Consider the following 115,343-nt stretch of genomic DNA (forward strand, 5'->3'; position numbering starts at 1 on the left):
TTATATTGCCGCAAATATGCTATCCCTTTGCTATCTTTTTAATTAGGCAAAATATGCAGGGAATACCAGATTCCTTAATAGAAGCAGCAAGAATAGATGGAGCTGGAGAATTCTTTATCTTTTTCAAAATTGCTTTGCCAACAATGAAGCCTGCTTTAGCGGCTGTTGGGATTTTCCTTTTTACCCATCAATGGAATAATTTTATGTGGCCATTAATAGTGATGACAACACAGGAAAATTATACTTTGCCAGTGGCTTTGTCCACTTTAGCTGGTCTTAATTCTATTGATTATGGACAATTGATGTTAGGGACAGCTATTTCGGTAATCCCAGTAATGGCCGTCTTTCTTATCCTGCAAAAGCACTTTATTTCCGGTATTTTAGGTGGTTCGATAAAAGAATAAAGAATATAGATAGGAGTGCAAATAATGACGAAAAAATGGACGGAGGAAAAATTAACACTAGGTGTTTGCTATTATCCAGAACACTGGTCAGAGGAGCTGTGGGAAGATGATTTTCAAAGAATGAAGGAGTTAGGATTTACCTATGTTCGCATGGGAGAATTTGCCTGGACGATATTGGAGCCAGAAGAAGGGGTATATTCTTTTGCTTTATTTGATCGAGCGATTGAAAAAGCCCATAAATTCGGCCTGAAGATAGTGCTCGGAACCCCAACAGCTACACCGCCAGCATGGCTGACCCATAAATATCCTGATGTATTAAATGTATCCCAAACAGGCATACCGTTCCAGCATGGCGCTCGAAGACATTATAACTATAATTCGGAAAACTATCGAAGACTAAGTTCCGCTATCGTGACAGAAATGGCAAAACATTATAGCCATAATCCAGGCGTTGTCGGCTGGCAGATTGATAATGAATTAAATTGTGAAATAGATGTTTTTTATTCGGACGCCGATCATCTAGCTTTTAGAAAATGGGCAATGGAAAAATATCAAACGTTAGATCAATTAAATGAGGCATGGGGAACTGTTTTTTGGAATCAGACATATACCAGCTGGGATCAAGTTTATTTAACTCGCACAACGGTTCCCAATTCTCCCAACCCTCATCATATGTTAGATGAAAAGCGGTTCATTTCTGATAGTGCTATTTCTTATGCAAAAATGCAAGCAGACATTATTCGGAAATATACAAGCAATCAGTGGGTTACCACAAATGGGATGTTTAAGCATCTCGATAATCATAAGCTGACAAATGAAGTGCTAGACTTCTATGCTTATGATTCTTATCCTAACTTCGGCAGAGTATTAGAAGATAAGAGCGATAAGCCTTTGCGAGACCGGAAATGGAGCTGGAACTTAAGTGTAGTCCGCAGCATTTCCCCTAATTTTGCTATTTTTGAACAGCAGTCCGGTCCCGGCGGATGGGTGACACGACTAGAACAGCCGTCGCCTAATCCAGGACAGCTTCGCCTATGGACCTATCAATCGATTGCACATGGTGCAGATTTAGTTATGTATTTCCGCTGGCGAACATCAACAAAAGGAACAGAAATTTACTGGCATGGCATTAATGACTATCATAATCTGCCTAACCGCCGTATAAAAGAAGTAGAGCAAGTAAGCAAGGAGATTCAACTAATCGGAGAGAAGATAGCAGGAGCGACTTACCAGGCAGAGATAGCAATCGTCACTAATTATGATAATGAGTGGGATGCGGAATTTGATAAGTGGTCAGGACCTTTTGCTTCCCTTAGCAAAGAGGCATGGTTTAAGGTGCTGCAGTACAATCATATACCTGTAGATGCCTATAATCTAAATAGTAACTCTAATCTAGATGAGTTGAAAAAATATAAAGTACTGGTGTATCCTCATGCAGCGATTGTATCAGAACAAACAGCGAATTTGCTGAAAAAGTATGTAGAGCAAGGTGGTAAATTGATACTAGGCTGTCGCACTGGATATAAGGATGAAACAGGTCAAGTCTATATGAAGGCATTCCCAGGTTATCTAGCAGACCTTACGGGAATAACGGTAGAGGATTTTACAAGGGAAGCACCGTTTGAAACTACTCCAATCGTAATCTACAAAGAAAAAACAGAGATTAAGACTAGAGGATTTTATGAGACTTTAAAAATCGAATCAAAAGATACGAAAGTAATAGGGAGGTTTTCTGACTGCTATTTTGAAGGAAAGCCCGGCCTGGTTAAGCACCAATATGGAGAGGGAGCTTGTTATTATTTTGGAGGCGTGTTTACTATCGAGCTTGTTGAAAATTTACTTGAAGAAATACAAATAAATAATAATAACAAATTTGATTTACCTGAAAGTGTAGAGTTGTCCATACGCAAGAAAGAAGGGAAGGAATTTGTTTTCTTATTAAATTATTCCCATGAGACGCAGGAACTGGAAGTCAAGGAGGGAATGACCAATATTTTAACAGGAGAGAAGGTACATCAGAAGATACAATTGAAGGGTTATGATGTACTTGTGTTAGAGTAGAATATCAGAGGGATAAAGAGGCTTAAGGAAGGACGTTGTAAATAAAGCAACGTCCTTTTAAATTTACTAATATCTGCAAAATAAAAATTATTATTTTCATATTGTATGATTGTCCTTTATACTAGGGAAGTATGTTAAAAATAGAGTAGCTAGATCCCTCAAAGAAATGATTCTTTTCAAATAAATTAGCTAGTGAATTTTTGTAAGGAGGAAATGTCGTTTGACCACTATTGAAAAAGAAACAATGATTGTTGATATTAAGAATGTTGATGAAAAAGGTGCTGGACAAGCAGTTGTTTGGCGCGAAAATGAATTAGGCAACAAAAAGAAGCTAAAACTAACAATCCCGCAAACTTTACCAGGTGAAAAGGTAAAGGTAACAGTTGATCAGCCGCATAGAAGACATCGAAAAGCGATGCCAGAAGAAATCATAGATGCACATGCGGAAAGAATTGGACCAGCTTGTCCACATTTTGAAAAATGCGGCGGATGTGTATGGCAGCATTGGGATTATAATGGGCAATTACAACAAAAAACCAATCATGTAAAACGGGTGATTGAAGAACAAGGATTTGATCCTAGCTTAGTAAAAGATACAATCGGCATGGATGAGCCTTGGAGATACCGCAATAAAATGGAATTTACCTTTGCTGCGGATGGTTCTCTTGGTCTACATGAGCAAGGGAATTTTAGAAAAATTATTTCCTTAGAAACTTGCCTGATCGCTGGAAAAGAAATGGTGGAAGCGGCACTTGAAATAGCCAATTGGGTAAAGGAACATGCATTAAAAGGTTATAATAAAGATACACATGAAGGACTTCTTCGTCATTTAATGGTGAGACAGTCTTTTGCTACAGGGGAAATGATGTTGGCGCTATTTGCGACAGAAGCTCCAGACGGTTCTTTGAAAGATGCAGTGGATACAATAGTTGCTCGTATTAACGAAAAGTTCCCACAAGTTAAAAGCTTTATGTGGTTAGAGAATACCGATTGGGCAGATCGTACGCAATCAGAAAAAAGTCATACATTAGCTGGGAGAGATTTCATTTACGATGAAATGGATGGATATCGATTCCGCGTCTGGTTTGATACTTTCTTCCAAACGAATCCGACGCAAGCACAAAAATTAGTCGATTTAGCTGTAGAAATGGCGGAACCAAAGAAATCAGAGAATATGATTGATCTATTCTGTGGTGTCGGTACATTTTCTCTTCCATTCGCGAGCAGGGTTGGCAAGCTTGTCGGGATTGAAATTGTCGAAAGTTCGATTGAATCAGCAAAACGAAATGCAGGAGATAATGGTATTGATAATACTACTTTCCTAGCACAAGATGCCCGAACTGGATTAGCACAAGTATTAGAAACATTTGGCAGCCCTGAGTTATTGCTGCTAGATCCTCCTCGCTCTGGTGCAGGTGGAAAGGTAATGAGACGTATCGGACGTTCTCAACCAGAAAGAATTGTATATGTATCATGTAATCCAGATACCTTTGCTACTGATATTAAGCAACTGGAGCCATTTGGATATACATTGAAAGTGGTTCAGCCAGTCGACTTATTCCCGCATACCGTTCACGTTGAATGCTGTGCATTATTAGTAAGAAATAATTAATATTTGATAAGCTGATTTCAGATTTTTTCTGCTATCAGCTTTTTTATTGTTATAGATAGAAAATGGAGTTGTATTAGTATTGTAGAATCTCCATTTTAAAAAAAATTATCCCCTATGTAGGGAAAATATGAGCAATTGGAGAAAGAGGAATTGTAAATATCTAGTTATTTCTCCCAAATATCCCGGCGAATCTTACAGTTCTTCCAACAATTATGCAATGAGTTTTGCTTGCAAACCTGTTAGCCTTGTATATGGGCCTGTTAAAACAGGAGGTATACAAAAAATGAAACAGTTATTATTTATTGCAATTATATTCACTTTTATTAGTGGTTCTTATATATATATACCATCTATTGCAAAAGCAGAAACAATTAGTAAGGAAGAAACAACAACTGTAGCAACAAGAAAATTTGCTGTTGATAAAAAGGAAAATGTAAAAGCTTCTGATGAATCAGCAGACATAACGAATAATGAAAAAAAATTACTGGCCCGTCTTGTTCATGCAGAAGCGAAGGGTGAGCCGTTTGCCGGTAAAGTAGCAGTAGCTGATGTAGTACTAAATCGTCTAGATGATAAGCAGTTTCCTGATACAGTAGAGTCTGTCATCTATGAGAAAAATGCTTTTCAGCCTGTTCAGAACGGTTCCATCGATAAAGCACCGGATAAAGAGTCCATGGAAGCAGTAGAAGAAGCATTAAATAATGGAAAAGAGAATAAAGAGCTTCTTTATTTCTATAATCCAGATACAGCAACAAGTGATTGGATTTTTACAAGACAAGTGATTAAGCATATAGGAAATCATGCATTTTCTATTTAAGAAGCATTAATTAGTTAATTATTTTGCCCTTATTTCATATATTAGTAGTAGTTGAGGAGATTTTCGAATAGAATTTCTCCATTTTTTTATTCTTTATTATTTATTGCTAATACGGGAAAAGGAAAATATTTGAAACTTTTTCAATGTACTGTTCGTATAGTTTTTATTGAGGAGGCGATGTGTTGAAGAAAAGTAATCATCGTATAATCATAATCGCATTATTTCCTTTTCTTCTTATATTATTAGCTGGATGTACCGAGAAAACAGTTAAAGATACAGATCCATACATACAACCAGTAGAAGCTGTTTTACAAAATGCCTTAAATGGACCCAAGGATGAATTAATAGAAATATGGAACAAGCAAAAGGAAAGCAAAGCAAATGGAGAAGAAAAGCAGGCTGCTCTAGGAGAATATGAAGAAGCAGTCTTTAAAGATTATTTTTCTAATCAAAAATCCTATAATGATTTCATTACAAGATATGGGACGATCTTAATGATGGAGTCGTATAAAAAGGATTATAGTCTTAAGGTTAAAAATATTGAATTCGAAAGAACTGATTCGAAAGGAAAGATTTATAACTTTTCTATATCATTAGCATATCATAAAAAGGGCATGGATGAGCCAAAAGTAAAACAAGTAACTGGGCAAGCGAATGTAAATGCTGATTATAAAATTGAAAGAATGTTTATCCGTGTAAATGATTTATGGGGATCAATTGATAAGAGAAAGTAAAATCTGCTATGTTAACGAAGAAGTGGATAAAGATAGCGTTTGAAAAAGAGATGTAATTATTCGGGTGCAGTTCAGAATGCCGAAGCTCCACGGAAAGTAACACCCGATTCAAAGTGATTAATAAATATACTTTACTTAAAACTTCTATTTCAAAAAACGGGAGTTTGTCTACAGTCTGAAGAGACAGGCAAAAATGCCTGTCTCTTATTTCATTGTAATTCCATATCGCATTTTTTCCGATAATTCTTTTCCTGTTGTTTTCAATAGCTGTAAATAGTCATTAAGGAGATCATCACTTACGGAAGAAACTAATGTTGAGATACTAAGCGCTGCTAGTATTTGTCCATGTTGATTTAAAATTGGTACCGCGATACAGCGGACACCTAGTTCATTTTCTTGATTATCCACAGCATACTCGTTATAACGCACTTTTTCTAATTCCATAAGGAAATCTTCTTTCTTGGTGATAGTCCGGTTTGTTGCTTGTGTAAACAGATAGTTATCTAGTAGTGAATGAATTATATCTGGAGGTTGATACGATAACAATAATTTTCCGATTGCTGTACAATGGAGGGGAATTCTTCTCCCAATCCGAGAGTACCGTATAACAGAATTAGCCCCTTCTTCCTTGTCAATGTATACACCTGCATTCCCATCAAGAATACCTAGATGGCATGTTTGGCCCGTCTTTAGTGCTAACTCAACGAGATATTTATTAGCTATTTGCCTGATGTTTAAAGTATTGATAACTAAATTCCCTCTTTCAACGAGCTTTAAGCCTAATCGATATTTTCCATTTTCTGAATTTTGATCAATATAGCGAGATTGCTGCAAAGTCTTTAATAAAGAATGTACTGTACTTTTATGAAGCCCCATTTGTTCGCTGATTTCCGTAATCTTTAATTCTACGGTGTGATCGTTAAATAAATCTAATATTTGAAGTGCACGTTCCACAGATTGAATGATTGGCATAATATCTTCTCCATTTTTGTTTTATAATATTTAACTATTTCCTAGGATAACAAATATTATAGTGTACTTTTACATTAATACAGCCATTTCAAAATAGCAATCTATATTTGCAAATTAGAAAATATTCAAAATTAACAAAATGTAAGTGTTTACTTTTAGAGGCTGTATGTTATAATCAATTCACACAGACTAAATAATAGCAATGAGTTTTATAATGTAAAACTAAAAGGAGAGATAAGAAGAAATGACCGAGCTGAATCGCTTTAGAGGTATTATTCCGCCAGTGTCAAGCATTCTTGATAAAGATGGTAATCTGAAAGAAGGCGAAATGGCGTTATTAATTGATAAACTAATTGAGGAAAAAGTAAATGGCTTATTCTTTTTAGGTACTGGTGGAGAATTTTCGCAAATGTTTGTAAAGGAGAGAAAGAGGATTGCTGAATTTGCTGTTAAGTATGTTGCAAAAAGAGTTCCTGTCTTAATTGGAATTGGCAGCACGAATACAAGGGAGGCAATTCTGCTTGGTCAGCATGCGGAACAAATAGGCGCAGATGGAATTGTTGCTATTAATCCCTATTATTGGAATTTAACCAAAGAGAATTTATATACTTACTTTAGTGACATAGCAAAGTCTGTTAAGCTGCCAGTTTTACTCTATAATTTTCCAACTCTTACAGGGCAGGATTTAACACCTGATTTCGTGATAGAGCTTGTTCTAAATCATCAAAATATAGTTGGTATTAAAGAAACGATTGATTCGATCGGACATATTCGTGAAATGAATGATAAGGTAAAAATGATTAACCCTGATTTTTCTGTTTTTTGTGGGTTTGATGACCATTTATTTAATACGCTACTGCTTGGAGGAGATGGCGCAATATCAGCTAGTGCAAATTTTGCACCACAACTATCAGTTGGTCTGTATAACTCCTTCTTAGCAGGAGATATAGAAAAAGCAGTTTCTTTGCAGAAACAATTAGCTATATTGCCACAACTATATAAAATAGATAGTCCGTTTGTAAATGTAGTGAAGGAAGCAACGAAATTATGTGGTTTGAATATTACAACAGAGGTGTTGCCTCCTGCTAAAGCCCTTAATGAAGAGAAGAAGCAGCAAGTTAAGGAAATTTTACAACAGGCAAATTTATTATAAGAGAAGAAGATATATTCCTTTTTTTGAAATGATTATTTGTTTACTAAACAAACAGATATTGGAGGGTGATAGGATGACATTACCATTTATATTTGAAAACGAGAATAAATCTCTTTATGAAGTAAAAACGAATGCAAAGGGGCCAACTGGAACGCTACCACTTACTGCACAAATGCTGGAGGATTCGCCGAGCGGGGATTTATTCGGACTTAGCCAAAATGTAGGGATGGGATGGAAACCGAAAGATTTATTAGGAACAGAAGTCCTGATTCTAGGTACAAAAGGTGGTATAAGAGATCATAATGGTGAACCAATCGCGCTAGGGTACCACACAGGACATTGGGAAGTTGATATCCTCATGGCAGAGGCAGCAGAAGAAATTCGAAACCATAAAGGTGTTCCCTTTGCGGGTTTTGTTAGTGATCCTTGTGACGGTCGTTCGCAAGGAACATTAGGAATGTTTGATTCTTTTCCTTATCGAAATGATGCTGCAATTGTTTATCGGCGTTTAATTCGTTCATTGCCTACTAGAGAAGCAGTAATAGGCGTTGCAACATGTGATAAAGGATTACCTGCCATGATGATTGCGCTTAGTTCTATGCATGATTTGCCAACTATTATTGTGCCTGGTGGTGTTACGCTGCCTCCAGCAATTGGGGAGGATGCAGGGAAAATCCAAACAATTGGCGCACGATTTGCCAATAAAGAGATTAGTTTGAAGGAAGCGGCAGAGCTTGGCTGCGTGGCATGTGCTACACCAGGAGGAGGCTGTCAATTCCTTGGTACTGCTGCAACATCGCAAGTAATTGCGGAAGCACTAGGCATAGCAGTCACTCATTCAGCACTTGCTCCTTCTGGACAAAAGATTTGGGCAGAAATGGCAAGGCAGTCAGCAAGAGCTGTTTTAGAAATGGAAAAGAATCAAATTAAAACAAAGGACATTATTACAGATAAAGCTATCGAGAATGCAATGGTTCTTCATGCGGCTTTTGGTGGTTCAACCAATCTTTTATTACATATTCCAGCTCTTGCACATGCTGCCAAATGTAAAATACCCACAGTAGATGATTGGGCAAGAATAAATCGCAAAACTCCACGTCTAGTAAGTGTTTTACCTAACGGACCAGATCATCATCCAACAGTTCGTGTTTTTCTTGCTGGTGGTGTACCAGAAGTAATGCTTCATTTACGAAAATTAGGGCTTTTACATGAAGATGTCCTAACTGTTACTGGTCATACTTTAGGAGAGAACTTAGATTGGTGGGAAAAATCCGAAAGAAGAACGCAATTAAGGAAACGTTTATTAGAAGCAGATGGTGTCAACCCTGAGCAAGTAATTATGGATCCTGCTACAGCAAAAGCAAGAGGGCTTACTTCCACGATCACCTTTCCAAAAGGGAATATTGCACCAGAAGGATCTGTTATTAAATCAACTTCAATTGATCGCACTGTAGTAGGAGAAGATGGAATCTATAGACATACAGGAACAGCGAAGGTATTTACATCGGAGAAAGCGGCTATTACTGCAATAAAAACTGGGGGAATAAAAGCAGGAGATGTAATGGTTGTAATGGGAGGAGGTCCATCTGGAACCGGAATGGAAGAAACCTATCAATTAACGTCTGCTTTGAAATATTTACCTTTTGGCAAATATGTATCCTTAATTACGGACGCACGTTTTTCAGGTGTCTCAACTGGAGCCTGCATCGGTCATATCGGTCCGGAAGCATTGAGCGATGGACCGATTGGAAGGCTGCGAAATGGAGATTTAATCGATATTATGGTTGATTGTGAAAACTTGATAGGAACAGTTGATTTTATTGGCACAGAAGATCAGCGATTGTCAAAAGAAGAGGCAACATCCGTTTTAAAAGCAAGAGAAGCGCATCCAGACCTTAAACCAGATCCTAATTTGCCAGATGATACAAGGCTTTGGGCGGCACTGCAAGCGGTTAGTGGCGGGACATGGAGAGGCAGTGTGTATGATGTTGACCGAATTATTGAAGTATTGGAAGCAGGGAAGAAGGCGTTAGCGAAAGAAGAAGGTTCTTTCATAAGATAGTGACACAGTATCTTAGTAGAAGATAGCTCTGATTGTCGTTGTAAGTTTGAATTAATTGTAAGCGTAAACAAAGTTATGGATGGAGGATTAAGATGTCGACCAATTTACAAAGGGAAGAGGTTACTCCGGCACAAAGTGCACCAGCTGGTGAAAAGATAAGTTTAATGGAAAGATTAGGGTATGGTTCGGGTGACTTAGCTAGTAATTTTATCTGGCAAGCAATGAGCATTTTTATTGTGTATTATTTTACAGATATCATTGGCATTGCAGCAGGGATTATAGGATCCATCATGTTGTTTTCCCGGATTTTTGATGGGATAACAGATATATTGATGGGTTACGTCATAGATAAGACGAAATCAAAGCATGGTAAGGCAAGACCTTGGCTATTATGGCTTGCGATTCCTTTTGCAATCTCAGCTGTATTACTGTTTACCGTTCCGGATGTAAGCACTGTTTGGCAAGTTGTTTATATTACAATTACCTATAATTTAGTTTGTTTGGTCTATACTGGCTTAAATGTACCATATGGAACCTTAAACTCCTTAATTACACAAAATCAATACCAAAGATCTATTTTAAATGTATTTCGTATGAGTTTTGCGTTAATAGGATCACTTATAGTCAGTAATTTGACCCTTCCACTTGCAAATATCTTTGGAGGAGGCCAATTTGGATGGATTATAACTTTCCTTATTTTTGGATCGATTGGTAGTAGTCTTTTCTACTTTTGTTTCAAATCAACCACTGAAAGAGTTAAGCCTGCTAGCAAGGAACAACAGCAAAATCCCGTAAAGCTAAAAGATAGTATAAGAACGCTTGGGAAAAATAAGTATTGGGCACTTGTGACGACATTTATCTTTATGACCTATATTTTTAATGCCTTAAATTCTGGAGCAGTCATTTATTTTGCTCAGTATATTTTAGATGACACCCTTCTAGTTGGACTTGTAACAACAGCTTATACAGTATTTATCCTTTTAGGAATGGTAATTGTAGCACCAATTACGAAAAGGTTTGGTAAAAGAAATGCCATTATTGTTGGGGAAGTAATTACGTTAATCGGTTATCTAATTATGTTAATTGACATCACTAATATAGCATTAATTGTAGCCGGTACGATAATTCGAGGAATCGGTAAGGCGCCGATCAATGGAAGTATGTTTGCGATGCTAGGTGACACGATCGAGTATGGGGAGTGGAAAACAGGTATTCGAAATGAAGGTATGGTATATAGCGGCGGAAGCATGGGTATCAAAATCGGTAGTGGATTAGGCACTGCTATTATAGGATGGGTATTATTCATTGGTGGATATGTTGGCGGCGGAGGCACGCAATCGAGTGCAGCATTGCTTTCTATTCAATCCTTGTTTATTTACATTCCAATGGCAATTACTGTTTTCTTAATTATCCTCATGCTATTCTATCGTTTAGATAAAATCTATCCTCGTATTATTAGTGATCTAAAAGCTAGAAGCGCAAACTAATTTCTAACAATTTATGTTATAGCAATAGTTGAAGCTAGTGGGAATGTACTAGTTTTGTAGATTCCTTTCCTAAATTACCTTAGAATTTACCAATGTTAAGAAAAGGGGTTATGAAATGAGTAAAATAATCAATCCAGTCTTGCCAGGCTATCATCCTGATCCTTCTATTTTACGAGTTGGAGATGACTATTATATAGCGGTCTCTACTTTTGAATGGTTTCCAGGCGTACAAATATATCATTCTAAAGACATGATTAATTGGAGATTGCTAACATATCCATTAACAAGAGAATCTCAATTAAATATGATTGGAAATGTCAATTCAGGAGGGGTTTGGGCGCCCTGTTTAAGTTATTCAGAAGGGATGTTTTTTTTAATCTATACAGATGTAAAAAGTAGAATGGGAGCTTTTAAGGATACACATAACTATTTAGTGACAGCTGAAAATATTGAAGGGCCTTGGTCTGAGCCGATTTATCTTAATAGTAGTGGATTTGATCCTTCCTTGTTTCATGATGAGGATGGGAGAAAATGGTTAGTCAATATGATTTGGGATTTTCGTAAAGGAACTAATTCTTTTGCAGGAATCGCCCTGCAGGAATATTCTGTAGAAGAAAAAAGGCTAGTGGGACCGGTACAAAATATTTTTAAGGGCTCAGAGATAGGGTTAACAGAGGCACCTCATATATATAAGCGGAATGGCTATTATTATTTAGTAACAGCAGAAGGAGGAACTTGGTATACCCATGCGGTTACAGTAGCAAGGTCAACTTCTTTATTTGGTCCATATGAAATAGATCCAACCAATCCAATCTTGACATCAGATGAGAGCAAAAAAGACCAGCTGCAAAAGGCGGGGCATGGAAGCTTGGTGGAAACTCAAAATGGTGAGTGGTATATGGCACATTTATGTGGAAGACCGGTTGTCGATAAAAAATGTATATTAGGGAGAGAAACTGCTATCCAAAAATGCTATTGGACAGAAGATGATTGGCTGCGTGTTGAAGGAGGACCAAATCCATCAACTATTGTAGAGGGACCGGATTTACAATTACATCCATTTGAACAAGAGAGCAACTTTGATGATTTCCAAGGTCATTCCTTAAAAAAATACTGGAACTCATTAAGAAGAATATTCACGGAGGATTGGATTTCACTAACAGAACGACCAGGTTATTTGACATTAAAGGGTGGAGAATCGATGAGCTCCCTCCATCATCAAAGCCTGTTAGCACGCAGACTAGAAAGTTTCACGGTGGAAGTAGAAACAGCAGTTGAATATACACCCGAAAACTTTCAACAAATGGCGGGATTAATTTTTTATTATGATACAGATGATTATGTGTACCTCCGAATTACAACACATGAAACGTTAGGAAAATGTATCGGAATCATTGAATCCAAGCATGGAGTTTATGATGAATTACTCGATCAAGATATACCTTTAAAATCTAAAGGGGAGGTTAAGGTAAAAGCACAAGTTGATCAGCAATGGCTACAATTTGCTTATGCAGAAGAAGATGAATGGAAGAATATTGGCAGTAAAATCGATATTAGTCATTTATCAGACGATGATGCAGATTATATACGCTTCACTGGGACCTTTGTTGGGATATGTACACAAGATTTAAGCGGGCAAAAGAAACCAAGTTATTTTTCATACTTTAAGTATGATGAGTTGTAAAAACAGAATATCACAAGATGGGGCTGAGACAAAACTAAAAAGGATATGCTTAAAGCTGAATAATCATTTGTTGAATTAGACGAATGATAAATAAAATCTATTTTTGTTTCTCGCCCCATTTTATAAGATTAGTGAAATGGAGTGGAAGACACTCGACTCCTGCGGGAAATAGAGGAAAGGCTGAGACCCCGCAGCGCAGTGAGGAGGCTCAGCTTCCTCCCCGCGGAAAGCGAGTGACTGGAGCGCAATGGAACGAACTTGTTTTTTAGCTATAAAAAGGATAAATCAGCGAAAAGAAAAACCCAAACTATTACGATGTTTTATTGTATTATAGTTTGGCTTTTTCTTTATGTAAAATTCTTTTGTCCCACCCTCATCTTGATGTGATAGGAAAAGGTATAATTAATTATTTTTCCCCATAGATAGTGATATTTATGAACTTAGTTCACAACTTTGCCATAACTTTGTGAACTAAATGTGAAATACATCACAATATACTTTTCGATAGTGGAAATAGTGTTATTATATAAGTGTAGTAAGAAACAAACAAGATCTTGTAGAAGTAAATGTGAATCAATGAACAAACTAATAATTAATCATTTTAAGGAGATGGAGAAAATGTTAGATTTATTAAGAAATAATAAAGTAGTCGCAGGAATATTGGCTTTCATCCGAATTTATCTTGGTTATCAATTTATCCATGCAGGATATGAAAAATTAACAAGTGGTGCCTTTGACGCAAGTGGATTTTTACAAGGGGCGATCGCAAGCAGCACAGGTGAACACCCAGCGGTACAAGGATGGTGGGCAACATTTCTAGAACATGTAGCACTGCCGAATGCAGATATATTCACTTTCTTAGTTCAATGGGGAGAATTATTAGTAGGAATTGCATTAATTCTCGGTTTATTCACAAGCTTTGCAACTTTAATGGGAATGGTCATGAACTTCGCATTCTTGTTTAGTGGAACAGTAAGCACAAACGGACAAATGATCTTACTAGCCATTTTCGTAATCGTGGCAGGGGCTAACGCTGGTAAATTTGGTCTTGACCGCTATGCAATGCCATATATCAAAAATCAAATAAATAATAGAAAAAATAAACATAAAAAAGAAGCAGCCGTTGCTTAAGAAGTTTAAAAAAGGGAAGCCAGTTACAATTAGTAGCTGGCTTCTTTTACATATGCAGTTCTTTTTTCTTCTTCTTGTTTAAAATAAGCTTTTGCTTCTTCGATAAAATAATGGACGATTGGAGAAACCCATCTGCTTTTATGGTAAAAAAGAAAGGAAGCGACTTGCCCATGTTTCTTATCTAAACGCCGTGCAGATAATCGTCCATCCTTTAATTCATTTTGAATGGTAATTTCCGGCACAAGCGCAAGTCCCAACCCACATTGTACACATTGCTTAATTGCCTCAATGCTCCAAAACTCATGAAAAGAAGTTGGTGTAATATTTTCTTCCGCTATAAATTTATCAAAAATGGTCCGATAGGGGCAGTTGCTTTCCGAATAAAGAATAGAATTAGGCTGCATATGACTAGGGGAAGAAATGATACTCATATTTTCGTCTAACATTTTAATGGTTTCTAAGGACGGATTCTTCTTGAATTCTAGATTAAGAAGTAAGGCGATATCTAAATCGCCAATCTCTACTAAATGCTGCAGTTCCTCACATGTCCCCATTCGAACAGATAAATGAACATCCGGAAATTTCTCTTTATATGCCTGAATGATAGTAGGAAGACGGTAAACAGTTAATGATTCTGAAGCCCCAATCGTTATTTTTCCTTTTTTCATACTTGAAGATTGATGTAGTTCTTTTGCTCCCTTATGCAGGCGCAGCATTTCATTTGCATAAGGAAGAAATGATTTGCCCAGCTCTGTTAACGCAATGGATTTGCCGAGACGATCAAAAAGTGGGCCTTCTAGTTCCATCTCTAATGCTTGTATATGGGAAGTAATCGAGGATTGTGCATAGCCAAGCTGAGTAGCCGCCTTAGCAAAACCACCAGCTTCCACAATGGCTTTAAACGTTTGTAAATGGCGTATTTCCATATAGTATCCTCCTGTTATCGGTATAATCGATATTATTTATCGTATATATCTATTTTACTGAATGATAAAAGGCAAATACAATAGGAAAGGAGAAATAATTAAAAAACATCAGGAATGGGGAAAAAAGAATGAATCAAAGAAAAATTGGTTCCTTGACTTTAAGTGGGTTAATTATTGGACCACTCCTAGGATCAGGAATTATTTTATTGCCAACTATTATTTATGAAAATATCGGAAACTATGCGATCTTTGCATGGTTCATTATGTCCATCATTGGCATATGTTTTGCTTATGTCTGCGGAGAGTTAATGATACAGTTTCCAGGGGAAGAAGGGCTTGGTAATGCCATGGAAAAGGCATTTGGAGCAAGAATAAAAAATCTTTCATCTGTTTTTCTTATGATTGCTGCTTTGATGGGACCAGTTGCAGTGATGATGACAGCAGCTGAATATATTCAAACTTGGCTATTTCCAGGCAAGATCAAAGTAGAATGGATTGCGTTTATTTTACTCATCATGAACGGGTTGATACTGTTATTTCGTCTTAATTTTCTTGGGAAATTGTCTTTTATCATCTCCACATTTGCCGTATTGATATTAGTCAGTGGAAGTGTATTTTCTTTAATAAACCATCCTTCTGATACTTGGGATTTTCCTGTATTTCATTTTTCTTCCTTTGGTTATAGTCTCTTATTGCTTTTTTGGACAATAGTCGGCTGGGAGATTGTTGGGAATTATTCTAGTGAGGTGAAAAATCCAAAAACAACCATTCGGAGAGCGATCTTTTTTAGTGCGGCTGTCATTTTGGTTGTTAATTTAGTCCTTTCTGCTGCTGTTCAGTGGACAACATATACAGGCACGTTTACTATTCGTTTAACGGGGATTATGTATCCATTGTTTGGACAGCTGTCTATTGGCTTATTGGCAATCGTCGCAACAGGACTTTGTATAACAACACATTTAATGGTTGTTGGTGGAGTAGCAAGACTAATAGCATCGTTATCAAAACCTATTTCCTCTCTCCATTTTCTAACTAAAAAGTTCTCTAATGGAGCACCATATAAAGCAATTGGTTTGCTTGTATTTATCCATCTTCTGTTTGCCTTTTTAGTCTTATTAAAATTAGTGACAGTAGAACAACTTGTTAGCCTTGCAAATGCCTTTTTCATTGCTAATGCTCTAATTGGTCTTTGTGCAGCAATTAAGTTATTGAAAAAACCATTGTTAAAAGGAATGGCTATAATGTTAAGTATCTTGTTTGCCATATTGCTTTTACGGTCATCCATTATTGCATTAGTCATTATCCTTGTTTTAACTGGATTATTTAGCGGATGGCACAAGAGAGAACTAACCGGCAAGAAAAGAGTGATGTACGATAAAAAAATGACCAAAATGTAGGCAAGATAAGATAAAATGGCTTATATAGTGAGTGACCGTATGCTATTCATTAAATTTAAGCCAAGGAGAAAAAGAAATTGATTGGAACATTATTTAACTGTTTTATGATTTTAGCAGGGTGCATGATAGGCAGTTTTTTGAAAAAGGGAATTAAAGAGGAGTATCAGGATATTTTAATGCAGGCAATGGGACTTGCTGCAACTGCACTGGGAATCCATTCCATTGTTCAATACATGCCAGACAGTAAATATCCTGTTCTGTTTATAGTCAGTCTAGCTATTGGTGGTTTGATTGGCGAAAGGTTAGATATTGAAAATGCTTTTAAACGAGTTGTAGGCAAATTCTCAAAGGGAAATTTGGCAGAGGGATTATCGACTGCGATTTTACTTTTTTGTGCAGGGACTTTATCCATTTTAGGACCAATTGAGAGTGCATTAAGGGGGAATCATACCTATCTATTTACAAATGCTATTTTAGATGGCGTAACATCGATTGTTCTAGCATCGACCTTTGGATTAGGAATTGCTGTTTCAGCTCTCGTTTTATTTGTGTGGCAAGGCTTTTTTTACGTAACAGCAGGCTTGCTGGCAAACTTTTTAACGCCAGATTTATTAGCAGAAATATCGATTATTGGTGGAATTCTTATCCTAAGTTCAGGACTTAGCATACTAGGAGTTAAAAATTTCAAGACATTAAATCTATTGCCGGCTCTGTTCATACCAGCAATTTGGTTTATAATTCTAAAGCTCTTTTAAACAAGGAACTTATGTCTAATCACTTTTGATTAAAAGTTTTTAATAAGGGTAATATACTTTTAAAACAGTTAAAGAGGTGATTACGATGGATAATACAATGAAACAAGAAGAACTTGAAACGTTAAGAGATCTGATTAAAGATGTCGATACAGCCATGTTGACAACTATTTCAGAAGAAGGGCTAGTCTCCCGTCCAATGAAAACGCAAGAAGTAGAGTTTGATGGTGATTTATGGTTTATAACAAAGAAAGACACCGATAAGTATGAAGAAATTTTACATGAAAATGAAGTGAATATCTCTTATGCAGGTAAATCCTATGTCTCGATAAGAGGTAGAGCGGAAATTGTAGAGGACATCGCCAAGAAAAAAGAATTATGGAGTAAGGCCTACGAAAAAATCATGAAAACGTCTTACGACGATCCGAATGTTGTTTTGATTAAAATAAAGGCAGAAGCAGCAGAATATTGGGATACTAGCTTTACAAAAAACATTGTCTATTTTTATAAAAGACTAGCAGGCAAAGAAGCGGAAAACACAGACATTAACGAAACAATTGAATTATAAGAATTCAAAAAAGCTCAGAGAACTTCTGAGCTTTTTTTATGTGGAGAAAATTAGGGGCCTGTTCTGATGAGAGGTAAATAGAAATCAAGAGTATCTCCAAAGAGTTAATTAGGAGAGAAAATTAAAAAAATATGAAGAGTGTAAAGCGAACTTGAAGTTTGTCAAAGGACTATTAGGTGTTTGTTAATGATTGGTAAATTTGGCTATTTCGTTAAATTTATATGGTTAAATAGGGATGTAATTCAATTGGGGAGGGGTTTGTTAGTGATTGCAGTAGAATTGAAGGACATTTCAAAATCATACGATAGACAAAAATCGGTAATTGATCAGATAAGTCTTTCCATAGAAGAAGGGGAATTTTTTGTGCTAGTTGGTCCATCAGGATCCGGGAAAAGTACATTATTACGAATGATTGCGGGTCTTGAAGAAATTTCTGGGGGCGTATTGAAGATGAATAATAAGATTGTCAATCACCTGCCTCCAAAGGAACGTAATTTATCTATGGTCTTTCAAAATTATGCCTTATACCCACACTTAACGGTTGAACAAAATATTCTCTTTGGTTTACGTGCCAAAAAAATAGACAAGTTAGAACAGCAAAAAAGACTACAGGAAACAGCTGAGATGATGGGATTAACGGATCTATTAAAACGTAAGCCGAAGGAATTATCTGGCGGTCAAAGGCAGCGGGTAGCTCTTGCTAGATCTGTTGTCAGTGAAGCGCCAATTTGTTTAATGGATGAGCCACTTTCAAATTTAGATGCAAAGCTCCGCGCCCACATGAGAATAGAAATCCGCCGTTTACAAAAGAAGCTCGGCTTAACGATGATTTATGTAACCCATGATCAAGTAGAAGCAATGACAATGGGGGATCGAATCATGGTTTTAAATGATGGGAAAATCCAACAGGTAGGCGAACCGATTACTTTATATAATCAACCAGCCAATTTGTTTGTTGCGTCTTTTATTGGTTCTCCGAAGATTAATTTAAGTAAAGGGAATTTAATTGATTATAAATTAGTGTTGGAGAGTGGTTTGCAAATTAGCATGGATAAAGAAGAAATTCTACCACTATTATCCTATCCAAATTTAACGATGGGGATAAGAGCGGAACATATTTTGCCAGCAGCTCCAGAAGAGAAGACGCACACTTTAGAGGTACTCAATGTAGAGCAGCTAGGAAATGAAACACTGTTAACCTTTGAAGTGGGTAATGAGCTTTGGACGGCTAAATGGTTAGGGCAATGGCGGATTCAGGCAGGAGATCATGTACCAGTTCAGTTGTCCTCTAAAAATATTTGCTTTTTTGATTCTGAATCAGGAGCATTGATTAGACCAGCAATTGCAGTCAAAGAACAAGAGGTTGTTGGACTATGAGTGAGGTTGTATATCGGCAGGAAGTGGAACCTTCCATTGATTTTATAAAAGAAAAAAAGAAGCAACATTTACAGTATTGGCTGAAAGGAATGCTATTTCTATTACCTTCTATTCTCTTATTTAGTGTTTTCTTATTTTATCCATTAGGAAGAACTATCTTTTTAAGTTTTTTCTTAACGGATAATCGAGGTGACCCAACAGTCTTTGTAGGGCTGGAAAATTACTTGGAAATTTTCAAATCTGCTATTTTCTTGCAAAGTTTAAAGTCAACCTTGTTTTTTGCTTTATACACAGTTCCAGGAACGATTATCGTCAGCTTATTTCTAGCGATTCTTGCCAATGAAAAGTTACGTGGAATTGGTGTTTTCCGAACCGTGTTTTCCTCTTCCATGGGGATTTCAGTTGCGGCAGCATCTGTATTTTGGATGTTCTTATTTCATCCGACAATTGGGTGGCTGAACCGTATTATAACAACATTTGGAATAGAGCCAATTGGCTGGCTGACCGATCCTAATTGGGCACTTTTTTCTGTATCTGTTTCTACCATTTGGATGAATGTCGGATTTACCTTCTTAATTTTATTAGGAGGACTTCAATCGATTGATTCTTATCTCTATGAAAGTGCTGATATAGACGGAGCCGGCTACTTTTATAAATTAAGACGGATTACGATTCCGATGCTTTCTCCCACTTTATTTTTTGTCCTGACTGTAACATTAATAAATGCCTTTCAAACATTCGGTCAAGTAGATATGTTAACAAGAGGTGGACCGCAAAACGAAACGAATTTAATCGTTTATTCTATCTACCAAGAGGCATTTATGAATTACCAGTATGGAACAGCAAGTGCACAAGCAATTATTCTTTTTGTCATCATTTTGGTTCTTACCATTATTCAATTTAAGCTTGGGGAAAGGAAGGTCCATTATCAGTGACATTGCCAATTCATAAAAAAACTATCTTTTACATTCTCTTAATCGTTTCGGCACTGCTCATTTTTTCGCCAGCTATAATCGCTTTTCTAATGAGCTTTATGTCTTCACAGGATATTATGACGGGAAAAATAATTCCAACCGGATTAACATTGGACAATTACATAAAAGTGTTTGAACGCTTTCCTTTAATGCAATATTTATTAAACAGTTTCATCGTTTCCCTTGTTATCATGCTCGGACAATTAATACTTGCTAGTTTAGCTGCTTATGCATTTGTTTTTTTAGAGTTTAAAGGGAGAGATTTAATCTTCTTTATCTTTATTGCAACCATGATGGTGCCATTTGAAGCATCTATCATCCCAAACTTTCAAACGATAAGAAATCTAAACTGGCTGGATCATTATAATGGTTTAACCATTCCGTTTTTTGCAACAGCCTTTGGTACGTTTCTCTTACGGCAAAATTTTAAACAAATTCCCAAAGAACTTAAGGAAGCAAGTGAAATTGCGGGAATTGGGGATCTTAAATTTTATTTAACGGTTGTTCTGCCAATGGCGAAAACAAGTTTGATTACACTAGGCGTGTATGGGTTTGTTACATCTTGGAATATGTATCTCTGGCCCCTACTGGCGACAACAAATGATAGTGTACGTACTGTTCAAATAGGGTTAAGGCAGCTTCAATCACAGGAACAGTTAAATGAATGGGGCGTTATTATGGCAGGAGCAATAATTGTTGTTCTGCCAACATTAATCCTATTATTTTTAGGGCAGAAAAAGCTTCAGAAGGGATTAACGGAAGGAGCTTTAAAATAATTTTTTCACGGTATTTAACTAACTGATATTTGGGGAGTGAAAGGAAAATGAAGAAAACAAAGCAGTTATTCAGTATATTCATGCTATCAATCGTTTTATTTATGGTAGGCTGCAGCAATAATGCAGAATCATCTACTAGTGGTGAAAAACAGGTGGGGCCAACTACCGTTACATTCTGGCATTCTATGGGCGGAGCAGCTCAAGAAGCATTGAATAGTATTGTAGAGGAATATAACAGTTCACAGGATAAGGTGAAAATCAAGGCAGAATATCAAGGTACATATGATGAAGCATTAACAAAATTCCATACAGTTGCAGGGACAGAAAGTGCGCCAACGATGATGCAGGTTTTTGAAATCGGCACAAAATCGATGATCAATAGTGGTTTTGTGGAACCGATTCAGACACTCATTGATGAAGATGGTTATGATATGAGCGGTTTAGAAGAAAATATCACAAACTACTATAAAATTAATGATACTTTTTATTCGATGCCATTTAACTCTTCTACACCAGTTATGTATTACAACAAGGATGCTTTTAAAGCAGCAGGTTTAGATCCCGAGAAAGCTCCCGCAACATTTGAGGAAGTAGAAGAAGCTGGAAAAGCGATAGCAAAAGCAAATCCAAAAATGAAAGGATTTGCCCTCCAAGCGTATGGTTGGTTATATGAGCAATTATTAGCTAACCAAGGAGCATTATTAATGAATAATGAGAATGGACGAACAGACACACCAACAGAAATTGGCTTTACGGATGAACAAGGAAAGTCGGTTTTTCAATGGGTTAAACGAATGATTGATGACAAAACCTTTGCTAACTATGGCACGAATGGTGACAACATGGTAGCTGGATTCCTTGCAGGAGATGTAGCAATGTTTATGCAATCGTCTGCTAGCGCAAGAGACGTCATTGATAATGCGTCTTTTGATGTAGGTGTGGCTTTTATTCCCCATCCAGAAGCTGTAGAAAGACAAGGTGTAGTTATAGGTGGAGCAAGTCTGTGGATGATGAAAGATAAGAGTGAGGAGGAGAAAAAAGCAGCCTGGGAATTTATGAAGTACTTACAAACAAAAGAAGTTCAGGCAAAATGGCATGTTGGCACAGGATATTTTGCAATTAATCCAGATGCTTATAGTGAACAAGTTGTAACAGAAGCATATGAGAAAATGCCACAATTGAAAGTTACAGTGGAGCAATTGCAATCTACTAAGTCTTCTTATGCTACACAAGGTGCTTTAATGGATATGATTCCAGAAGGACGTCGCATTAGCGAAACAGCACTTGAGACAGTTTATAACGGTGGCGATATCGAGGAGACGTATAGCAATATGGTAAAACAATTTAATGAAGCAATTGAAAAGGCGAATCGGGCTAGAAAATAATAGATCGTTTAGGAAACAGATTAATTTTATACTAGTTAGTCTGTTTCTTTGCCATTAACAAAGGAGAGAGAAAGCATGAATCAAACCAAAGTATACGGACATAGAGGAGCAAAAGGCCGATTTCCTGAAAATACGCTTCTTAGTTTTCAACAAGCGATACTACAAGGAGTAGATGGAATTGAATTAGATATCCACCTGACAAAGGATGGGGAAGTAGTTGTTATTCATGATGAATTTTTAAATCGCACAACCGACGGAACTGGGTTTGTAAAATCCTATACACTAGAAGAGCTTAAACAATTTAGTGCGGGAAGTAAATTTTCCTCCCTTCCTGATTATGAAGAAAGCTGGATCGCAGAAAAAGTGCCTACATTAAAAGAGGTATTACAGTTGCTTGCTCCATACGATATCGAATTAAATATTGAACTTAAAACTTATACATTTGCATATGAAGGAATTGAAGAAAAGACTCTAGCACTTGTGAACGAATTTGGAAATGGGCGGAAGGTTGTTTATTCTTCTTTTCATTTGCCGACTTTATTAAGAATAAAAGGACTGGATCCATCTGCTTCGATTGCGTGGTTATTAAATCAAGTCATTTCCAACCCTCTCGATTATATAAAAAGCTTGGAATTAGAGGCTTTGCATCTCCATAAAGAAATGGTGATTGATAACTTAAAAGATTGGCAGGAATTAAGAAAGCATGTAAGAGTATGGACTGTAAATAAAAAGGAAGAGTTAACTAATCTTATCGAAGCCGAAGTAGAATCTATTATTACTGATTATCCAGAAGTGGCCATAGCGATTAGACAAGAAAGGACTGTTTCTGTTGAGTGAATTTTTAAATAGAAGCATCCTTTTGCTGATTTTAATTGTCTTCCTTTCTGCCTGCGGAAATAATCAGTCAGTACAAACGATGGTCAGTCCATCTGTGACAGAACACGAAGAAACTCCAAGGGTGATCGCACATAGAGGGGCAAATGAATGGTACAACGAGAGTACCATTACTGCCTATCAAATAGCAGCTCAATCTGGTGTGGATTCATTAGAAATGGATTTAAGAATGACAAAGGATGGCGAGTTAGTTGCCATGCATGATGACACAATCGATCGGACTACAAATGGCAAAGGGAAGGTTTCTGATTACACATCAGAAGAACTAAGAGCGTTTCAAACAATCGAATCGGATAATAGGAAAGAGATAAAGGAAAAAATTCCTACATTAAAGGAAATAATCGAAACTTTTCAAGATACACAAAAGTACTATATTGAGACAAGGCTGGTTGATGGAAAACTAGCAATGGAGGAAAAGCTAATTAACCTATTAAAGGAGTATGGGCTTTTAGACAAAAATTTGGTGACGATTCAATCCTTTTCAGAGGAGAGTTTATTGAAAATCAAAGAAATGGCACCAGATACTGAATTAGCGCTTCTTTTTCGCAAAGGCTCTTTTTCCCTAGAAAAAGCTAGTACGGTTGATTTTCCTATCATCGGCATAGAGTCTACAGATATTACAAAAGAGGTGGTAGACGAATTACATAAAAAGGAAAAAGAGGTACATGTCTATTTTACGAATAAGAAAACGCAAAAAGTGGAACAAGAACGAGTTCACGAATTTGGAGTGGATGGCTATTTCACCGACTTTATTCATTTTACGAAAGAGATTTTAGCAATATAAACAGGGAAAAATGGGGGTGAAGAATTAATTCACGCCCATTTTCCCTGTTTATATTGCATAGTTAGCTTAAACAAATGTTTTTATATGTTTCGTTACACAGAGTTTTAAATATAGAGTCAGGCAGCGGTAAATAGCAGTCATAAGCAATTTTTGCATGTTCTCGTGCTTTATCGATATTATTAAGTTCCTTATAACAAAGAGCAATAAATATATCTTTGGTATAATAAATAGCTTGGTCAACAGGATGGTTAATATGTTTAGGTATATAAATTGTTCTTAAAATGTCGAGTGCTTCTTTATATACTTTTACATAGTACATCGCTTTTCCCTTTTGAAGCATATTCCAATTATCACCGCTTCCTTTTTGAGTGTTTTCGTCAAAAGTTAAATATTGATCAATGATAGGCATTGCTTGATGGTATTCTCCCTTTACATGCAGTAAGTATTCCACATAAATTACATCACAGAGTTCTTCAAAAATTTTATCTTCTACAAATTCACCATATTGCTTTAGTTTTTTTAAGTAGTAATGAAATTTTTCTTCATCTCCCACTAGCAAGGCAACCACTGTAGCAAGCTTATAGATATCGTCTATTTTGTAGTAGAGTTTTTCTTTTCTCGAGTATTCCAATGCGCTTTCCACTGCTTCTGAAGTTGCTTTTATGTCTCCGATTGCTGAATATAAGGCAGCGATATGATAATCCATAGTGACTTTAGTCATAGGATCTATCTTTATATGAGTTGTTTCAATATGATGTCGTTCTTCCAAATAACATTGTAAAGCGTCTTGATAGCGGTGTTCCAAATAAAAGTTTATTCCTCTGAAGAATGCAATGTTTGCCCGATTAGCAGTAAGATTAAGCGAATCATAAATTAATGCTGCTTTATCACAATATAATGCCCATTCCTTTTTATTCAGACAAAATAGACTGCGGCTATAAATTTCCAATAAGCGAGCTGATTCATAGCTTTCATTCAAATTAGAGATATAGGGCTCAATTAAGGCGGTCAGTTTGGAGCATTGTTCTATGGTTTCCTCAGAGTGTTTAAAATAAATACGAAATTCTTCATGTATCTTTTCTGCTTCCTCTAATACTTTTCTTAATTCAACAATACTTACCTTTTCTAATAACTCTGATATATCAACGCCTAGTCTTCCCGCAATATATTCCAAACTCTCCATAGAAGGGCGCGCTTTATTATTCTCAATTTGACTAAGCATGCCTTTGGTTAATCTATCGCCAGCTAATGCCTCAAGGGTCATTTTTTTTTGTTTTCGTAATGTGCGAATGCGTTCGCCTAACATAATCGTACAACTCCTTCTTTCGATAGTTTAATTATATTAAACTTTTCCTTGAAAGGAAAGTTTTGGTGTGATATGATTTGTTTAATTTAATTAAACTTTTAAAGGAAGGACGATGTTTTGGTGAAAGAATATTCGTTAGAAAAGAGGGCCACCTACCATTTATGGACATTCGTCAGTAGTAAATTAATTGCCACAGCTGGGTCACAAATTTATACATTTGCAATTAGTTTATATATTTTGCATTTAACTGGCTCGTCGATGAGTTTTGCCGTAAATATGTTATGCAATATTTTGCCGCGGACAGTTGTAGCACCTTTTGCTGGGTCTATTATTGATAGGTATCCTCGTAAACATATTGCGATTACAGCGCAGACAGCCTCTACCGTATCTATTGGTGGATTGCTGCTTTATAGTGTAACGATGGGATTATCTCTACCTGCTATTTATACAACATCATGTATTTTATCTATAACCTCGATGTTTGCGAGCAATGCTTTTACTTCTTCTTTAACAGGATTAGTGGATGAAAGCCGCATTCAAAAAGCGTCTTCCATGAATCAAATTGCTGTTTCTATTGCGCAAATTGCCAGTCCTGCTATCGGTGGAATATTATTCGGTCTTGTCTCCATGTCTGTTTTTTTAACTATTTTTCTGATTGCCTCGTTGATTGCTGTTGTACTTGATTCCACAATGAATTTTACATTGTTTGAAAAGGAAAAAGAAAAGGCAGAACAACAGGAAACGGTTTGGAGGAGTTTGAAGGCAGGATTAGTTTATGTTAAGAATCAACCGCTATTAGTAGCTATGATTAGTATTAGTCTTATCGTCAATTTTATTTTTACTGCTTTTAATATTGGTTTTCCTTATGTAGTGAATACAAAACTCCATATGCCATCTGTCCAATTTGGAATGGTGGAAGGTGCTTTTGCGGTTGGTACTTTATTGCTTTCTATTTATCTTTCATTAGGAAAGGAATTTAAACAACCCTTCCAAGTAAGTAAATTGGGAATTATAGCGCTAGGAATATTAATGGCAGCTGCAGCTATTCCAATCTTCATTCCGATGTCGGCAGCCTCTATATTTATCTTTTACTTAATGCTAATGTTTTTGTTTGGATCTGTTAATATACTGGTTAATATCCCAATGATGGTATTAATGCAAAAGAAGATTGCGAATGAATATAAAGGAAGGGTTTTTACTATATTAGAGACATTTGCAATGGGAATGATGCCGGTAGGAACACTTATCTTTGGTGTGTTATATGATTATGTTCCTGCGCAATGGATTCTCTTAATAGCTGGTGCCTTATTGATTATATCTGTATTCATCCTTGCAAGGCCATCTGTGATGGAAAAGGCAGCAGAATCAGGGGATACAGTTCCGGTAACCAAACATAGAGCAACTTCTGTATAATAATGAAGCAAATTTCTACAGTTTCCGTACTCAAAATATCTGGGATGAACCATGGTTTTCCGGAGCAGATAAAAAAGCTGCATCTAAAAATCAAAATCTTTATTCTAAAACTCTCCTTCCGTAATAGGAGAGTTTTTTCTATTGATAAATATAAGATTAATAGGAGATAACGAATATTCTAGTTATAATAAAGAGGAAAGCTGATTATATTAGATTAGTTAAATGAACTTTAAGTAAAAGCAGAGGTAATGTTCTTATGGATAAAAAGGTAAAAGATAAAAAAAAGGAGGAATATCGATCGGCAGAGGATAAAGCTGCTCGTTACTTCGAATCCCTTCAAAAGCAGTTAGTGGATAAGGCTTATGTGTCGCGCTTAACGAACGACTTTCAAACATGGAAAATAAACCATATTCATTCTCCATCCATCCTTAGCTATTTTTCCCGAAAAAAAAGAAAACCACGAGTAAAAGGATATCGCCCTTATATAGAGTGGTTAAACTATGCAGGCAAACTAGATAACTATTTGCATAGAAGTGTTTCCTATCTATATATGCGCGACTTAGGAAAGACGCTTTCTTCTCCTTTCACACAAGAAAGAGTTAATGAAGTAGTTGGAAAGGTGAAAAATTATTTATTAAAGAAAGAAACAAAGGAAGATAATATTAGTGCCTCCCGTATATACAAATTAGCTAAAAAAGATGCTGTTGAACATACAATGATTTGGGTTATGGAAAAACTGAAACGAGTGACTTCACATATTCCTGCTGGGATGAGCGTAGAGCATGCCCAGCGAAAAATCTTGAAGATTTTTGCAGGGGTCTTGATGCACGAATTAGAAGAAAGAAGAACCATGGACCTTTCAGACGAAGAGCGCCAGCTGAGGCTAGAAAAAGCTATTAAACTAGGCTTCTATTATGGATTGACCTATCCTTTAATTGATGATTTACTTGATGCCCATATTTTATCACCGGAAGAGGAAGAACGTTATTCTGCTTTAATCCGAAGCGCCTTAGAAACAGGGATAGTCCCACATTTTGGTGTGTGGCATGGAGAAAATAAAGAGCTTATTTCCTTCATTCATAAGGAGTTAAAAGAAGCATTTGAATATATGAAAAAACAGCATGATAATCAAACATGGGAGCTATTTTTAAATCAATCCTATATCTTTTTTCATTCACAAGAGGTCGACAGAAAAAAGAAATTAACTGTTAGCACATACTCTAATGAAGAAATATATATCCCAGTAATCCTTAAATCTTCTGCTTCGCGACAGATTGTTCGCTCGTTGATGAATGCACCAGAGGATGAAGGGTATAATCAAAGAACATTTTATTATGGAATTTATAATCAGCTGGCCGATGATTTAGCCGATATGTTTGAGGATAAAAGGGATGGGGCTGTAACGCCTTATACGTATTATCTGACTTATTATCAAACGAGAAAGGACTTACTTAATCCTTTTGAAATGTATTGGACCGTCATTTCCTATTTGATTCACGATGTCTACCATTCAGATTCAAAAACCCAAGAAGTCTTATTAGACCGTGCAGTTAACGGATTAAAACGACTAAAGGAAAAATTGGGAAATGAGAAATATGATGATTTAATGGGAATTCTCACAAAAGATTTTCCCGTCTTTAATCGATTATTACAGCAGATGGTGGAAAAATCAGATGATGTCGACTTTTTCGATAAGTTATTACGTGATCATATGATTAGTATTTTAAAGGAAAATCACAGAGAACAAGAAGCGTTTTCTGAAATGATTCAATCAACCCGGGTATCTATCGATAATATGCTGCCAATTACAGAAAATGCACAATTGAAAAAAGATATCGTGACAGACGCAGCAAATTATAGTCTTACTGGAAATGGAAAAAGATTACGACCGGTTATTACTAGTTTTATTGGGGAAAAAGAATGGGGATTAGATAATACCCAAATTGCCCCCCTATTACGATCAGTGGAATATATGCACACAGCTTCTCTAATATTTGACGATTTGCCATCGCAGGATAATGCCGCAATAAGGAGAGGACGACCAACGCTGCATGAAGTGTATGATACTGCAACAGCAGAATTAACTGGATTATTTCTGACACAAAAGGCAATAGAAGAACAAGCTAATTTACGTGATTTTGATGAATCCAGGGTATTACAGCTGATTCAATATACAACGAAAGCCACCGCTGATATGTGCAAAGGCCAGATAATGGATTTAGAATCACGCGAAAAACAACTATCTCTTCAAGAACTGAATACTCTATGTTTTTATAAGACGGGCCTTGGATTTGAAGCAGCACTTGTTATGCCAGCAATTTTAGCAGGAGTTCCAGAAAAGGTTAAGGATTTGCTGAAGAAATATGCTTATCATGCTGGAATTGCATTTCAAATAAAGGATGATTTACTCGATGAAGAGGGAAGTAAAGAAATATTAGGAAAAGAGTCTGGAATGGACAAAGACAATAATACATCCACTTTTGTAAGTGTGCTAGGTGTAGAAGGTGCCAAAAAGGAAATGTGGGAGCATTATTGCATAGCGTTAGATGTAGTCGATGCTATACCGAAGAAGACTAATTTTTTAAGGTACTTAGTAGATTATATGGTTAATCGAAATCGGTAATAATAAATAGATATAGATTGTTTAAAGGAGAATAATGTGATGAAAATTACCTTTTTAGGAAAATATGGAGGTTATCCTGGGAAAGAAAGTCCGACCTCTTCCTTCTTATTGGAGTCCGCTGGATTTCATTTATTGGTTGATTGTGGGAGCGGCGTGCTAGCAAAGGTGCAATCCTATGTGGATTTAAAAGATTTAGATGCGTGCATTCTTTCCCATTATCATCATGATCATATCGCAGATATAGGCGTGCTGCAATATGCTATGTTAGTGGAATCTATACTTGGAAATCGCGCAGCAGCTTTCCCAATTTATGGACATAAACAGGATAGCAAGTTTGAGGAATTAACCAACAATATTTATACAGAAGGGCGAGAAATTTCTGTAGGAAAAACATCTAATATTGGACCGTTTACTATTTCTTTTTGTGAAACGATTCATCCTGCCTACTGTTTGGCAATGAAGATCCAAGCAAATGGCAAAACCATTCTTTACACAGCAGATACAGAGTGGAAGGATGAGTTAGTTGTTTTTGCGGAAAATGCGGATCTCTTAATAAGTGAAGCAAGTATATATAAAGATCAGTTCGGCTTGGTAAAAGGACATTTAACTGGTGAAGAAGCTGGGAAGTTAGCGGAACTTGCCGGTGTAAAGCAGCTTTTATTAACCCATCTTCCCCATTATGGAGAACAGGAAAAACTGGTGGAAGAAGCAAAAGAAATTTATAGTGGTTCCGTTCAGTTGGTCTATCCAGGTATGGAAATAGATTTTAAATAGCAGTAAAAAAAGTGTTGGTTTCATTTAATTGAAATCAACACTTTTTTTGCACGGATAAATCATTTTGACAAATTCATATTCTCCACCATTAGTATACTGAAGAAATGTAGCTGTCTCTTTAAAGCCGGCTTTTTTGTATACTTTTATGGCTCGATCATTAAAGACAGCAACAGCCAAGGTGATAAAAGCTGGCGAAAAGCGTTCCTTTATATAATCGATCCCAGTGGCTAAAAAGGTATAGCCAAGTCCTTGTCCTGTTAAGTCTGGCCTTAAACCAAGACCAATATCAATTGTGTCGTTTTCTTCATGATGAATACTAAAAAAGCCAGTGAGTCGATTGTTTTCTGTAACAGCATAAACAGAGTCAGCTCTTTTTTCCCTATCAAGAAAATCTGTTAAATCCTCTTCATCCGCTTCCATATTATAAAACGCATACTTTCCATCATAATGCCAGTTAAAAGCAATTTCCTCTGCTTGCTCTTGGGTAATAAGTTGAAATGAATACATAAAAACCTCTCTTTTTTTTAAATCATAACATATAGAAATATTTTGATAAATGAGAAATTACTCTTCTCTCGTCTAGTTGAACAGGCTATACTTAAGAAAATAAGAAGGGGGCATCAGACAAATGGAAAAAGAAAATCAAATTCTATTTCATATAGAAGAAACAACTATATTAGAAGTACAAAAGGCACTGGATTCGGGTCAAATTACTTCATGGGAGCTAACAAAACAATATATAGAACGAATCAAGACATTTGATTCGACGTTATGCTCCATTAGAGAAATTAATCCAGATGCATTAGCAATTGCTGCTGAACTGGATAAAAAAAGACAAGAAATGGATCAAATTGGCCCCCTTTACGGTATTCCAGTCATCATTAAGGATAATATTGATACACAGGATGCGATGGCCACAACGGCTGGCTCGATTGCCTTAGCAAATAATTTTGCCAAAGAGGATGCCTTTATTGTAAAAAAGCTGCGCGAAGCAGGAGCGATTATTATTGGCAAGGCAAATTTATCCGAATTTGCCAATTTCATTACGGAATTAAATATGCCAAATGGTTATAGCTCATTAGGCGGCCAGGTAATGAATCCGTATGGGCCAGGAGTATGGGATGTTGGTGGTTCAAGCTCTGGCACTGGAGCAAGCATTGCTGCCAATTTTGCTGTGGTAGGAATAGGGACAGAAACATCTGGTTCGATTCTTAGTCCTGCTAGCAATAATTCCCTTGTTGGTATTAAACCAACGTTAGGTCTCATTAGCCGGACCGGAATTATTCCGCTGGCGCATAGCCAGGATACGGCAGGGCCGATGACTAGAACGGTTCAAGATGCCGCTATCTTACTGGGAATAATGGCAGGAGTGGATGAAAGAGACGAGGTGACATTAACAAGTATTGGTCAGCCTAGGGATTATACTGCATTTTTAAAAGCAGATGGTCTGAAAGGAAAAAGAATTGGAGTTGATCGTTCCTTCTTACCGGAAGAGGAAGAAGAAGTTGCATTATTTAATAAAGGCTTAGAAGAATTAACGCAGCAAGGTGCTATTTTAATAGATATGACGATCCACCGTGAAAAATTTGACTCCATTGTTCTTTATCATGAGTTTAAATATGGGATAGATAATTACCTGCGTAAATGTGCAGAAGAAGTTCCTGTCCATTCATTAAAGGAAGTAATTGAGTTTAATAAAAATCATTTAGATGTTGTAAAATATGGCCAGACTATTTTGGAATACTGTGAAACGTTAAATGGAGATTTAGCAGACCCTACCTATAAGGAACATCGGGATAAAGATATTCGATTATCCGCTTTGGAGGGCATAGATGCAGCGATAGAAAAATATGAATTAGATGGTTTAGTATTCGCGAAATATGTAGGCTGTGAGCTGCCAGCAAAAGCAGGCTATCCATCAATTACTGTACCAGCTGGTTATACCCCGAAAGGGAAGCCGATGGGATTAACCTTCACTGGAGTAGCTTATAGTGAACCGAGTCTGATTGAAATGGCCTATAGCTACGAACAAGCAACAAAGCATCGTGTCCCGCCAGCTTTAGCATGGAAAGGGCTGAAATAAGATAAATAGAGAAAGGGATGCCATTAAACTCCGTCTATTCACTCTTTTGAGAATTCCTTATTAAAAATCAAAGTAGAAGAAACAGGTTTTCACTAAAAAGCTATATTAAACTAGCCTTCTTCATCTTATTCATTAGTTAAGCTCCATTCAGGCATAAGCTAACTGGCAGGATAATATATTAATAGAAAGGGTTATTGTTTACTAGCTATCTAAATAGTTTGTCCTAGATTGATTTACGTATATAAGCTATAATAAAAACAAAAAGAAAGCTCTTACATTTAAATCGTATAACCAAAAAGAAGAACGGCTGTTAGTAGAAGATGAGTACTAACAAACGGTTAACAAAATAAGAGGATTTCATGTTTTTAAGGAGGAAAAGCAATTGACTTTATCACGTGTACTAGTTGGTATTTTTAAAAGTTTTGAAGAAACAAAGGAACAGCCTAAGGTTCCTGAATTGAAGACTCGTTATTATAAAAAAAGCCGGGATCGCTTAATGGAAACGATTAAGAATGTAGTCGAAAGAAAACTGACAAATTGGGATCTGAAAAAAGTAGATATGGAGAGAGGAGAAATCGTACTCAGCAAAGGCTCAAGCTTAATGATTGTGACTGTTTACAAATTAGCAGGAATGCAATCAGCTGTGGATGTTTATTGCTCAAAGGAAGGGACTTTGGGTGATTTCGGCTCAAGCTATAAACATATTCAACATTTTTTTAAAGCACTTCATACAGAGATACAGCCAGAAAAAGGGTAAATGTCAATAATACTACATTCATTTGGAATGGAAGTGGATAAAAAGTGAAAATATTAATTACCGGGGCAAATCGAGGCTTGGGAATTCATCTAACTAAAACTGCTTTGAAAAGGGGACATACTGTGCTTGCAGGAGTTCGAACGGTTCAGGAAACTTCTCCTATTAATCTTTTGAAAGAACAATATCCAGATCAACTACATACATATTACCTTGATGTTACTCAGGAAGAATCAATTATCAAAGCGGCTGAACTTGCTGCCAAGGATGTTGGAGCCATTGATGGGATTATTAATAATGCAGGAGTGTTAACAGAACGAGGGAAAAAGATCGAAGAATTAGATTTCGAGCATGTCCAATTTACGATGGACGTCAATGTATTAGGACCAATGAGAGTAATGAAGCATTTTCTTCCGCTTATACATAAAGGCGAGGACAAAGCTATTATTAATATTTCTTCCGAAGCAGGAAGTATCCAAAACGCCTATGGAGGAGATTTCCCGTACGGTATTTCCAAAGCGGCACTGAATATGTTTAGTGTTCAATTATCAAGATATGTAAAAGAAAAGAATATTACGGTATATGCTATTCATCCTGGCTGGATCAAAACGGATATGGGTGGGGAAGATGCAACAGGCTATCCAGACGATTCGGCAAAGGGGATATTAGATATTTTAGAAGGAAAAATCGTCGGAACGAGTGAATTAGGTTTTATTGATTTTAGAGGACGGGAAATGAAAATCTAAGTAATATATAGATAGTATCAGAAATGGGCGGCACGATGCAAAGCTATTTCTGATTTTTTTTTATGTATGGAAACTCTTTTAAACGAAATGATAAAAGAAAAATCCCCACTTTTTGTAGATTCCCATTATAATAGAAATATTATTTATAATATTCTGTTGATTTGTTTTGGAAGGAGAATCTGATGAACAAGGAAAAAATCGTAACAATGCAGCTTTTAAATCAAAAACATATGGAAGAACTGCTTTCTCTAGCGACTATTGTCGGCTGGGATTATGATAAGCAAGAAATCCGCACTTTACTTGCTTCGGGGACGGTCTTTGGGCATGTTAATGATAAACATACGGTGGTATCCTGTGCCGCAATTATTCCATATGGAAGCAATTTGGCATCTATCGGTATGGTTATTGTTCATCCAGATTATCGTGGAATTGGTTTAGCCAAGGAGTTATTAGTTACATGTATGAATCAGTTTTCAAAAGATTCTGCCCTTATGTTAATTGCCACGCGAGAAGGAAGACCAGTTTATAAAAAATTGGGATTTAATGATTATAGTCATGTGACGAAACTACTTGGAGAAGGGCAACAGTGCAGACAATCGCTAAATGGTTATACGATAAGCCCATATCAGTCAAAAGATTTTAAAGAAATGCTCAAATTGGACAAAGAGGCATTTGGCTGTGAGAGAGACCTGTTTCTAAAGAATAGATTTGAGCAGGCAAAAGAAGTAATAGTGATAAAGAAAAGTAATTTGATTGTTGGCTATGCTGCTGCTGTAAAAAAGCCTGCTAATCTAGTAATAGGTCCCGTTGTTGCTCAAAATGATGAACAGGCTATGCTTCTTATACAAACAATCATCTCTAACAATAGGGGGATGATAAGAATGGACCTAGTAGAAGGGAAAAAAGAGATAATAAAAGCACTCGTAGAATTAGATTTTCAAGAAAAGGATCGTCCTCCGGTAATGGTTAAAAATAGCGAAGCGTTTCCTGAGAGAAATGGCAGTCTTTATGTAATTGCAGCCCAGGCTTATGGATAAAGGATTTAGATTTGCCAAATAAGAAAGAGGTTTTTGGATGAGTATAAAGTTAGAAGAATTATTAAAGCTCCCTTCCCTGCGTGAGGCAAAAGTAGTTGCAGGGAAAGAGGGACTAACAAAGCTAGTTTCCTCTATTTCGGTTTTAGAATATACGGATGTAGCTTCTCTGAAGGAAGATTTGTTTAATAATGATGAGTTTTATGGAAGTGAAATTGTTATTTCTGCCTTAATCATGATTAAAGATGATGTTGAGGCACAATGCAGAACAATTGAGCATTTGCATAAAGTAGGGGAAATTGGCTTAATCTTATATTATGTCGGTGTTTTTCTCCCGAAAATTGATGAGAAAGTTATCGAATTAGCAGATACACTCGGTTTTACATTAATTGTTATGCCTGAAAAGCAAATGTCTTTGCGTTATAGTGAAGTTATATATGAAGTCATTGAAGCGATTGTAAAGAATGAGATGGCTTCCCCTAGCTTTGTAAGTGAGATGGTTGAGCAAATATCTGGAGTACCACTTCCACAAAGAAATATGGACACTGTCTTAAAAATACTGGCTGACCGTACTCGTTCTTCTCTTGTATTAGCCAATAAAAATAACCAGGTGATCCATGCAGTCACATGGCCAAGAACAAGTACAATGAATATCTTTGAAACAGTTGAGCAATATAAAGAATTGTCTGTTGACCAAGTTTTGGTGAAAAGAAATGGCGACCAGCCTTTATATATATCAAAAAAAGTAATTGCCCAAGAAGGAATCCCTTTTTTAAATTTATATATTTTGAAGGAAAAGGATCCTTTAGTTCTTGATACAGCTGTTCAATTAGCAGAAGTCGTGCAAGTATTTATTAATTTATGGGGAAAACACTACGATGAAATAAGTACAGCAGAGCTAATGAAGGCGATTATGAACGATGAAAGTGTAAAGATGCGACGTCTGGCCAATATATTAAATATTGATGTCACAGCTATCCATATGATGTGGATTGTGGAAACGAACAATATGGAGGAAGAGCAACTGCTGAAGAAAGTGAAAGAATACGTCAGACAGAATTATCATGTTTCATTGGTTGATTTTTATAATGGTTTTCTTATTATCCTAGTAGATGATTCTATTATTCAAGAAGATCCCTTTCAGTCAGCAAATCGATTGTTAGCTTTGTTGGATGAAAAGGAACAGAACTTTACGATAACTATTTGTCAAAATATGAACAATACAACAGAGGTTCAGCAAGCATATACGAACTGTAATGAGTATTTACGGATAGCAAAAATTATTTATCCATATAAAAAAATATTTACCCTGCAAGAAATGAATTTTTCTTTAGAGTGTTTTCAGATTATTAATAGTGGAGAATTGGCAATTGAGAAAATATTGCAGCCTATTTCGCCTATAAGAGAACATGGCAACCAAGCAGAAGAGCTCTTAAGTACACTTACGGTATATTTATTAGAAGGTAATAATCGTTTTCAGGAAACAGCTGATATTCTTTACTTACATAAAAATACGATAAAATATCGAATTCAAAGGATAATCGAAATTCTCAAATATCCTGTTACGAAATCACCAGAAGTTTTTCAGTTATACAAAGCTGTCGCTGTTTATCGAATGTTAGCACAAATAAAAGAGCAATAGAAAAAAGAGCATTTTTGTTCAATTAAACAAAGAATGCTCTTTTTATTTTTCGGTTCAGCTAAATACATATAGTTTCGTTATCGATATAATAAGTTTAAATTAAATAAAGGAGGCGTGAAAATGAGTGACAACAGAGACGGAAATCAGGAGGCACAATCATGGCAGAGTCTAGCTTTTCTATGGACGGGCTCGATGATTTGTATACCTAGTTTATTAATAGGCGGTACACTAGTTAGTGGTATGCCTTTATGGGAAGCTGTCCTAGTCGGGTTATTAGGGTATGGAATTATTGTTGTTTTAATGATCTTTCAAGGAATACAAAGCAGTGATATACACAAGCCGACCGTTAGTGTCGCTTCGCAAGTTTTTGGAGAACAAGGCTCAAAGAAAATAATTTCGATTATATTAGCTGTTGCATGTCTGGGCTGGTTCGGAATACAAGCAAATGTGTGTGGGGCAGCATTTTCCCAATTTTTAAGCGTATATGGGATTAATCTGCCAGTACCGCTTTCTTCCCTCATATGGGGCATCATTATGCTGTTATCAGCCATTTACGGGATAAAAATACTGAATATTCTAAATTACGTTGCAGTTCCTATTTTGCTTGCAGTCTGTGTCTATGCAGTTGCGGTTTCTTTAATGGGTGACGGTGTTGCACAAATAAAAAATTATCTGCCGGCTGGATCCATGTCCTTTTTATCTGGACTTTCTATTACGATTGGTTCATTTGCGTTAGGTGCAGTTATTGCAGGGGATTATTCTCAATATGCGAAATCACGTAAAGATGTTGGCAAAGCTGCATTTATTGGGATATTGCCTTCTGGAGTCTTAATGATCACTGTTGGCGCTATATTGACCCTTACTGCTGGAACTGCTGATATTACAAGTGTATTTACAGAACTAGGACTACCTGTTTTGGGAATTATTGCTCTTATCTTAGCAACCTGGACTACGAATGCAGTAAATGCCTTTTCTGGTGGAATTGCCATTATCAATGTATTTAATATTTCAAAAGAAAAAGAACGGATAGCAGTTGCGATTGCAGGTGGTGTAGGCACACTTCTTGCTGTGGTTGGAATTTTAGATTATTTTATTCCGATTATGTCCGTGCTTTCTGCCATGATTCCTCCTGTCGCAGGGGTAATGATTGCTTCTTATTGGGTTATTCAAAAAGGGGACAAATCAAAATGGGCTAGTAAAGCAGGAATAAATTTCTTAGGAGTAATCTCTTGGCTTGTTGGGGCAGCGATTGCAGGCATTCCTGTTATCTTCTCTTTTTTTCCAAGCTTACCACAGCTACCAAATCAGCCATTGATTGGAATGGTTATTTCCTTTGTATGTTATCTAGTAGCCAGAAATATTATCGTTCAAAAACAAGTATCTATTAATCAATAATCACAACTGGAGGGAATCACATGCGATATTTAGATGAAGAAGCGATTGAAAATATAGCAGTTGGAGCAGCATTTCTAGGTACAGGGGGTGGAGGGGACCCTTACATAGGAAAAATGATGGCTCTTTCAGCGATAAAAGAAAATGGTCCCGTTCAACTTTTGTCACCCGAAGAAGTAGAAAATGATGATTTTTTTATCCCAGCGGCAATGATGGGGGCTCCATCTGTGTTGATAGAGAAATTTCCAAAAGGTGATGAATTCGTACGTGTATTTAAAAAACTAGGTCAATATTTAAATAAAGAAGTAAAGGGAACATTTCCCATGGAAGCAGGGGGAGTCAATTCCATGATTCCTATTGTAGTTGCTGCACAGTTAGGATTGCCGCTCATTGATTGTGATGGAATGGGACGGGCATTTCCAGAACTACAAATGGTAACCTTCCATCTAAATGGCGTTTCTTCTACGCCGATGGCTATAACAGATGAAAAAGGAAATATCGGTATTATGGAAACAATTGATAATAAATGGACAGAACGGATTGCTAGAGTAGCTACCGTTGAAATGGGTGCAAGTTCATTAGTTAGTATTTATCCATGTACAGGGGAGCAGTTAAAAAAATATAGTGTGAAAAATATTATTACCTTATCTGAAACAATTGGACAAATTATCCGCTCCAATACAAAGGATGAATTAACCAAACTACACGAACTCTTAGATACTACTAGTGGATATCATTTGTTTGATGGAAAAATTATAGATGTTGAACGAAATACAATGGGAGGGTTTAATAGGGGCTGTGTAACATTAGATGGATTGGAGCAATTTACCGGAGAAGAAGTACAAGTATTTTTCCAAAATGAAAATTTAGTAGCCCAAAAAAATGGTAAACCATTAGCTATGACTCCTGACCTCATTTGTTTAGTAGATTTAGAAACATTAAATCCAGTTACGACAGAAGCGCTGAAATATGGAAAAAGAGTGAGGCTGCTGGCATTGCCTTCTGATCCCCAGTGGAGAACAGAGAAAGGGATTGAAACAGTAGGACCAAAGTATTTTGGTTACGATATTTCCTATACACCATTAGAGGATCTTGTGAGAAAGGAAGTGTGATAGATGTATAAAGTAGGAATTGATGTTGGGGGAACAAATACAGATGCTGTTATACTTGATGAAGGTTTAAATTTAATCCATCAAGTAAAAATGCCTACAAGTGAAGATATCGAGTCAGGGATTGTCTCTTCTTTAAAAAGAGTATTAGAAGAAGCAGGGATTGATAGAAAAAAAGTAACCCATGCGATGTTAGGAACTACTCAGTGTACAAATGCTATTGTGGAAAGAAAAAAACTAGCTAAAGTAGGTGTGATTCGACTGGGATATCCTGCAACGGCCTCTGTCCTTCCTTATACTGCTTGGCCAAAGGAAATGGTTTCTGTCTTAACGGGAGAGTATCGCTTAGCCGGAGGCGGGTATGAGTATGATGGACAAGTACTGTCTAGCTTTTCAGAGGAAGAAATCCGCTCCATTTTAAAGGAATGGAAAGGAAAAGTAGAAGCAATAGCAGTTGTTGGTGTTTTTTCTTCCTTGAAAAACGATCAAGAACTTCGAGTAGCCGATTTAGTGGCAGAAGTGATGGGAGAAGAAACCCCAGTATCTTGTTCTTCCTTAATTGGTTCTGTTGGATTAATTGAAAGGGAAAATGCAACGATATTAAATAGTGCTTTATTTAAGGTTATTGCAGCAACAAGCAATGGCTTTGAAAATGCATTAAGAGAAGAAGGAATAACAGATGCCCAAGTATTTCTCTGCCAAAATGATGGAACATTGATGTCGATAGAGTATGCTCGGAAATTTCCCATTTTAACGATTGCATGTGGACCAACTAATAGCATTCGTGGGGCATCTTATTTAGCTGGTATTAAAGATGCGATGGTATTAGATGTAGGTGGAACGACATCGGATATTGGTGTCTTAACAGCCGGATTTCCGCGTGAGTCTTCGCTTGCAGTAGATGTAGGCGGAGTCCGAACAAATTTCCGTATGCCGGATATTGTATCCATTGGATTAGGCGGAGGAAGTATTGTCCGAAACGTGAATAATGAAGTAACGATTGGACCAGACAGCGTAGGTTACCGAATTACTGAAGAAGCGCTTGTCTTCGGGGGGGAAACACTCACAACAACGGACATTGCAGTACGGTTAGGAGTTGCAGAGATAGGAAATCCAGAATTAGTGAAACATATTGATGAAGAATTCGCTCAACAAGCATACGCGAAAATAGCAGCAATGACGGAAGAAGCAATTGATAAAATGAAAACAAGTAATAATGATGCCACGGTTGTTTTAGTAGGAGGCGGGAGCATCATTATCCCAAGACAGTTAAAAGGGGTAAAAGAAATCATTCATAATGAGAATGGTGCGGTTGCCAATGCAATAGGCGCATCCATTTCGCAAATCAGCGGACAATATGAGCAAATATATATCTATTCACAAACTCCTCGTGATGAGGCGCGAAAAGATGCGGAAGAAAGAGCGAAACAGCAAGCAATATTAGCTGGTGCAAAAGTGGAAACAATTGAACTTGTAGAAATAGAAGAAATTCCGTTAGCATATCATCCAGGAAATGCGACAAGACTAAGAGTAAAGGTAGTAGGAGAACTAACATAATGTTAGCTGATTAAAACAAATGGACTGCAAGAAGAAAGAGAAAATGAGTGCCTCATTTTCTCTTTCTCTTTATATGTGCCATGATATCAGATTTTAAATAGATTCTTTCTTTATTGCCAACATTGAGCGGTTCTAGAATCCCCTTTTTTACACAGTCATGGATATATTGCCGTGTACATCCTAATAATTCGGTAACCTGTGAGGTAGAAACTAATTCTTCTTCTAAAAACTTTCTAAATTCCATATCACTTTTAAATTGAATCATAAAAATCGTCCCAATCTTTATAGTATATTATTATGTAACTATTCAATACCCAAAATTTTAACTAACTAATCATTTCTATTAAATGAAGATATCTTAACGAACCATAAAGTCAGTCTGCTTTCTTTTTCGAGACCCACTTTCTATTTATCTAACGGATAAAAGCATATATTTTCCAAAAAAAAATAGATATAATGAGAGGGAGAAATTTCGAATTAAGTATGCCAAGAAGTGGAGGGTAATATGTTCAAAAATAAGTTGGGCAAGGTAAGATCTGGATGGATTATTGTGCTAGCCTTAGCAACAACAACAATTATTCAATCTTTATTAATGATTCCAGGGACGGTTCTCACTGTAGTGTTGCAAATGGTGACGGATCCAAATAGTTTGAATGAAAATGTGGAAGATGTGATAGAATCATCTCCTTGGTTTATTCTTTTTACTCAAGGGATAGGCTTAATTGGCGGTATAGGAATGCTGTTTTTATTGTGGAAATTTGTGAATAAGAAAAAGATCAAAGAGATGGGGTTTGGGCATTTTACTTCCGATTTCTTTATTGGGTTAATTCTTGGTGCGGTTTCTATTATTTTTATCTTTTTACTGTTACTAGTTACTAAGAATATAGAGCTGACAAATTCAATTAGTTCACCGAACTTTTCAGCCTATACCATTTCCTATCTACTGTTTTTTATTTTAGTCGGTTTTTCAGAGGAATTGACCTTCAGAGGTTATATTATGTCTACACTTACCGATAACGAAAATTCAAAATGGGTAGTATATATCGTTTCGTCATTAATTTTTGGGATAGCTCATTTATTAAATCCACATGTAGCGGCTCTTGGAATTATCAATATTTTTCTTGTAGGACTTTTATTTGCTTATATGTATGATAAGACAAAAAGCCTTTGGATGCCAATTGGCTATCATATAACATGGAATTATTTCCAAGGGAATGTGTTTGGTTTTCCAGTCAGTGGTACCACTCCCCATGGTCTATACGGAATAGATGTTTCCGTGGGAAATGATTGGCTAACAGGTGGTTCTTTTGGTCTGGAAGGCGGTTTTTTAGCGACAATCATTATTGTTCTTGGATTCGTTATTACGAATTTATTTACAAAGAAAAGGTAATTTTCAATAAGCATATTATAAAGTTAAATTAATATTGTCATAGAATAATTAATGAATCTGCGATATAATAAATCGAGCTAAACAATAGCATAGTAAAAATCCGTTTCTACGGTGGAGGTTCTAGCTACCCTCTTTAAAAAACTAAGAAAAAACAGTACTACTTTCTTAGTAGTGCTGTTTTTTCTATATGAAGGAGATTTGCAAAATGAAAAACGAAAAAGCGGTTGTTGTATTTAGTGGGGGTCAAGATAGCACTACTTGTTTATTTTGGGCTATAAAAAATTTCAAAGAAGTAGTAGCTGTAACGTTTGACTATAATCAAAGACATATTACAGAGATTGAATGTGCACAGAAAATCACCGAAGAGCTTGGCATTAAACACCATATTCTTGATATGTCTCTGCTAAATCAGCTGGCGCCAAATGCATTAACAAGAGACGATATTGCAGTCGAAGATGGCAAGGAAGGAGAGCTGCCTTCCACATTTGTTCCAGGACGAAATTTATTGTTTATGTCGTTTGCTGGTGTATTAGCAAGTCAAATACAAGCAAAACATATTGTAACAGGTGTATGTGAGACAGATTTTAGCGGCTATCCAGACTGTCGTGATATCTTTGTTAAATCATTGAATGTAACATTAAATCTTTCTATGGATAAACAATTTGTCATTCATACTCCACTTATGTGGTTAAATAAGGAAGAAACATGGAGATTTGCGGATGAGTTAGGTGCTTTTGACTTTGTTCGTGAAAAAACACTAACATGCTACAACGGAATTGTGGCAGATGGCTGTGGAGAATGTCCTGCTTGTAAGCTGCGTAAAAAGGGATTAAATGATTATCTCGCTGTTCGAAAGGGGTTATAAGAGAATGCATGACTTTCGAATAGTAGATAGATTGCAAAAATTTGGGGAAGATATTTCTTCTAAGCAATTAAAATATCATTGCAAACGTGTTATGGTTAGTAAAGAGTTTACCTTTGATGCGGCACATCACCTGCATGCTTATGAAGGAAAATGTATGAATCTTCATGGACATACATACAAGGTCGTTTTTGGAATAAGTGGATATTTAGATAACCGAGGATTAATGATAGACTTTGGTGACATTAAAAAAATATGGAAAAACGAGATTGAAATTTACTTAGATCATCGCTACTTGAATGAAACTCTGCCACCGATGAATACAACAGCCGAAAATATGGTATATTGGATCTTTGAAAAAATGGCAGAGGCTTTGAATAAAGATGAGATAAAGCAAGCAGATAATGGGGCGAGAGTAGAATTTGTTCGTCTCTATGAAACTCCTACTAGTTATGCAGAAATGAGAAGGGAGTGGATGGAGAGTGAGTAAAGTACCTGTTATGGAGATTTTTGGACCAACGATACAAGGAGAAGGAATGGTCATTGGCCAAAAAACGATGTTTGTCAGAACAGCTGGCTGTGATTATTCCTGCGCTTGGTGTGATTCTGCCTTTACTTGGGATGGCAGCGGTAAAGAGCTGATTAAGCAAATGCAGGCAGAGGAAATATGGGAGGAACTAGTTCGACTAGGGGGATACGGATTTTCTTTTGTCACCCTTTCAGGAGGAAATCCCGCCCTCTTGAAAAATCTTTCCTTTCTGGTAAATTTATTAAAGGAAAAGGAAATAAAGATTGGCCTTGAGACACAAGGGAGCAAATGGCAAGATTGGTTTATAGATATTGATGAACTAACTATTTCTCCTAAGCCGCCAAGTTCTAAAATGAATACGGATTTTGACATGTTGGATTCCATTGTGCAAAGATTAAGAAATGCTAATCGAAGTACTCATATTAGCTTAAAAGTTGTTGTATTTTCTGATGAAGATTACAACTATGCCAAAAAAGTGCATTTGCGTTATCCTGACATTCCTTTTTTCTTGCAAGTTGGGAATGAAGATAATAAAACGACTGATGATACTAAATTAGTCGAGCATTTATTGGCGAAGTATGAGTGGTTGATTGATAAAACTATGCTTGATCATCAATTCAAAAATGTGAAGGTACTTCCACAGCTACATACGTATATTTGGGGAAATAAGCGTGGAGTGTAGATAGTCGGGAAGGATTTTAGGAGGATTTTAGAATGAGTAAAATTAATACTCCTCAAATAGAGGAGGCTATTCGCTTACTATTAGAAGCAGTTGGAGAAGATCCAAATAGAGAAGGATTATTAGATACTCCAAAACGGGTAGCGAAAATGTATGAAGAGGTTTTTTCTGGTCTTACCATCGATCCAAAAGAGTATTTTGAAACGATTTTTCATGAAGACCATGAAGAATTGGTATTAGTAAAGGATATTCCTTTTTACTCCATGTGCGAGCATCACTTAGTCCCTTTTTACGGGAAAGCACATGTTGCCTATATCCCGAAAGGCGGAAGAGTGGCTGGGTTAAGTAAGCTTGCCCGAGCAATAGAGGCAGTTTCAAAACGCCCTCAGCTTCAGGAACGAATAACGTCCACTGTGGCAGATACAATGATGGAAACACTTGAGCCTCATGGAGTAATGGTCGTGGTAGAGGCAGAGCATATGTGTATGACCATGCGTGGAGTGAAAAAGCCTGGTGCTAAAACAGTTACATCAGCTGTACGAGGTGTATTTCAGACTGACAGTGATAAGCGCACAGAAGTTTTTGCGATGATTAAATAAGATAATAAAAAAGCAAAGCACCTTAGAAGGAGCTTTGCTTTTTTATTATGCCATATTCTCACTAGTATCTATTTCATTCGACTGATACTGTTTTGTATCTAATTCACCAAGTGTTTTACTTGTTACAACACCTGACACCATTGATCCACTTACATTTAGAGCAGTACGACCCATATCAATTAATGGTTCAACAGAAATTAATACACCAGCCAAGGCTACTGGTAAGTTTAAAGTAGAAAGAACGATCAATGTTGCAAATGTTGCTCCTCCGCCCACTCCAGCAACCCCAAAAGAACTGATCATAACGACAATAATTAATGTCGCGATGAAAGATGGGGATAAAGGATTGATTCCTTGTGTTGGTGCAATCATGACTGCAAGCATTGCAGGGTAGATACCAGCACAACCATTTTGGCCAATCGAAACTCCGAAGGATGCAGAGAAGTTAGCAATAGATTCCGGTACACCTAATTTATTCCTCTGTGCTTCAATATTTAAAGGCATTGTTCCTGCACTTGTACGTGATGTGAATGCAAAAGTAAGTACAGGCCAAACTTTTTTCACATATTGTTTTGGGCTAAGTCCCATAATCGCAAGAATAATTAAATGAATAATAAACATTGCTATTAAGGCAACATAGGACGCAATAACAAATTTTCCTAGTTTCACAATTGCATCAAGGTTACTTCCTGCAACTGTCTTTGCCATAAGCGCAAGTATTCCATATGGAGTTAATCGCAGTACTAATGTTACAATTCGCATCACTATTGTATGTAATGATTCAACGATTTTTTGGAAGAAAGCTGCTTGCTCTGGATTTTTTCTTCTAATCCCTAGGAATGCAACGCCAACAAATGCCGCAAAAATTACTACCGCAATAGTAGAAGTTGGTCTTGCACCAGTTAAATCTTGAAATGGATTAGCTGGTAAAAAGCTAAGAATTTTCTGTGGTACAGTTGTGCTTTGGACTTCCCCCAAAGATTCTTCTAATTGCTGTCCGCGAAGAACTTCAGCATCTCCAGCGTTTACATCAATTGCTTTTAAGTCAAAACCTGCAGCAGATGCGATCCCGATTCCTGCAGCTATAGCTGTTGTTAGTAATAATGTTCCGATTACGAGACCACTAATTTTCCCAAGGTTAGCTGATTTTTCTAATTTCGTGAAGGCCGCCACAATGGAAATAAAGACTAGTGGCATAACGATCATTTGTAACAGTTTTACATATCCGTTTCCAACTAATCCGAACCAATCATTTGTAACCGTGATTACTTCTGAAGTCGGTTCAAAAAATAACTGTAAGATGGCCCCAAATAATACACCTAGTCCTAAAGCGGTAAACACGCGTTTAGAGAAGGATATATGTTTCTTTTGCATATAGAATAGAACACTAAGCAAAATAAGTAATATAATAATGTTTAAAATAGCATAAAGATTCAATGCTATGTCCTCCTTTTATTGTAATTCCTATAGGTTAAATAGGGATTGCATAATTTCTTTAAAAGACTAACACTAATTGCCTCATTTGTAAATATAATTTTCAAAAAATAAAGAGGTTTTTATGAAGTGAACAGTACTATTCTGTTAAAATAATAGAAAATAGTTTTTTGGGGGGATAGGATGTTTGTACTCGATTACCAATCTCCAATTGGAGTAATAGAGATAACTGGAACAGAAAAGGCAATTTATTCGATCTTATTTTCAGAGAAAGAGTCGCCAGAGAACCAGATAGATGATCAGACGCCTCAGGTTTTAATGACATGTTATAAACAGCTTGATGCTTACTTTAATGGAAATAGTCAAGATTTTTCTTTTCCTATTGCAATGGATGGGACTCCATTTCAAAGGCAAGTATGGAATGCTTTAACTAGTATTCCCTATGCAGCAACGGGATCGTATAAGGATATTGCAAATAGCATCGGTAACGAAAAGGCAGTTCGTGCGGTGGGAAGTGCAAATGGCAGGAATAAACTATGCATTGTCATTCCATGTCATCGAATAATAGGAGCGAATGGAATGCTGACTGGCTATGCGGGTGGTTTATGGAGAAAGGAATGGCTGCTTAGTCATGAGCAGAAATGGAAAACTATCACTATATAATAGGACAAAGACAAAACTCCATCGATGGTACTTTCCCTTTAGCTATGGGTTAGTTGTGCAGGTTAATGAAAAGTATCCGATTCTTATTGAATCGGATACTTTTCTGCTTCTCATTTAGAACTAATAAAGCTCTATTGAAGTACCAGCTCCACCTACGCTGTGTACAGTGATAACCACTAATGTTATCCAACCTATTTTTTATTATAAATGAAAACGATTTCAAAATCAAATATTGTGAAGTGGTGAACTATTTTCAGAATATTATTTCTTTTTTAGTAAGATGTTTTTTTGTTCGTTAAATATAGATGTTAATGGAAGAGAATAATTTTCTGTTTTCTGTAAAACTTATAAAAAAGGAGTGATTTGGATGAACGAACAAAACGGAGCGAATATCCCTGATTTTGGCCAAATAAATGATCACATGATGAATGCTGATTCAGATAAGACAAGTGTATCGATTAAGACAAGTTTAGATCCTAAAAATGTGCTAGAAGATAATCCTTATTTTGATAAAACAAAAACATATAGTAAAGAAGAGTTGGAAAAATTCAAGAAATTTTTTGGAGGATAAGTAGCAAAATTCCACCTATAAATTCATAATGATAGTGTCATACTCCTTGGCAGCTGATGAAAAACATGTTCATACATATTAACAGCTGGAAAGGAGTAATTTTTATTCTTAGTCTATCAAGCATATTTAGAGCTTCTTTACTTGCATTTTTATATAGAAAATGATTAAATGTATATACTTGTTTTTATACTATATGGTATAAAAATTTTTTATACAGAGTGATTTGTTTTTTCTCATAACTATGGACCATAAAATTAATCGTATATATATAGTGTTTGTAAAATTGAAGGGAGGAAGTAGCAAATGGGGATTGTGGTTGTAGAAATTTGTGATGGAAGTTTGATCACTTCAATAAATTTAGAAGAAATACTAGAATCTAAATATCCAGAAGTAGCCGTGATTGAAAGCAGCTGTCTTTCCTTTTGTGGAATGTGTGCAAAACGTCCTTATGCAATTGTAAACGGAAAAAGAATTTTTGCAAAAACTACTGAGGAATGTCTTGAATTAATAATGAAACAAATTGAAGCAGAATTAGCTGTATTTGCTTAATAGAAGAAATAATAGAAAAGGGAAGTCTTAAGAATTAATTTCTTGATGACTTCCCTTTTCTATTATTGTAAGTCTTTTCTAAGAAAAAGTCTTTATACCACTACTAACGAGGAATCATGCTGGGAAACAAACTTTACGACAAACTTACAGTGATTGTCTCCTTCTGTTCGGCAGTATGTTCTCGTTACATCCTCTGCATGGAGAACTTTTTTGAGCATTTCTGTCTCACATTTACAGGCTATTTTAAACTCCTTTGCTACCTCGAGGATAGGACAATTATATTCTGTTATTTCAAAAGTATGGTCGTCCACTTTTGTTAAATCAGCCATATATCCTTTTTCATTTTGAATAGTAATCATTTCTTGCATTTTTTCAGCAGGATCTTTGTCATCCATACGTGAAATATATTCTTTTGTTAGACGTTCTTCTCGTTTGTTGAATAATTGCTGAACCGAATCTTTTCCATACAGTTCTTTAACGTCGTGTAATAAATCGATGCTGATTCCTTCATAACTCTTTGGAAAAAACTGTTCTGCTTTTTCCGCCAAAGTAAAGCTTTGAATAGGTCGGCCCATTGGCTGTTTGATAAATTCGGATTGGATTAAACTATCTTTTTCTAATATTGTTAAGTGCTTTCGCACAGCCATATGTGTTATTTGCAGACGATCGGTAAAATCGTTTACCGTTAAGGAACCCTCTTTCTTAAGAAGATACAGAATTTTATCTTTTGTCGTTTTTTGTGTTGGAACCATTTTAAACCTCCATTCTATTTCATTGGAGAAAAAAATCAAAAAGATTTTTAAAGGTACAGAAATTAATTATACCAGAAAGTATAAAATGTTGAAAGTAGTTACCTGTACAAGAGTCAGTGCATAAGATTAGGTTAGTTAGTAAAAAAACATCCACCAATTTAGGCCAAAGTAATTGATTTTTTTTTATGGATGGTTTATTGTTTGAATATACTTTTTAAACTAATAAGTATAAAAAATAAAAAAATGGAGGAAACACAAATGACTACATATTCATTACCAGCTTTATCATACGAATTTAATGCTTTAGAACCACATATTGATCAGAAAACGATGGAAATTCATTATGGAAAACATCATCAAACATACGTTAGTAATTTAAATGCTGCACTGGAAGGACAGGATGCATTACAAGCAAAATCTTTAGAAGAGTTATTAAGCAATCTGGATGAAGTTCCAGAACAAATCAGAACTGCTGTAAGAAACAATGGTGGTGGGCACTTAAACCATTCCTTATTTTGGGAAGTAATTGCCCCAGCTTCGGGTGCTAATACTCCTTCTGGTGAATTAGCAGAAGTAATGAATAAAGCTTTTGGAAGCTTTGATGAATTCAAGCAGCAATTTACTGCTGCTGCTACTACTCGATTTGGATCTGGTTGGGCTTGGCTGGTTGTTGATAAAGAAGGCAACTTAAAAGTAACAAGCACGCCAAATCAAGATAATCCAATTATGGATGGCGAACGTGCTATTTTAGGATTGGATGTATGGGAGCATGCTTACTATTTAAATTACCAAAACAGAAGACCTGAATACATTTCCAATTTCTTCTCTATTGTTAATTGGAGTGTAGTAGCTGATAAATTTGCTAATAATAACTAATCAGATAGATGAAGATAAGATGTTTCCTGCTTATCTTTAAGCTTGGAGGAAAATATGAAGCTTGTAGGAGTTTCCGGATCGTTAGTTGGTTCTAAAACAGCTAAGGCGGTTAATGAGGTTTTAGTTGCTGCCAAGGCACTTGATCCAACTATTCAAGTGGAATTAATTGATTTAAGAGAATATGAGATCGAATTTGTGAATGGAGTGCCATTAAGTTATTATAATGATGATACGATTAAAGTGGTCAATACTATTTTGAGTGCAGATGCTCTTGTGATTGGAACACCAGTATATCAAGCTTCCATTTCAGGTGTATTAAAAAATCTCTTTGATCATCTACCGGTCGATGCATTTAAATCAAAAGTAACAGGAATGGTTATCACGGGTGGTACAGATAAACATTTTCTTGTGATGGAATATCAATTAAAACCAATTCTTACGTATTTTAAAGCACTGGTTACCGTGCAAAATGTATTTGTTCATAACGATTATTTCGATGAAGAGAATGAAATTACAGACAATGATGCCAAAGAGCGAATGATTAAATTGGCTGAGGAAATTATTTATTTGCTGCGGTAGTTATCATTTAGAAATGTTCTAAAAAGGCAGATTCTGCGAAGTTAGCAGGTCTGTCTTTTTTTGTATTTAAAGAGCGTACTGCTTCTCAAAAATTCAAGTTGAAAGGAAAAATCGTTTCTTTCTGATTTTTAAATACAGTTAGTTGTTAATAATGGTGTAATGAAAGGGAAAGGTTAATATAAACATTAACTTTGTTTAGATGATTTACTAAGTGATAAATAAGATTAACATATTCATTAACTTAATGCATGAAAAATATATTAAGATTTATATGAAAGTTATTGACAACGCTTACAGATGATTGTATAAATAACTTATGAGATATTTTATAAAAAGGTTGTTTTTAAAAATGTTGTTCTCTTTTTTGGGGGATTCAACACAACTTGAGACTATCAGTAAATAAACAACAAACTTTGTAAAAATCGCCTTTTGCTATTGAGTTGTATTATAGTGTCATGTAAAAAGGGAGGGGAGGAATGACAAAACAAATAAACTGTCGATATGTTGGTGAAAAGGAAAGTAATTTTGAATTAAATGCTACATAAAGAGAACAAAGTAAGTCTACGCTTAAAGTGATAGAAATGCAGATTAGTATTATCCTTTTTGTTTTATAAAAGAAATTAAAAATAGGGGAGAATATAAAATGAAAAAAGTAAAAATATTACTTTCAAGTTTTGTGATTTTCAGTATGTTGCTTTTAGGTGCATGTTCAAGTAGCAGTAGCAGTAGCAGTAATGCGGATGGGAAGAAAGAAATAACGTTTATGTTTAGAGGAGGGCCTGATGAGAAAACGGCTTATACTGAAGCGATTAAAAAGTTTGAAGAATCGCATGAGGACGTGAAGGTGAAAATCATTAATACAGATGCTGATCAATATGCTACTAAATTATCTGCTGCTGTTTCCGGTGGGAATGTACCCGATGTTTTTTATCTTGATTCTGGAAGTATCGCAAATTATGTTGATAATGGCATCATTAAAGATATTACAGAAGAAGTTGAAAATGCAGATTTTGATTTAGATAGTATTTGGAAATTTGGTGTAGACATCTATCGCTATGATGGAAAAACGCCTGGTCAGGGTGCGCTTTATGGATTACCAAAAGATATCGGTCCATTTGCGCTAGGTTATAACAAAGACATGTTTGAAGAAGCCGGAATTCCGTTGCCAGATAAAGATAAAGCCTATACTTGGGATGAATTCTTGAAAATTAGTCAAGAATTAACAAAAGATACAAATGGTGATGGCGAAGTTGATCAATGGGCAAGCGGTTTTAATGCCACATGGACTCTGCAATCATTTGCTTATAGTAATGGGGCGTCCTTTTTAAATGATGCTGGAGATACTGTAACAGTTGACACACCAGAATTTGCAAGTTCTTTGCAGTTCCTTGCCGATTTAACTAATAAATATAATACAACACCAAATGCTTCACAAGCAGAAACATTGGACACATACCAAAGATGGATGAATGGCGAATTGGCTTTCTTCCCAGTAGGTCCATGGGATATGAGTACATATGCCAAACTAGATTTTGAATATGATCTCATGCCATGGCCATCTGGTACAACAGGAAAATCAGTCGCATATGTTGGTTCTCTAGGATTAGTAGTTTCAGAGACTACAAAATATCCTGATTTAGCGACTGAATTGGCCATTTACTTGTCTGCAGATGAAAATGCACAACAAACATTATTAGATGCTAAAGTGCAAATTCCGAATTTAATTGATATGGCTGAAGAATGGGCTAACGATACAGAAACGGTTCCAAATAACAAGAAAGAATTTTTAGATATTGTTCGAGATTATGGTGTTCCGTAACCAACTTTCGCTACCTATAACTCTCAATGGTTAGATGAATTCTGGTCGAATATTACTCCTGTGATGCAAGGAAAACAGACTGCAGCTGATTTCGTAAAAGAAATACAGCCTAAAATGCAAAAACTTTTGGATGAAGCCAACGAACAAGCGAAAATGTCTAAATAACTAGGATGTCTTATTACTAAGAGTAACCTCACGAACTTCTAGTGGAACTTCTTGTGAGGTTCTCTGCTTTTAAGACATCACCAATCGTTAAAGAGGTGATAATATGTCCAGTGTGATAGCTACAAATAGTGAAAAAAATAAAAATCCGAAAATAAAACCAAAAAGAAAAACTAGTAACTTATATAAGCAAGAACATAGAGTTGCACTGATGTTTGTGGCTGCTCCAATTATTGGGTTCCTATTATTCTCTGTTTATCCATTTGCTTATTCTGTATATGCATCTTTTACAGATTGGAATGGCTTGAATAGGATGAACTTTGTCGGCTTGGATAACTTTATTAAACTATTTAAAGATGAATATTTCTATCAAACTCTCTATAATACAGTTTTTTATATGATAGGAATTCCCATTGGATTAGGATTGGCATTGCTGCTCGCAATGGCTTTGAGCAAGGGGCTGAAAAGGACTACTGTTTTTAGAACGATCTACTATATTCCTGTTATCTCTTCTCTGGCGGCGATATCCATCATGTGGGCATGGGCTTATAATGGAGATTTTGGATTGATTAATCAATTTTTAGATTTATTTGGCATTAAGGGCCCGAACTGGTTAGAAAATACTGCAACTGTTAAACCTGCAATTATCCTGATGGCAGTATGGAAAGGGTTAGGTTATTCGATGCTGCTTTATTTAGCTGCAATTCAAAGTGTTTCTAAAACCTATTATGAAGCGGCTGATCTAGATGGTGCAAATTCTTTCCAAAAATTTAAAAGTATCACATGGCCAATGGTTAAACCGGTAACGTTTTTCTTAGTTATTACAAACATAATTGGCGGATTCCAAATCTTTACTGAAATTAACATTATGACCCCGACTGGTGGTCCATCTTATAGTGCAGCGTCTATTGTTTGGTACGTATGGCAAAAAGCATTCAAATATTATCAAATGGGATATGGTTCAGCAATGTCACTTATTCTATTTATCTTTATCTTTATCGTAACTGTTATTCAATTTTATTTTAATAGAAAATCAGATTATAGTTTGGATTAAGGGGGTGCATAGCATGAAAAAGCATAAGAAAATAACGGATATATTCATTTATTTCATTCTCACAATTGGTTCCGTGTTTATGATTGGACCATTATTATGGATGATTACCACTTCATTAAAAGACAAGACTGGTGTATTTGCCTTGCCGCCACAATGGATACCAGATCCCTTTCAGTTTGATGCATATACTAAATTATTTCAGCTTGATACTTTGGGATACGGACTTAAAAATACCATAATTGTCTCTTTAACCGTAACTATTATTGGTACCATAACCTCTAGTATGGCTGCTTTTGCTTTTGCAAAACTCAGAATGCCTTTTAAAAATACATTATTCTTGATTTTATTAGCTTCAATTATGATTCCTTATCCGATTATTATGATTCCCCAATTCGTAATGTTTTCTAAAATGGGTTGGGTAGATACATTATTACCGTTAATTGTGCCAGGTTTATTTGGAAATATTACGATGATTTTCTTCCTTCGTCAATATCTAACAAATGTGCCTTATTCTTTAATTGAAGCAGCAAAGGTAGACGGAGCAGGTTACCTTCAAATTTTCTTTAAATTAATTTTCCCTGTTATTCGCCCAGCGGTAGCGGCACAATTTATTCTTTGGTTCATGGGTGTGTGGAATGACTATTTAGCACCACTAATCTATTTAAATAGTCCAGAGAAACAAACATTACAAGTAGTTATTGCAAACTTAAAAGCAACTTACGCTATTCAAACGGATTATCCATTGATTATGGCAGGTTCTGTTGTTTCCTTACTTCCAGTATTAATCGTATTCTTGATATTTCAAAAACAGATTATTGAATCAGTTGCCTTATCAGGTGTGAAAGGATAACCAGGAGGATCAAGCTATGAAAATGAAAGAAGAAACAAGAAAAGGATTAGAATTGATTGAATCATACGGCTGGGGAACATTGGGTACGCATGATCCTACGATTATCAAAGAAGATGATTTCTACTATATGTTTTCAACAGATACATATATCGATAATGCGCCAACTGAGGGGGCACAAATTAGAAAATCAAAGGATTTAATTCACTGGGATTATATTGGAACTGCATTAAAGGCTGTTCCTCAAGAGGCTAAAGAGTGGTCCAAGGCATTAGGCTTATGGGCCCCTGAAGTTATTAACTATAAAGGTCAATATTATATGTATTATTCCGCTTCCACTTTTGGAAGTACGATTTCTTGTATTGGATTGGCTACTGCTGATCATTTAAAAGGACCTTGGTGTGATCAAGGGATTGTGCTTCAAACAAATCCAGAAATTGCAACACATAATGCCATAGATGCAAATGTAGTAAGGGATAAATATGGTAAGTACTGGCTTTGTTATGGATCCTTCTTTGGAGGCATTTACCTTGTCGGACTAAATATGGAAACAGGGATGCCGGTTGCTGAGGATGGTTATGGAACATTGCTTGCGATAAGACCAAAAGAAGTAGAAGGTGCGATAGAAGGCGCTTTTATTATCTACAATTCGGCATTTGATTATTATTATTTGTTTACTTCTTATGATAGTTTACATGATAGTTACAATATTCGTGTAGCGAGATCGAAAGAAATAACCGGTCCTTATGTGGATGTAAACGGTAAAAATATGATAGATACAGAGGATGAACCACATACTATTGGTGTTAAGTTAGTGGGAAGCTATCAGTTTGAAGATGATATTGTTTGGATTGGACCAGGTCACAATTCCATTTTTACCGAAATGAATAAACAATTTATGGTTCATCATGTTCGTTTAGAGGAATTTTCTCCCTATCATTATGGATTTATACGAGAAATGTTTTGGCTAAAGAGCGGCTGGCCGGTTGTTTCGCCAGAATACTACTATCATACTGAACCACCTAATTATTCCGTTCAGGATCTATTGGGTGATTGGGAATATATTTCTTTTGATGAAGACAGAAGAGTTAAGCATAGCAAAAGGTTTTCTTTAAAAGAGAATAGTCTAATTGAGATTGATTCATTAGGTAATAATCAGTTTGCCTTTGCGGATAGAAATTTTGAGTTTGTTATTTTTCCAGTTAAAGATTGGAGAAACAATGTAGAGACAATAGCCTTCTCCGGTTTAACAAAATCAGGAAATGCTATATTTGGAAAGAGGGTGTAATCTATGGTGTGGTCAAACAAAGTGATGATCGTTCTTGATAGGCTGTTAAGTGTCATCATTCTTAATCTGCTTTGGATTATGGGGAGCATAATTGGGCTTGGGATTTTCGGGATTTTTCCAGCAACCTATGCCCTTAATGTCCTAATTAGAAGAGAGGAGTTTTCTAATGATTTTCCATCATTTAGTAGGCTTGCGAAGGAATACTTTTCTGCATATAAGCAGAACTTTCTAAAAATGAATGGTGTTGGAATTATTTATTTCCTTGTATTATATGTGCTTTGGATCGATTTACAGCTGGTACGAGGAATGACAGTTGGGGCTGCTATTTTCTATTATCCAGTTCTATTCTTCATTATATATGTTTTGGCTGCGCTTCTTTATACATTTCCCATTGCCATTTATACCCATGGTACGTTCAAGGAGAAAGCAAAATTAGTATTGAGTTTACCGTTATTACTACCTTTACATACAGTATTTAGTTTACTCTTTTTTTTAGTACTTTTAGCAGTAGCTTATAAGTTTAGTATTATAATCCCGCTATTTTTAATTAGTACCTATTTTTTATGTATAGATAAGTTCATAGCAGGAGATTTAGTCAAAAAAGGAATAATAAGAGATTTTGAATAGATAAAATGCTGAAGGAATTTTTATTAGATGGAAATCATACAACGACAGATTAAAAATGATAACTTATGCAGTTTTTAAATTTCTCAATCAAATAAGTTCTAAGATAATCGTAACGATGGCTATTTGGATAATTTGATGGGAGAGACAATCTTTATAATCTGAAATGTAATGGATAAAAAGGAGAGAGTAAGATGACGAATGTCAAGACAGTTCATTATAACAACCCAATAGTTTTACAAAGAGCAGATCCTTGGGTATATAAACATACAGATGGATACTATTATTTTACTGGTTCTGTTCCTGGCTATCAGAAAATAGAAGTCCGCAGAGCTAGAACATTAAATGGGCTGAAAAATGGTGAAAGTGCATTTGTTTGGCATGCTCATTCAACAGGCCCATTAAGCTCTCTAATTTGGGCACCGGAAATTCATTATATCCATGGAAAATGGTATATCTACTTTGCCGCTGCAGAGTATGATTACCCTAAAAATGGGATTTTTCAGCATCGGATGTTTGTACTTGAATGTGCTGATGAAGACCCTTTAACTGGAAGATGGATTGAAAAGGGTCAAGTGAAAACGGCTCAAGAAAGTTTTAGTTTAGATGCAACGGTGTTTGAATTACACGACAAGCTTTATTATGTGTGGGCGCAAAAGGAGCCAGCTATTCCAGGGAATTCTAATCTATATCTATCTGAAATGGAAAACCCTTGGACCTTAAAAGGGAAGCAGTTATTATTATCTGTTCCTGAATACGCTTGGGAGAAAATCGGATTTTTAGTGAATGAAGGTCCAGCAGTATTGATTAGAAATGGAAAAGTCATCATAACCTATTCAGCTAGTGCAACCGATGAAAATTATTGCATGGGAATGCTTTGGGCAGATATAAATTCCGATTTATTAGATGGATATTCTTGGACTAAATTAGATAAGCCAGTTTTTATCAGCGCTCCAGAGAATCAACAATATGGTCCAGGACATAATAGCTTTACTATTAGTGAAGATGGAAGGGAAGATGTTCTGATCTATCATGCAAGACCATATACAGAAATAGAGGGAGATCCTTTGAATAATCCAGATCGCCACGCGAGAGCACAAGTATTTACTTGGGATGAGAATGGGCTGCCAGTGTTTGGTAAGCCAAGTAAGGATTAGGAAATATAATGAAAGTTTAAAAGGGTGGGACAAAAGAATTTTACATAAAGAAAAAGCCAAACTATAATACAATAAACATCGTAATAGTTCGGTTTTTTCTTTTCGCTGATTTATCTTTTTTATAGCTAAAAAACAAGTTCGTTCCATTGCGCTCCAGTCACTCGCTTTCCGCGGGGAGGAAGCTGAGCCTCCTCACTGCGCTGCGGGGTCTCAGCCTTTCCTCTATTTCCCGCAGGAGTCGAGTGTCTTCCACTCCATTTCACTAATCTTATAAAATGGGGCGAGAAACAAAAATAGATTTTATTTATCATTCGTCTAATTCAACAAATGATTATTCAGCTTTAAGCATATCCTTTTTAGTTTTGTCTCAGCCCCTTTCAGTAAAAGACCAGATCATCCATCCATCAGTTTAAAGGCAAGAGCGTCTACTGCAACATGGAAACTTGTCTTTTACTCGATTTTTTTAGTTTCTGTTTGCTTGTCAGTATCTAGTAAATTATTAACGAAACTTGACATCTAGACACAATTCTTTCAATGTATAAAGTAATAAATAATAATAGGTGAAAAAAATGGGAATTAAAACATTGTTAATTGCTCCTTATCCTGCATTGGAGCATGTGATGGAAGAATGCATAAAACTAGAGCCTGACCTTAATATGAAAATAGAATTGGCCAATCTTCAAGAAGCAATTCCAATTGCAAAAGAGGCTGAAAAACATGGTGTTGAGGTTATTATAAGTCGTGGGGGAACCGCGCAATTAATAGAACAGGAAGTGAATATTCCAGTTGTTGACATACATGTTTCTGGTTATGATATGCTCCGTGTTTTGACCCTGGCAAATGATTATCCAGGCAAAAAAGCGATTGTCGGTTTTTCTAACATTACAATTGGAGCGAAGGCGATAACGGACTTGTTAGAAATACCTATTGAGGTATTTACAATCGAAGATGCTATTGAAGTTGATCCATTAGTCAATCAATTGAAAATGGATGGATATCAATTAATTATTGGAGATGTTATAACTCGTGATGCCGCCGCTAAATATAATCTAGAAGGAATACTAATACAGTCAGGCAGAGAGGCAATATTTGAAGCAATTAAAGAAGTGAAGAGCATCTACCGAATGCTGAGAAAGCAGCGTTTTCAAATGAGTATTATGCAAATGATTATAGAAAGACAGTTTTCGGATGTCATTGTAATGACTCGTGATGGAAATATTGTCTATGAAAATTGGAAACGATTTAGGGAGTCCCCGCTATCGGTCAAAAAAATGATAAATATAATTCAACAAAAAAATGATAATAAAGAAGAATTAGATATCATTGAAACGGATCAGCATAAACGAGTAAAACAGATGGTGATTCCTATAAAGGTAGAGGGGGAACTTCATTATTTATTTGCTTTTTCTTTTATGAAAGATTTAGTACCGGATAACTCCTTACATATTATAGATATACAAACTCCGCCCGTTATCCTTTCGAAAAGTGATAGTATGAAAAGGTGCATAGAAAAGATTCAAAATAATCTTAGTAGTTATGGTTGGATACTTATTGGGAAATCGGGTACAGGAAAAAAGTTAATCTCCAAATGGATTCATTTTCAAAAAAATAGAGGGAATGGTTTTTTGGCTGTTATGTCTGCCAATGCATTTATCAATATGAACCAACAGTTGGATCCTGATATAAAAACAATTTATTTGAATGAAATAGAGATGTTAAGCCATGAAGAGTTAAGGATATTTGTTGGAAAAGTTAAGCGTAATTACAATAATGGCATCACAGTTATAATAGCGATAGAGACGTCAGACGTAAATAGGTATACTGCTCTTCCTTATCTTGAATTTATACGAGTTGATTTACCAATTTTGGTTGAACGTAAAGAGGACATCAGACCATTAGCGACCCACTTTTTAACTGCATTTCATGCTGAATTTGGCACTTCAGCGATCAAGATAAAGGAAGATGCATGGAAAGTATTGGAATCCTATTCATGGCCAGGAAATGTCGAAGAATTATATATACTTATTCATGATGCTGTTAAGGAAGAAAAAGGATTTGTAATAGGAAAAGGGCTTATACAACAGCTACTTGGGGATCGGTTGAGTAAAATGGAAATGTTTGATAATGAATATTTACAAGGTACATTAGAAGAAATAGAAAAAAGAATTATTGATGCCGTCATGAAAGAAGAAAATTACAATCAAACAAAAGTTGCTGAAAGACTCGGGATTAATCGAACAACTTTGTGGAGAAAGCTGAAACAATAAAAGTTTCAGCTTTTTTATTTTTTTTGTTTCATTTTGCAACGTTTTATACTAATTATATTGTGGTAATAGGTGAAAGCAGTTACAATTTTAATTGTAAACGATTACTTGTTGTTTAAAATTGAAACATATAAAAAGGAGTGTTAAAATTATGAAGATTAAAGAAACGTTGGATCGGATTCCTGGAGGGATGATGGTAGTTCCGTTGTTAATTGCAGCATTATTAAATACATTTGCTCCAAATCTTCTGAGAATCGGGAATTTTACAGAGGCTTTATTTGTTAATGGATCATCTACTTTAATTGCATTATTTCTATTGTGTACTGGAGCTCAAATAAATGTAAAATCATTTGGGGTATCTGTTGGGAAAGGGGCAACATTATTAATCACAAAATGGGTTGTTGGTGCAGCCTTTGGATTACTAGCATATCTGTTTGCTGGAGATAATGGTCTTTGGTTAGGTTTAGCTCCTATTGCAGTAATTGCCGCGATGACAAATAGTAATGGAGGCTTATTTGTTGCTTTAGTTGGGCAATACGGAAGTAAGGAAGACAGAGCTGCTTATTCCTTATTAGCTCTTAATGATGGACCATTTTTAACAATGGTTGCTCTATCCATTTTTGGTGCAATGGGATTTGTGGACGGTTTATTTTCTTTTACTTCTTTTATCTCTGTACTTCTTCCAATCATAGTTGGTATGGTATTAGGTAATTTAGATGATAAAATGAGAGATTTTTTAGATAGTGGAAGTTCTATGTTAATTCCATTCTTTGCTTTTTCTCTCGGGATGGGCATCAATTTTTCTGCCATTCTAGAAGGTGGCTTGGCTGGTATTATTCTAGGATTATTAACCGTTTTTGTAACCGGAACTGCTGGTTACTATGTGTTTAAGCTTTTAAAATGGAATCCGATTGTTGGGGCTGCTGAGGGCTCCACAGCTGGGAATGCAGTTGCAACACCTGCAGTAATTGCCGCTGCAAATGCTAGTTTTGCATCGGTGGTTGATATTGCAACAGTACAGGTGGCCGCATCAGTGGTGACCACGGCAATACTGCTTCCAATCTATGTAGGTTTCTTAGTGAAAAGATTAGAAAAAAAGGGATATAAGTTTGAGGAACAAGGTATCAAAATGTAAGATAAGGATGTGTTCGACGTGAAAAACAAAATGGGGATTATTGCTGATGATTTAACAGGCGCAAACGATTCTGGTGTGCAGCTGGCGATAAAAAAGTTATCTACTAGTGTTGTATTTGATTATACAAATTCATCTAAAGAGATGGCTTCAGATGTTCTAATAGTAGATACGGACAGTAGAGCGAGAGCAAAAGAGGATGCATATAAGGCAGTAGTAGAGGCAGCAACCTTTCTCAAAAGGAATGGGTATAAACATATTTATAAGAAGGTAGATTCCACATTAAGAGGCAATTTAGAGGCAGAACTTGCAGCGCTAGAATCTGTTTATAATCCAGATATGGTTGTTATTGCGCCGGCCTATCCTAAAATGAGACGTCAAACCATCAATGGGCACCATTTTGTAGACGGTAAAATCATTACAGAAACCGAATTTTCCAATGATCCGAAGACACCTGTGCAGGAATCATTTTTGCCTAAGCTTTTAAATTCGAAGAATAACAGGAAAATTACGTTGTTGAATAAGGAAGTTTGGCATAAGTCTAAAGAGGAGATAAACAACCTTATACAATCAGCCTTAGTGGAAGGGAATAAATGGTTTGTTTGTGATGCTGCAGCTGAAGAAGATCTCATAAATATTGCTAAACTATTTTCTGAGCAAAATAAGTCGATTATTTGGGCAGGGTCTGCTGGCTTGATAGAATATCTGCCGGAAATGCTGCATTTGATACCTTCATCAGTAAACGAACAGGAAGATATGGAAATCCAAACTACTTTGATTGTATCTGGAAGCTTATCTCACGTAACGAAAAAACAATTATTCAAGGTTGATAGATTGCAAGATTCCTATTTTATGCAGGTTGACCCTGTAGATTTAATAAATGGTAGCTATAGGCTGGATGAGTTTATGGAAATAGTCCAGCAGAATAAAGAACATCATCATTTTGTTCTTTATGTGGAAGCGGATGATGACAACAGAAAGCGTGCCATTGAAGCAGGTAAGATGCTTGGATTAAGTAAACATGATGTTAGTGCAGCAATATCAAATGGTTTGGGTACCATTTCAACCCATATAGTAAAAAATGTTCCTTTTATTAAAGGGTTAGTTTTAACAGGAGGAGATACTGCAAAGGCAGTATGTCGTGCGCTGGGAGTAACAGAAATGGATTTATATATGGAAATTGAGCCAGGACTTCCTTTTGGAAAAATTAGAACAGAAACGAATAGCTATTGGGCTGTAACGAAAGCAGGAGGCTTTGGCCAAGAAGATTCCTTAATAAAAGCATTAGAGTTTTTAATTAACAATAGAAGGGTGATAGTATGAGTAATGTAAAACCAATTGTAGGGATAACAATGGGAGATGCAGCAGGGGTAGGTCCAGAGATTATTTTAAAAAGCCTTGGTAAAGAGGAAATGTATACGATTAGCAGACCATTGGTGATTGGCGATAGTAAGATTTTGAATAGAGCCAAACAATTCGTTAATAGTGATTTAGCTATCCAAAATATTTCCGTCGAGGAAATTAACGAAATAACCTATGATTATGGCACTGTTTATTGTTTAGATTTAAATTTATTGGATGAAACACTTCCGGTAGGGAAAGTGGCTCCAGAAGCTGGAAATGCGGCATTTCAATATCTTGCTAAAGCCATTGAGCTTGCAAAAGAAGATAAAATCCATGCAATATGTACAGCGCCACTAAATAAAGAGGCGTTGCATAAAGGGGGGCATAAATATCCAGGCCATACAGAAATTCTAGCTGACCTTACTGGTACTCAAGATTTTTCTATGATGCTGTCTGCTCCGAATTTAAAAGTTATTCATGTTACAACACATGTTGGAATTCTTGATGCGGTTAAGATGATTAATCCCGAACGTGTCTATCATGTTATTAAACTTGCTCATGATACTTTACAAAAGGCAGGTATTTCTAATCCGAAAATTGCTGTTTGCGGCATTAATCCACATGCTGGTGAAAATGGATTATTTGGTTATGGAGAAGAAGAAGAAAAAGTAATTCCTGCTGTAGAAAGAGCACAAAAAGAAGGGATAGAAGCAGTTGGTCCACTTCCGGCAGATACATTATTTTTCCGTACGGTACGTGGGGATTTTGATATTGTAGTAGCAATGTATCATGATCAAGGACACGGTCCAGTGAAAGTATTAGGATTAGATGCCGGAGTAAATATTACCGTTGGTTTGCCGATTATTCGAACAAGTGTAGATCATGGAACGGCATTTGATATCGCAGGAAAAGGAATCGCGGATGAAAAAAGCTTGATGGAAGCAATGCGACAAGCTGTAGAACTAGCTCCTAAATGACATCGAATTTATTCACCCAAGAAGATCCATTTATTAACTTGTTAGTGTATTTGATAGATAAATAAAGCGAAGCTTTATCTTAACTTCATCATTCAGTAATTCTCCGCATCTCAAGCTGCTGAATTTGAGGAAGCTGGATATGGGAGCTCGATATAAAAATGCGAAATTGCAACTAACCATCAGTGGGATAAGCAAAAATACTGATGGTTAGTTTTATTTATAAAGCGGAGGATTTTTCTTTTCGTCTATATTCAAAAGGAGTGTAATTTGTTTCTTTTTTAAAAAGTTTGGTAAAGTAGGAGTAATTTCCATATCCGACTTTATCTGAGATGATATGTACTGGTAATGTAGTTTGAATGAGTAGCTCCTTAGCGATGTCTACTCTTTTTTTGATGATATAGTTTACAAGAGAGAGTCCTTTTTCTTTCTTAAAAATTCTTGTTATATAATCTGGGCTTAAGTATACAATCTTTGCAATATTATCTCTTGTAATATTCTCATGATAATGTTCATCAATATAGTCACAAATTGTATTTACAACGTTTTTCTGAGAATGAATAAAATCTATGTATTGTAGCGAAATATCAACTAAGTAGGTAATATAAATTATCATATCATTGGGTGAACTTGTGGAGAAAAAAATACATGTTCCAAAATCGGTCTATTTGACAGAATGGGAAGATTTCGCCAAAATGCTATATGGGGAGGTAAGATTAGGTTTCCCTGATTTTATGATGGGAGTAATGAATCAACAAGTATTAGATGCAATTAGGGAGTCCAGTAGAGAACCAGGAAAAAGGATAGCTCCTTAAGAAGCTGAAAGGGCTAGTATTTGTTTAATTCTCCTAATAAAGGATATAATAACCTAGACAGCAATTCTACATAGATTAGTATTCGATTATTAGAAGGAGAATTTATTATATGAAGTTTAAAAATTATCTTGTCTTTAATGTTTCTGTAATTATTTTATTAGTGATTGTGTTAGTAGGAGTATTTGCACCAGAAACGCTTGAACAAACTTCAGCTAGTGCACAATCTTTTATTACAGATTCTTTTGGTTGGTATTATTTAATTGTCGTCACGTTTTTCGTGATAATATGTTTGTACTTATTATTAAGTCCGGTAGGGAGAATTAAATTAGGTAAACCCGAGGATAAGCCTGAATTTTCCCGAATAGTATGGTTAGCGATGCTTTTTAGCGCGGGAATGGGAATCGGACTTGTGTTTTACGGGACTGCGGAACCACTTAGTCATTATGCTATTAGTTCACCTACAAATGAGGTTGGCACAGAACAAGGCATGAAAGATGCAATGAGATTTACTTATTTTCATTGGGGAATTCATGCATGGGCAGTGTATGGAATTGTGGCATTAAGTCTTGCTTATACTACCTTTCGCAAGGGAGGAAAGACGTTAATTAGTTCGACCTTAAAACCATTGCTAGGTAATTCTATGGATGGACGATTAGGAAGAATCATTGATATTATCGCTGTTTTTGCGACAGTTACTGGAATAGCGACAACACTAGGATTCGGTGCTGTGCAAATAAATGGAGGGCTTTCCTTTCTTTATGGGATTCCTTCAAGTTTTTTAACTCAATTCATTATTATCGTAATAGTTACCATCTTATTTTTACTTTCAGCTGTCTCAGGATTAGGGAAAGGAATTAAGATCCTTAGTAATATGAATATGATATTAGCGTTTATCTTGCTTTTATTTGTATTTATTTTGGGAAATACAGTCTTTATCCTCAATTTATTTACAGATACATTGGGGACGTATTTACAGAATTTAGTGCGCATGAGCTTTCGCATTTCTCCTTTAAATGGTGAGAATCGTCAATGGATAAATACTTGGACCATTTTTTACTGGGCTTGGTGGATTGCATGGTCACCGTTTGTCGGAATTTTTATTGCTAGAATTTCCAAAGGAAGAACCATTCGTGAGTTTGTTACCTTTGTCTTATTTATTCCCTCAATAATTGGGTTTTTATGGTTTACAGTATTTGGCGGTAATGCGATGTTTATCGAGCATAAAGGATTAGGTACTATTTCCACTTTTGCAACGGAAGAAACATTATTTGCTCTTTTAGAACATTTTCCTCTTAGTGCGGTACTATCTATTTTAGCTATTGTATTAATTGGTGTGTTCTTTATTACCTCAGCAGATTCAGGTACATTTGTTTTAGGTATGCTTTCTGCCAATGGAATTCAGAATCCGAGCAATAGAATTAAAGTAATTTGGGGACTCTTACTTACCTCTATTTCGCTGGTCTTACTTTATTCAGGGGGATTAGATGGTTTACAAAATATGATGATTATTGCCGCTCTCCCTTTTTCCGTTATTATGATCTTAATGACGGTAAGTTTATTGAAGGAAGTGCATCGGGAGAAAGCAGAATATGAATCGAAGTGGAAAAAGAAAAAAGGCTCGATGTGATATCGAGCCTCAGCTTGTTGACAAAAGGAATTTAGGAAATGTAAATGGAATTATTATGCATTGATTGGAGTGAAAGGGGTGAGACTCCTGTGGGATCTGCGAGACAGTCTGAGACCCTGCAGGCCTTTAGGCCGAAGCGGCTCAGCGCGAGCCCCACGGAAAGCGAACCCCTGCAACGGAAATCAACTCTTATTTAAAAGAATGTATATTTATAAACTAAGACAAACTCCTAATTACCGAATTAGGAGTTTGTCGACAGTCTGAGGCTCGATGTGATATCGAGCCTTTTTTCTTCTTAATCTTCTTTATCTTTATTAAACCATAACGGCTCATAATCATCGACTTCGCCATTATAATTGATTAATATTTCTTCGCCAGCTTTTATATCCTTATAAGCATAATAGTCAAATGTATGCTTATCAAAATTAATTTCATATGTTGCATTTGGTTCATAGGAATGGTTAAAAAGCATGCCGTATCCTAGAACAACAGCACTGTGGTTAATCCCATATTCATAAACATAATCTTCTAGTACTGTTCTTTCGATATATTTGTGCTGCTCATTTGGATATGGAACAACGGGAGCTTCATGGAATAAAGTACCTTTTTTGATATCACATGTAGCAAACACGCCTCTATTGAATTCTCCATCACTTAAGGGAGATGTTTTAATTTCAATCATAATTGATCACCTACAACTCTTTCTAAAGTATACTGCTATATCATACTCTAACATTGTTTCTATTATTTAGGAAATAAATAAAAAAATTTTTTATAAAAAAGAAATATTTCTTGTAATAAATTGACTTTTTAGCTAATAAAGGTTTGAGGATTAATAGTGTATAATGAGATAATATCCATTATGGAGTATTTTCCTTAAATGATTTCAACATAGTAAGGTGATGGCGTGTTAATAAACCTGAAACAAGGATGCTCGTAGTTTCTTATAATAAATAACATAAAAGGGTAAAGAACAGGAGAAAAAATGAAAAATTATAAAATGCTTATTCAATATGATGGCGGCCGTTACAAAGGATGGCAGCGTCTGGGAAATGGAGACCAATCCATTCAAGGAAAAATTGAAAATGTCTTAACAGAAATGGTAGGAGAAAAGATTGAAATTATAGGTTGCAGCAGAACAGATGCAGGGGTGCATGCTTTATCTCAAGTTGCCAATTTTAAAATGAAGAAAGAGATGACGGAAAAAGAAGTAATGAATTATTTAAACCACTACTTGCCGAATGATATTAGTATCTCAAAAGTACAGATCGTTCCTGATCGCTTTCATGCCAGATATAATGCAAAGGATAAAACGTATTTATATAAAATATGGAATAAATCGTATACCCATCCATTTATGCGTAAATATAGCATGCATGTAGAGAAAAGATTAAATCTAAAGAAAATGGAACAAGCAGCTGTCTATTTTGTGGGGAAACATGATTTTACAGCTTTCTCCAATGCTAAATCAAAGAAAAAGTCAATGGTGAAAGAAGTATACTATGTTGATATAAAAGAAGTAGACGGATTTATAGAAATTCGCGTGAGCGGCGATGGCTTCCTTTATAATATGGTCAGAAAAATAGTTGGTACATTGATTGAAGTTGGCCTAGGAAAAGTCGAAGCGGATACTATTCCAGCAATTTTGGAAACAAAAGATCGTAGTCTAACAGGCATGATGGCAGAAGCGAATGGATTATTTTTGGAAAAAGTAAAGTTTTAATAGAAGTGAAGACGAGCAAGTAGTTATTTCTGAACTACTTGCTTTTTTTGTATCGTTTTAATAGTTAGGGAACACTAGTGAGGGACAGAGTGATCGAATTAGTTCAGACTTTAGCGGCAAGAGATATACAAAGAAATTCACTATATGACTTTTAAAAATAAATTTTATCCTATATATGTGAAAAGGTTTGCTTAAAAAAGAATGATTTGACGAATAAAAGGATAATTATATAAGATACAGAGATTTGTCACATCCTAAGGAAATAAAATAATTTTTGCATGTTGCTATGAATTTATTTGGAGGAGGAAATTTTAGATGAATTATGCTGATGACAGTCTTATGCTTCATACCGATCTCTACCAAATTAACATGATGGAGACCTATTGGAGAGATAGGATACATGAGCGAAAAGCTGTATTTGAACTTTATTTTCGCAAGCTGCCATTTGGTAATGGCTTTGCTGTTTTTGCTGGTTTAGAACGGATTTTATCTTATATAAAAAATTGCCGATTTACAGATAGTGATATTGATTATTTAAGAAATGAAGTTGGCTATAAGGAGGATTTTTTAGATTACCTAAAAAATGTTACTTTTTCAGGAGACATTTATTGCATGCAAGAAGGAGAGCTAGTATTTGCTAATGAACCTATTCTCCGTGTAGAAGCTTCACTTGCAGAAGCGCAATTAGTGGAGACTGCATTGTTAAATATTGTTAATTATCAAACGCTTATTGCCACGAAAGCTGCGAGAATGAAGCAGGTTATTGGCAGTCAAACGGCGATGGAGTTTGGGACAAGAAGAGCGCAGGAAATGGATGCGGCGATTTGGGGAACAAGGGCTGCCTTTATCGGAGGATTTTCTGCAACTAGTAATGTAAGGGCTGGTAAGATTTTTGGCATTCCTGTATCTGGTACACATGCCCATGCATTAGTTCAAGCGTATCAAGATGAATATGAAGCTTTTAAGAAATATGCAGAGGCGCATACAGACTGCGTTTTTTTAGTGGATACATATGATACACTTCGTTCCGGTATACCAAATGCCATAAAGATTGCAAAGGAATTTGGTGATAAAATTCATTTTAAAGGAATTCGCTTAGACAGTGGAGATTTAGCCTATCTTTCTAAGAAAGCAAGAGCAATGCTCGATGAAGCCGGGTTCTACGATGCGAAAATTATCGCATCGAATGATTTAGATGAGTATACAATTATGAATTTACAGGCAGAAGGAGCAAAGATTGATATTTGGGGAATTGGAACCAAGCTGATAACAGCGTTTGATCAGGCGGCATTAGGAGCTGTGTATAAATTAGTAAGCATTGAAAATGAATCAGGTGAAATGAGGGATACGATAAAATTATCTGGAAATCCGGAAAAGATATCTACACCAGGGCAGAAAAGAGTATATCGAATTATTAACAAGGAAAATGGTCATGCGGAAGGGGATTATATTACCCTCGCATCTGAAGCCATCACACAAGAGCCTTTAAAAATGTTTCATCCTGTTCATCCTTATTTAAATAAGGTGGTAACAAATTACCAGGCAATTGAATTACATCATCCAGTTATAAAGAATGGGCATATTCAAATAACGCCGCCACTATTAACCGATATTCAAAAAAAGGTCGAGGATAACCTAGAGTTGTTATGGAATGAATATAAAAGAACGCTCAATCCGGAAGAGTATCCAGTTGATTTAAGTAAAGCTTGCTGGGAGAACAAGCGCAATTATATAGAGAAAATGAAGGAAAAGACGAACCCAATTTAAAACAGAAGGGAAGAAAATATGGTGAGAAAAATAGGGGTTTATGGATCATCCTTTGATCCCATTACAAATGTTCATCTTTGGACGGCCAGTACAGTTGCTCATCGATGCAAGTTAGATAAAGTCATTTTTCTTCCTTCTTCGAGCAAAAGAAGAGATAAAACAATGGAAACAGCTGATGAACATCGTATAGAGATGGTTAATATGGCAATAGCTGACAATGATAAATTTGCATTCGATGACTATGAAATGAAGCAAGATGGCTGGGAAATCTATACGTATCACACGATGAATTATTTTAAAAAGTTACTTCCAGAAGACGAGGTATATTTCATTATGGGAGCCGATTTACTTGTTGATATTGGTCAAGGTAAATGGACCAAAGGGGAAGAATTAGTAGCGGAAAATCGATTTATCGTTATGGCTCGAAATGGGATTGATATGCTTTCCACGATCAGCCGCTCACCACTTCTTCGCAATCATGATGATGGGAAGACCTTTCACTTGTTAGATAAGGGACTGTCCATGGAAATAAGCTCTACTTATATACGAGAAGAGTTTTCAATGGGGGGAGAACCAAGGTATCTTTTGCCAGAAAAGTGTTATCAATATATAAAGAAAAATAAGTTATATCAATAAACCATTCTAAAAAAAGCATAAAAAAGAACAAAATTAATAAGAAATTAGTAATTGATGAATACTGAATAGTCTGATAGAATGAAGGCAAATCTAAAGGCTATGTGTAACTGGCGAAATACGGATAACCGTAGGGGAGCACATAGTGTCGTATGCCGTTCGCCTGGGCAGAGGTAAGGGAATGAACTCCTTGCCTTTTTCTTTTTTTACTATTGCGGTTGAAAAAGGGATGCAGGATGTTCCAAGCTTACAAAGAATATAATTGATGAAAAAGGGAGCAATGGAGATGAGCACTACGACTGTTAAAGAAGTAAAAACAATTAAAACGTTAAATAATATTGCAGCAAGTGGACTAAACGTATTTAAAAAAGGGAATTTTACAATGGATGATACGTGTGCCAATCCTGATGCGATACTTTTACGCAGCTTTAATATGCATGGGTTGGAATTGGGAGATAATTTAAAGGCAATAGCACGTGCAGGTGCAGGAGTAAATAATATACCAGTTGAACAATGTACTGCAAAAGGAATTGTTGTATTTAATACACCTGGTGCGAATGCAAATGCCGTAAAAGAGATGGTGCTCATGTCATTAATGGCTTCTTCCCGAAATTTATTTGAAGGAGTGTCATGGGCCAAAACCCTTGTTACGGAAGGGGATCAAGTTCCAAAACTTGTGGAAGCAGGTAAAAAACAATTTGTTGGTCATGAAATTAAAGGAAAAACACTAGGTGTAATTGGCTTAGGTGCAATTGGTGCTCTCGTAGCAAACGATGCTCTTGCTCTTGATATGGATGTTATTGGGTATGATCCATTTCTTTCTGTTGATACTGCCTGGAATTTGTCACGTAATGTCAAGCGAGCAATGACATTAGATCAATTATTTGCAGAGTCTGACTACATTACGGTTCATGTTCCATTAACAGAAGACACGAAGGGCATGTTTAATAAAAAGGCATTTTCCTTAATGAAACCAGGGACACAAATTCTAAATTTTTCTCGTGGAGAGCTAGTGAATGAAATAGACATGGCTGTTGCATTGGAAGATGGAAAGATCGGACGCTATATAACAGACTTCCCAAATGAAAATGTTCTCCAAATGAAAAATACGATTGCAATTCCACATCTTGGAGCATCTACAGGAGAATCAGAAGAAAATTGTGCAGTAATGGCAGCGCGTCAAGTAAAGGATTTCTTAGAAACCGGAAATGTTAAAAATGCAGTAAACTTTCCGAATGCATCTATCCCCTATGCGGGGAAACGTCGGGTGACGGCCTTCCATTTAAATGTTCCTAATATGGTTGGTCAAATGACACAAGTCATTTCTACTTATCAGTTAAATATTGCTGATATGATAAATAGAAGTCGAGGCGAGTATGCATACACGATGATAGATATTGATAACCAAGTAGCGGATGAGATTGTTCCTCTTTTATCTAAGCAATTAAAGGAAATCGACGGAATTGTAATGCTGAGAGTTATCTAAATACGTAATATAGGAAATAGACATGATAGGCTCTAAGGTGAAATGGATTTTTTGCCGGAGTCTATTTGTATATAATTGGATCTTGCTAGATTTGAAGTAGAGTGCTAAATGGTTCTCCCTATAGGATGGAAACACGTTTATTAAATTAGAATTTTTATAGTAAAAAGGGCTGTCCTATAAGACAACCCTTCAGTTTGTCGACAAAAGATTTTGGAGAAGTGGAATTGCATTTTCATGCGTTGCTTGGAGTGGAGGGGGTGAGACTCCTGTGGGATTAGCGAGACAGCCTGAGACCCTACAGGCTGAAGGCCGAAGCGGCTCAGCGCGAGCCTCACGGAAAGCGAACCCCCCGGAGCGGAAAGCAATACCTTGATTCAAAGAATAAAGTTTCTTTACTCAAACTTCCATTTCCAAAATACCGGAGTTTGTTTACAGTCAGAAGGGCTGTCCAACAGGACAACCCTTTTGCTTAATACGGTTTATTTAAATAACACACTTACTGACTTATGTTCATAAACGCGGCTGATGGCATCACTTAGTAATTCAGCAATAGATAACTGTGTAATCTTGTCGATTCTTTTTTCTTCCGTAAGTGGAATGCTGTTTGTTACAATCAATTCCTTAATTTGTGATTCTTGAATCATATCAATAGCTGGTTCAGATAAAACAGGATGAATACAGCATGCGTATATGTCTTCAGCGCCATTATCAAGTAAGGCTTTCGCGGCAGTAGTAATTCGATAAGAGGTATCCACTATATCGTCTATAATAATTGCCGTTTTTCCTTCAATATTACCAACAACGTTTACTTCGCGTGGACCGAAATCTTTTGGGCCTCGTTTATCGATAATAGCGATAGGTGCTTTTAAGCGGTCTGCGAGCTCACGTGCACGAGTTACGCTGCCGTGGTCTGGGGCAACTACAACAACATCATGTGAAAATTCTTTCGTATTTAAATAATCGGCAAGGAGCGGGATACCTACTAATTGATCAACTGGGATATTAAAGAAGCCTTGTGTTTGTGGTGCATGTAAATCTAAAGTTATCACACGGTCTGCACCAGATTTTTGAATTAAATTGGCAACTAGCTTAGCGGTAATGGGCTCTCTTGGCTGAGCTTTTCTATCTTGACGTGCATATCCATAATACGGAATAACAACGTTAATAGTGTTAACAGAAGCTCGTTTTAACGCATCTATCATGATAAGCAATTCCATAATACTTTGATTTACTGGATCACATGTAGATTGAATAACAAATACTTCGCAGCCGCGGACACTTTCTTCAATATTGATTTGAATTTCACCATCACTGAATTTTTTGACTGTACATTTTCCTAATTCGGTACCAAGATGATCCACGATTTCTTGAGCTAGTTCTAGCGACGAATTGAGTGCGAAAACTTTTAATTTGGTTCCTTGATATGTATTGGGCATGAATGCTTCCTCCTATAATTTGAACATTCTTAGTGATGATTCATTTTCCTAAAGATACTTCTATCAAATATTGTAGGTTACTGATATTTGCATTGCAACCTAATAATAGTTTTTTTTCTTAATAAAACATCCTTCTCTTGCAAGTGGGAGCAATAGAATAGTATTAATACTTTATAGTCCAATAATCTGCTTTTCCAAACCTAAAATGAAAGATTGTTTTTTAAAAGAAACTTTTGCAATTCGATAAATACAGAGATTCGTGTATCTTGTCTTAGAATGTGCTAAACTATATTTCGTTAACTCTTGTTACATAAAAAAATTTAAATAGTATAACTGAAAAGAGAGTGATTAAACATGCAGCAAGAAACATTGTCTAGAGGATTGAAAAACAGACATGTTCAATTAATTGCAATTGGAGGAGCAATAGGAACAGGGCTTTTTCTAGGGGCTGGTAAATCAATCCACTTAGCGGGCCCATCTATTCTATTTGCCTACATCATAACTGGTATCATTTGTTTTTTGATTATGCGAGCACTAGGAGAACTGCTTTTATCTAATCTGGAATATCATTCCTTCGTAGATTTTGTAAATGACTATTTTGGCAAAAAAGCTGCCTTTGTAACAGGATGGACGTACTGGTTTTGTTGGATTTCGATTGCAATGGCAGATTTAACTGCTATCGGCTTGTATACAAAGCTTTGGTTTCCTCATGTACCTCAATGGTTACCAGGTTTTATTGCTTTAATTGTCTTACTTATTATGAACTTAGCTACAGTAAAGCTTTTTGGAGAGATGGAATTTTGGTTCGCTTTAGTTAAAGTTATTGCCATTATTGCATTAATTATTATTGGCTTCATTATGATAGTAAAAGGCTTTTCAACAGATGCGGGTCCTTCAAGCTTTACCAATCTGTGGAATCATGGCGGCATGTTTCCTAATGGAATGAATGGGTTTATTCTTTCTTTTCAAATGGTTGTTTTTGCTTTTGTAGGAATTGAATTAGTAGGGCTTACAGCTGGGGAAACTGAGAATCCTGAAAAGGTTATTCCAAAGGCAATTAATAATATTCCGATAAGAATTTTAATTTTTTATGTGGGGGCATTGCTTATTATTATGAGTATTTACCCTTGGAATGCCATTAATCCCGCTGAAAGTCCTTTTGTTCAAGTATTCCTGGCTGTTGGGATAACAGCAGCGGCAGGAATTGTGAACTTTGTCGTGTTAACTTCCGCAGCATCAGCCTGTAACAGTGCGATTTTTAGCACAAGCAGAATGATGTTTGCGTTGGCAAAGGAAAAGAATGCACCAGAATCTCTTGCTAAATTAACAAAAAATCAAGTGCCATCAAATGCGCTATTCTTTTCTGTGATTGTCGTGTTAATTGCTGTTATTTTAAATTACATCATGCCAGAAGGCGTATTTACGTTAATCACAAGCATATCGACCGTTTGCTTTATCTTTATTTGGGCAATTACTGTTCTTTGTCATTTAAAGTATCGTAAATCACGCCCAGCACTAGCGGCAAAAAATAAATTTAAAATGCCACTCTTTCCATTTGCAAATTATCTTATTCTTCTTTTTCTAGCGTTTGTCCTTGTTGTATTAGCGCTTGCTGAAGATACAAGAGTTGCATTATTTGTTACACCAGTCTGGTTTATCTTGTTATTGGTGATTTATCAAATTAAGTGGAAACAATCTGCAAATTAATAGATTTCTTTTAAAAATAGAGCCTGAAATTGATTTACATATCGGTTTCAGGCTTTGTTTTTTTGAGTGGCAAAAGATTTGAAAAAATCAAAAAAATATATTGACAAAATCTTCAATAAAATGCTATTATATTCTTCTTTTGAAAAGGAGGGAGAAGCATTGATTAAGGTTAAGGGAATCAATAAATCCTTTAAGGTTGCGAAGAGGGCAGCAGGTCTTCGAGAAGGACTGAAAGCTCTTGTTTCAAGGGAGCATACGATTGTCCATGCATTAAAGGATGTAAGTTTTACAATAAATCCTGGAGAAATTGTGGGGTATATCGGTCCAAATGGAGCAGGAAAATCAACGACGATTAAAGTAATGAGTGGTATTCTAGTACCAGACAGCGGCGCTTGTGAAATTATGGGCTATACCCCTTGGCAGGATCGTGTAGAATATGTGAAAAATATTGGCGTAGTTTTTGGGCAGCGATCCCAGCTATGGTGGGACGTCCCAGTAATTGATTCATTTGCCCTTTTAAAAGATATTTATCATGTATCAGACAAGGACTATAAGGAAACACTCTCGTTATTAATGGAAACACTCGAGTTAAAAGATATCATACATTCACCAGTAAGACAGCTCAGTTTAGGGCAGCGGATGCGTTGTGAAATTGCTGCTTCTCTTATCCATAATCCACAAATTCTCTTCTTAGATGAACCTACCATTGGTCTTGATGCAGTAAGCAAGATAGCAGTAAGAAATTTTATAAAAAAAATCAATAAACAAAAGAACGTAACGGTTATCCTGACAACACATGATATGTTTGATATCGAAGCACTATGTGACCGTGTTCTTCTAATAGGAAAAGGGAGCCTGTTATATGATGGGAATTTGCAGGAATTAAGAAGCCGTTTTGGCTCCCATCGTACCATTACTGCAGACTATAAATCTAGCAATGCACCAATTGAAATTCCAGGAGCCGATATTCTTTCTTGGACGGAGGAAAGAGCCATTTTAAGTGTAGATACATCGGTAATTTCTGTCTCGGAAGTTATTATGCAATTGTCTCATTCTCTGGATCTTGTCGACGTTTCTGTAACATCACAGCCGATTGAAGATATTATTGTACAGCTTTATAAGGAGTACGAAATATGAGGATAATTAAACCATATGTGGCTGTGTTAAGATTACGATTATTAAATGGGATGCAATACCGGGCAGCCGCTTTAGCGGGAGTGGCTACACAGTTTTTCTGGGGATTTATTTATATTATGATTTTTCAAGCTTTTTATGCACAAACGATGGGAGAACAGCCGATTTCCTTGGAAGAATTAGTTACTTATTTATGGTTGCAGCAATCTTTTTTAGCGTTTATTATGCTATGGTTTCGTGACAATGAATTGTTTGATTTAATAACGACAGGAAATATTGCCTATGAGTTATGCAGACCAATTGGGATTTATGAATACTGGTTTAGTAAGTTATTAGCGCAGCGGTTAGCAAGTGCGCTGCTAAGGTGCTTCCCCATACTATTACTGGCATTTCTCCTTCCGTCTGCTTATCGGCTAATGTTACCGCCAGATTTAAAAACATTTATATTATTTTGTATTTCCCTCTTATTAGGATTGTTCGTATTAGTGTCTATTTCTATGTTTATTTATATTTCCGTTTTTATTACGCTTTCCCCAATGGGATCTCTGTTAGTATTTGGTGTAGTAGGGGAGTTCTTTGCTGGAATGGTAATACCTATTCCGCTTTTGCCAGAGTGGCTTCAGCAAATTGTTTACCTTCTTCCCTTCCGATTAACGGCAGATTTTCCGTTTCGAGTCTATTCTGGTAACATTCCGAACAGCGAAGCAGTTGAAGGAATCATGATTCAATTAATATGGCTGGTAGCACTTGTGTTTCTTGGGAAAATGGCATTACATAAAGCGATGAAAAAAGTCATTGTACAAGGAGGGTAAATATTATGCGCCTTTATTTTCAATACCTTCTGCTATTATTTAAATCACAAATGCAGTATCGAACGTCTTTTTGGCTATTGTCATTAGGGCAGTTTCTTGTTCCCTTTTCTGCCTTTGCTGGATTATATTTCTTGTTTGAAAGGTTTGGGCAAATTAAAGGCTGGGATTTTTATGAGGTTGGTCTTTGTTTTGCTGTCATTCATATGGCTTTTGCATTAAGTGAATGCTTCGCAAGAGGATTTGATAATTTCTCCAGTCTTGTTGCCAGCGGTGATTTTGATAGATTGCTTGTTCGACCAAGGACGACTTTTATACAAGTGTTAGGTTCGAAATTTGAATTTACAAGAGTGGGAAGGTTATTGCAGAGTGTTATGGTTCTAGGGTGGGCTTTATTTAATCTAGCAATTGATTGGAACATAATGAAGTGCATCACCCTATTGTTAATGATTTTAAGTGGTGTTTTTATTTTTACAGGAATATTTATTTTGGCAGCGACTCTTAGCTTTTGGACCATTCAAGGATTGGAGATTGCTAATATTTTTACCGATGGTGGCAGGGAAATGGCTCAGTATCCATTAAATATTTATCAAAAATGGGTGACGCGTTTTTTTACTTTTGTTATTCCTTTTGGCGCTGTCAATTATTTACCTTTGCTTTACCTCCTTGGTAAGGGAGGAGAAGCAGAATGGTTATATATGCTAACACCGCTGGCAGGTATTCTATTTATCCTTCCTTGTATTCTTGTGTGGATAGTTGGTGTGCGTCACTATCGGTCAACCGGTTCGTAATATGGAATGTTTCCTAATCTATTAATGGTGGTATAAATCTAGTAGATAAATATATACATCATGAAATAATGGGAGGCGTTTTAAAATGAATAAAGATTCAAACACAAACCCTGCAGGCAAAACTCATCAGCCTGACGAGAAGAAACAAAAGGATGAAGCTTCAAAAGGATTGAAAGAAACGCATGATCAAGCAAATGATAGTTTAACAGAAGGAACAATTGATAAGAAAAAAAACAAAGAATAACCATTTTAAACTTTAAGAAGATGGAGAAAACGAGGAATCGTTTTCTCCATCTTCTTTATGTCACTAAATAATAGATAAGGGGGCAAGAAGAGGATATAATTATAGCGGCAAAAATAAAGTAAAGAAAGGTTGTTGGAATGAAAAAAAGATGGAAGATATTAATTGGCTTTTTGGTTTTGTTGCTTATCCTATTTGGTGCCTATCAACTAATGAACGCTCGATCTTTTCAATTATTCGGTGGATTAACCGATTATGTAAAGACAAAGGAGAAAGTAGTTGCTTTAACATTTGATGATGGACCTACTAAAAATGTAGATGATATTCTGTCCTTACTAGATGCTTACGATGCAAAAGCAACTTTTTTTCTAATTGGAAATGAAATAGAAAAAAATCCTCTTTTGGCAGAGGAAATTGCGGAAAATGGACATCAACTTGGAAATCATACATACTCACATGAGCGTATGATATTTAAGTCGCAAGCTTTTATAAGGAATGAAGTAGAAAAAACAAATCAATTAATTGAAAAAGCTGGTTATACAGGTGAAATAGACTTCAGACCGCCTAATGGAAAGAAGCTAGTTGGGCTTCCTTATTTCTTGAAACAAGCAGAAATAGATACGATTCTATGGAACATGGAGCCTGATACGTATTATCAGACAGCAGAAGACAAGATAAACTATGTGAAAGAGTCAGTAAAGCCAGGGTCCATTATTTTGATGCACCCAATGTATGATAAGACAGGGCAAGAACGAAAAGCGCTAAAAGGAATTTTAAAAACACTAACAGAAGCTGGGTATACATTTGTTACGGTTAATGAACTTCAAGAGATGGCAGATAGCAATAATTAATTGTTAAATAGCAAAGAGAAAAAGGTATGTGGATTTTAGCCAGATACCTTTTTTTATGAATGAAATACCTTAGCTTTCACGTTTCACTGCAAAGGGTGGATGCTCCATCCAGCCATTTTTAATCATAATTTTAGCAGCATCTTCTGTAAATAAACCTATCTGTGTTAATGCTCTTGTATACATAAAGGCAATATCATGCCGACCATTTACAGCTATTGAGTTTCCAAAGGATCTGATTTTCATCGAAAACATATCCATTTTATGAAATAACATTATTTTATCCGAAAAAGGAGAAACGGTTGATGTTGTAATTAAGTGATCAAGAAACGATGGTGTTGGTAAATGATCATTATGTAGTTTTTCCATATACTGTTCAACATGTTTATCGGTAAAGTTCTTTCCTCTTATAAAGAGTTCTCGAATCTCTTCTTGTTGGACAACCTGACTAAATGCCATTATCAATGCTTTACTCGCAACATTGTTCTCGATATTATCGTAAAGATGTGCTATTTCTAAAGCATGTAAAGATCTCACATGTCCAAAATACCCATTTAAAAAATCCTTCTGAACAAACATTTGACTTTCAGGAATGGGAATAATAGGCGGTTTACGGGTGAAGCCCTTTTTCATTAATATTTCCTTAATTTGCTCTATTAAACGTACGGTAGAACTCATACAATATTGGAAAAATTCTTTTACATCCTTTCGAAAAACAAGGGGAATAGCTACGTTATAAATGCTTATTCCAGCCTTAGCGGCATACTTAAGATAATGAACATAGTATTCATCTTCAAACAAACGAGGAGCATGAAGGTTTACATCTTCTTCTAGGGAAAAACCCTTTGGCAATGGAAAATTCTCCTTTGAAAGTATTTCTGCTGATATAGATAAAAATTCTGTGCTCAACTTTAAGGCGTTTTTCAATAGCTTTTTAATATCAGAATCCTCGACATGCTGAAGGAAATAATGGAGAAAACATTTTGACATGCTGTTGCCCATATACGTTGCCCAAAGTTTACCTAATTCCGCTGATGTTAGCTTTTCACTTAGGTCAGTTTGTTTTAAATCTATATTCAATGGTTTTGGTCTCGCGTCCATCTCAAAAAACTCCTTTAGTTGGTTTTGTTTTAGTATTCACAGACATATTTAATCGTATGCTAAATTTACTTATTAATATTGAATCAATTTTTTAGCTTTTTCCTTTTTATAAGGGAAGACCTTTCACTCTATGTACCAATCGTTTAGAATAATTACAGAAAAGAAAACTTATGGGAGTAGAAAATGAAAATACTAATAGTTGAAGATGATAAAACAATTGCTTCTGGTTTAGATTACAGTTTACAAAGTGAAAATTATGAAACAATTATTTGTCATGATGCCAAAGACGCGAGAAAAACGATAGAGGCAGAGCTTAACCATATCGATCTATGTTTATTTGACTTGTCTCTGCCAGATGGTTCTGGTTATGAATTATGTGAGCTTGTGAAAAGTAAATCAGATAAGCCCGTTATCTTTTTAACGGCATTAGATGATGAAGTTAATGTAGTAATGGGACTTGATATGGGGGCAGATGACTATATTACTAAACCGTTTCGCCTGAGAGAGCTTCTTTCAAGAATAAAATCCGTATTGCGCCGCTACAATGTACAGCCCCAAAATACTACTTTCATCGAAATCGACGATATACGTATTAATACTTTGGAAGGAAAGATCTATAAAAAGGATGAAGAAGTAGTAGTCACGGCCCTGGAATACCGGTTATTTTTGATATTCGCCAATAATTTAGGCCAAGTTTTAACAAGGACACAGCTATTGGAGCGAATCTGGGATGTTGCAGGGGATTTTGTTAATGACAATACCTTAACAGTTTACATTAAAAGGCTCCGCGAGAAATTAGAAGATAATCCCCAAAAGCCAACCATTATAAAAACTGTCCGTGGTCTTGGTTATAAGGTAGGTGACTAGTAATGCTTCGTAATCGGGAATGGAAAGTACTGATACTTATTTTAGCAATCATAAGCATAGTAGCGATTATATATGCGCTTACCGTCTTTTCTTTCGCTGTGGCCGCATATTTGCTTAGCGTTATCAGCATTATTTTTATTAGCTTTTTTTTATTTACAAGATTCCGTTATAAGGAAATAGAAAACCTTTCGAGCTACTTACAGCGAATAAGTAATGGAGATGAAAGTCTGGACATCCGCGACAATGTCGAAGGTGAATTAAGTATTTTAAAAAATAATATCTATAAAGTTACCTTAATGCTTTCTGAACATAGCTCACTTCTTCGTCAGGAAAAATTGAAACTGACAGATGCAATTTCTGATATCTCTCATCAATTGAAAACACCGCTGACTTCCATGGTGGTAATGACTGACTTGTTAAGCAATCCCCATCTAGAGGAATCAAAACGGCGTGAGTTTACGAATAATATCTCGATACAGCTGGAAAGAATGGAGTGGTTAGTTTCTTCTTTGCTGAAATTATCGAAAATGGATGCTGGGACGATTCCTTTTAAAAAGGAAAAAGTAGTTGTGAAAGCACTAATTCATAAGGCGGTTGAACCAGTATTAATTCCGATCGATATAAAAGAACAGACTTTGCAGATTACTGGAGATGATAGTGTTACATACATAGGTGATTTTAACTGGACAGTAGAAGCAATAATAAATATTTTAAAAAATTGTGTAGAACACACCGGAGAAGGTGGACAAATACACATTAGTTTCGCAGAAAATGTTTTGTTTACAGAAATAGTTATTCACGATAACGGCAAAGGCATCGCTAAAAAAGATTTACCTTATATTTTTAAACGATTTTATAAAGGGGAAAATGCTAGTGAAGACAGCATCGGCATAGGCTTAGCAATGGCCTATAGTATTATAAAAAGCCAGCATGGGGATATTGAAGTAAGAAGTAAGATAGGAAAAGGAACTACTTTTCATATTAAATTCTATAAACAAGTGATTTAGTGAAATTGAATTATGGATGATAGCGGAAATTAGAATAGATGAAAAAGAGAATTCGTTTTACTGTGGGGAGGCGTTCATTAAAGGAATGAACGCCATAATTTGTTCGGATGGAAGGGGAAATGGTGTTCATAAAGAGGATGAAAGCCAAAATTGGTTGGGCAGGAAGGAAAATGGTGTTCATAGAGGGAATGAAAGCCAAAATTGGTTTGACCGGAAGGAAAAGTGGTGTTCATAGAGGGAATGAAAGCCAAAATTGGTTGGGCAGGAAGGAAATGGTGTTCATAGAGGGAATGAAAGCCAAAATTGGTTCGGTAGGAAGGGAAAATGGTGTTCATAAAGAGGATGAAAGCCAAAACTGGTTGGGCAGCAAGGAAAAATGGTGTTCATAGAGTTAATGAAAGCGGGAATTCGAAAAAGTAGTGTTCAACCAAAGAACCCCCAATATCAATAAATTAACACAAAAGAGCTATCAACCATTTAAAGTGACTAAATTGTCACTTTAAAGTCACTCAATAGTCACTTTAGACAGGTAGACTAAGAGCATCAAGTAATTGGAGGGCGAATAAATGGAAATTTTAAAAATAGAAAATCTGTCTAAAGTATATGGAAAAGGGGAAACAGCTGTTAAAGCATTGGATAACGTATCCTTTTCTGTTAATAAGGGTGAGTTTGTAGCGATAATTGGACCATCTGGGTCAGGGAAATCGACTTTGCTTCATATGCTAGGTGGGGTAGATAGACCAACAAGTGGAAAAGTTTTTGTAGATAATACAGATATTTATCAATTAAATGAAACACAATTAGCTATTTTTAGAAGAAGACAAATTGGTCTTATCTATCAATTTTATAACTTAATCCCCATTTTGTCGGTAGAAGAAAATATTACGCTGCCTCTTCTATTAGATAATCACAAGGTAGATAAAGAACAATTTAATCGCATTGTTTCGATATTAGGTCTCCAGCAAAGATTAGATCACCTGCCTAATCAATTATCTGGGGGACAGCAGCAGCGTGTATCCATTGGACGAGCACTTATCAGTAATCCCGCAATTATGCTGGCAGATGAGCCTACAGGGAATTTAGACAGTAAAAATAGTGAAGAGATTATGGAACTATTAAAAATGTTTAATAAAACCTATAATCAAACACTTATTGTTATTACCCATGATGAACGGATTGCCTTACAGGCGGATCGTGTCATTTCGGTTGAGGATGGAAAAATCGCCAAAAATGAGGTGATTCGTCCATGAATATAATGAATAAACTTACTTTGAGAAATTTAAAGGAGAACAAGCGAAGAACACTAGTGACGATTATTGGCGTCATTATTTCTGTCAGTATGCTGACAGCTGTTGCCACCCTTGGTGTTTCTTTTATTGATTTATTAAAAAGAGATACGATAGCAAGGGGCGGAGAATGGCATGCGCAGTTTATAGGCGTGAATAGCGAGCAAGCTAAAGAGCTAAAAAAAGACAGCAAAATCGAAAAGGTTATCTTATCAAATGATTTGGGTTATGCGGAATGGAAGGATTCAAAAAACGATAATAAACCGTACTTATTTTTTAAACAATATGATGAGCAAGGATTTGAGCAATTTCCAATTCGTTTAAAAGAAGGAACATATCCAAAATCTTCGAATGAAATTATCATATCTGATGAAATGAGGAAGAAAGGGAATAGTTCTTATGCCATCGGTAAGGAAATAAAAGTTAGTATTGGGGAAAGACATGTAAAATCAGATGGAGAAGATACGATATTAACACAAACAGATCCTTTGCAAAGGAATGAAGAAGGAGAAAAAACGGAGGAAATCCAGCAAGCAAAAGCAGCTACATTCAAAATTGTGGGGATTATGGAAACCCCATCATGGGAATCTTCATGGGCACCAGGCTATACAGTTATTAGCTATTTGGACCAAAAGGAGTTAACGACTAACAGCAGCGTCAATGCAAGTGTAGTAATGAAAAAGGTAAAGCAATCTTTATTTGAGGACATGGAATCCTCAGCAAAGAAATTATCTATCGCCAAAGTGAATTTTAATGATGAGCTCCTGCGTTATGAGGGGGTATCTTCACATGATAATGTGCTTGTTACGATGTATTCTCTATTAGGAATTATCATACTTGTAATTGTAATTGGTTCTGTGGCATTGATTTATAATGCTTTTGCCATCAGTGTGTCAGAACGGGCAAGACATTTAGGCATGCTTTCCAGTGTCGGCGCAACGAAGAAACAAAAAAGAAATTCAGTGTTTTTTGAAGGCACAGTTATAGGAGGCATCAGCATCCCGATAGGAATCATTGCGGGACTAGCAGGAATTGGCGCGACATTCTATTTTATAAACAAATATTTTAAAGAAGCTTTAAACACTACAGAAGGTTTAAATGTAGTAGTAACGCCTTATTCTATCTTATTTTCCATTCTGATTTCCATTGTAACAATTTTTATTTCTACCTATCTGCCAGCAAGGAAGGCATCAAAGATTTCAGCAATAGATGCAATTAGACAAACACAAGATATTAAATTATCTGGAAAAAAAGTAAAAACTTCTAAACTTGTGCGCAAGGTATTTGGCTTAGAAGCGGAAATTGGCTTGAAAAATTTAAAACGTAATAAACGAAGATATCAAACCACTGTTTTTTCATTAGTTATAAGTATTTTGCTTTTCTTAACCGTAGCATATTTCACAGATAATATGAAAAAATCAGTTGGGTTATCACAGAAAAATATTGATTATGATATTGCAGTGTCTGGGGATTCTCATACTACAGAGGAAGAGATGCAGATTTTAGCCAATGCACCTAGTGTTACAAAAAGTAATATAATTAAAAGCACCTATGTGAACACTTACCTTCCTGAAGATGTGTTAAGTAAAAATAATAGAGAAAAAGTGAAGAAAGATAAAACTATTCTGGAGAATGGTAAACTATCATTTAATGTGAACTTCTTTGTGCTATCTGATACAGCTATGCAGAAATATGCTAAAACTGCAGGCTTTAATTCCCAAGAATATACAAATCCTAAGGTACCAAAAGGTATTGTGATAGAGAACGTTTCTTATTTTGATCCATATGAAAAGAAATTTGTGGAAGAAAAGGTGATGAATGCAAAACCTGGTGATTATATGGATCTCTATCACTACAATATGGACGAGGAAAAGGATGAAAAGTTTAATAAGATTCAAATTGGCGCATTTACCAATGAAACGATAATGGGGATTGATGCTAATAGTTATGGAACGATTACCATGATTATATCCGATGAGGTTGCAAAGGAATTATTTAAAAATGAAAATTTGGTTATGAATTACACACTCTATTTAAACAGCGAAAATCCAGAGAAGGCCCAAGAGGAATTAGAAGATCTGAAAACAAGCTCGGTCTATATTTACAATGTCGAAAAGGATCGTAAGCAATCAGAGCAGATGATTATGATGATGTCTGTCTTTATGTATGGGTTTATTACCCTCATTTCATTAATTAGTATTGCTAATATCTTTAATACCATTTCTACAAGCATTTCTTTGCGGAAAAGAGAGTTTGCTATGCTGCGTTCGGTTGGAATGACGCCAACTGGCTTTAATAAAATGATCTATTTTGAGAGCATTTTTTATGGAATAAAAGCATTGATGTATGGTCTTCCAATTAGTATTGGAGTAATAGCTATCATATACTGGTCGATAAGCAATACATTTGAATATGGTTTTGCGCTTCCATGGATGAGTATTCTCTATGTAGTTATTGCCATATTTATCATTGTCGCTTCAGCTATGCTATATTCAGTCAGCAAAATTAAGAAAGAAAATATTATCGATGGCTTAAAGCAAGAGAATATTTAATAGAAATAAATAAGAATGAGAAAAACTCGTCCATTTTGGCGGGTTTTTTTCATAGGAAAAAGCAAGCAGGTAAGTGCAAGAAGAATGTAGAATCAGTAAGTACGATAGAGGAGGGTAATATGAAGAGAGATATTTTGCAACAAAATAAAGAAAGCTGGGATAAAGTAGCCCATCATTTTAACGGGATTGATGCACTACCAAGTTATGGTCCCTTTAGCCAAACAGAAGAGGAATTAAGGCTATTTGAAGAAATAGAAAATAAAAAAGTCCTTGATATCGGCTGTGGCAGCGGACATTCTTTGCTTTATATGGCAGACAAAGGGGCTAGTGAATTATGGGGGATAGACTTATCAGAACAGCAAATTGAAACAGCAAAAGAAACACTTAAAGATTTAACTACCCATTTATACTGTGCTGCGATGGAAGAAGAAATCGAACTGCCTCAGGTTTATTACGACATCGTTTACTCCATCTATGCAATTGGATGGACAACGGATTTAGCTTCTACATTTAAACTTATTTATTCGTATTTAAAGCCAGGAGGAGTATTTATATTTAGCTGGGATCATCCACTATATGCGTATATGCAAAGTCAAAACGGACAAATCTCTCTTACTGGTTCTTATCAGGAAGAAGGTTTAACATCATACCAAAGATTTAAAGGGGAAGAAGCACCAGTAGTGATACCCAAAAGAAAAATGAGTACATTTATAAATGAATTGATTAAAGCAGGATTTACAATTGAATCTGTTATAGAAAGTGAGGTTTCCAAAAGCTTGGAAACGGTCGAGGCTGAAATCTCTGATCGCTATTATTCCTTATACAAAGCAAGGAAATTTCCAACTACTATGATTATTAAAGCGAGAAGAACATGACATGTGGGAAGCCGCATGTCATGTTTAGTACTTCAAGTCTTTAAAAAAAGAGAGCAAAAACCATTCTTGGCAATTGGGATTGTAACAAAAAGAAGTACAACGTTATTATTAGACATTCCTAATATTGGATTTTATAATTTAACTATCTGCTAGTTTGTTAAAGTAATCACATTGGAGTCAATCTTAAAATAACTGTATTTGTAAACGCATTCTTAACAGGGTGTTTTGATAATCAGGATAAAAATAAGGTGAGAGCTTTCCATTTGATTTTCTATGTAATCAATACCTTATTTTTAAATATAAGAAAAAGGGGATTTGAAAATGGCAACTTCTTTAAATGCAGCAACTGTATTGGACTCAGAGTATGGCCTTTATATTAATGGGCAGTGGCAAAAGGGATCGGAAGGGAAGCTGATGGCAAGCTTCAATCCAAGTAACGGCGAAAAGCTTGCTGACTTTGTTGATGCAACCTATACAGATGTTGATCAAGCAGTGGATGCTGCAACAGAAGCTTTAAAAACCTGGAAAAAAGTAAGCTTATTAGATAGAAGTAATTTACTATTAAAAATTGCCGATTTAATCGATGAAAATGCGGAAAAATTAGCGTTAGTAGAAACATTGGATAATGGAAAACCGTTAAGAGAAACAAGAAATATAGATGTGCCATTAAGTTCAGACCATTTCCGCTATTTTGCAGGGGTCATTCGCTCCGAAGAAGGAACTGCCCAAGCCTTTGATGAAGATACTCTATCTATTTCGATTAAAGAGCCGATCGGAGTTGTTGGACAAATTATCCCTTGGAATTTTCCACTTTTAATGGCCGCGTGGAAAATCGCCCCAGCAATTGCTGCAGGCAATACGGTTGTCATTCATCCATCATCTTCTACTTCTTTAAGTGTGCTGGAGCTGGCCAAAATTTTAGATCAAGTTTTACCAAAAGGGGTAGTCAATGTAATTACTGGTCGCGGCTCTCATTCCGGGGATTATATGTTAAAGCATGAGGGATTTGCGAAGATTGCCTTTACAGGATCGACAGAAATTGGCCAAGAAGTTGCTGTGGCCGCAGCCAAAAGGCTTATTCCCTCTACACTTGAGCTAGGCGGTAAGTCAGCAAATATCATTTTCAATGATGCACCAATGGAGCGAGCTTTAGAAGGGGTTCAATTAGGCATCCTCTTTAACCAAGGACAAGTATGCTGTGCTGGTTCCCGAATTTTTATCCAAGAAGGAATTTATGATGAGTTTCTTGCGAAAATGAAGCTGGCTTTTGAGGATGTAAAAGTTGGCTTGCCTTGGGAAGAAGATGTCGTGATGGGTTCACAAATAAATGAACGGCAACTAAAGCAAATCTTAGAATATGTAAAAATAGGAGAAGAAGAGGGTGCTAGAGTTGTAACAGGTGGGTGCAGACTCATAAATAACGGATTAGAAAATGGGGCATTTATGGCTCCGACGATTTTAGCTGATGCCACTAATGATATGCGTATTGCCAAAGAAGAGATTTTTGGCCCAGTTGCAACAGTCATTAAATTTAAGACCGAAGAAGAGGTTATTGAGCTTGCTAACCAATCAGAGTTTGGCCTTGGAGGAGCGGTGTTCTCAAGAGATATTAATACAGCATTGCGTGTAGCAAGAAGTGTGGAAACAGGCCGAATGTGGGTGAATACGTATAATCAACTGCCAGCGGGAGCGCCATTTGGCGGTTACAAGAAATCAGGCATCGGCAGGGAAACATATAAGAGCATCTTAGATGGCTATACCCAGACAAAAAATATTTATATCGTAACGAAAGAAGAAACAGAGGGATTATATTAAAGAAAGGGAAGCTGTTAGGACATTGTCTTAGCGGCTTTTTTTATACTTTGAATTTCATGTATAATTTGCTCTTAGATAAAAAAATATAATTTTGTTCTTTCGTGAACTTTTTCCAAAGTAGAAAGTCTAATGTATAGGAGCAAAGAGGAGGTGATTAATTGGAAGAGTTAGAGACTAGCAGGAAAGCTATTAAAGGAGATGATGATGCCTTTTTGGAAGTCATGCAATTACATAAAGAATCACTGCTAAGAGCTGCTTTAGCATTTCTCAAAGACGAGGATGCGGCAATAGAAGCCTTGCAGGAAGTAACCTATCGGGCATATAAAAAGATCCATACCGTTAACGAACCAGCCTATTTAAAAACATGGCTGACAAGGATTATGATCAATTACTGTCAAGATCAAGTAAAGAGAAAGAATCGGATTATTTCTGATAAACAACTATATGACGTATCTGTCCACCAAAACCAATCATTAATCGAACTAAAGGAAGCCCTTGGAATGTTATCACATGAAGACCAGCAATTAATCTATTTAAAATACTTTCAAAATACGAAAATCAAAGAAATCGCCGCAATAGAGAATATTCCAGAAGGAACGGTAAAGTCTCGATTACATAAAGTACTAAAAACGCTTCGGCTGTATTTTAAAGAGAAAGGAGCGAGTGATCATGTATGAAGAAGAGGAACAAAGATTGTCTAGGTTAAAGGCTGACTTAGAAAAAACAACATTACCGCTCGAAAAAGCCGAAGAAGCCATATTAAGCGGAATTTTGAAAGCTAAACAGGAACAAAATCGGGCGAAGAAAAAACAAAAAAGATTAATCGGGCTTGCAATTGCTGCAATAATCATCATTTCCTTTGTAACATCTATTCGGATTTCTCCAACCTTCGCAAATGCCCTCTCATCCATCCCTGGAATGGAATGGTTGATTGGTTATATTGAACAAGATAAAGGGTATTCTGCCATTATCGAAAATGATTATTATCAAAAGCTAGATGTTTCTGAGACAAAAGGTGATTTAACGTTAACGATTGATGGAGTGATTATGGATGAATCAGGAATAAATATTTTTTATACATTACAATCTACTAAGTCTCTAACTGGTGGAAAGATAAAGGATATTAATCTTTTTAATAAAGAAGAATTTCCTGAGCATGTACAAAGCAATGATTTTCCTGAAGATATCAAAAATGAATTTCAAGATAAGGTGGAATACCAATTTGTTAAACCTTTTTCCTTTAAGGAATTAAAGTTTAATTTTGAATTCATTACAGTAATAGATAACAAAGAAATAAAGTTTCTGATTCCTTTTGAGCTAAAGGAAAATGTAAAGAAGCAGATTACTTATCCAATAAACCAAGTGGTGGAAGTAGAGAATCAAAAAATGACGATTGAAGAAATGATTGTCTATCCTTTAAGAATTGGTGTAAAGGTAGCATTCGATCCAGCGAATACAAAGGAAATTTTGGGATTTGAAGATATGCGCTTGGAAAATGAGAACGGCGAAGTATGGTCGTCTATTGCAAATGGTATTGTGAATACAACTTTGAGTAAGTATGAAAAAATGTATTATCTCCAATCAAATTATTTTGAAAAACCAAAGGACCTTTATTTGCGGATCAATAAACTAATGGCGATTGATAAAGAAGAAGCGATGGTTATCGTGAATACAGAAACAAATACATTAATAAACAGTCCGAAAGACGATAGGCTTAAACTAGGGAAAACATCAAAATCACAAGTGGAATTTTCTATGAATTCGAATAGTGAGGAAGATCCAAAAGGCCTCTTTAGTACTGCAATTGCTGCAGATGGAAAAGAATTTTCCATTCCTAAGATAGAAAGTAGAAGCTCGCACAAAGAAATAAGTTGGATTTTATCTTTTGATAACACAATGTATAAAAATCCTTTAAAGCTCGAATTGGCTGCTTATCCAAACTATATTAAAGGAGATATAAAAGTAAAATTAAAATAAAAGGATAAGCTTCATTTAGTAAGGTAAAAGGAATTCAAAAAAAATGAGAAATAATTTTTATTATATAAATTAGGTATGGAGGTAGAAAAATGAAAAATAGTTCATCCATAATTTTTGGGTTAGCCACTATAATAGGCTTTACCATATTAGGTTTGTTCATATTGTCTGCATTTGGTAAAGAGTCCACAAAAGTAGAGAATGATAATGATGATTATAGATATGAATTAGTTCCTGCAAATGAGAATAATATTATCATTTTCGATAAGAAGACTGGTGAATATTGGAGCAAATTTATCCCAAGCAATGAAGGTCCTACTAATTGGGAGAAAGGCGATTTTCCAGTAAATAATAGCAGTAAATAATAGACGAAGTGCATTGACCACCTTTCCTTTTGAGGTGGTTTTTTATAGTGCTTTTCTGTATCTTTATTGTGTTGTTGTTGATTTTATGTAGTTTTGCTCAGTTTATTTCACTTATTTTTCACGAGATATATCGGAGAATAAATTATTAGTCAAGGTTGTATATAGATAGCGTTGTCTTGCATGGAATTTACCGGGTTCTGTTCAAATGACTACATAATAGAAAAGAATAATCCATGCTATCAAACTAATTATTTCTTAATCATTGGGGTGTTGTAAGCAGTATATTTTTATGTTATAGTGAAGGCAACGTAAACGTTTACGTAAAGGGTGGCAAAAATGACGATAACGATAAAAGATATAGCAAATGCTGCAAAGGTGTCTACTGCAACTGTTTCGCGAGTTTTAAATGGCGCAGGTGGCTATAACGAAGAGACAAAGAAGAAAATCCTCCATATCGCAGAAGAACTAGGTTACCGAAGAAATGAAATGGCGAGAAGCTTAGTAAAAAAATCTAGTAATTTAATTGGTATTATTATGCCGAGTGTATCAACCATTTTTTATGCAGATATTGTTAATGGAATAGAGAAGCTGGCACAAAAACATGGTTTTAGTGTTATTTTATCTCATGCAGGAGTTAAAGGTAATCGTTTAATTCATTGCTTGAAGATGCTGGAAGAAAGAAAAGTGGATGGGCTTGTTATTGTATCCATTCCATTAATGGAAGACCAAATTCAAGCTATTGAATCATTGAGTATTCCATATGTGTTATTGTCAACAGATACACCAAATAAACAAATACCATTTATAAAAGTAGATGATTATGAAGCCTCTTATGCTGCTACAGAGTATCTAATAAAACATGGTCATCGGAAAATTGGCTTGGCAGGTGTTGATTTCTCTGATCGAGTAGCTGGGATTCCAAGAATTGAAGGATATAAAAAAGCGTTAAAAGATCATGGATTAAACTTTTCTGCTAACGACATAAAAGCAGGAGACTATAGTTTTACGGCAGGAAAAGAAGCCCTTTATGCTTTTCATACTGAAAAGGATGGGATAACAGCAGTATTTTGTGTAAGTGATGAGGTAGCGCTTGGCATTATTTCAGCTGCTTATGAATTAGGGATAAAAATACCAGAGGACCTTTCCGTCGTAGGCTACGATAATACGAGAGTTGCGGAAATGGCTGTACCACCCTTAACGACGATTGAGCAGCCATTTCGGTTAATGGGAGAAAAGGGCTGTTTCAAAATAATCGAGGCAATTCAGCAAAAGAAAGCAGTAAAAACAGAAATGCTCCCATTCGATATAGTGGAAAGAGCATCAGTAAAACATTGGGAACATTAAATTTTTTTAAATTAAACGTAAACGTTTACGCTTAGACGAATAAGAATAGAAAGTGGGTAACGAAATGGAAAAGAAATGGTGGCAAACATCGGTTGTATATCAAATATATCCAAGAAGCTTTCAAGATAGTAATGGGGATGGAATTGGCGATATTAGAGGGATCATTAATCGATTAGATTATTTGCAAAAGCTAGGCATTGATGTAATTTGGCTAAGCCCTGTATATAAATCACCAAATGATGATAATGGCTATGACATTAGTGATTATCAAGATATAATGGATGAGTTTGGTACAATGGCAGACATGGATGAATTAATTGCTGCGGCGAATGAAAAAGGAATTAAAATTGTCATGGATTTAGTAGTCAATCATACATCCGATGAACATAAGTGGTTTATAGAAGCAAAAAAAGGAAAAGACAATCCATACCGTGATTATTATATTTGGCGTGACCCAGTAAATGGCGAAGCTCCAAATGATTTAAAATCCACTTTTAGTGGTTCTGCTTGGGAATATGATGAAGAAAGCGGCCAATATTTCTTACATTTATTTAGTAAAAGACAACCAGATTTAAACTGGGAAAATAAAAAAGTCCGAGAAGAAGTTTGGAAAATGATGAACTATTGGTTAGACAAAGGAATCGGCGGCTTCCGAATGGATGTGATTGATTTAGTAGGAAAACAACCTGATCTTGGTATTACTGGAAATGGTCCAAAGCTTCATGAGTATATCCGAGAAATGAATGAAAAATCGTTTGGCAATTATGATGTTTTAACAGTAGGAGAAACATGGGGAGCAACACCGGAAATTGCTAAATTATATTCCGATCCAGCTAGAAAAGAGCTTTCGATGGTCTTTCAGTTTGAGCATATTGGTTTAGATAAGCAAGAAGGCAAACAAAAATGGGATCTGAAGCCATTAGAAATCAATCAATTAAAAACCATTCTTGCTAAATGGCAGACATCACTTGGAAATGAAGGCTGGAACAGCTTATTCTGGAATAATCATGATTTACCAAGAATCGTTTCGCGTTGGGGAAATGATAAAGAATATCGGGTAGAAAGTGCAAAAATGTTTGCCATTCTCTTGCATTTAATGAAAGGAACACCTTACATCTATCAAGGTGAAGAAATCGGTATGACCAATTGCCCCATCACAGATATTAGTCAAGTAAATGATATTGAAAGCATTAATATGTATCATGAGCGATTAGCAAAAGGATATACGAAAGAGGAGATTCTTCATTCTATTAATGTAAAAGGCAGAGACAATGCAAGAACACCTCTTCAATGGGATGATACGGAAAATGGCGGTTTTACCACAGGAACACCTTGGCTTCATGTAAATCCCAACTATACGGAGATAAATGTGAAAAATAATTTAGAAGATCCTAATTCTGTCTTTTATTGCTATCAATCTTTGATTCAATTAAGAAAGGATAACCCAATCATTGTATGGGGAGATTTCGAATTAATCAAAGATACAGAAGAAGAAATTTTTGCCTATACTCGTAAGTTTGAAGGAGAGACATGGATTGTGATTGCAAACTTTAGCGCGCAAGACAGAAGCCTAATTATGCCTGTGTTTGGCGAGAGTGAGGATATCATCATTAGCAACTATCACCGCCAACATGCTGACTTTTCGAATTTACAGTTAAAGCCATATGAAACATTCGCCGTAAGAGTTCATTAATAATAGGAGGAAGCTGTTAACAACCTGATAGGAGTGTTGACAGCTTTTTTTATGAAATTCTGTCTTTCTAATAAAAAGATATTACCAAGTTTAATCAAATAAAGTAAAATAGATAAGTAGAATAGTTAATATGTTAAACAAACTATATTAGTTACTACAAATGGCATGGAATTTTTTTTGAAAAGTGAAATGAAGGCGATTTCAAATTTGGGTTTTAGGGTAAAGGTATTCATTTAAGTACTAGGAAAGATGTAGAGAATATTTTTAAAGAGGAGAGGTTCATATGAATTACAGTCAAAGATCAATGGGAGAAATAAACGGAGCAGATGTAACGGAATTTACTTTTACAAATAATAGCGGAATGAGTTTTTCTAGCATGAATTACGGCTGCATTATTACGAAGATAATCGTACCTGATAAAGAAGGAAACAAGGAAAATGTAGTGCTTGGTTTTGAAACATTAGAAGAGTATCGAGAAAATAAAGGACCATATTTAGGTGCCATTGTAGGAAGAGTTGCTGGAAGAATTAAAGAAGGAAAATTTGAACTTAATGGAAAAGAGTACCGCTTGAATACCAATACCCCTCCTAATCATTTGCATGGCGGAAATATAGGATGGAGTGAAGTGGTCTTTGCATCTTCAATAGTAGAAAAGGATGATGCAATAGGCATCCGTTATACATACCATAGTCCAGACGGAGAAGAAGGATATCCAGGTAATTTTGACTTAACTGTAGATTATCTATTGACAAATGATAATGAAATAATCTTATCTTATAGCGGGAAAACGGATAAAGAAACACCTGTTACTGTAACTAATCATTCTTATTTTAATTTAAGCGGTAATAACAAAAGAGATATTTTAGAGCATGAGCTGATTGCAGATGTCGACCGCTTTCTAGAGCTTAGGGAAGATTTTATTCCGACCGGAAAAATGATTCCAACAAATAACACTCCATTTGATTTTGCAAAAGGCAAGTTATTGAAAGAAGGAATGGACAATGATTTTGAACAAAATAGAATAGTAGGAAATGGATACGATCATCCGCTTGTGTTTGCAGAAGATGGTTCTCATTCTGCTATTTTGCGAGATCGAGAAAGTGGACGGGAAATGTCTTTAATTACAAACCAGCTTGCAGTCGTTCTTTATACAGGGAATATGTTAGAAGATCAATATCGTTTCAATGGGGTAATTGCTAAAAAATATTTAGGGGTATGTTTGGAGACGCAAGGGCTTCCCGATGCAATCAATCACTCTGCATTCCCATCCGTTGTTTTAAAGCCAGGAGAAATATATCAAGCTGAAACAAAACTGAAATTCCGTGTCATGGAATAGAAAAAGACAAGAAGAGGAAGAAATCAAATGAATGGTTTTTTTCTCTTTTTTGCTGCAAAGGACGAAGACTATTATAATATTGTGACTAACAAATCTTTTCTTTATCACTTCTATCATCCTCATAGATAGTACCTTCCATTGTTACAAGCCAAATGAAAGAAGTAAATTTTGTCTCTGTATTGAGCAAAATAACGTTAATGTAAGTGCTGTCATTTTTACTATAATGAAAGAAAATAAGATGATAGAGGTGAGTAACATGAGTGCTAGTACAGAGGTTAAGACTGCGGATATAGTAAAGCCAACTAAGAAAAAGCGGCAAAGTAAACATGTGAAAAATGAAAATTGGGCAGGGATTGCGTTTGTTTCACCAATGTTAATTGGTGTTTCCATCCTTGTCTTACTGCCAATTGTTGCAACCTTCATTTTAAGTCTTTCTGATTGGAGTTTTATTACTAATATTTCGCAATTGAAATGGGTAGGACTACAAAATTTTATAGATTTATTTCAAGATAAGATATTTATACGCTCTTTAATGAACAATGCTATTTTTATGTTAACGGTACCAATTTGTATGGTTATTTCTTTGTTTCTAGCAATTGCAATCGATCGAAATGTTTATTTTAAGAGTTATTTTAAAGTAGCATTTTTTATGCCGTATATCTCAAGTGTGGTGGCAATTGCAGTAGTATGGCAAGTATTGTTTCACCCATCTTTAGGTCCGATTAATCAATTTCTTATGTCACTCGGCATTGATAATCCTCCCAAATGGATTGCAGATCCAAGCTTTGCATTAGTTTCCATTATGTTTATACAAATTTGGATTTCGATTGGTTTTAATATGATCATTTATTTAGCTGCACTGCAGTCCATCCCACGAGATCTATATGAAGCCGCTGATATTGATGGGGCAAGCGCATTGGTGAAATTTAAAAACATTACGTTACCGATGGTTTCACCGACTACTTTCTTCTTGTTGATTACTGGTATTATTTCAACCTTTAAAGTATTTGATTTAATCTCTGTTTTAACAAAAGGAGGACCAATGCACGTAACAAGCATGATTGTATGGAACCTATACGATACTGCTTTTGTTAATTTAGATATAGGTCACGCTTCTGCAATGGCCGTTATTTTATTCTTTATTGTTTTTGCTATTACGCTTATTCAATGGTTAGGACAGAAAAAATGGGTGAATTATTAAGGAGGGTTTGCGGATGCTTAAATCACTATCCATAAATAAAGCGATAATGACAATCGTCATGTTAATGATAAGTATTATGTTTCTTCTTCCGTTTGTATGGATGCTTTCGACATCCTTTAAGATAGAAGCAGACGTTTTTAAATTTCCTATACAGTGGATTCCAGAAAGATGGAATGGTTTCAACAATTATAAAGAAGTCTGGTTTGGGGAAAATCCATTCTACATTTATTATTGGAATACCATTAAAGTGACAGTATTTACTACTGCTATTTCGGTAACTGTTTCTGCGCTGGCAGCCTATGGATTTTCAAAAGTGAATTTTCGGTTAGGTAATTTCTTGTTTTTAATCGTTTTAGCTACTTATATGGTACCTGCACAGGCAATTTTAGTACCACAATTTATTATTTACCGCAAAATTGGGCTGTTTGATAGTCATTTAGGGTTAATCTTATTAGGAAGCTTTAGTGTGCTAGGTACTTTTATGCTTAGACAATTTTTTATGGGAGTTTCGAATGAGCTTGTTGAAGCTGCAAAAATCGATGGAGCCGGACACTGGAAGATTTTCTGGCGAGTTGTACTTCCAATTGTAAAGCCAGCCATAGCGACCTATGCCATCCTTCGATTTATTTGGACATGGAATGATTATCAAAACCCATTAATCTTCCTTCGTTCTGATCATTTATTGACGATACAGCTTGCAATGCAGAAGTTTACGACAATCAATGGCGAATTTTACTCTCTAATTATGGCTGCGGCAGTCTCAGCTATTTTACCGCTCGTAATCGTATTTATTATTGGGCAAAAACAAGTAATTGAAGGGATAGCATTAGGTGGAGTAAAAGGCTAAAAGGAGGCGTGAATATTGACTTTCGAAGAGTTGCTGGAGAAGCTAGATGGGAAATATTCTCTGTTTTTTCCAAATGCTGAAGCAAAAAAAGCATGGTGGAAATCCATTCAACATAATCCTGATTATGCTGATATCCTAAAACAAGTAAGTGAGACACTAGAGCAGCTTCAACAACAAAAAATAAATAATGACGAACTGCCGTATTCGTTGTTTCAGTTATTTGAAACAACAGGTACTCGAATAGAATATGAAACAGCATATTTTCAGAAAAGAAGAAAATTGAATACCTATGCAATCATGGTACTTCTTGAACCAGAAAAGGAGGAATTTCGTAAAGTACTGCAAGATATTATTTGGTCTATCTGTAATGAATTCTCATGGTGTTTACCTGCCCATCTAATAAATAGTCCCGAAACTGACTGTGGTCAATTATATTCACTTACAGAAAAACAAGATACTACTTATACAATCGACTTATTTTCTGCTGAAACAGCTTTTGCCTTAAGTGAAATATATACGCTCACAAAAGAATACTTAGATCCATTGATAGGGAAAAGAATTTATGAAGAGGTGTATAATCGGACGTTTATTCCCTTTCTCGAAGGAAATTTCAAATGGGAAACAGAAACCCATAATTGGGCCGCTGTTTGTGGGGGTTCTATCGGTTCAGCTGCCATCCATTTAATCCAAGATTCCACAGAACTTGCGCTTATTTTAGAAAAAGTTCTCCCTGTAATGGAAAGTTATTTAAGTGGTTTTGCAGAAGACGGAATATGTATGGAAGGATATTTATATTGGCAATATGGATTTGGTTTTTATTCCTATTCGATCATTTTTAGAGGGAGATTTAGTGGTGAATTTTTCTGATGCACCCCCTAAAGCAAAAGTACTTATAGGGATGAGTCATTTCTTAGTAAATCAGTATGAGGACGTTATCGTTCCAGAACTTCCATTATATGCGCGATATCAAGATGATCATTGTAGCAGATGGGCACCAGCCATCCGCGCGTTATTATGGTTTGATTCGTCGTTATCACCAAGCAAATGGGAAGAAGGAACGTTTATTTCTGAGGACTCCCAGTGGTTAATCTCTAGAGTTCAATCAAATGCAGGGTCTTTTGCTTTTGCAGCTAAAGGGGGAAGCAATAATGAGCCACATAATCATAATGATATCGGACATTTTATCCTTCAAGCCAATAAGACAACTTTGCTGCAGGATTTGGGAAGTGGCTTATATACGAAGGACTATTTCAATGAGAATAGATACACTTATTTATGTAATAGTTCGAAAGGCCATTCCGTCCCTATTATCAATCATTCTTACCAAGAAGCAGGAAAAGCCAGTTATGCTCGGTTAGTCACTGCCAATTCTGATAGAAAGAGAGATTTGTTTGAATTGGAAATGACAAAAGCTTATAGAGATCCATCTCTATTAAATGTCTCGCGGAAATTCACTTGGATTAAAACAGAGTTTCCAAAATTAATCGTGGAAGACATTTTTAAGTTTTCTGAAGAGCCAAAATCCATCATTGAACGCTTTATATTGCCCAATGTTTCGGTTGAAAGATGTGATGGTGGAATAAGTATCAAAGGAGAATCTTGCATCCATATTTATTTTGATTCCAATTACTATGAGGTAAGTATACAAAGAGATTCGTTTGTTAACCATTTTAATAAAGGAGAAGAAGTGCTATTACTTGATCTCTCTCTTAAGAAATTAAGCAGGAATTTTCGTGTATATCTAGAATTTGAATTTAGTTCTGAAAAATAGGAGGAGATACAATGAAAAGATTAGCATCGATTATGTTTATTAAACCTGGATATGAAAACGAATATAAAAAGAGGCATGACGAGCTTTGGCCAGAAATGGAAGAGGCGCTGAAGCAACATGGCGCTTCCAATTATTCCATTTATCTTCATCATGAATCCCAAGTGTTATTTGCTTATTTAGAAGTAGAGGACGAGGCGGCATATGATGCGATATCCCAAACGGCAATATGCAGAAAATGGTGGAAGTATATGGCGCCAATTATGGAGACGAATGAAGATTATAGTCCTGTGTCACATAAGTTGGAGGAAGTGTTTCATTTAGATTAAGTTATATAGGATGAGATGGGGGATTGATTCATGAAAGCAGAAATTGGGGGATGGTCTGGAAAGGTTTATGATGTCTGTCAATGGATTACGAGATTAGCTTATATTAATTTACTTTGGCTTATTTTCAGTGCAATGGGCCTCTTTATTGGGGGCCTTTTCCCTTCTACTGTAGCAATGGTGACTATTATTCGTAAATGGCTTCAAAAGGAAACAGATATTCCAGTATTGCGTACATATTGGCAGACATTTAAGCAAGAAATCCGTAAAGCAAATAAAGTAGGAGCAGTTGTGTTTGCTTTTATCGCGTTCCTTTATATCGATTGGAGAATTATTGCGTCGATACAAGGATCAATAAATGTTGGGTTAATAGGAATGTTAGTTGGGGGAGTGTTTCTTTTCTTATTGACGTTACTCTATCTGTTTCCTGTATATGTTCATTATGAATTGAAGCTTTTTCAATATTTTAAAGTAGCCTTTCTGCTTGCATGTACTCATCCACTCCATACGTTGTCCATGATCATCGGTGTCTTTACGATGCTGTTTTTAGGCGTAGTATTTTCAGGTGCTGGTTTGCTTTTTATAGGTAGTGGACTTGCTACTATTCTATTATATTTCTCTAATCCGATTTTTATGAAGATGGCTGAAATAAGAATAACTAAATTACAGGAAGGGAAGTTTCAAAGTTAAAAGAGAGAAGCAGACAATTATATTCCTCCTAATACTGTTAAAATTAAAAGTAAAAATTGTTGCAGGATAAGTAAAATTATTTTTATTAGTAAGATGGGAACTTCTGTTAATCTATTCCTGTAAGGGTTTACATGATATAATACGTAGGGGGAATAAACAGATGCAAAGAAAATCTTGGAAGCTATCAATTTTTGTTTTAATTCTTACTTTAGTCATGACGGCATGTAGTAGTGGAGCATCAGAAAAAGCTTCTGGCAATGAAGATGGAAAAGTAACAATTAAATTCCACACTCACGGTAATGAAGCATCTTATAACTGGAAAAAGACAATTGCAGCTTTTGAAGAGGCAAATCCAGATATAAATGTGGATTTAGTCATCTTAAGTGAAAAGGGAGATACACAAGAGGCAATTAAAAAGCTAGATTTAGCTGCTGCTTCTGGTGAACAGCTAGATGTACTAATGTTTAGTGATACAGCAAGCTATGCACAGCGTGTGAGTATGGGAATGGTGGCTCCCATTGATGAATTTATTGAAAAAGAGGGCTACACCGTCACGGATGAATATAAAGTAGATACCAAAATTGGTGATAAATATTATGCTTTACCAGGTAAATTTAATCCATGGTATGTTTTATTAAATAAAGATCATTTAGATAAAGCAGGCTTAGAAGTTCCGACAGATTGGACATGGGATGAATTTCAAACATATGCGAAAGAATTAACAACAGATGATCATTATGGAACATTTTTCTTTGGTCCGCAAAATGGTGGATGGTTAGAGTTTATGAAACTAGCATTAGCTAGTGAAGCAGAAAATACAGAATTTATTAAAGAAGATGGAAGCTCCAATATTGAAAATCCGCTCTTTAAGAAGACGCTGGAAATACGCTATCAAATGGAAAAAGTCGACAAATCCGCTGTCCCTTATACCGATATCATGTCTCAAAAACTTCATTATCGAAATCAATTTTTTAACCAGGATGCTAGTACAGTACTAATTGGCAGCTGGATGAATACAGAATTGGGGGGAACGGACCAATTCCCATTGGAGTTTAACGTCGCAGTTGCTCCTTATCCAAAGAACACGAGTGACGCAGAAGGCGGGTATACTCCGGTAACTACTGACTTTATGGCAGTCGCCAATAACTCAGAACATAAAGAAGAAGCCTATAAATTTATTCGTTGGTATACAACGGAAGGACAAATTTTACAAGGAAAAAATATTCCATCTTGGAATAATGTAAGTAATGATCAATTTGGAGAAATAATTGATAATATATTAACTGGTACGCTAAACCCAGAAAAGGTGGACAAAGAATCTTTAACGAATGTTCTTTCAAATGAGAAATCTTCTAAACTAGTATCACCAGTATCTTATCAGGCTGAAATTTACAAAGTAGTGAATGAAGAATATGAAAAATTAATTTTTGATGAACAAGATGTCGATGAAACGATAAAGGTAACAAATGAAAGGGTACAAGAATTAATCGATAGCAATAAATAAAAAAACAAGATGAGGGGAGGAAACATATTGCTTATTTGGTTAAAAAATATGTGGACTCCCCGTTCTTTTCGTTATAAGGTCATTTTAATTTCTATCATCAGCTTGATTATTCCAGCAGTTATCTCGCTTTTAATTTATAATTATATGACAAAAAATACAGTGAAGGAACAGGCGCTTTCTAATGCGAATAGAGAGCTGAATATTGCAAGTGAATATATAGAAAAGCTATTTAGCGATATGCTTTATGTTGCTAATTTCGTGCAGCTTGATCCGAAAATGAATACGGTTTTAAAAGGACTAGCGAAAAGTGATGCAGACAAGGATGGGTATGATCAATATCTATTGGAAAATGAAATAAACCGCACCATTGAGAATATCACACTAGTTGGAGAGAAATCCTATGTCACCATATTATTAAAAAATGGAAAATACTTCACAAATTATAATGTTGCTGAATTTGATCCAAGAGATTTATTTAAAGAAAAGTGGTATGAAGACATCGAAGAAGCTGTTGGATATGAATCTACTTGGATTGAATCTCAGCCAACGATTTTTGAATTGGAAAAAAAGAATAATCCTTATCAAATTTCAATTGTCCGCACCTTAAGGGATGAGGGCATCCAAATTTACGGATATGTGGTTGTTACCATAATGGAAAATAAACTAAGCGAAGTATTTACTAAAATGGATGGATATAATGATGTCATGATGCTTAATCCATCTGGTAAAATCCTGTCACATAGTGATGACGAGAAAATAGGAACCGTTTTCACCTATCGGTCTAATTTATTCAATCGAGATGGATCAGAAGTTTTGAAAATGAAAGATAAGGAGTACATCGTCACCGAACATACCCTGTCTTTTTCGAATTGGAAATTAGTGTCATTTGTTCCTTATGAACAATCGATAAATAAATTAAATGGGATATTTCAGAAAGTATTTCTTATTCAAGTACTATCATTTATGCTTTTCTTGCTTTTACTTACCTATTCAATGAAAACAATTACGAAACCGCTCGAATATTTAGCAAAACTAGCTGATAAAGTTCAGGCAGGGAATTTGATTGTCCGTTCAAAAATTAAAGGGAAAGATGAAATAGGAAGGCTAAGTAAATCAATTAATCTGATGCTAGATCATATTAATACAAAAATTGAAGAAATAACGGAAACAGAGGCTAGGAAAAGAAAAGCAGAATTTGCCATGCTACAAGCGCAAATAAATCCTCACTTTTTGTTTAATGTATTAAATTCCATTCGCATGAAGGTAATGATAAGAGGAGACAAAGAAAGTGCCAATATGATCACATCTCTTACAAAATTACTGCGCATAACTATTGATAAAAATAAAGAAATAATCACATTTTTAGAGGAGATAGAAATTCTTTTCGATTTTGTTCACATTATGAATATGAGACAAAATCGAAAAGTTTCCTTAGAGATGGATATCGATCCAGATGCTTATCCATTTGAAATTCCAAGGTTTATTCTCCAGCCTATTATTGAAAACTCGATTATTCATGGATTTAATCAGTCTGATGGATTAATCTTAATCCATGCAGTGATAGTAAATGAGATGTTAATCATTACGATTGAAGATAACGGTTTAGGAATGAACAAAGAGGATTTAGAACAATTAAAGAAAAAAACTTTTCAGGCCGCATCACTGGAGAATCCGAAAAGAAAGCAGCAAGTGAAAGGATTCTCGTCGTTAGGCTTAGCCAATGTCTATGAAAGATTATCGATTACCTTTGGACCAGCTTTTAATATGGATATTATAAGCGAACTTGGAAATGGCACAAAAGTCATTTTGAATCTCCCAATGAAAGGTGGAAAAAAGAATGTATAAAGTGATGCTTGTAGATGATGACTATCCTGTATTAGAGCTATTGACGAAAACAATTGACTGGAAAAGCCTCGGCTTTGAAGTGATGAGTACCCATGAAAATGGAGTAAGTGCCTTAAAAAAAGCAGAAGAAACAATGCCTGATGTGCTAATTTCTGATATTGGCATGCCTAAGATGAATGGAATTGAATTAACAAGAAAAATGAAGTCGATCAATGAAAGCTTGCAAGTGGCGTTGTTATCCTGTCATACAGAATTTAATTATGCCCGAGAAGCACTTAAGTTACAGGTCAGCGATTATTTAGTAAAGGATACATTTGAACTAGAAGAGCTATATGAATTACTTGAGAAATTTAAAATACAACTTGACACTATGCTAAATAATAAACAAAAAGAACAAAAATTACAGCATATTCTTCATAAAAACATCGAAAAAGAAAAGACGGCATTCATAAAAAGATTAATAAATAATGGCTATTATAAAAAGGAAGCTGAATGGGAAAGTGACCGAAAAAAATTTGGCTTATTAGCGGACAAAGGATATATTGTAACACTGTTATCAATCCATCATCATCCTTTAGATTTATTTCCAGAAGAAACCTTATATTTTGCAGTTTCTAATATTGTGGGAGAATTATTAGGAAGACTAAATCCTTTAGCCGTTCATTTTCTTAATCATTCCAATAAGGTTTTTATCTTTTTTCCAAGAGACTTAGGATATCAGAGGAACGCTTTATCGAATGCAAAAGAAACGTTGAAAATGATTCAGCTCTCGATTGACAAAGGCTTAAATATGCACAGTTCATCCATTATTGGTGAAACATCTGAAAGCTTATTAGACTATCAAAACACAGTCAACAGATTGTTAAATAATCATCAGCAGCTGTTTTATATGCTCCCAAGAACAGTGTCATCTATAAAGGAGTGTGTAAAGAATACGGAGGAACTATTCGCTAAGTATGATGAAGCAGCGACAGAAATGAGAATGATTGTTCTGAATAAAAAGGTGGAGCGAATAAGTAATTTCATCCATAAATGGACGATATATATAATGGAAAACCAATTTCCACCAGAGATAGTAAAGGATTGGTTTTGGAAATTATTATTGGATTTAAATGTGAAATTACAAGCGCTGCAATACTTTTCAGGCGAATACTCCTTTGAATCCAAACATAAAGAGATTTTTTTGATGGAGTATATGTATCAATTAAAGGACTGGCTTAAGCACTATTTTGAGAAAATCATTCATTATCATGAAACGATTGATCAGACGAAAAGAAAAGAGATTATTGAAGCCTTTAAATTTGTTGCGATGAATCTAGAACGAAAAATCACATTAGATGAAATCTCTAGTTATTTATTCTTAAATCCTAGTTACTTTAGTAGATTGTTTAAAAAGGAAGTAGGAGAAACATTTGTGGAATATGTAACACGGATGAAAATTAATCGTGCAAAGGAGCTGTTAGAACAAACAGATGAATCGGTTGGGAAAATTTGCGAACGATTGGGCTATGATAATCAAAGCTATTTTATAAAATTATTTAAAACATACGCTGGTATAACTCCGATGGAATATAGAAGCGGAAAAGTTGGTTAAGAAGGCATAGCCATATTTCCAAAAAGGCAATACGAGTAAAATTATTTGGAAAAGTAGTAAAAATAATGCCTTGTTGAGGGAATATAGACTCCATATAATGAGAGTATCGTTACTTTTTAGAAAGAAAGGCTGGACATTTTCTAAAAAAATGAAAGCCTTTTCTTTTTTATGCGTGTCAGAAATCAAATAGAAGGGTAGGATGATTATATGAGTAAAAAGGAGCAATGGGTGGCTGAAGCGTGGGAGTTTGTCGTAGAGAAAACGGCACGGAATAATGAAACGATTGGTGCTAATTTTCCCCATGCCAGTATAGATAAGAAGTATGTACTAGAAAGTCCGGAATGGTGGACAGCTGGTTTTTGGCCAGGGGTTTTATGGCAAGTATATCAAGATAATAAAATGGAAGCTCTTAGAAAAACAGCAGAACAGTGTGAAGAAAAACTGGATTATTTATTGTCAGATTCAGAGAAATTAGATCATGACATGGGATTTATGTGGACGTTGACAAGTCTAGCAAACTATAAACTTACGGGCAATAAAGAATCAAGAAGAAGAGGATTATTAGCAGCCAATTTATTATTAGGAAGATTTAATGCCCAAGGTAATTATATTCGTGCTTGGAATGCATGGTCGAAGAAGGATGATAATCGCGGTGTCGCAATCATTGACTGTATGATGAACCTTCCGCTGCTATACTGGGCTTCAGCAGAAACGGGAGATCCACGGTTTAAAATAGCTGCAGAAAAGCATGCAGAAACAGTCTTAAGACATTTTATTAGACCAGATGGTTCCGTACATCATATTGTTGTTTTTAATCCAGAAACTGGAGAAGTAGTAGATAAGCTTGGTGGTCAAGGCTATGCACCAGATAGCGCATGGTCAAGGGGAACTGCTTGGGCTTTGTATGGTCTGACATTATCCTACTTACATACTAATAATAGCGCATTTTTACATGCCGCAAAATCAGTTTCCCACTTTTTTCTATCTAATCTTCGTTCTAATGAATGTCCTGTTTGGGATTTTCGCATACCTGAAGATGGCGAAACCAAATACCATTATCCTGATTCATCAGCAGGTTCCATTGCAGCCTGTGGCTTACTCCTGCTTGGAACACTTGTAGCCGACTTTGAAAAGCCTGTTTATCAGGAAGCAGGCGCAACTTTATTAAAAACCTTATATATAACTTGTGCTACTGATGCAGATAAAGAAGAGGAAGGCTTATTAGGACACGGAACAAGTCATTTTCCAGAGCAAAAAAATGTTGATGTCCCACTAATTTATGGAGATTATTATTTTGTTGAGGGATTAAATATATTGCGACAAAAGGGAGTATTATTCTGGCAGTAAGATGGAAAGGGCAAGAAAATTTCCTTTAGGAGATGGATCGGTTGAATCAATATAATGTGAAAGTAAAAAAGAACCCATTAAGAACAAGAGAGGATTTAGAACGTGCTTTATATGACTTATACGAACCCTTATTTATGTTGGGGAATGAACAGAAGGCAGGTTTATTGAATCTAGGTACAAATGGCTCAGTATATGGGCAAAAAACAAGAGAATTAGAAGCGTTTTTACGTCCATTTTGGGGCTGGGGGCCATTATTTTCTGTAACACCTAATAAATATCCAGCAATAAAACGACAATTAGTAAAAGGAATTATAGAGGGAACAACGCCAACAAGTGATTCTTACTGGGGGATTACCGGAGAGTATGATCAACGGTTTGTTGAAATGGCAGCACTTTCTTGTACGCTTATTCACTGTAAGGCTGATTTCTGGGATATTCTATCAACAGTGCAAAAGGAAAATTTAGCTAATTGGCTATATCAAATCAATGAAAATACAATCCCGAATAATAACTGGTTATTTTTCCGCGTATTAGTAAACGTAGCATTAAAAAAATGCGGTAGAAGTTATAGTTTAGAAAAATTAGAAGCGGATCTTCAACAATTAGATCAGTATTATTTAAAAAATGGTTGGTATTTTGATGGATATAAGAATCAAATTGATTATTATATTCCTTTTGCCATGCATTATTACGGATTAATTTATGCAAAAGTAATGGAGGATGAAGATCCAGAAAGGGCAGCGATTTATAAGGAGAGGGCTATTCAGTTTGCTCAAGATTTTAAAGAATGGTTTTCTTCAGATGGATCTTCTATTCCATTTGGCAGAAGTTTAACCTATCGATTTGCACAATCCTCCTTTTGGGCTGCATTGGCATTTGCAGATGTTGAAGCATTGCCTTGGGGACAAATTAAAAGATTAGTATTAAATAATTTACGGTATTGGTTTAAGCAGTCGATTTTTTCTCCAGAAGGACTTTTAACGATTGGCTATGGTTACCAAAACTTAAATATGGCAGAAGGCTATAATGCTCCAGGTTCTCCTTATTGGTCCTTAAAGACATTCCTGCTGTTAGCTCTTCCAGAGAGTCATCCTTTTTGGCAGGCAGAGGAAGAACCAGTTAAGTTCCTAGAGAAAAGTGTGCAAAAAAGTCCGAGGATGATCATTTGCCATGATTCTGAAGGAAAAGAAGTGCAAGCATTTACTTCTGGACAGCATTCTCATGAACACGCCCATGCAGACGCAAAATATGAAAAATTTGTGTATTCCACCACCTTTGGTTTTAGTGTGCCTAAAGGTAATGTTTTATTAAAGCAAGGAGCATTTGATAATTGCCTGGCACTGTCTGAATGTGATAATCGCTATAGAAGTCGTAGTGGCTGTGAGTCATATGAAATCCATGATGATTATATCGTATCTACATGGAAGCCTTGGCGGGATGTAACAATTGATACGTATCTAATTCCCTTAACCCCTTGGCATGTTCGCATTCATCGCATTCATACAAATAGAGAGATAGAGACAGCGGAAGGTGGATTTTCTGCACCTGCGACTGAAGGGGCTGCCTATGTAATCAAAGATGAAAATAGTCTTTTTTACCCATCAGAGGTAGGAACAACAGGGATTATGGACATCTTTGGAAAACGGAAAACAGAATTAATAATACCTGAGCCTAATACCAATTTACTCTATTCAAAAACCGTATTGCCGACGTTAACGTCGCGTTTAGCACCTGGAAGGCATTTATTGGTTTCAAGTATTCTCGGAACAGACCGAGGAGTAGAGGAGATTTCTTTTCAGCCTATTGTTAGTCTAGAACAAGAGTCTGTCACCATTCAGTATAGAAATAGAAAATATAAGATAGAGATAAAATAAGAGGTTATGAGCATTCTATTTAAAGTTAAACTCGAACAATTACGCGAAAGGAAATTTTCGTATGGCTGTTCGGGTTTTTTCTTTGCGAGATATTTCTATGAAAATAGAGGAATTTCAAAAGAATTATCGAAAATAAATATGATTTCTAAAAGAATAGGTTTATGCTCTAAAGATATGGGTATATAATACTATATAATTTAAAAATTCTATAAGATAATAAGAATAATGAAAGGTAGAAAGCTATGATTAATCAACTTATTTGGGCGCTTTGTTGATTATGAGCTACTAGCGCAACCGGCTAACCAAACTAACCTTGTTTTGTTAGCTTTTTTTTGTTCAATATAAATGTTTAAATAAATTTTAAAAAATGTATAGCTCCGACAGCGAGCAACCGGCAAATATAAGATTACCGCTTCTGTATAAGTTTAATATATCCATTCTATTCCATTGGTGTTTTATTTATTTCAGTGAAGCGATTTTAGTCTTTTGTCGATTTAATAAGGAGTTTGCTTTTTTAAATTGGGGGGCAACTTATGAATGGGCTTATTACTTATCAAACAATAGTAATACATGATCATACGGAAAAAGAATGGAAAGAAAAGCTAAATAAAGAATTTAGAGATTTATTGGATAAAGATTTTTTGCTGAGCGTTGGAATAGGAGAAGCGGTTAATAATGCAATAGAACATGGAAATTATCCCGTTATATTAGAGTTACAGTATAATCAGAATATCTTGGATATGCGAATCAAGGATCACGGAAATGGGTTTGATGTGAAGAAGAAATTTCGTGATATCGAAAGGTATGGTACGGAAAAGCTTATGAGTGATATTGTGTTGGAGGAAAGAGGAAGAGGTATCTTAATGATGATGCAAATTTTCCAAAAAGTACAATATAATGAAATGGGAAATGAAGTATTTTTATGGAGAGAAACAAGGGAAGATGCGAAAGCCATTTAAATATGTTCTGTCGGAGATGTAGGACTGTTCTAAATATGGGCAGTCCTATTTTGTTTAGAATTGCTCAATGTCATTTTTTTCTATTAATCTACTGATTTATAGGATTGAATCGTTTATTATAGATATAATATGATAAGAAGTTTTTGGAAAGGGTATGATTAACATCATGGAAAAAGTAACCTATAAGAACATTCATAAAGAAGGAAAACGAGTAAAAGAGACTAGCGATTGGTTCCATGTTCATAATGAGGAAATGCTGCTTCAATATGACAGTAACTATATCCAATTTAAAAAGATGCCCACTATTCAGGAGTTCGAGTTAGTGGAAGATTATTTAAAAACATTTCATCAAAAAACTGGTCAGAAACATCTTAAATTTGTATTTCCAGAAAATGAGAAATTCACGAAGGATTTATTGGAGTACATTGTGCAAAATCTTCATTATGAAGTAGGGATGACAGAGCTTTATGCCATTGCTCCTTGCAATTTTCCGGTTTTATATCCTAGTGAGGACATTCTAATTCAGAAAGTAACAGAAGAGAATTTTGAGGATTATTTGCAATTAGAATATAATCAAGACTTAGAATATGGAGTAGATTATGCAAAAGGGAAAACAGAAATCTATCAGAAAAATTTCAAAAATCCGCTGTTTTTGCAAGTCATTGCTTATTATAAAGGGAAAGCAGCTGGTGCTTTAGAAGTAATTATTGCCGATAAAACGGTTGAAATTGACGGAATTTTTGTAATTGAAGAGTATCAGCGCAAAGGGATTGCTGCTCGCATGCAAAGAAAGATTATGGATTTATTTCCTAATAAGACAATTATTTTGCTGGCAGATGGAGAAGATACTCCGAGAGAGATGTATCAAAGACAGAACTATCAACAACAAGGATTTCAGTATGAAGCGTTGAAAGAAAATTTCTAGACACGAAGCTCTACTAGTTAAGGGCATCATTAAAGGTAGAACTGGAAAAGGAGTAGATGAAAGTGATGAAGCCTATACAGGTCTACCGTGGACAATATCTTGAAAGCAGCCATTCTATTCATGTAGCTGTTGTAGACAAAGATGGTAGATTACTATATTTCTATGGGGATCCGGAGAGGATGACCTTTCCTAGATCCTCCTTGAAGCCCTTTCAAGCCATTCCACTTATAGAGACAGGAGCGGCAGATTCCTTTTCTTATGACAATGCGGAAATTGCAATTGCGTGTGCTTCTCATGCTGGGGAGTTATTTCATCAGGAGACAATCCTGCGCATATTAGAAAGATTGGGAATACAAGAGGATAACTTGCAATGTGGTACACATACTCCATGGAATTTAGAAAGCTATAAGGAACTGCTGCGAAAGGGCAAAGATGTCACCCCCGTGTTCAGTAATTGTTCTGGTAAGCATGCAGGTATGCTCGCTGCGGCGATTCATATGAAGGAGGATATTGCCACATATCGGGAGGTAGAGCATCCTCATCAACAGCGTATATTGGAAGCAATTGCAACAATATGTGATTTTCCGAAAGAAAAAATAAAGTTGAGTGTAGATGGCTGCGGGGTGCCAGTACATCAATTGCCTCTATATAATGCTGCACTTGGCTATGCTAGATTAGCAAACCCTGATTCTATTAAGTCGGTAAACCGAATAGATATAGTAAAACGAATTAGGGATAGTATGGTGGAGTTTCCAGAAATGGTTGGAGGAACAAATAGGTTTGATACAGACCTAATGAAAGCTTATAAAGGGCGAATTGTATCGAAAGCAGGTGCAGAGGCGGTCCAATGTATGGGACTTATCCAAGAAGGAATCGGAATTGCCATTAAGGTGGAAGATGGAGGAACACGTGCTGTAAATGTCGCTGCAATGGAAGTGTTAAATCAACTAGGATATAAAGAAGTGAACTTATTTACAAATTTAGATAGATATGTACATGCACCAGTTCTGAATGCCAGAAAAGAAAAAATCGGTGAAATAAGAGCCAACTTCCATTTGGAAGAGGCACTTTCAACGGAAAAATAATTTATAAAAGGAGAAAATCGCTTGAAACATTTTTTAAATGTAAAAGAAGGAAAAAATAACTGGCCGCGTTATTTATCGTCTATTTTATTAGCTGTTGGTTTTATGATTGCTGGTTCTATCGTCTATTTTATTGTAGAACTCATACGAATAGAGCTGGATGGGAACGATGCTACTTATATTGATTTGGATACCGGCATGGTGATGGGCGGAAACGGCACAGTTAGTTTATTAATGACACATATTGTTTATATTTTTGCTTTAGTAGGCATATGGATTGGAGTAAGATTTATTCACAAACGAAAATTTCGATCATTAATTACGGGTAATGACAGAGTAAATTGGAAGAAAATAATCTGGGGATTTTTAATATTTGCAGGACTTTTCCTACTTACATCAGGTCTTGATTTCCTATTTAATGCTGATGATTATGCTTGGAATAACGTATCTTTCTCCCAATTTTTCTTTTTATTCCTAGTGGTTCTTCTGTTTGTACCCATTCAAACAACAGTAGAAGAACTTTTATTTAGAGGATTATTATTACAATGGGTTGGTAAAAAAATAAAAAATCCCATTTTGTTAGCACTGATAGTTGGAGTAATTTTTGGATCATTGCACTTTTCCAATCCTGAAATGAATGATTCGGCCATTTTAGTAGGTTTAGATTATTTACTTGCTGGTTTTGCCTTGACATTTATTGCGGTGAAAACAGGAAGCTTAGAATTATCGATTGGTGCACATGCTGCAAATAATATGATGATTTTCTTGTTTTTTACATATGATGACTCTGTGGCAGGAAATATTCCAAGTCTATTTCAAATCCTTGAAACAAGTCCACAATACTCAATAATTTGGTCATTGCTAATATTCACGGCCTTTTATTTATTAAGTATAAAAAAATATGGTAGGAAGTCTATAAGCTAGTCTATCTAGTAGTTTAGGAATGAGGAAAATTCTACAATAGAAGAAGGATATAAAAGACTAGTGTATAAAGGATTTCAGTTGCTATGAAACCGAACAGTTATACGATGATGCCGATAAAAATCGTATAATTGTTTGGTTTTTTAAATTGCATTAGAAAAAGATGGGATAAAGCACTTGCAATCCCTCTTATAGAAAAATTAGAAATTATCCACCACATTTAAAAAAATATAAATAATTTAATAGAACTAGTTAAATAGAACATATGTTTCTAAATTGAGTCTTAAGCCTCTTACTTTAATAATTCAGAATTGTTAAAATTGTTTTAGAGATATCCATTCTATTATATTAGGAGGCTGTTTAATGAAAAAAGAATGCAGAGTAATTCCTTATCAAGTGAAAGAAGTAATGGACGTTTCTGCAGAAATTCCAAAAGGAATTGAGCTAATTCAGGCACCTGAGTTATGGAAAAAAACAAAGGGAAAAGGGATTACAGTTGCCATATTAGATACTGGCTGTGATATCAATCATCCAGATTTACAAGAGCGAATCATTGGTGGAAAAAACTTTACCGATGATGATAACGGCGATCCAGCTATATATATGGATTATAACGGTCATGGAACACATGTAGCTGGAACAATTGGAGCTTCAGGGAAAGAAGATGGATTAACAGGAGTAGCACCAGAAATTTCACTTTTAATTGTAAAAGTATTAAATGGGCAAGGTTCAGGGCAGTATGAATGGATTATAAATGGAATTTATTATGCAATTGAACAGGGAGCAGATATTATCTCTATGAGTCTTGGCGGGCCAGAAGATGTGGAAGAATTGCATGAGGCTGTGAAAAAGGCAGTTGAAGCGCAAATTTTAGTCGTTTGTGCAGCTGGAAATGAAGGGGATGGCTTAGATTCGACAGAAGAATTAGGTTATCCAGCCGCTTATAATGAAGTAATAAGCGTAGGTGCAGTCGATTTACAGAGAAATAGCTCTCGTTTTTCTAATTCTAATCGAGAAGTTGATTTAGTAGCACCTGGTGAGGAAATTTTGTCTACTTTTTTAGATGGAAAATATGCTAAATTAACTGGAACTTCTATGGCAGCCCCTCATGTAAGTGGAGCTTTAGCATTAATTAAAATAATTAGTAATGAAGCTTTTGAAAGAAATTTAACAGAGCCAGAATTGTATGCACAATTAATTAAGAGAACGATTCCATTAGGAAATAAACCGAGTTTAGAAGGGAATGGGATTCTCTATTTAACAGCTCCGGAAGCTTTGATGGAAAAACTTCAATCCACGGTTCAATTACTTGTGGCTAATAGTTTATAAGAAGAATATCCTTATTAATAAAAAAGTGGACAAACTCCTAAAAGGGTGGTTTGTCCACTTTTCTTATAAAAGAGAAGATGTGAGAGGGCTTATGATATAGGGAATAATCAAATTCCATTACTGAGAGGGTGCTACATAATTTTACCGTAACAAGACAATAGAAATGTTTTAAAAAAAGTAGTAAAGTGAAAGAGGATATTTGTGCGTAACTGGATTTTGATAGAAGGAGAATAAATTGTTGAATACTGTCATTACACGAAAAATGATTTTAGAAATGTGTGGTCCTGTATCTTTAAAAAGAGGGGAAGCATTCTCAAAAAATCATAAGGTGATTTTTAAAGAATATAGAGATAATTATTGTGAAGCTTTCGTTCAAGCATCTGAAGATTTTGCGGTAATGGTTGCAATCGACGGGGAAGAAATAAAAGCAACATGTTCTTGTCCGAAACTAGCTTCTTTTCAAAAAGAATGTCAGCATATTGCAGCTGTATTAGTGGAAATAAAAAAATTTCAAATGAACGGAAAAGCTCCTTCCACTACCGATGAAAAAAACATGGATGTATCGGGAGATTTTTTTGCATTATTTAATCAGAGTGAATCTCTATCAACAAAAAAGCAGCGCCATTTTGAAAAGCGAGAAGTGATTCCAGTTGAATTTATGCTAAAAGTCATTCCAATTGACTCGGAAACCAATCTGTTTGGAATAGAAATTCAGCTATTATCCCATCCAATAAAAGATATTCGCTTGTTTTTAAAAAGAATAAAGAGTGGAAAAGCTTATTCATTTAGTTCAGAATTAGAATTTAATCCAAAGCTTCATTGTGTAAAGGAAGAAAGTGAAGCAATCCTACAAGAGTTAGGAAAAGTAATAGAAGATGAAAGGATATTTTTGAATCATCACCAGGGAGTGAGTAATATATGGGGAGACAGTATTTTGTTAATTCCCCCTTCCTCTTGGATTCCTCTTCGTTCTCATTGGAAGGAATTAGGGTATTATGATCCGAATAAAGGGACAATGGTGCCCTTAAATGTTTCAAATGAAGTCCTGCCTTTAAGATTTCATTTATACCAGCGTGAAATTGGAAGCTATCAATTAAATGTACATGGAATGGAATCCATACAGTTCCTGCATCAATATTATGCTGTCCTGATAGAGGGAAATGTGAGGCAATTGGAAGCAGAAGACTTTAAAAGACTTATTGAGATAAAGAAAATGATGGAAAAAGTTGGCGAGAGTTTTATCCCGATTGCACTCAATCAATTGGATTTCTTTTTAGAAAAGGTTGCCCCAAGCTTAAAAAAACTTGGGGAGGTTCAATTAGAGAGAGAGCTTTCCAAAAAAATCGGGAAGACTCCACTCCAAGCTGAACTCTATTTAGATAGAGTAAACAATCGATTGCTGGCAAGCTTAGAATTTCGTTATGATCATATTGTCATCAATCCAGTTCAAGAACGGGACAAAGAAGTAGAAGCAGTGCTACTTCGAGACTGGAAGAAAGAAGAACAAATTATAGAGTTAATGGATAGCAGTTCATTTGCAAAAACAGATAGTGGTTATATGCTTTATAATGAGGAATTGGAGTTTGACTTTTTATATTATGTGTTACCGAAGCTGCAAAAGCTTGTTAAAGTTTATGCAACAACAGCTATTAGAAATCGAATTTTCAAGGAAAAAACATGGCCAAGATTTTCGGTGAAATTAAAAAAGGACCGCATTAACTGGCTTGAATTTAAATTTGAGATGGAAGGTTTTCCAGAGCGTGAAATCAAAGGCTTGTTAGCTGCTTTGGAAGAAAAGCGGAAATATTATCGTTTGCAAGATGGTTCTCTATTTGCTTTGCAAACAAGGGAGATGGAGGAAGTACAAAGGTATCTTCAATCTCCACAAATAAAAGACAAGGACTTTATAAGTGGGTTTGAGCTGACACTTTTAGAAAGCTTATCTTTTATAGAAGAAGATCGAAAAATCTTTGCTTTAGATGAATCGTATCAGCAGCTGATTGATTCCTTCTTGCATCCAGAAAAGCTAAATATTAAAGTCCCTGCGGATTTAAACAATGTCTTGAAAACGTATCAAAAAGATGGCTATAAATGGCTGAAAACATTAGCGCAATATCAATTTGGCGGGATTTTAGCGGATGATATGGGTTTAGGAAAAACACTGCAAAGTATTGCCTTTATTCAATCTGAATTGCCTGTGATAAGAAAAGCGAAACAACCGGTGTTAGTTGTATGTCCTTCCTCTTTATTATACAACTGGCAAAGAGAAATCATGAAATTTGCTCCGGCAATACAGTGCCTTATACTTGATGGAGTTAAAAAGGAAAGAGCTGCTCTGCAAAAAGATTTAGAAAACATCGATGTAATCATAACGTCATATCCATTAGTTAGACAGGATATTTCATGGTATGAACAGCAAGTTTTCCATACAGTGCTTTTTGATGAGGCCCAATATTTTAAAAACCCATTATCACAAACGGCAAAAGCAGTGAAGAAACTAAAAGCGGTTAATCGCTTTGCTTTAACTGGCACTCCGCTTGAGAATTCGATTGAAGAACTTTGGTCAATTTTCCATATTGTCTTCCCAGAATTATTCAAAGGTTTGAAGGAATTTGCAAATTTAACCAATAAACAAATTGCGAAAAAAATAAGACCATTTATGCTGCGCCGCTTAAAAGAGGATGTATTAGCCGAACTTCCTGAGAAAAGGGAATGGAGCGAAATAGTGGAATTATTACCAGAACAGAAAAGATTGTATGCAGCCTATCTCGCGAAATTAAGACATGATGCCTTAAAGCATTTAAATAAAGAAACCCTTCGAAAAAATAAGATTAGAATTCTTGCTGGATTAACGAGACTGCGGCAAATATGCTGTCATCCAGCCCTATTTGTTGACAATTATCATGGAAAGTCTGCTAAACTAGATCATCTAATGGAACTAATCGAGGAAGCACAGCGATCTAATCGCAGGGTGCTGATTTTTTCTCAATTTACAAGTATGCTTGAAATAATTGGTCAAGAATTAGCAAAAAAGGGATTAGCCTATTTTTATTTAGATGGGAGCACTCCTTCAGATGAGAGAGTGGAATTATGTCATCGCTATAATTTAGGAGAGCGAGATTATTTTTTAATAAGCTTAAAAGCAGGGGGAACAGGTCTTAATTTAATGACTGCAGATACTGTTATTTTGTATGATACGTGGTGGAATCCAGCGGTCGAAGAACAGGCGGCGGATCGTGCTCACCGCATAGGACAGGAGAATGTAGTGAATGTAATTAAGCTCTTCTCTAAAGGCACAATTGAAGAGAAGATATATGAATTGCAAGAAAAGAAAAAGAATTTAGTAGACGAAATTATCGATTCAGATG

The 115,343-nt window shown here is 35.7% G+C and carries 103 protein-coding genes, 1 pseudogene and 3 riboswitches (2 of these 107 only partly in view); of the genes and pseudogenes, 93 read left to right on the top strand and 11 right to left on the bottom strand.

Translation table 11 applies throughout. The annotated features are described in order from the left end of the window. From NST77_RS03870 to NST77_RS03890, 5 genes are all read left to right on the top strand, one after another. On the top strand, positions 1-404 hold the final stretch of the coding sequence (locus NST77_RS03870) for a carbohydrate ABC transporter permease (protein WP_176474233.1). 424 nt of this gene lie to the left of the window's left edge; 404 of the gene's 828 nt are visible here — the last part of the coding sequence; its start codon lies beyond the left edge, outside the window; it ends in the stop codon at positions 402-404. A gap of 24 nt (positions 405-428) precedes the next feature. Beyond that, the gene (locus NST77_RS03875) at positions 429-2,465 is read left to right on the top strand and encodes a beta-galactosidase (RefSeq protein ID WP_095332309.1); all 2,037 of its coding nucleotides are present in this window, start codon (positions 429-431) and stop codon (positions 2,463-2,465) included. 244 nt (positions 2,466-2,709) lie between these two features. After that, positions 2,710-4,077 carry a 23S rRNA (uracil(1939)-C(5))-methyltransferase RlmD gene (gene rlmD, locus NST77_RS03880; RefSeq protein ID WP_445668914.1) on the top strand — a complete coding sequence of 456 codons (1,368 nt, stop codon included), beginning with the start codon at positions 2,710-2,712 and terminating at the stop codon, positions 4,075-4,077. 283 nt (positions 4,078-4,360) lie between these two features. After that, positions 4,361-4,894 carry a cell wall hydrolase gene (locus tag NST77_RS03885; RefSeq protein WP_095332313.1) on the top strand — a complete coding sequence of 178 codons (534 nt, stop codon included), beginning with the start codon at positions 4,361-4,363 and terminating at the stop codon, positions 4,892-4,894. 182 nt (positions 4,895-5,076) lie between these two features. Further along, positions 5,077-5,628, top strand: coding sequence for a hypothetical protein (locus NST77_RS03890; RefSeq protein ID WP_095332315.1), 552 nt, complete (start codon positions 5,077-5,079; stop codon positions 5,626-5,628). Positions 5,629-5,832: 204 nt separating this feature from the next. On the opposite strand, the gene NST77_RS03895 is transcribed toward NST77_RS03890, so the two are convergent. Further along, positions 5,833-6,600, bottom strand: coding sequence for an IclR family transcriptional regulator (locus NST77_RS03895; protein WP_095332317.1), 768 nt, complete (start codon positions 6,598-6,600; stop codon positions 5,833-5,835). Between the two features lie 244 nt (positions 6,601-6,844). On the opposite strand from NST77_RS03895, the gene NST77_RS03900 reads away from it, so the two are divergent. From NST77_RS03900 to NST77_RS03920, 5 genes are all read left to right on the top strand, one after another. Continuing rightward, positions 6,845-7,753 (top strand): dihydrodipicolinate synthase family protein, encoded by a 909-nt coding sequence (locus NST77_RS03900; RefSeq protein ID WP_095332319.1) that lies wholly within the window; start codon positions 6,845-6,847, stop codon positions 7,751-7,753. A 73-nt stretch (positions 7,754-7,826) separates the two neighbouring features. Further along, positions 7,827-9,815, top strand: coding sequence for a YjhG/YagF family D-xylonate dehydratase (locus NST77_RS03905; protein ID WP_095332321.1), 1,989 nt, complete (start codon positions 7,827-7,829; stop codon positions 9,813-9,815). A 92-nt stretch (positions 9,816-9,907) separates the two neighbouring features. Next, complete coding sequence (locus tag NST77_RS03910; RefSeq protein ID WP_123257349.1) at positions 9,908-11,302, top strand: MFS transporter; 1,395 nt, start codon at positions 9,908-9,910, stop codon at positions 11,300-11,302. Positions 11,303-11,417: 115 nt separating this feature from the next. Beyond that, entirely contained in the window at positions 11,418-12,986 is a 1,569-nt protein-coding gene (locus NST77_RS03915) for a glycoside hydrolase family 43 protein (RefSeq protein ID WP_095332325.1), read from the top strand. Between the two features lie 618 nt (positions 12,987-13,604). After that, entirely contained in the window at positions 13,605-14,117 is a 513-nt protein-coding gene (locus NST77_RS03920) for a DoxX family protein (protein WP_095334082.1), read from the top strand. Between the two features lie 29 nt (positions 14,118-14,146). Here NST77_RS03920 and NST77_RS03925 read toward each other — a convergent pair whose 3' ends face one another. Beyond that, positions 14,147-15,043, bottom strand: coding sequence for a LysR family transcriptional regulator (locus NST77_RS03925; protein ID WP_095334080.1), 897 nt, complete (start codon positions 15,041-15,043; stop codon positions 14,147-14,149). A gap of 128 nt (positions 15,044-15,171) precedes the next feature. Here NST77_RS03925 and NST77_RS03930 point away from each other — a divergent pair, with 128 nt between their 5' ends. The 9 genes from NST77_RS03930 (at position 15,172) to NST77_RS03970 (ending at position 23,950) form a co-directional block, all read left to right on the top strand. Further along, positions 15,172-16,440, top strand: a complete 1,269-nt coding sequence (locus NST77_RS03930) for an APC family permease (RefSeq protein WP_095334078.1) — start codon at positions 15,172-15,174, stop codon at positions 16,438-16,440. A 77-nt stretch (positions 16,441-16,517) separates the two neighbouring features. After that, on the top strand, positions 16,518-17,195 hold the full coding sequence (locus NST77_RS03935) for a DUF554 domain-containing protein (RefSeq protein ID WP_123257351.1): 678 nt from the start codon (positions 16,518-16,520) through the stop codon (positions 17,193-17,195). Between the two features lie 85 nt (positions 17,196-17,280). After that, positions 17,281-17,760: a pyridoxamine 5'-phosphate oxidase family protein gene (locus NST77_RS03940; protein ID WP_095334074.1), complete on the top strand. Its 480-nt coding sequence runs from the start codon at positions 17,281-17,283 to the stop codon at positions 17,758-17,760. Positions 17,761-18,024: 264 nt separating this feature from the next. Next, entirely contained in the window at positions 18,025-19,137 is a 1,113-nt protein-coding gene (locus NST77_RS03945) for an ABC transporter ATP-binding protein (RefSeq protein ID WP_095334085.1), read from the top strand. Further along, positions 19,134-20,072 (top strand): carbohydrate ABC transporter permease, encoded by a 939-nt coding sequence (locus tag NST77_RS03950; RefSeq protein ID WP_095334072.1) that lies wholly within the window; start codon positions 19,134-19,136, stop codon positions 20,070-20,072. Before NST77_RS03945 ends, NST77_RS03950 begins: the two co-directional genes overlap by 4 nt. Next, positions 20,069-20,887 carry a carbohydrate ABC transporter permease gene (locus NST77_RS03955; protein WP_095334070.1) on the top strand — a complete coding sequence of 273 codons (819 nt, stop codon included), beginning with the start codon at positions 20,069-20,071 and terminating at the stop codon, positions 20,885-20,887. Before NST77_RS03950 ends, NST77_RS03955 begins: the two co-directional genes overlap by 4 nt. Before the next feature lie 47 nt (positions 20,888-20,934). Then, positions 20,935-22,272, top strand: coding sequence for an ABC transporter substrate-binding protein (locus NST77_RS03960; protein ID WP_123257352.1), 1,338 nt, complete (start codon positions 20,935-20,937; stop codon positions 22,270-22,272). Between the two features lie 75 nt (positions 22,273-22,347). Further along, positions 22,348-23,109 carry a glycerophosphodiester phosphodiesterase gene (locus NST77_RS03965; RefSeq protein ID WP_341122748.1) on the top strand — a complete coding sequence of 254 codons (762 nt, stop codon included), beginning with the start codon at positions 22,348-22,350 and terminating at the stop codon, positions 23,107-23,109. After that, on the top strand, positions 23,102-23,950 hold the full coding sequence (locus tag NST77_RS03970) for a glycerophosphodiester phosphodiesterase (RefSeq protein ID WP_341122749.1): 849 nt from the start codon (positions 23,102-23,104) through the stop codon (positions 23,948-23,950). Before NST77_RS03965 ends, NST77_RS03970 begins: the two co-directional genes overlap by 8 nt. Positions 23,951-24,011: 61 nt before the next feature. On the opposite strand, the gene NST77_RS03975 is transcribed toward NST77_RS03970, so the two are convergent. Further along, a complete protein-coding gene (locus tag NST77_RS03975; RefSeq protein WP_095334062.1) occupies positions 24,012-25,256 on the bottom strand; it encodes a helix-turn-helix domain-containing protein in 1,245 nt (414 codons plus the stop codon). 120 nt (positions 25,257-25,376) lie between these two features. On the opposite strand from NST77_RS03975, the gene NST77_RS03980 reads away from it, so the two are divergent. The 3 genes from NST77_RS03980 (at position 25,377) to NST77_RS03990 (ending at position 30,066) form a co-directional block, all read left to right on the top strand. Beyond that, positions 25,377-26,669 carry an MFS transporter gene (locus NST77_RS03980; RefSeq protein ID WP_095334083.1) on the top strand — a complete coding sequence of 431 codons (1,293 nt, stop codon included), beginning with the start codon at positions 25,377-25,379 and terminating at the stop codon, positions 26,667-26,669. Between the two features lie 256 nt (positions 26,670-26,925). Next, positions 26,926-29,292, top strand: a complete 2,367-nt coding sequence (locus NST77_RS03985) for a polyprenyl synthetase family protein (protein ID WP_095334060.1) — start codon at positions 26,926-26,928, stop codon at positions 29,290-29,292. A gap of 39 nt (positions 29,293-29,331) precedes the next feature. Next, entirely contained in the window at positions 29,332-30,066 is a 735-nt protein-coding gene (locus tag NST77_RS03990) for an MBL fold metallo-hydrolase (protein WP_341122750.1), read from the top strand. Between the two features lie 24 nt (positions 30,067-30,090). Here the strand turns inward: NST77_RS03990 and NST77_RS03995 are convergent, their stop codons facing one another. After that, positions 30,091-30,573 carry a GNAT family N-acetyltransferase gene (locus NST77_RS03995; RefSeq protein ID WP_095334056.1) on the bottom strand — a complete coding sequence of 161 codons (483 nt, stop codon included), beginning with the start codon at positions 30,571-30,573 and terminating at the stop codon, positions 30,091-30,093. 121 nt (positions 30,574-30,694) lie between these two features. On the opposite strand from NST77_RS03995, the gene NST77_RS04000 reads away from it, so the two are divergent. The 8 genes from NST77_RS04000 to NST77_RS04035 all read left to right on the top strand — a co-directional run bounded on the left by NST77_RS04000 (position 30,695) and on the right by NST77_RS04035 (position 40,383). Further along, positions 30,695-32,149 carry an amidase family protein gene (locus tag NST77_RS04000; RefSeq protein ID WP_123257357.1) on the top strand — a complete coding sequence of 485 codons (1,455 nt, stop codon included), beginning with the start codon at positions 30,695-30,697 and terminating at the stop codon, positions 32,147-32,149. Positions 32,150-32,531: 382 nt separating this feature from the next. Next, complete coding sequence (locus NST77_RS04005) at positions 32,532-32,906, top strand: hypothetical protein (protein WP_047941533.1); 375 nt, start codon at positions 32,532-32,534, stop codon at positions 32,904-32,906. A gap of 44 nt (positions 32,907-32,950) precedes the next feature. Next, on the top strand, positions 32,951-33,649 hold the full coding sequence (locus NST77_RS04010; protein WP_095334050.1) for an SDR family oxidoreductase: 699 nt from the start codon (positions 32,951-32,953) through the stop codon (positions 33,647-33,649). Positions 33,650-33,831: 182 nt separating this feature from the next. Continuing rightward, positions 33,832-34,686 (top strand): GNAT family N-acetyltransferase, encoded by an 855-nt coding sequence (locus NST77_RS04015; RefSeq protein WP_341122751.1) that lies wholly within the window; start codon positions 33,832-33,834, stop codon positions 34,684-34,686. Positions 34,687-34,723: 37 nt separating this feature from the next. Beyond that, complete coding sequence (locus NST77_RS04020) at positions 34,724-36,325, top strand: PucR family transcriptional regulator (RefSeq protein WP_095334046.1); 1,602 nt, start codon at positions 34,724-34,726, stop codon at positions 36,323-36,325. Positions 36,326-36,445: 120 nt separating this feature from the next. Next, complete coding sequence (locus tag NST77_RS04025) at positions 36,446-37,720, top strand: cytosine permease (RefSeq protein WP_095334044.1); 1,275 nt, start codon at positions 36,446-36,448, stop codon at positions 37,718-37,720. Between the two features lie 20 nt (positions 37,721-37,740). Beyond that, a complete protein-coding gene (locus tag NST77_RS04030) occupies positions 37,741-38,829 on the top strand; it encodes a DUF917 domain-containing protein (protein WP_095334042.1) in 1,089 nt (362 codons plus the stop codon). Positions 38,830-38,832: 3 nt separating this feature from the next. Further along, complete coding sequence (locus tag NST77_RS04035) at positions 38,833-40,383, top strand: hydantoinase/oxoprolinase N-terminal domain-containing protein (protein WP_095334040.1); 1,551 nt, start codon at positions 38,833-38,835, stop codon at positions 40,381-40,383. A 52-nt stretch (positions 40,384-40,435) separates the two neighbouring features. Here NST77_RS04035 and NST77_RS04040 read toward each other — a convergent pair whose 3' ends face one another. Then, entirely contained in the window at positions 40,436-40,648 is a 213-nt protein-coding gene (locus NST77_RS04040; protein WP_095334038.1) for a helix-turn-helix transcriptional regulator, read from the bottom strand. Positions 40,649-40,888: 240 nt separating this feature from the next. Between NST77_RS04040 and NST77_RS04045 the strand changes: the two genes are divergently transcribed. The 5 genes from NST77_RS04045 (at position 40,889) to folE (ending at position 44,442) form a co-directional block, all read left to right on the top strand. Next, positions 40,889-41,773, top strand: a complete 885-nt coding sequence (locus NST77_RS04045; RefSeq protein WP_095334037.1) for a CPBP family intramembrane glutamic endopeptidase — start codon at positions 40,889-40,891, stop codon at positions 41,771-41,773. Between the two features lie 108 nt (positions 41,774-41,881). Beyond that, positions 41,882-41,924, top strand: a riboswitch (PreQ1 riboswitch). 36 nt (positions 41,925-41,960) lie between these two features. Continuing rightward, entirely contained in the window at positions 41,961-42,638 is a 678-nt protein-coding gene (gene queC / locus NST77_RS04050) for a 7-cyano-7-deazaguanine synthase QueC (RefSeq protein ID WP_123257358.1), read from the top strand. Between the two features lie 4 nt (positions 42,639-42,642). Next, complete coding sequence (gene queD / locus NST77_RS04055) at positions 42,643-43,125, top strand: 6-carboxytetrahydropterin synthase QueD (protein WP_095334033.1); 483 nt, start codon at positions 42,643-42,645, stop codon at positions 43,123-43,125. After that, on the top strand, positions 43,118-43,846 hold the full coding sequence (gene queE, locus NST77_RS04060) for a 7-carboxy-7-deazaguanine synthase QueE (protein WP_172860175.1): 729 nt from the start codon (positions 43,118-43,120) through the stop codon (positions 43,844-43,846). Before queD ends, queE begins: the two co-directional genes overlap by 8 nt. 32 nt (positions 43,847-43,878) lie before the next feature. Further along, a complete protein-coding gene (gene folE, locus NST77_RS04065) occupies positions 43,879-44,442 on the top strand; it encodes a GTP cyclohydrolase I FolE (protein ID WP_163186655.1) in 564 nt (187 codons plus the stop codon). Positions 44,443-44,487: 45 nt separating this feature from the next. On the opposite strand, the gene NST77_RS04070 is transcribed toward folE, so the two are convergent. Further along, the gene (locus NST77_RS04070) at positions 44,488-45,879 is read right to left on the bottom strand and encodes an L-cystine transporter (RefSeq protein WP_095334028.1); all 1,392 of its coding nucleotides are present in this window, start codon (positions 45,877-45,879) and stop codon (positions 44,488-44,490) included. Positions 45,880-46,059: 180 nt separating this feature from the next. On the opposite strand from NST77_RS04070, the gene NST77_RS04075 reads away from it, so the two are divergent. The 3 genes from NST77_RS04075 (at position 46,060) to NST77_RS04085 (ending at position 47,659) form a co-directional block, all read left to right on the top strand. Continuing rightward, positions 46,060-46,539, top strand: a complete 480-nt coding sequence (locus tag NST77_RS04075; RefSeq protein ID WP_163186653.1) for a methylated-DNA--[protein]-cysteine S-methyltransferase — start codon at positions 46,060-46,062, stop codon at positions 46,537-46,539. A 367-nt stretch (positions 46,540-46,906) separates the two neighbouring features. Further along, complete coding sequence (locus NST77_RS04080) at positions 46,907-47,110, top strand: hypothetical protein (protein ID WP_095334024.1); 204 nt, start codon at positions 46,907-46,909, stop codon at positions 47,108-47,110. Positions 47,111-47,413: 303 nt separating this feature from the next. Continuing rightward, positions 47,414-47,659 carry a DUF1450 domain-containing protein gene (locus tag NST77_RS04085; protein ID WP_047941554.1) on the top strand — a complete coding sequence of 82 codons (246 nt, stop codon included), beginning with the start codon at positions 47,414-47,416 and terminating at the stop codon, positions 47,657-47,659. Between the two features lie 92 nt (positions 47,660-47,751). Here the strand turns inward: NST77_RS04085 and NST77_RS04090 are convergent, their stop codons facing one another. Then, the gene (locus NST77_RS04090) at positions 47,752-48,411 is read right to left on the bottom strand and encodes a helix-turn-helix transcriptional regulator (RefSeq protein WP_095334023.1); all 660 of its coding nucleotides are present in this window, start codon (positions 48,409-48,411) and stop codon (positions 47,752-47,754) included. Between the two features lie 258 nt (positions 48,412-48,669). On the opposite strand from NST77_RS04090, the gene NST77_RS04095 reads away from it, so the two are divergent. The 12 genes and pseudogenes from NST77_RS04095 to pdxA all read left to right on the top strand — a co-directional run bounded on the left by NST77_RS04095 (position 48,670) and on the right by pdxA (position 62,534). Further along, complete coding sequence (locus NST77_RS04095) at positions 48,670-49,287, top strand: superoxide dismutase (protein ID WP_163186651.1); 618 nt, start codon at positions 48,670-48,672, stop codon at positions 49,285-49,287. 54 nt (positions 49,288-49,341) lie between these two features. Then, positions 49,342-49,866, top strand: coding sequence for an NADPH-dependent FMN reductase (locus tag NST77_RS04100; RefSeq protein ID WP_095334019.1), 525 nt, complete (start codon positions 49,342-49,344; stop codon positions 49,864-49,866). Between the two features lie 643 nt (positions 49,867-50,509). Continuing rightward, positions 50,510-51,850 (top strand): annotated as a pseudogene (locus NST77_RS04105) (ABC transporter substrate-binding protein). Positions 51,851-52,058: 208 nt separating this feature from the next. Further along, on the top strand, positions 52,059-52,901 hold the full coding sequence (locus tag NST77_RS04110) for a carbohydrate ABC transporter permease (protein ID WP_341123728.1): 843 nt from the start codon (positions 52,059-52,061) through the stop codon (positions 52,899-52,901). A gap of 13 nt (positions 52,902-52,914) precedes the next feature. Then, the gene (locus tag NST77_RS04115) at positions 52,915-53,751 is read left to right on the top strand and encodes a carbohydrate ABC transporter permease (protein ID WP_095334013.1); all 837 of its coding nucleotides are present in this window, start codon (positions 52,915-52,917) and stop codon (positions 53,749-53,751) included. Positions 53,752-53,767: 16 nt separating this feature from the next. Next, positions 53,768-55,036: an arabinan endo-1,5-alpha-L-arabinosidase gene (locus NST77_RS04120; protein WP_204259872.1), complete on the top strand. Its 1,269-nt coding sequence runs from the start codon at positions 53,768-53,770 to the stop codon at positions 55,034-55,036. Between the two features lie 3 nt (positions 55,037-55,039). Then, positions 55,040-55,663 (top strand): YesL family protein, encoded by a 624-nt coding sequence (locus NST77_RS04125; protein WP_095334011.1) that lies wholly within the window; start codon positions 55,040-55,042, stop codon positions 55,661-55,663. Positions 55,664-55,854: 191 nt separating this feature from the next. Then, a complete protein-coding gene (locus NST77_RS04130; protein WP_171509488.1) occupies positions 55,855-56,817 on the top strand; it encodes a glycoside hydrolase family 43 protein in 963 nt (320 codons plus the stop codon). Between the two features lie 569 nt (positions 56,818-57,386). Continuing rightward, positions 57,387-59,084, top strand: coding sequence for a sigma-54-dependent transcriptional regulator (locus NST77_RS04135; protein ID WP_123257359.1), 1,698 nt, complete (start codon positions 57,387-57,389; stop codon positions 59,082-59,084). Between the two features lie 148 nt (positions 59,085-59,232). Continuing rightward, the gene (locus NST77_RS04140) at positions 59,233-60,216 is read left to right on the top strand and encodes a 2-keto-3-deoxygluconate permease (protein WP_095333199.1); all 984 of its coding nucleotides are present in this window, start codon (positions 59,233-59,235) and stop codon (positions 60,214-60,216) included. Positions 60,217-60,234: 18 nt separating this feature from the next. Further along, a complete protein-coding gene (locus tag NST77_RS04145) occupies positions 60,235-61,536 on the top strand; it encodes a four-carbon acid sugar kinase family protein (RefSeq protein WP_095333197.1) in 1,302 nt (433 codons plus the stop codon). Further along, positions 61,533-62,534, top strand: a complete 1,002-nt coding sequence (gene pdxA, locus NST77_RS04150) for a 4-hydroxythreonine-4-phosphate dehydrogenase PdxA (RefSeq protein ID WP_095333195.1) — start codon at positions 61,533-61,535, stop codon at positions 62,532-62,534. The genes NST77_RS04145 and pdxA overlap by 4 nt, the downstream gene beginning before the upstream one ends. 217 nt (positions 62,535-62,751) lie before the next feature. On the opposite strand, the gene NST77_RS04155 is transcribed toward pdxA, so the two are convergent. Next, positions 62,752-63,147: a helix-turn-helix domain-containing protein gene (locus NST77_RS04155; RefSeq protein WP_095333193.1), complete on the bottom strand. Its 396-nt coding sequence runs from the start codon at positions 63,145-63,147 to the stop codon at positions 62,752-62,754. A 16-nt stretch (positions 63,148-63,163) separates the two neighbouring features. Between NST77_RS04155 and NST77_RS04160 the strand changes: the two genes are divergently transcribed. Then, positions 63,164-63,346, top strand: a complete 183-nt coding sequence (locus NST77_RS04160; protein WP_176474249.1) for a hypothetical protein — start codon at positions 63,164-63,166, stop codon at positions 63,344-63,346. A 109-nt stretch (positions 63,347-63,455) separates the two neighbouring features. Further along, complete coding sequence (locus NST77_RS04165; RefSeq protein WP_123257361.1) at positions 63,456-64,973, top strand: glycine betaine uptake BCCT transporter; 1,518 nt, start codon at positions 63,456-63,458, stop codon at positions 64,971-64,973. Between the two features lie 295 nt (positions 64,974-65,268). Here NST77_RS04165 and NST77_RS04170 read toward each other — a convergent pair whose 3' ends face one another. After that, positions 65,269-65,655, bottom strand: coding sequence for an SET domain-containing protein (locus tag NST77_RS04170; RefSeq protein WP_095333189.1), 387 nt, complete (start codon positions 65,653-65,655; stop codon positions 65,269-65,271). 303 nt (positions 65,656-65,958) lie between these two features. On the opposite strand from NST77_RS04170, the gene truA reads away from it, so the two are divergent. From truA to NST77_RS04190, 4 genes are all read left to right on the top strand, one after another. Beyond that, the gene (gene truA / locus NST77_RS04175; protein ID WP_095333187.1) at positions 65,959-66,696 is read left to right on the top strand and encodes a tRNA pseudouridine(38-40) synthase TruA; all 738 of its coding nucleotides are present in this window, start codon (positions 65,959-65,961) and stop codon (positions 66,694-66,696) included. A 315-nt stretch (positions 66,697-67,011) separates the two neighbouring features. After that, on the top strand, positions 67,012-68,463 hold the full coding sequence (locus NST77_RS04180; RefSeq protein WP_123259673.1) for a nicotinate phosphoribosyltransferase: 1,452 nt from the start codon (positions 67,012-67,014) through the stop codon (positions 68,461-68,463). 18 nt (positions 68,464-68,481) lie between these two features. Next, a complete protein-coding gene (gene nadD / locus NST77_RS04185; protein WP_217279794.1) occupies positions 68,482-69,099 on the top strand; it encodes a nicotinate-nucleotide adenylyltransferase in 618 nt (205 codons plus the stop codon). Positions 69,100-69,192: 93 nt separating this feature from the next. After that, a riboswitch (ZMP/ZTP riboswitch) is annotated at positions 69,193-69,272 on the top strand. A gap of 110 nt (positions 69,273-69,382) precedes the next feature. Then, on the top strand, positions 69,383-70,582 hold the full coding sequence (locus tag NST77_RS04190) for a phosphoglycerate dehydrogenase (protein ID WP_095333183.1): 1,200 nt from the start codon (positions 69,383-69,385) through the stop codon (positions 70,580-70,582). A gap of 479 nt (positions 70,583-71,061) precedes the next feature. Here the strand turns inward: NST77_RS04190 and NST77_RS04195 are convergent, their stop codons facing one another. After that, a complete protein-coding gene (locus tag NST77_RS04195) occupies positions 71,062-72,018 on the bottom strand; it encodes a ribose-phosphate diphosphokinase (protein ID WP_095333181.1) in 957 nt (318 codons plus the stop codon). 354 nt (positions 72,019-72,372) lie between these two features. On the opposite strand from NST77_RS04195, the gene NST77_RS04200 reads away from it, so the two are divergent. The 6 genes from NST77_RS04200 to NST77_RS04225 all read left to right on the top strand — a co-directional run bounded on the left by NST77_RS04200 (position 72,373) and on the right by NST77_RS04225 (position 77,551). Continuing rightward, entirely contained in the window at positions 72,373-73,725 is a 1,353-nt protein-coding gene (locus NST77_RS04200; RefSeq protein WP_095333179.1) for an amino acid permease, read from the top strand. 159 nt (positions 73,726-73,884) lie between these two features. Next, the gene (locus NST77_RS04205; protein ID WP_171509489.1) at positions 73,885-74,862 is read left to right on the top strand and encodes an ABC transporter ATP-binding protein; all 978 of its coding nucleotides are present in this window, start codon (positions 73,885-73,887) and stop codon (positions 74,860-74,862) included. Then, complete coding sequence (locus NST77_RS04210; RefSeq protein ID WP_217279807.1) at positions 74,859-75,671, top strand: ABC transporter permease; 813 nt, start codon at positions 74,859-74,861, stop codon at positions 75,669-75,671. The genes NST77_RS04205 and NST77_RS04210 overlap by 4 nt, the downstream gene beginning before the upstream one ends. A gap of 5 nt (positions 75,672-75,676) precedes the next feature. Then, positions 75,677-76,459, top strand: coding sequence for an ABC transporter permease (locus tag NST77_RS04215; RefSeq protein WP_095333177.1), 783 nt, complete (start codon positions 75,677-75,679; stop codon positions 76,457-76,459). A gap of 85 nt (positions 76,460-76,544) precedes the next feature. Further along, entirely contained in the window at positions 76,545-76,703 is a 159-nt protein-coding gene (locus tag NST77_RS04220) for a YozQ family protein (RefSeq protein WP_095333175.1), read from the top strand. A gap of 137 nt (positions 76,704-76,840) precedes the next feature. Continuing rightward, complete coding sequence (locus NST77_RS04225) at positions 76,841-77,551, top strand: polysaccharide deacetylase family protein (RefSeq protein WP_341122753.1); 711 nt, start codon at positions 76,841-76,843, stop codon at positions 77,549-77,551. 69 nt (positions 77,552-77,620) lie between these two features. Here NST77_RS04225 and NST77_RS04230 read toward each other — a convergent pair whose 3' ends face one another. Continuing rightward, positions 77,621-78,649: a DUF3231 family protein gene (locus NST77_RS04230; RefSeq protein WP_095333171.1), complete on the bottom strand. Its 1,029-nt coding sequence runs from the start codon at positions 78,647-78,649 to the stop codon at positions 77,621-77,623. Positions 78,650-78,832: 183 nt separating this feature from the next. Here NST77_RS04230 and NST77_RS04235 point away from each other — a divergent pair, with 183 nt between their 5' ends. From NST77_RS04235 to NST77_RS04385, 31 genes are all read left to right on the top strand, one after another. Next, positions 78,833-79,516 carry a response regulator transcription factor gene (locus tag NST77_RS04235; RefSeq protein WP_123259670.1) on the top strand — a complete coding sequence of 228 codons (684 nt, stop codon included), beginning with the start codon at positions 78,833-78,835 and terminating at the stop codon, positions 79,514-79,516. A gap of 2 nt (positions 79,517-79,518) precedes the next feature. Beyond that, positions 79,519-80,523: a sensor histidine kinase gene (locus NST77_RS04240; RefSeq protein ID WP_123257364.1), complete on the top strand. Its 1,005-nt coding sequence runs from the start codon at positions 79,519-79,521 to the stop codon at positions 80,521-80,523. A gap of 137 nt (positions 80,524-80,660) precedes the next feature. Beyond that, on the top strand, positions 80,661-80,912 hold the full coding sequence (locus NST77_RS04245; protein WP_341122754.1) for a hypothetical protein: 252 nt from the start codon (positions 80,661-80,663) through the stop codon (positions 80,910-80,912). 177 nt (positions 80,913-81,089) lie between these two features. Continuing rightward, a complete protein-coding gene (locus tag NST77_RS04250) occupies positions 81,090-81,773 on the top strand; it encodes an ABC transporter ATP-binding protein (RefSeq protein WP_047941584.1) in 684 nt (227 codons plus the stop codon). Next, positions 81,770-84,361, top strand: a complete 2,592-nt coding sequence (locus tag NST77_RS04255; RefSeq protein WP_163186635.1) for an ABC transporter permease — start codon at positions 81,770-81,772, stop codon at positions 84,359-84,361. The genes NST77_RS04250 and NST77_RS04255 overlap by 4 nt, the downstream gene beginning before the upstream one ends. A 119-nt stretch (positions 84,362-84,480) precedes the next feature. Continuing rightward, positions 84,481-85,236, top strand: coding sequence for a class I SAM-dependent methyltransferase (locus tag NST77_RS04260; RefSeq protein ID WP_249878829.1), 756 nt, complete (start codon positions 84,481-84,483; stop codon positions 85,234-85,236). Between the two features lie 15 nt (positions 85,237-85,251). After that, a complete protein-coding gene (locus tag NST77_RS04265; RefSeq protein WP_163186631.1) occupies positions 85,252-85,389 on the top strand; it encodes a hypothetical protein in 138 nt (45 codons plus the stop codon). A gap of 168 nt (positions 85,390-85,557) precedes the next feature. Beyond that, a complete protein-coding gene (locus tag NST77_RS04270) occupies positions 85,558-87,051 on the top strand; it encodes an aldehyde dehydrogenase family protein (RefSeq protein ID WP_123259667.1) in 1,494 nt (497 codons plus the stop codon). A gap of 158 nt (positions 87,052-87,209) precedes the next feature. After that, on the top strand, positions 87,210-87,728 hold the full coding sequence (locus NST77_RS04275; RefSeq protein WP_163186629.1) for a sigma-70 family RNA polymerase sigma factor: 519 nt from the start codon (positions 87,210-87,212) through the stop codon (positions 87,726-87,728). Then, entirely contained in the window at positions 87,721-89,028 is a 1,308-nt protein-coding gene (locus NST77_RS04280) for a DUF5643 domain-containing protein (protein WP_163186627.1), read from the top strand. The genes NST77_RS04275 and NST77_RS04280 overlap by 8 nt, the downstream gene beginning before the upstream one ends. Positions 89,029-89,117: 89 nt before the next feature. Beyond that, the gene (locus NST77_RS04285) at positions 89,118-89,390 is read left to right on the top strand and encodes a hypothetical protein (protein ID WP_163186625.1); all 273 of its coding nucleotides are present in this window, start codon (positions 89,118-89,120) and stop codon (positions 89,388-89,390) included. A 336-nt stretch (positions 89,391-89,726) separates the two neighbouring features. After that, positions 89,727-90,734 carry a LacI family DNA-binding transcriptional regulator gene (locus NST77_RS04290; RefSeq protein ID WP_341122755.1) on the top strand — a complete coding sequence of 336 codons (1,008 nt, stop codon included), beginning with the start codon at positions 89,727-89,729 and terminating at the stop codon, positions 90,732-90,734. 64 nt (positions 90,735-90,798) lie between these two features. Continuing rightward, complete coding sequence (locus tag NST77_RS04295) at positions 90,799-92,427, top strand: glycoside hydrolase family 13 protein (protein WP_163188247.1); 1,629 nt, start codon at positions 90,799-90,801, stop codon at positions 92,425-92,427. A 283-nt stretch (positions 92,428-92,710) separates the two neighbouring features. Next, positions 92,711-93,763: an aldose epimerase family protein gene (locus tag NST77_RS04300; protein ID WP_171509495.1), complete on the top strand. Its 1,053-nt coding sequence runs from the start codon at positions 92,711-92,713 to the stop codon at positions 93,761-93,763. 223 nt (positions 93,764-93,986) lie between these two features. After that, complete coding sequence (locus NST77_RS04305; protein WP_445668903.1) at positions 93,987-94,964, top strand: carbohydrate ABC transporter permease; 978 nt, start codon at positions 93,987-93,989, stop codon at positions 94,962-94,964. 13 nt (positions 94,965-94,977) lie between these two features. Beyond that, positions 94,978-95,811: a carbohydrate ABC transporter permease gene (locus NST77_RS04310; RefSeq protein ID WP_095333145.1), complete on the top strand. Its 834-nt coding sequence runs from the start codon at positions 94,978-94,980 to the stop codon at positions 95,809-95,811. A gap of 15 nt (positions 95,812-95,826) precedes the next feature. Beyond that, on the top strand, positions 95,827-96,678 hold the full coding sequence (locus NST77_RS04315) for a hypothetical protein (protein WP_341122756.1): 852 nt from the start codon (positions 95,827-95,829) through the stop codon (positions 96,676-96,678). Further along, a complete protein-coding gene (locus tag NST77_RS04320) occupies positions 96,665-97,582 on the top strand; it encodes a heparinase II/III domain-containing protein (protein WP_341122757.1) in 918 nt (305 codons plus the stop codon). The genes NST77_RS04315 and NST77_RS04320 overlap by 14 nt, the downstream gene beginning before the upstream one ends. Before the next feature lie 11 nt (positions 97,583-97,593). Further along, positions 97,594-97,908, top strand: coding sequence for an L-rhamnose mutarotase (gene rhaM, locus NST77_RS04325; RefSeq protein ID WP_047941597.1), 315 nt, complete (start codon positions 97,594-97,596; stop codon positions 97,906-97,908). Between the two features lie 30 nt (positions 97,909-97,938). Then, a complete protein-coding gene (locus tag NST77_RS04330; RefSeq protein ID WP_163188243.1) occupies positions 97,939-98,595 on the top strand; it encodes a YesL family protein in 657 nt (218 codons plus the stop codon). A gap of 160 nt (positions 98,596-98,755) precedes the next feature. Continuing rightward, the gene (locus NST77_RS04335) at positions 98,756-100,099 is read left to right on the top strand and encodes an ABC transporter substrate-binding protein (RefSeq protein WP_445668904.1); all 1,344 of its coding nucleotides are present in this window, start codon (positions 98,756-98,758) and stop codon (positions 100,097-100,099) included. A 27-nt stretch (positions 100,100-100,126) separates the two neighbouring features. After that, positions 100,127-101,944: a cache domain-containing sensor histidine kinase gene (locus NST77_RS04340; protein WP_163188241.1), complete on the top strand. Its 1,818-nt coding sequence runs from the start codon at positions 100,127-100,129 to the stop codon at positions 101,942-101,944. Continuing rightward, complete coding sequence (locus NST77_RS04345) at positions 101,937-103,538, top strand: response regulator (protein WP_095333135.1); 1,602 nt, start codon at positions 101,937-101,939, stop codon at positions 103,536-103,538. Before NST77_RS04340 ends, NST77_RS04345 begins: the two co-directional genes overlap by 8 nt. 207 nt (positions 103,539-103,745) lie before the next feature. Beyond that, the gene (locus tag NST77_RS04350) at positions 103,746-104,885 is read left to right on the top strand and encodes a glycoside hydrolase family 88 protein (RefSeq protein WP_095333133.1); all 1,140 of its coding nucleotides are present in this window, start codon (positions 103,746-103,748) and stop codon (positions 104,883-104,885) included. Between the two features lie 32 nt (positions 104,886-104,917). Beyond that, on the top strand, positions 104,918-106,759 hold the full coding sequence (locus NST77_RS04355; protein ID WP_095333132.1) for a DUF2264 domain-containing protein: 1,842 nt from the start codon (positions 104,918-104,920) through the stop codon (positions 106,757-106,759). A gap of 226 nt (positions 106,760-106,985) precedes the next feature. Continuing rightward, a riboswitch (cyclic di-GMP riboswitch) is annotated at positions 106,986-107,068 on the top strand. A gap of 224 nt (positions 107,069-107,292) precedes the next feature. Then, the gene (locus tag NST77_RS04360) at positions 107,293-107,718 is read left to right on the top strand and encodes an ATP-binding protein (protein ID WP_163188237.1); all 426 of its coding nucleotides are present in this window, start codon (positions 107,293-107,295) and stop codon (positions 107,716-107,718) included. 154 nt (positions 107,719-107,872) lie between these two features. After that, the gene (locus NST77_RS04365; RefSeq protein WP_235850345.1) at positions 107,873-108,643 is read left to right on the top strand and encodes a GNAT family N-acetyltransferase; all 771 of its coding nucleotides are present in this window, start codon (positions 107,873-107,875) and stop codon (positions 108,641-108,643) included. A gap of 65 nt (positions 108,644-108,708) precedes the next feature. Continuing rightward, positions 108,709-109,728 carry an asparaginase gene (locus NST77_RS04370; protein ID WP_235850344.1) on the top strand — a complete coding sequence of 340 codons (1,020 nt, stop codon included), beginning with the start codon at positions 108,709-108,711 and terminating at the stop codon, positions 109,726-109,728. A 21-nt stretch (positions 109,729-109,749) separates the two neighbouring features. Then, positions 109,750-110,649 (top strand): CPBP family intramembrane glutamic endopeptidase, encoded by a 900-nt coding sequence (locus NST77_RS04375; RefSeq protein ID WP_163188235.1) that lies wholly within the window; start codon positions 109,750-109,752, stop codon positions 110,647-110,649. A gap of 360 nt (positions 110,650-111,009) precedes the next feature. Then, on the top strand, positions 111,010-111,975 hold the full coding sequence (locus NST77_RS04380) for a S8 family peptidase (protein WP_123257372.1): 966 nt from the start codon (positions 111,010-111,012) through the stop codon (positions 111,973-111,975). 238 nt (positions 111,976-112,213) lie between these two features. Continuing rightward, positions 112,214-115,343: the 5' portion of a DEAD/DEAH box helicase gene (locus tag NST77_RS04385; protein WP_163188233.1), read on the top strand. 53 nt of this gene lie beyond the right edge of the window; 3,130 of the gene's 3,183 nt are visible here — the first part of the coding sequence; it begins with the start codon at positions 112,214-112,216; its stop codon lies beyond the right edge, outside the window.

Origin of the sequence: Niallia sp. FSL W8-0177 (assembly GCF_038006285.1) — a bacterium.
Lineage (GTDB): Bacteria > Bacillota > Bacilli > Bacillales > Cytobacillaceae > Niallia > Niallia circulans_A.

Bases quoted from the DNA above. Each gene is read 5' to 3' on its own strand.
- NST77_RS03875 (WP_095332309.1), top strand. From the start codon at position 429: ATGACGAAAAAATGGACGGAGGAAAAATTAACACTAGGTGTTTGCTAT.
- rlmD (WP_445668914.1), top strand. From the start codon at position 2,710: ATGATTGTTGATATTAAGAATGTTGATGAAAAAGGTGCTGGACAAGCA.
- NST77_RS03885 (WP_095332313.1), top strand. From the start codon at position 4,361: ATGAAACAGTTATTATTTATTGCAATTATATTCACTTTTATTAGTGGT.
- NST77_RS03895 (WP_095332317.1), bottom strand. From the start codon at position 6,600: ATGCCAATCATTCAATCTGTGGAACGTGCACTTCAAATATTAGATTTA.
- NST77_RS03900 (WP_095332319.1), top strand. From the start codon at position 6,845: ATGACCGAGCTGAATCGCTTTAGAGGTATTATTCCGCCAGTGTCAAGC.
- NST77_RS03905 (WP_095332321.1), top strand. From the start codon at position 7,827: ATGACATTACCATTTATATTTGAAAACGAGAATAAATCTCTTTATGAA.
- NST77_RS03910 (WP_123257349.1), top strand. From the start codon at position 9,908: ATGTCGACCAATTTACAAAGGGAAGAGGTTACTCCGGCACAAAGTGCA.
- NST77_RS03915 (WP_095332325.1), top strand. From the start codon at position 11,418: ATGAGTAAAATAATCAATCCAGTCTTGCCAGGCTATCATCCTGATCCT.
- NST77_RS03920 (WP_095334082.1), top strand. From the start codon at position 13,605: ATGTTAGATTTATTAAGAAATAATAAAGTAGTCGCAGGAATATTGGCT.
- NST77_RS03925 (WP_095334080.1), bottom strand. From the start codon at position 15,043: ATGGAAATACGCCATTTACAAACGTTTAAAGCCATTGTGGAAGCTGGT.
- NST77_RS03930 (WP_095334078.1), top strand. From the start codon at position 15,172: ATGAATCAAAGAAAAATTGGTTCCTTGACTTTAAGTGGGTTAATTATT.
- NST77_RS03940 (WP_095334074.1), top strand. From the start codon at position 17,281: ATGGATAATACAATGAAACAAGAAGAACTTGAAACGTTAAGAGATCTG.
- NST77_RS03950 (WP_095334072.1), top strand. From the start codon at position 19,134: ATGAGTGAGGTTGTATATCGGCAGGAAGTGGAACCTTCCATTGATTTT.
- NST77_RS03960 (WP_123257352.1), top strand. From the start codon at position 20,935: ATGAAGAAAACAAAGCAGTTATTCAGTATATTCATGCTATCAATCGTT.
- NST77_RS03965 (WP_341122748.1), top strand. From the start codon at position 22,348: ATGAATCAAACCAAAGTATACGGACATAGAGGAGCAAAAGGCCGATTT.
- NST77_RS03975 (WP_095334062.1), bottom strand. From the start codon at position 25,256: ATGTTAGGCGAACGCATTCGCACATTACGAAAACAAAAAAAAATGACC.
- NST77_RS03985 (WP_095334060.1), top strand. From the start codon at position 26,926: ATGGATAAAAAGGTAAAAGATAAAAAAAAGGAGGAATATCGATCGGCA.
- NST77_RS03990 (WP_341122750.1), top strand. From the start codon at position 29,332: ATGAAAATTACCTTTTTAGGAAAATATGGAGGTTATCCTGGGAAAGAA.
- NST77_RS03995 (WP_095334056.1), bottom strand. From the start codon at position 30,573: ATGTATTCATTTCAACTTATTACCCAAGAGCAAGCAGAGGAAATTGCT.
- NST77_RS04000 (WP_123257357.1), top strand. From the start codon at position 30,695: ATGGAAAAAGAAAATCAAATTCTATTTCATATAGAAGAAACAACTATA.
- NST77_RS04015 (WP_341122751.1), top strand. From the start codon at position 33,832: ATGAACAAGGAAAAAATCGTAACAATGCAGCTTTTAAATCAAAAACAT.
- NST77_RS04020 (WP_095334046.1), top strand. From the start codon at position 34,724: ATGAGTATAAAGTTAGAAGAATTATTAAAGCTCCCTTCCCTGCGTGAG.
- NST77_RS04025 (WP_095334044.1), top strand. From the start codon at position 36,446: ATGAGTGACAACAGAGACGGAAATCAGGAGGCACAATCATGGCAGAGT.
- NST77_RS04030 (WP_095334042.1), top strand. From the start codon at position 37,741: ATGCGATATTTAGATGAAGAAGCGATTGAAAATATAGCAGTTGGAGCA.
- NST77_RS04035 (WP_095334040.1), top strand. From the start codon at position 38,833: ATGTATAAAGTAGGAATTGATGTTGGGGGAACAAATACAGATGCTGTT.
- NST77_RS04040 (WP_095334038.1), bottom strand. From the start codon at position 40,648: ATGATTCAATTTAAAAGTGATATGGAATTTAGAAAGTTTTTAGAAGAA.
- NST77_RS04045 (WP_095334037.1), top strand. From the start codon at position 40,889: ATGTTCAAAAATAAGTTGGGCAAGGTAAGATCTGGATGGATTATTGTG.
- queC (WP_123257358.1), top strand. From the start codon at position 41,961: ATGAAGGAGATTTGCAAAATGAAAAACGAAAAAGCGGTTGTTGTATTT.
- queD (WP_095334033.1), top strand. From the start codon at position 42,643: ATGCATGACTTTCGAATAGTAGATAGATTGCAAAAATTTGGGGAAGAT.
- folE (WP_163186655.1), top strand. From the start codon at position 43,879: ATGAGTAAAATTAATACTCCTCAAATAGAGGAGGCTATTCGCTTACTA.
- NST77_RS04075 (WP_163186653.1), top strand. From the start codon at position 46,060: ATGTTTGTACTCGATTACCAATCTCCAATTGGAGTAATAGAGATAACT.
- NST77_RS04080 (WP_095334024.1), top strand. From the start codon at position 46,907: ATGAACGAACAAAACGGAGCGAATATCCCTGATTTTGGCCAAATAAAT.
- NST77_RS04085 (WP_047941554.1), top strand. From the start codon at position 47,414: ATGGGGATTGTGGTTGTAGAAATTTGTGATGGAAGTTTGATCACTTCA.
- NST77_RS04090 (WP_095334023.1), bottom strand. From the start codon at position 48,411: ATGGTTCCAACACAAAAAACGACAAAAGATAAAATTCTGTATCTTCTT.
- NST77_RS04095 (WP_163186651.1), top strand. From the start codon at position 48,670: ATGACTACATATTCATTACCAGCTTTATCATACGAATTTAATGCTTTA.
- NST77_RS04100 (WP_095334019.1), top strand. From the start codon at position 49,342: ATGAAGCTTGTAGGAGTTTCCGGATCGTTAGTTGGTTCTAAAACAGCT.
- NST77_RS04110 (WP_341123728.1), top strand. From the start codon at position 52,059: ATGTTTGTGGCTGCTCCAATTATTGGGTTCCTATTATTCTCTGTTTAT.
- NST77_RS04115 (WP_095334013.1), top strand. From the start codon at position 52,915: ATGAAAAAGCATAAGAAAATAACGGATATATTCATTTATTTCATTCTC.
- NST77_RS04120 (WP_204259872.1), top strand. From the start codon at position 53,768: ATGAAAATGAAAGAAGAAACAAGAAAAGGATTAGAATTGATTGAATCA.
- NST77_RS04125 (WP_095334011.1), top strand. From the start codon at position 55,040: ATGGTGTGGTCAAACAAAGTGATGATCGTTCTTGATAGGCTGTTAAGT.
- NST77_RS04130 (WP_171509488.1), top strand. From the start codon at position 55,855: ATGACGAATGTCAAGACAGTTCATTATAACAACCCAATAGTTTTACAA.
- NST77_RS04135 (WP_123257359.1), top strand. From the start codon at position 57,387: ATGGGAATTAAAACATTGTTAATTGCTCCTTATCCTGCATTGGAGCAT.
- NST77_RS04140 (WP_095333199.1), top strand. From the start codon at position 59,233: ATGAAGATTAAAGAAACGTTGGATCGGATTCCTGGAGGGATGATGGTA.
- pdxA (WP_095333195.1), top strand. From the start codon at position 61,533: ATGAGTAATGTAAAACCAATTGTAGGGATAACAATGGGAGATGCAGCA.
- NST77_RS04155 (WP_095333193.1), bottom strand. From the start codon at position 63,147: ATGATAATTTATATTACCTACTTAGTTGATATTTCGCTACAATACATA.
- NST77_RS04165 (WP_123257361.1), top strand. From the start codon at position 63,456: ATGAAGTTTAAAAATTATCTTGTCTTTAATGTTTCTGTAATTATTTTA.
- NST77_RS04170 (WP_095333189.1), bottom strand. From the start codon at position 65,655: ATGATTGAAATTAAAACATCTCCCTTAAGTGATGGAGAATTCAATAGA.
- truA (WP_095333187.1), top strand. From the start codon at position 65,959: ATGAAAAATTATAAAATGCTTATTCAATATGATGGCGGCCGTTACAAA.
- NST77_RS04180 (WP_123259673.1), top strand. From the start codon at position 67,012: ATGAATTATGCTGATGACAGTCTTATGCTTCATACCGATCTCTACCAA.
- nadD (WP_217279794.1), top strand. From the start codon at position 68,482: ATGGTGAGAAAAATAGGGGTTTATGGATCATCCTTTGATCCCATTACA.
- NST77_RS04190 (WP_095333183.1), top strand. From the start codon at position 69,383: ATGAGCACTACGACTGTTAAAGAAGTAAAAACAATTAAAACGTTAAAT.
- NST77_RS04195 (WP_095333181.1), bottom strand. From the start codon at position 72,018: ATGCCCAATACATATCAAGGAACCAAATTAAAAGTTTTCGCACTCAAT.
- NST77_RS04200 (WP_095333179.1), top strand. From the start codon at position 72,373: ATGCAGCAAGAAACATTGTCTAGAGGATTGAAAAACAGACATGTTCAA.
- NST77_RS04210 (WP_217279807.1), top strand. From the start codon at position 74,859: ATGAGGATAATTAAACCATATGTGGCTGTGTTAAGATTACGATTATTA.
- NST77_RS04215 (WP_095333177.1), top strand. From the start codon at position 75,677: ATGCGCCTTTATTTTCAATACCTTCTGCTATTATTTAAATCACAAATG.
- NST77_RS04220 (WP_095333175.1), top strand. From the start codon at position 76,545: ATGAATAAAGATTCAAACACAAACCCTGCAGGCAAAACTCATCAGCCT.
- NST77_RS04225 (WP_341122753.1), top strand. From the start codon at position 76,841: ATGAAAAAAAGATGGAAGATATTAATTGGCTTTTTGGTTTTGTTGCTT.
- NST77_RS04230 (WP_095333171.1), bottom strand. From the start codon at position 78,649: ATGGACGCGAGACCAAAACCATTGAATATAGATTTAAAACAAACTGAC.
- NST77_RS04235 (WP_123259670.1), top strand. From the start codon at position 78,833: ATGAAAATACTAATAGTTGAAGATGATAAAACAATTGCTTCTGGTTTA.
- NST77_RS04240 (WP_123257364.1), top strand. From the start codon at position 79,519: ATGCTTCGTAATCGGGAATGGAAAGTACTGATACTTATTTTAGCAATC.
- NST77_RS04245 (WP_341122754.1), top strand. From the start codon at position 80,661: ATGAAAGCCAAAATTGGTTGGGCAGGAAGGAAAATGGTGTTCATAGAG.
- NST77_RS04250 (WP_047941584.1), top strand. From the start codon at position 81,090: ATGGAAATTTTAAAAATAGAAAATCTGTCTAAAGTATATGGAAAAGGG.
- NST77_RS04255 (WP_163186635.1), top strand. From the start codon at position 81,770: ATGAATATAATGAATAAACTTACTTTGAGAAATTTAAAGGAGAACAAG.
- NST77_RS04260 (WP_249878829.1), top strand. From the start codon at position 84,481: ATGAAGAGAGATATTTTGCAACAAAATAAAGAAAGCTGGGATAAAGTA.
- NST77_RS04265 (WP_163186631.1), top strand. From the start codon at position 85,252: ATGTCATGTTTAGTACTTCAAGTCTTTAAAAAAAGAGAGCAAAAACCA.
- NST77_RS04270 (WP_123259667.1), top strand. From the start codon at position 85,558: ATGGCAACTTCTTTAAATGCAGCAACTGTATTGGACTCAGAGTATGGC.
- NST77_RS04280 (WP_163186627.1), top strand. From the start codon at position 87,721: ATGTATGAAGAAGAGGAACAAAGATTGTCTAGGTTAAAGGCTGACTTA.
- NST77_RS04285 (WP_163186625.1), top strand. From the start codon at position 89,118: ATGAAAAATAGTTCATCCATAATTTTTGGGTTAGCCACTATAATAGGC.
- NST77_RS04290 (WP_341122755.1), top strand. From the start codon at position 89,727: ATGACGATAACGATAAAAGATATAGCAAATGCTGCAAAGGTGTCTACT.
- NST77_RS04295 (WP_163188247.1), top strand. From the start codon at position 90,799: ATGGAAAAGAAATGGTGGCAAACATCGGTTGTATATCAAATATATCCA.
- NST77_RS04300 (WP_171509495.1), top strand. From the start codon at position 92,711: ATGAATTACAGTCAAAGATCAATGGGAGAAATAAACGGAGCAGATGTA.
- NST77_RS04305 (WP_445668903.1), top strand. From the start codon at position 93,987: ATGAAAGAAAATAAGATGATAGAGGTGAGTAACATGAGTGCTAGTACA.
- NST77_RS04310 (WP_095333145.1), top strand. From the start codon at position 94,978: ATGCTTAAATCACTATCCATAAATAAAGCGATAATGACAATCGTCATG.
- rhaM (WP_047941597.1), top strand. From the start codon at position 97,594: ATGAAAAGATTAGCATCGATTATGTTTATTAAACCTGGATATGAAAAC.
- NST77_RS04330 (WP_163188243.1), top strand. From the start codon at position 97,939: ATGAAAGCAGAAATTGGGGGATGGTCTGGAAAGGTTTATGATGTCTGT.
- NST77_RS04335 (WP_445668904.1), top strand. From the start codon at position 98,756: ATGCAAAGAAAATCTTGGAAGCTATCAATTTTTGTTTTAATTCTTACT.
- NST77_RS04345 (WP_095333135.1), top strand. From the start codon at position 101,937: ATGTATAAAGTGATGCTTGTAGATGATGACTATCCTGTATTAGAGCTA.
- NST77_RS04350 (WP_095333133.1), top strand. From the start codon at position 103,746: ATGAGTAAAAAGGAGCAATGGGTGGCTGAAGCGTGGGAGTTTGTCGTA.
- NST77_RS04355 (WP_095333132.1), top strand. From the start codon at position 104,918: ATGGATCGGTTGAATCAATATAATGTGAAAGTAAAAAAGAACCCATTA.
- NST77_RS04360 (WP_163188237.1), top strand. From the start codon at position 107,293: ATGAATGGGCTTATTACTTATCAAACAATAGTAATACATGATCATACG.
- NST77_RS04365 (WP_235850345.1), top strand. From the start codon at position 107,873: ATGATTAACATCATGGAAAAAGTAACCTATAAGAACATTCATAAAGAA.
- NST77_RS04370 (WP_235850344.1), top strand. From the start codon at position 108,709: ATGAAGCCTATACAGGTCTACCGTGGACAATATCTTGAAAGCAGCCAT.
- NST77_RS04380 (WP_123257372.1), top strand. From the start codon at position 111,010: ATGAAAAAAGAATGCAGAGTAATTCCTTATCAAGTGAAAGAAGTAATG.